Raw genomic sequence first — 93,577 nt, 5'->3', positions numbered from 1 at the left:
TGGATAGATTTCATGTTTTTCGTTGTAATGGCCATTTCTACGTTTTGAATTAAGGTTGCTTCGTCGGATATGGAGGCGACCTTTGGCTCGAAGTCACTCGAAATACTGTGCGGTCACATGTGAGGTCACGCTTCCGGTCACAATCACAGCTAAAAATCGAGTATTTCGTCCAACTTTTCGCTCACTGAACGCTGCATATTTGGCAGGACATGCGAATAAGTATTTAACGTAGTCTCAATGTCGCGGTGGCCCAGTCGTTCGGCGATTAGCTTTACGTTTACGTTCTGCTCGATAAGGAGCGTTGCATGCGTATGGCGCGTGTCATGAAAGCGAATCTTCGGCAACCCGAGCTTGTCCGCCAAATTGTAGAACTCCTTTCGAAAGTTCCGCGGGATCATTGGCGATCCGTCGCGAGTAGGGAGGACGAGGTCATTGTCGCGATAGGTGGTCCGGCAATGGCTCTTTTCCCACTCGATTAGTTTGCGGTGCTTTCGCAGTTCTTCGACTAAGCGGTCGGGTATCGTAACTGAGCGTATGCTCGATTCGTTTTTAGCGCCGGGCTTAATTTCGGCCGCCTGCGTGACGGTCTGCCTTACGTAGACTATTTTTCGGTCAAAGTCGATATCCTTCCAGCGTAATCCCATTATTTCGCCCTGACGTAAGCCTGCGAGTAAGCCGAACTGAAATCCAATAAGACAGCGGGTGACTCGCGCAATGTGTGGCGCCTCTTGCAAGAAATAGTTGACCTGATCGAGCGTCCATATATTCATTTCGCGCCGACCCCGTTTGGGTAGCGTGATACCTTCGGCAGGATTCTCCTTAATAATTTGGCGTTGTTTGGCTTTCTTTAGTGATCCGTAGATGATGCGAAATACTAGATGAACGGTGTTTGCCGAGTATTCCTGACCAACTAACGCGTTAACGAACGTCTGTATGTGCGAATATTGTATTTCTTGCAGCCGTAGCTTGCCTATTGCCGGCTTGATGTTATTTTCGTAATACGTCAAGTGAGTTTCGAAGGTCGAGCGTTGGAGAGAAATCCGGCGTTCCGCCAAATACTCCTCCATAAACTTCTCGTAAGTCATCGTAGACTTGTCGAGAAAACTTTCAGATTTAAGCTCCGCCTTTACCTTTAAATACGCTTCCTCGGCTTCGCCTTTTGTTGCGAAACCTCTTCGTCTAACTTGCTTCCGTCTTCCAGTAAGCGGATTACGTCCCGCACTGATTACGAAATCCCAATTTCCTGTTTCTTCGTTAAATGATACTGCCACAGATAATTCCTCCTAATATACCTGCGCAGATTTCCATAGCGTTATTCTAACATATTTCGTAAATTGGCGTTACCTTCGGGTGGCGTCTTTTTTTGTGTGCGCGAAACTCCGAACTCGTGCGGCATAGTAAGTAAGGTCGAATAAATTTCGCTAAAAGTGCGCGAGGCCGTTATCTGATGCGACATATACATTAAGGGCGATATTTGCAGGGGCGACTTCAATTACTTGAAAGGAGGTTTGGCGGTGACAGAACGGCTAGTAGTAGATTTTAGAAAGCGGAAATTTGCACAAGTTACAAAATCCGTCTTAAATGACGAGGTTGTTTTAGATAAGCCGATACAGAAACTCGTATATACGATGCTTTGTATGTATGCGGACAATACTACGAAAGATTCCTACCCGTCGATAAAGACGTTGGCGAAGAAATGCTACTGCTCGGAGAATACCGTTCGAGGTGCGTTGAAGAAATTACAGGAGGTTGGCGTAATTGATGCTGAAACAAGGTATAGGTCCGATGGGAGTCAGACTTCGAATATTTACCAATTAGTAGATCCGCCAAGTACGTTTGACGATATTTGAAGGCGGGGGTTCAAATTACGATACCGGGTACTTCACAGTTTGAAGACAAACTATACTCAATTAACTATACTCATTTATCTAAACTAAAAGATTGCAGCGCTATCGCACTGCTAACTATATATTCCATTTTCGCTAAGATTTTACATTAAAGACCAGCGGATAAGTAATAAAAGAATTGGCGGACGTGAGGACGCAATCTCTTGAACTTAATATAAGGAGGTATACGAAATGGTTATTAAAATCGAGATCCCGACGTCAGCACACACGGATTACTCATCAGACAAGGTCCGTATGGAAGAAAGCTGGCAAGCGGGCTATATAGAAATCAATCACGAAGGTCACACGTTTGAAGTCCGTAAATCTGATTTACGCAAGGCACTAATGATACTGTGCGAGGAGGAATAACGATGACCAACGAAACTATTACGCTACCAAAGGACGTCGCAACAGCCGTCGAAGAATTACGCAAGGACGGATTTAACAACTCCGGAATCATTATCGCAATTGTCTTCGAAGAAGCTTTCGAACATAAGGACCTCGAAACAGTCCGTAGTTATTATCACAGCTATCCGGACGATATTTTGACCGCACTAGTTAACGGATACCAAGTCGAAAAGTCTGGCGAAGAAAAGGTTCGGGAATATTATGAAAGGTACGCCGCATGTAAGTTTACTGACGGAAGCTATTGCGATGGATATGAGGACGGAGTATCCGCGGCTGTTGTTAGAACACTCGACCTTCTCGGAATCAAAATCGAAGGAGTTGGCGAATATTGAAACTCGTAAATTTACCGAAAGAAGTGGCGGAGGCAATCGAGGAACTACGAGAAATCGGAATATCAACGATGTATATTGCTCAAAATGTCGGAGTAAAACAAGGTTTCGGCGCTAGTGGACTTAACAAGTATTTAAACGTAATTAACGACTGGCGGCTTGAATGCGCTGAGAAACGTAATAACGAACTCCTTTCCGCACTCGTAAACGGATACGTCATGGAAAAAACGCCGGAAGAAAAGATGCTCGAAAATTTCCGAGTTCACGAGAACGTAGTTTGGTTTTACGAGGGAAAAACGCTAGACAGGGCGGAGCAAATGCAGGAACGCTATTCAAGCGGATATATAAGCGGCGTAAAAGATTTCGCTGAATTGTACGGAATCAAAATCGAAGGCATTAACGCATAGTTTTAACGGCGCATTAGCGCCATACAGACGTTATAATACGCAACTGATATAAAAGGTAACGGAGGGAATACAAGCGCTAAAACGGCGCGAGAGGGGCGGTAATTGTGTGGTTCAGGAAAAAGAAACCCGAAGCCACCGAGTGTGTGCATACGTGGTTTTTAGCGGACTATGAGGCGGGATATTTTAACGCAGGGACTTCCGTCGATATCGAGGATTATTTTATTCTTCGCTGTAATAAATGTGGAGGTAAGCGTAGGGTTGACGAATATGAACTCGGAAAATTACGTAGGTACGGCTTAATAAAGGAGGTTGATAATAATGGCACGCAAAGGAACGACGGTTAGCGAACTAAACGCAATTATGAAACGTTGCGCAAATATCGGAAGAGTGAGGTACGTGCGACCGACGATACATCCCGGATTTAGGAAAGTAGTCGCGTTCGACTTATTTACGACGGACGAAACGCGGGAATTTACCATCACGAACAATCCGGACGAAAACTTTAACCTTACGCAGGCAGTGAACGATTATTTAGACGAATTGGAGGCGAGGCAAAATGACGAAGTTTAAAAAGCGAATTTACCTCGACAAGCAACCGGAGGTCGGCGACAGAATAGTTGCGATAGATAGTAGCGGGTTTAGCGGAAACCATTACAAATACGGAAATGAGATGACGATTATCAGCACGGAAACAATGCTCGGAGGTGGCGTATTTGCGATGAATCACCGTACAGGAAAGAAAGTCTGTATTAGCGACTGTTTTTACAGGATATTTCGCGACGTAACATACGAAAAGACTGGCGAAAAACACGTCACGAAGAAATTACTAGGCATTCCGATTTATTCTAAGATTATCGATATTTACGCGGAGGTGGGCGTGTGATTACGCAAGCGGAACTAGACGCAATACGTGCGCGGGCTGAAGAAAATGTCGGAGGCCCTTACGAGGACGAAGATGTACCTACATTATTGGCGGAAGTTGAGCGTTTAAATGCGGAGCTAAAATCTATCGCGGAAAGTATTGACGAATATTACGAAAATGAGGACGACGATATTCCGATATACGATTTACTTGGCAGTATCCGAGATGACGCAGAAAGGGCGGTGAGTTCTGATGACTAAACCGAAATTACCGCCTGCAACCGACTGGCGTGCCCGCGACATCACCGACTGGAACGTCAGCACCTTTTCGCAATTTATCATCGACCGTACGCAGGAAATCTACGGAGTCCCTTACGCACCAGGCGGAGGCGGATCGAAGTCCCAGCGCTGGCTTCGCGAAAAGGGGATGCTCAAACAGGCGCAGGGCACATATGGCAACGCAGTGCTGCGGGCGTTTATCGAAATTTGCTGGCGGGAGTACCGGACGAATAAGCCGGAGCAATTTCCGTACCCAACATTTGCGTTTATGATTTCGTACCAGGATCGCTACTTTTCGCAGGCTCAATCGGATGTGGCGAGGGCGAAACGAAGCTCTGGGGCGGCAGAGATTGCCGAAGTCGATACGGAAAAATTGGCGGAATGGTTCTAATAAATTACGAGGAGGAATCGGAATGAGAGAATTTACGACAGTTAAGCGTAAGGCGAACGTAGGGGAGCGTATTTTGATTACGGAGGCTTGGTTAGCGGGAGGTTATTATAGAAAAGGCGACGTGCTAACTGTAAAAGAAATTGAGGGTAACGTGGTTTTGACCGAGGGAAATGCTTTATGGATCAGCGATTCAGAGTACGAAGTTATCATCGAAAATAGAACGGAATCGGAGGCGGTTGGAATGAAGATTACAGAAGACTACTGCGAAACTTTGGCATTTACTGAAAATGAGGACGGAACCTTTTCGCTAAACTTTAAGAAAATACCTGCGCTAGTGCACGTTTCATACGATGGAAATGGAACACACGACCAAACCTTCTTACATGGCGAATACAAAGCGGAGGCGCAACGTATCAAAATCGAAAGTGCAGTCGGAGAATTGACGACATATACGATTGATAGTATTGCGGCACTAAAGCCGGTTGAGTCGAAAGCCGCGGTGCAAGCGGGAGAAACAGTTATTACGCGAACGGAAGCAGAGGCAATCGGTAAGTTAGCCGTCCGCACACCGCAGGAAATCCGCGACGAAATTGTGGCGAAGGCAAAGCGCGATGTGGCGGAAATAATACACGCGAATCAATTTACAGCCGATGATTTAGAGATAATCGTTAATAAAGAAAAACGGACAGTTGTTGCGTTAATGAAGTATCTGCGTAGTGGGAAGGTTTTCGATAAAGGAATCGCCAAAGCCTGCCCGACCGACTGCTTCAACGTACACATTGGGAAAGCTATTGCGGTCCGTCGAGCGCTGGGCCTCGAAGTGCCTGCGGATTACTTGAACACGCCTCAGCCGACGGAAGTGCGTGTGGGTGACGTTGTTGCCGGACGTAGAGACGAATCTTACTATGCAACTACAAAGCGATTTACGCTAACGGCGAAGTGTAGCGAAAATCCTGACGCTTTTAAATACGCGGAAAGACCGACTGACTACATTTACCGAAGTCAAATCGGAAAAATTATCGACGACTCGCGCGAATAATTAACGGAGGTGTATCGCATGTCAAACGAGACAAATGAAAAACGCTGCCTACTCGCCGAAAAGTGCACACTCGCCGGCGGGGCGCAGTGTACGAATCAATGCGGCGCATATATTGCGTGCCATGGCCGAAGCGGCGAAGGCGGGCGCGTCGGCGCGGCAGGGCTTCCGCGGGACTATCGCTTAGTGACCTTGAAAAACTCGCCAGCACGGGCGGACCAGGCGGAAGTATATCGGGCGATTGATGCTTATGTCGCCACTTTCGAACGGCAATTCGAGGACGGGGCAGCGCGGATAAAGTCGCTTTATCTCGTCAGCGAATCGCCAGGCACCGGTAAAACTACGACTGCCTCGGCAATTCTGAACGAATGGCTGAAGGTACATTACATCGGAAGTTTGCAGCGCGATAGGCAGGCGGAGCAAAGGCCGGCGTACTTTTTGGACGTAAATAACTGGCAGACGGATTACAACAACTTCAACCGGCCGAAGGTGCCCGACGCAATCGCAGAGCCGGCGGCGAAACGGTATTACACCGCGATGGAACACGCGAAACACGCGCCGATGGCGATTCTCGACGATATTGGTGTTCGTGACTGCAGCGATGGATTTAGGGCGGACTTGCACGCGATTATTAATCACCGCGTAACGAACGCCAAGCCTACGATCTATACGTCAAACTTACCTATTGTATACGTAGACCCGAAAGGTAAACCGAAGATCGCTACACTAATGCCGTACGACTTAATCGACGTGTTTGGCGAAAAGAGGCTTGCGGATAGGATGCGCGATCAGTGCGCAGTGCTGAGTTTCGCGGGAGAATCGAAAAGGGGGCGGAGATAGTGAGCGAAGTTAACTTAACGAAATATCCGGTGACTTCTTCGGCAGGCAACGAATATTACGTAACTATAACTACTGACAATGATTTCGGAATTCTAATGTGCATCCTGAGCGAGGAGTATATCGGGCTATTTGGAAGGAAGAAATTTCGCGAAATATACGTAAAGACCGATATGCAAGGCAGATATAAAACATACAAGGAGTTAGCCGAAGCTACTGTTATTGGCTACGAGAAAAAACTTGATTATGAACGAATTAAAGCGGAAAGAGAAGCGAGTTCCGTTAAGGAGTTCGAGGACTGGGACGGAAAGGTGGCGGATCAATGATCGCAACAGCATTCGGAACACTTGTCGTATTTACTTTAGCCTGCGCGGTGACAGCCAATGAATAAGCCGGAATATAACTTTGGCGATCTCGTTAAAGTGGCGGGATATTGGCCGCAGGTGTTCGAGGTAGAATGTTATCGCCGCGAAACGTACTATTATCCCGACGAGACTTGGACGGAATTAGTATACGAACTGGTTGGCGTGGATGGCGGCAGTTGGCTAGAAGCGGACGAAGAAGATTTAACGCTGGTGGCCGAGGCGGAAAAGGCGGAGGAATACCGCGCAGCAAATCCGCCAAACTTTCAGCCACTTGACCGTATTTTCGTAAATATAAAACTGGAGGAGGCGGAAGGAATGGCGAAAGGTGAACGTAAACCAACGGCAAGGGAATTATCGGCGCAAGAGGCGGAACAACGTAAGCAGGCGAGAAAGGAGCGCGCGGAGGAGATCGATAATTTGCTGGAGATTGCGCAATGGAATCGTGAAATGCTAGCGAAGACGGGCGATGCGACGTATGGCGATGCGTTGTTCGGGGTAGAGGCAAAGTTGGCGGAGATGACGGCGGAAGAATAGACTAATCTAGTTTAGTCGAGGTAGACACAAACTGAGACAAAAGGAGGAGTGAGTGTGGGAACATTCTTCACAATTATTATCATCATTATCTTAGTGATTGTATTCGGGGTTATTGTAATTACAAATGACTTTAATTGGTTTGATTAATAGGCAGTACGAATAAACTCGGCATCATCTAGTTTGTGAAATCGTCGATAACACGGTACAGCTTCGGGAAACAACTACGGAATACTGCAGGAGGAAAGTTTGGTCAGGGCGGTTGCGGTGGTTTACATGGTGTTGGTGCCTCCGTATTAACTCCTAAATGATGCAGTTTTATTTTCGCCGACCCACGCAAACCCGCGAAAACACTAGCGGAGACAAAATCGACACCCTTACCAAAACATTTATAATGAAGGCAGGCGAAAATAACCGTGGGATTTCGCAATGCTGACGTACAATATATAAGGAGGTAAGCGAATGCATTACGGAAATTTACTACTCAGTAAAATAATCGATGACAACAACGTCCAGGCGCTAACACGTTTCGGCATCACAGCGGCAGACCTACCGACGGAGGGTGATAGGCAGACCCTCCGTTTCATCGAATCATATGCGGAAGCCAATCGAGGCCAAGCACCTTCATACGCCGTTGTCACCGCCGAATGTCCGGCGTTCGAGTACACACCGATGATTTCAGACTCATACGAATTGCTTACGAAGCAAATCAAAGCGTACAGCGCAAAGCAACGGTTGGCGGAGTATGTGCAAGGAAAATTCACTGCGGAATTCGATTCGGAAGCCGACGGAAATAAAATCCTCGAAAGCTTGATTTCGGAAGCTGAAAAGATTAAAATGGATACAAACGTACGTTCGGAAATAGGGCGAACGTTGGAGGACATAAAGACCTCGTTCAAATCGGAGTATTTAAAGCGCGAAGAAGGGAAGTCGTTTAAATGCTGGCAAACACCGTTCGAATCGCTGACGAAGGAAATTGGCGGCTGGTTTAGCGGTGACGTATACGGAATCATGGCTGAGTCGGGTCGCGGTAAAACGTATGTTAACGTTAAGATCGCCGATTCATTATTGCGACAAGGTGCGAACGTGCTCGTCAAATCCTTCGAGGTCAAGGAATACGTGTGGATATCGCGATTGATTTCGACAGCAACGGCAGTCGACGAATTGTTGGTCGACGAGCTTGGCCGGAAATTAGGACTACCGAACAAACAGATACTAAGCGGCAACTTAGAGGATATTGTTCGCGAGCAGTTCCTTGCCGTGCTTGAAACGCTAGATTCGTATTATCCCGGCAAACTCTATTTCCAAGGGAAAAGTGGCGGAGAGCTAACGAGAACGCTGGACGATTTGGAGCGAGAACTGCTGACGGGGCAAGTCGACGCAGTAATTATCGATCCATTTTACGGACTATCTGACGTTTACGGCAAGAACGTCAACAAAACAGCGGGTGGATCGGCGGAGTATGCCGCGACTCGCTTCGAGCAGATAATCGGCGATAACGATGTAGTCGGATTCTATACGGTGCAGGCGACCGTTGAAAAGAAACAGACTGGCGAAGATGGCGTACGCGAATTGAACTTACCGACGCGCGACCAGGTAAAAACATCGAAGCGGCTGCTCGATATTGCGACGAACTTAATCAGCTTCGATAGTCTCGAAAAGGACGGGATCGCGATGCTTGGTATCGAGAAGGGGCGGAACGGTGGCGAGGATTTTACGTTGGAACTGATTGCGCTGTTCGACTACGGAGTGCTGGCGGAATTTCCGAAGGGCGAGGCAGCGGCGGCACAGTTCGGATTTTGAAGTTATTTGCGACAAATTGGCGGCTGTCATAAAATTTCCATATATTGCGATAATTTAACAACTTATATCTTTACAGAATTGTAATATAATTGTAATATAGGAGGCGATAACTATTGGTAAGCGTAAGAATTCGCGGTCAAGACGCGGACATTGACGTAGAAGAAGAACTGCGGGCCTTCGAATGGACTCGCCCACGCTGGACCGGCGACAAACTAATCGCAGCCAGCCCGTTTCGCTACGACCATACGCCATCATTCTTCGTCAACTTGTCCGGCGAACGAGCGGGCGTATGGGGAGATTCTGGAGCCTACGACGAGGAATGGCGAAGCGGCAACTTCGTTAAATTAATGGCGTTCCTGCGAAACGAATCGTACGAAGAGGCGGAAGAATATCTGCTTGGCACTTACGGCATAACTTACGCCAGCCCTTACGAGCAACTTACGTTGGGTCCCGTCAATTTGCGAATGAATCAGCGCAATAGGCAAGCGCTGAACGAAGACTTGTTGGCGCAATACCAAGCCGGCCCTTGCGAATATCTGCGAGGGCGGGGGATTTCCGACGAGGCGCAACGGATGGCTGGCGTTTATTACCACGAAAAACAATCCGCCGCAATATTGCCGTGGAGAACGGCCTCTGGTAAACTAGCGAATGTAAAATATCGGAAAATCTGGGGAAAGTTGTTTTGGTACGAATCCGGCGCCACTCCAATCCGCGAACTAGTATGGGGACTCGATGTGGTCCGGAAGCTGGGCGCCAAAACGGCGGTACTTTGCGAGGCGGAGATTGACGGGCTGTCGTGGCTGACGGCCGGCTTCGCTTCGGTTGCGGTTGGTGGCGTAGCATTTAATCGGACGAAACGCGACTTGATTATCCGGTCACCGATCGAAGAACTGATCATCGCAACGGACAACGATAAGGCTGGCGAAAAGTTGCGGGAAGAAGTTGAGCGAGAGCTGCGCGGGTATGTGCGCGTTAGGCAGGCGTATGTAGGCGCGAAGACAGCTGACGGCGGTTTTTCCGTCAAGGACGCCAACGAGGCGTTAGTGAAATACGGAGTGGAATCGTTGAGGGAAGCGGCGGCCCTTGCGAAGTTAAGCACCGGTTTGTACGCGAATTTACGTACCTCGCTCCGGGGTAAGTGACGCATTTCTTACCCGTTCGATTAACGGTGGTCTACTTCGAGCCATTCGTATAGGTCATCGATACGACATCTGAGTTCGTCGGCGATGACTTTTGCGGTAGTGACAAGCATGATATTACGTAAATTTTCGTAGCCGGAAATGGTGGATTTCGACATGCCGACGCGATCGGCGAGTTGCTGCTGCGTCAGGCCACGAGATTCACGTAAATCTCGAAGTAAACACCGTGCGACTACGGAAGTCGTGGCGCTCACCTCATTGCGATATTATTTGTCGTCTGGAACGATGCGGACGACTTTTTCTATAGGTACGTTTAGATGAACGCAGATCTTTTCGATGGTGCTTAGGTTGACGTCGCCATTACGGTTGATTTGCGCGATGGTTTTCGGGTGAAGAACATCGTCCCTCATGTCACTAATTACCATGTCTTTTTCTTCTAAAGTCTTACGAAGAGGAGAAAAGTCTATCATAATTTCCACATCCTTCTAAATTTATGTACACCTAAGTGAACATTTATGATACAATTCAATTATAACAGAAATTAATGGAAAATCTATACGTATTTATGGAAAGGGGAAATTACTATGCAGAAGCTCCATAAAGAAATCGGCAACATCATTGAGGATAATGATCATTTAACCATAAGTAAAGTCGCTGACTTTATAGGGTGTGATAGGCAAGAACTCTCGAATTTCATAAATGACGGTGGGATTAGTTTTCGCAAATTATTAAGACTATCATTTATACTTTTTCCTAAAAATCAACAAGAAGTTATGTCATCTTGGTGTTTACGGTTAAATACAACTGAATCCATAAAACAAAGTTTCGAATATGCCTCAGTAACACGAAATATAGAACTACTTAGGGAATTAATCGAGAAGTATCGCGGCGAGAAGGATATAATGGGTAAGTACGTTTCTGTATATTCCATCTTATATGATTTTTATACAAATGAAATCGGAGCGAAGGATTTAATTTGGAGGCTAGAAAAAGTCGGACAGTTAAAAGGAGAGTTAGCTATTTTAGCCAATATTATCAAATGCTACAACTACTATTACGTAGAAAAGTACCACTTAATGTTAGAAACAGGCAAAGAGGCGGAAGCTTCTATTAATAAGTTCGGAGAAAGACGCTTGTTCATCAAAGAGTGCTATTTACATAGAATTGCAGAAGTTTTAGGACACGTTAGCCTTCACTTGAACGATATTGACTCTGCACGATATTACGCAACCAGAATAATTTCTGCGGATATGTGCGCGAAAACTGTTGCTGGTGCGACATATATATTAGGGATGACATACTTGCCAGAAGATGAAGTTAAAAGCATCAACTATCTTCAAGCTAGATATGAAATCTCCAAAACACTCGGCGAGAAAGATATAGAAGAAAACGCTCGGCGGGACCTAGACTTCGCAAAACTTTATTTGAACGTTCAACTAGATGCAGATTCGGACCCGATACTTCAAAGATTACAGAGTAATAAAGGGAGTGAATTCGAACTAAAACTAATAAAGGAGGCAATATTTAAACAAGGCGAGGAGGATATTTTAGTACTACTTGGAGCGATAGCAAGAAATACTACGGAAAAATTGCACGAATGCAGAAAATCGTTTTTCAAACAGTCCAATTACTTTTTCGCTAGTTTAGCAGCAAGAGAGATACGTAAATTAGGGGATAGATCTGAGATGCTCGAGGAATTTATTGATTTCAAAATCGAAACTAAAGGGGATGTTGAATTTGAAGAAAATTTTATTAGGTGTTTTGCTCGTATCGACAATAGTTATAAATCCAATAGCGCATAGCAACGGTGATGGTGGGATCTCAACAGCAGCTGAAAAGGTTGGAGGCTAAGCCTAAGTAATTGAATAATGTGGATGCGGCAGCCCGAAGTGGTTGTCTTTTTTTTATGTTCACTAAAGTAAACAAAATATCAGAATTGAAAGTTTGTTTACTTTCAAATATTTTCCTATTGGTCATGCTATATTATGGATAAGCCGACGAGACAACCAAAAGAAAAGTTAATAAAAATTGCGCGAAAGTATAAACTCGTGCGACATAGTTAGTACAAGGGGGAGATAACATGAACGAACTTAAAAAACTAAATATTAATAACCTAGTAGAGAAATATATCGACGAAAAGGGTGAAGGCATACTATCGAAGTTATATCGCGATTTACTGGCAGAATATCGACCGAAACTCGATTACTGGAGTAAATCTACATCGATGGCAAATGAGCACGATATGTTAGAGTTGTTCGATGACGGATTCATAAGTGCGGTAAACGATATCACAGTAAACGGCGGAGATTTTGTAAAATTGTTTCACTTGAAGCTTACCAGACGATACAATTCGCTACTAAGAAAACTTACCAAACGACGAAGCTTCGAAGTTTACGAATCAGCAACCGATGACGAGGCGGCAACCTCACGATTCGAAATCGCTGATGAATTCAACCTCGAAGCGCACGTAACCGCAAAGAAAAAAGCCGATCAGTTGGCGCTGATCGACTCCTTACTGAATGGGGCGGACGAAGTAACGACGGCAATCGTTAAAGCGTTCCTCGAACATCCGAAACCAACAGCGACGGCAATCGCGAAGGAATTAGGAGTTCACCATTCGAAAGTATTACGCACATTAAATCGCCTGGCGGGCAAATTTAATTCTAAACAGCACGGAGATTACCGCGACTATTTAGTTGCGCTTTAAAGATAAGGGCGTAAGGCAAATAGGCAATATGTCTTACGCGATCCCTTATTATCATTATATTCGTTTTGTATATAAAATGCTATACGTTTTGTATCGACTATAAACGACAGCCGACACGAATGTTATTCTACGACAATTTCGAAAAATAATCAACCTTACGGAGGTAATTACGATGAAGCCTAGTAAACAGTCTGCCCGAACTACCGGAAATCAAACACCTTTTCTGCGAAAATTAAATCGCTATCTGCACGACCCGATTCGCAATGAAACGGGAATAGCACCAAATAACGTAAGGATCGGCGGAGTTAAGGTGGTGCGGCTCGGATGAAGAAATATACAGTAAGACCCCATGCAGTTGATAGAGCGCTTCTACGTTTCGGAATTAGTTCGGAGCACGCCGAAAATTGGTTTAATCAACTATTAATGAACGCTAGATTACTCGGAACGCAAGGCGGACAGCAATATTATGACCACAAAGGTAAGAGAATTGTGGTACAAGGGACTGAAGTTGTTACGATTTTGGTCGCGGAAGATTTACCTTTCGGTAAGAAAATTTCTGTGATTGTTGAACGTGAATTACGCAGGGCTGAACGCGAGTTAAAAAAGAAGGAGCGGGAACTATCTATTAAGATAGCGGAAGCGACTATTGAACAAGCAACGCTTACTTTAAATCAACTAAAAGCAAAATCACCATCCATAAAAGCGAAGATACAGAAGAAGTTGGACGTAGTGACCGAGGCAATAAGTGAACTTGGTTTAACGTTAGAGCGTGAACGTGACGAGTACAACCATACTGCGATTAACTCACGAGGTTACCTAATCCATGAGGCAGGGAAGTGTTAACAACGTTGATATTCGGTACAATTATGCAAATCGGACTGCTTGCGGTCATGTTTAGCGAAGAAATAACGCAAGTAATACGGAAGTGGCGCGGTTAACTCGCCTGCCTCCGTCGGAGAGTACGAAGATGTTCGTTAAGTAAATCGAGTCGCTACGTTATAAAACCTCCAGGGCTTAACGCTGACGTAGTTTCGAACATAGAGATTCGTACTTTACGACGGGGCGCGGGATTTAATCCGGAGCTCGACATTTAAACGAAAAGGGGACGATTGAATGAGTCAATATTTATCCGGAGCAGACGCACTAAACTCGCTTAACGCAACAAACGAAGGTGGCGGAAGTGGGGCGGAGTTCGCCAGCTTTAAGTCCGGCACTACGTATAAGGTTCGCGTCATGGGAACGGCGGACTTGATTCGCTTCTATAGCTACGGAATATTTAAGAAGGTCAATTCGTTCGTGGCGGCTAACCCGTCAATCAAGAATGCGCGGGGATTTGCGGAATCAAACTTTACGCCGTGGGATCTTGCGAGCAACTACTATTCGGACTTAAAACGGAAAGCCGAAGACGCCGGTAACTTTACGCAAGCTGAAGAGTACAAAACGGAAGCAGGCAAGTATCGCGCCAAGGAACGCTTCGCGCTAGGCTTCATTAACCTTGAAACTGGCGAGCCAATTATCGTCGACCTTTCGAAAAAGCAGGCGCAAGGAGTACACGCCGTTATTAAAAAGAACGAAAAGAAGCTCGGAAAGGTCGCGTTCGAACTTGAGAAGACGGGCAGTAGTACGAGTACGATCGTAATGTTATCGCCACTTTCGCTAGATCCAGATGATGAGGAGCTAACGGACAAAGAGCGCGAGAACTTCGCGAAGCAGGACGGCAAGGCGTTTGATATGAAACTTTTCGACGGACTGCTATTCGAAGCGGACGAGAAATCGCAAATTGAGAACTTGGTGGCAGCCGGATTTGATATCACGCTCATCGGGCTGAGTATTGGCGGAAATATTGCAGAAGGTACGCAGGAAGGCGAAGGCGGCGAAGAGTTGAAGAAGGACGAATTTAACTTTTAAGGAGGCGAAGGCGGATTGAAAAATTATTTAATTACTTTCACGCTAGTTACAGGCGAAAAACGCAGTGTAGAAATACAGACACACTTAGAAATTACAAACTACGACGAACTTCATATTCACTTACTGAGTATTGAAGAAGGCGAATATTTCGGAGTATACAACGGATTAATAAGCAAAAAGCATGTAGTCGCAATTGATTACAAAGGTGAAAGATAATGACGATTTTAGCATGGTATTCCGTAGCATTTCTAGCGTTCTTGGTAATTAGCAGTGTGGCAGACGAAAAGCGAAAGGAAGGCGACCGACTTCTAGCGGTTTTCCTCCTTATGCCAGTCCTTATTTTCGCCACACTGTACGTAATTATTTAGGGGGCGTTGCGAATGTTTATCGCCTTAGGAATAACGAGGTCCGTCGCCGTTATTGTGACGACCTACTACGAATTTAACAAAAAAGCGAGCGCCAAATTGTACGCTAAGATGGTAGTTTGCGTAAATAGGAGGGTAAAATAATGGCGCATGTAACAGAGGTAATAGGAGTATACTCCGAACTGGCCGCTGAATTGGCGCTCATGGCGAATGGGTATGTAGTTTCGCGTACCCGTACCGCCGAGGCGTTCGATTTAAAGGCGGTCGATCCGGTCAATGGCGAAGAATATAAATTTCAGGTCAAAACGATTCGCAAGCGGGCTGACCGCAACGGAGAATTAGTTGTCTACGCTACGAATGGGCGCGGAAATACGTATAGCAAGTCCGACGTTGATTATTTTATCGGGGTATTGGCGGAGGAAGGCGAAGTACCGCGCGTGTTTATGTTCGAGAACAGAGAAATCCGCGAGTATTGGTCGAGTGAGGCGCGGGCAAGCAAGCGGTGGGTCGAGTTGTCGATCGCGCTGAATCGGGATATTTACGTAACTAAAGATACGGAGGCGGTTTGAATATGATAAAAATTACGATGGTGGACGGATCGGTTATCGAAACTACGGTAGAAGAATACGCCAAATTGAACGAGTTGTTAGGCGACCATTTCGACCTAGCACCAATAACGGAAGGTCCGGCGCTCGAGCCGTTAAAGGTCGGTGACTATGCGAAAGTGACTAATTACGGATATATAAAAATATCAGACGGCGAAATCGTTGAAATTACGGAGACTGACCGTATAAGCATTAGCGGATATACTTTCCGTGCAAAGAAACTCAATAGTGATTATTGCGATGTGTTTGCGCCGCATCAACTCGAAAAGGTTTCCGCAGAGGAAGCGCAGAAAGTAGTAGAAGAGGCGGAGCTGGTGGTGCGCTTTGCGAAAATTGGACGCAAGCCGAACGAATTCAAGAAAGGCGACATCGTGCGTGTAACGGAAGATCGTGCGTTGGGTTCTAGAAATATGGCGGGTGACATTGGCGAAGTTACAGAAGTTAGCTTTAATTTCGCGGTGAATGTCGTGGGAAGAAGAGGCCCTGGCGGAAATAAACATATGAAAGATTCCGTCGAACTAATCACGCCAGTCGAGGCGCGTTTCGACCGATGAAGGCGCCACTATCCGCAATCTGCACGCAATGCTCCGCACCACTGCACGAAGGCACTTCGGCCCACTACGACGAGCACCGCGATCAGCATTTTTGCCGGCGCGACTGCTTCGTCGAATGGTTTGCGGACCACGCCGAGGTGCTTGCAGCGGAATACTGGCGAATGAACGTAGGCCAATGCGACCTATAAGGGCGGGGTGGTGGACTTATGACGCATAAAGGGGAGGCGGGTTTATGGCGGTCCTTACGCCGAAGCAGAGGTTAGTCTACTTGATGCAAACGAAGCTAGGCGTTCAGTTGCCAGGTGATTTGCTACACGACATTGACTGTGCGCTGGCGGACGAAAAGGCTATGATAGCGAGGGAGCGCGATTACTGGCGGGAGATGGCGCGACCAATTAAGGAAGCAAAACGGCATCCGCGAGGTTAGGAGGTGGCGGAGATGGAATTACGGCTGAATTTGGCGACAAAGCCGACGGAGGATTCTGCGGAGCGAGTCAAAAAGGCGGCGGCTAAGAAAACGGCGGCGAGCGAGACGATAGAGGAAGCGTGGCTGCGAATTCTATCGATGAAGAACTCGGATAGCGATCAGGCAAAACTACTCGAAGTACAAACGGCAATGGCGAGGGGCACGATAGGCAGGTCGCCCCTTGACGCTGCAAAACGGTTTAGCAAGGCAGAAGCACTCCGCATGTACAAAGTATTGGCGGAAAGCCAGCGCGAAGAAACATTGCGAAAGATGGTCGAGGAATCACCGGCTAATTACGAATTAATAACGACGGAACGGCAATTCCAATCGTTGTTAGCGGAGCTGGCAAGCGAACAGATTATCGCGGTGGACACTGAGACAACGGGCGTAGATGTTTACACTGACGTAATAGTCGGCATGTCCTTCTCGCTTCCGATTGCGGATAAGCACGTTTACATCCCGGTTGACCATGATACTCCGATTCAATTATCGCTAGATTTCGTGCTTGACGGTTTGGCAGCCGTTTTAAACGACGAATCGATCGGCAAGGTTTTGCACAACGCCATGTTCGATATTGCGATGTTTAGGCGGCACGGCTCCGACCTTAAAGGCGTTGCTTGGGACACGATGACTGCGATGCACTTGCTTAACGAAAACGAACCGTCGTACAAACTGAAAGACTTGGCCCCGAAATATCTTGGCGTGGCATCGGACACTTTCGACAAATTATTCGGCAGAGACGCGCAATTCAAGGAAGTCCCTCTCGATATTGCTTTAGTTTACGCTGCGAAAGATACCGAGTTGACTTGGCGGCTATACGAGTTTCAGCGTTCACATATGGCGAAAATGCCCACGGTACTCGAATATTATCAAACTGTCGAGGTGCCATTACTTTACGTAATCGTCGATTTAGAGGCGAACGGTTATATACTCGATCTAGATTTCGCAAAAGAGTACGGTGAGCATCTACGAAAGCGTGCCGAGGAACTTAGTGCGGAACTAGTCGCAACTCTAACTACCTTTCACGCTGGGGACGACGTACTGAATCTTAATTCGACGCAACAAATGCGTCCGGCACTTTCGAAAGCTATCGGCCAGGAAATTCCGAACATGGATGCGAAAAAGACGCTCAAGCCTTTGGCGAATGACTTCGAAGTTGTCGCGAAACTGCTGGAGTACAAGAAAATTACGAAATTGAGCGGCACGTATATCGACACGCTACCGTTAAAGCAGAATCCTACGACTAAGCGATGGCATTCTCGATTTAACCCGATGGGCACCGTTACGGGGCGCTTTAGTTCGGGCAAGGACGAGGATTCGACCAATAATCAGCAATTTAACGTACAGAATCAGCCTCCGGAAGCACGTCCGATGTTTGTTGCTCCGCCGGGCAAAGTTTTAGTTGGCGCGGACTTTAAAGCGCAGGAAATCCGATGTGTGGCGTATCTTTCAGGTGAGCCCGTTCTAATTAACGCTTTTCTTGAAGAACGTGATCCTTACGCAATGATGGCGTCAAACTTCTATAAGCGCCCGTATGAGGAAGTCAACAAGAATGAGGACGGTAGTGACACGAAAGAGCGTAAGCAAATGAAACTCGTATGGCTTGCGACACTTTACGGAATGAGCGATAAATCACTTGGCGCAACACTTGGTATTTCAACGAAAGAGGCGACGCAATTTAAGGCGGACTTATTTGGGAGTATGCCGAAATTAAACGCTTGGCTTGAAGGCAATAAAGAGTTCGTTCGAAAGTACGGCTTTGTGTGGACGGATGAGAATTACCGTAAACGACGCCTGCCCGAAGCGAAATGGAAACGTAAAAACATTCCTTATGGACGATATTGGGACGATAAGTACCGCGAGGAACGCAAATACAACGCAAAGATAGGTACGGCATTTAGGCAAGCGACAAATGCGCGCGTACAAGGATCGTCGTCAGTACAGACGAAAGTAACGATGCTTCGAGCTCATGAGTATTGCGCAAAAAAGCCGGGATGGTCGATGTGGTCTTCCGTTCATGATGAGCTTATCTTTGAGATTCCGGAGGACTTTACGCGTGAGGAGGCGGAAGACATTCGCGATATCATGGTTAATTCGTATCGTTGGGGCGACGTAGTTCCAAACGGAACCGATATCGAGGTAATGCGGAGATGGGGCGAAGGCGTTCCAGTAGGCGAGTGGTTTAAAAATAAGGGGGACGAATAATTGACGATTAACATATGCGAAGTAGCGCAAGAATTTACGGATTATCTAAACGAGTGGCATACGTATTCGCAGCCTTACGATACTAAGCTTGATATCTGGCTACACGAAGCTTTTGCGCAGGAGATGCGGAAGTATAAGAAGATGGATTGGTCAGCGCCCTACTTCTCTCCGTCATCTTCCGGAAAGGATGACCGTGAATTATATGTCAAAGCACTTCGAATGAAAAAGGATGAAGACGAAGTTAAGCCGTGGCAGCGACGATATACTTCGCGGGGAACGAGCGTCGGCGACTGGCTACAACGTGAACTACTGTTAGCCGAACGGCATTTCGAAAAGTTTACAGGGAAGCTCCCACCGTTTAAATTCGAGCGTACTGCGGAAGGCTACCCAGCGTTTGAAGAATTCGTCCACGGACAGAAGTTTTACGAGCACAACGGAAATCGTTTCAGTATCTTGGGCACATGTGACGGAATTCTCGAATATGTGAACGAAGATGGCGAAAGGAAGCGCATAGGGTTGGAGATTAAAAGTAAACAGACTTCGTATGCAGAAACAGGCTTTCAGCGTATGAAAGAAGCGAAGGACGATCACGTAAAGCAGGTGACGTGTTACGCGCTAAATTACGAACTTGACGCATATCTCGTAATCTATGTAAATTGCTCGGTCAAGGCGTGGTTTATGACTGATGAGGAATGGCAGAAAGCGCCGGACATTCGCGTGTTTGGTATCGAGGTAACTGACGAAATGAAGGACGAAATCCTTACGAAGTTTGCCTCGATAACAGCAGCGGTCAAATCCGAAACACCACCGCCACTAGCACTCGAAAAGTTTCGTTTTAATAACTTCAAGGAATCCTGTGCGCTATCGCTGACCGACGAAGAGTATGCACAAGTAAAAGATACGGTCCGCCAAGCGATGCGTTCGAGTTTGCCGGACTGGAAAAAACGGGGCTATATGGAGGCGTACGAGATTATACGAGATGTTCGCGAAGGGGAGGCGGTTTGATGGATGCGATAATCGTTGTTATTTCCGTAATCTTACTCGCGGGTTTTGTGCTCTGCGTGGTGTCAGATTAATGAGAGTTCTCGCAATAGATACGTCGATGGGTCGGCCCGGAATAGCCCTACTCGAAGTGGCTACGCCGAAAGGGAAACCCGCCAAACCGCGCATCATCGACCTTTCGCACGTAACTACCAACGCCAGCCAACACCACGGACTTCGCGCCGAGATTATCGAAGCTTGGTGCGTCAGCTTTATTGCGAAACACTACTCCAAGGGATTCGATGTAATTGTTCGCGAGGATTTCGTAGCCAAGACATCTAAAACGGGCCATCCGGTCTACTCCGCATGGGGAGCGTGCGATCGGGCGCTAAACAAATTCGGCCTTAACTTCACCACGCCAGCCATTTCGCAGAGTGCCGTTAAGAAAGCGGTGTTCGGCAAGGGCAAGGCGGAAAAGGAAGAGTTGGCGCAGGCAGTTCGCGAATGGACGGGATACATCGGAGAGTTTGCGGTGGATGACGAAAGTGACGCGGCGGCTATTGGCCTGGCGTATCTGATTAACGGAGGAGTGATTACGAAATGAGTGCGAATATATTCGTAAATGGCGAGTGGTTGACTACGGTTAAGCCTGCGGACATGACATTTTACTCTTCGAATAAGCCCTTCGATTTTGACAGAGTATTAACGGTTAGGGCGGACTTTCCAGCGGATGTGCTCGAGAAAATGGAGAAAAAGCCTAACTATACTATCGTTTTTGGCGGAGTTGCACGCGGGTCCGTAGAGAGTGTGGACAATGGCGAAATAACGGTCCGTATGAAAAATAGCGAATTTCAAAAACTGCGGAGGAGGGAGGCGGAATGAACGCCCACACATTCCGCCAGCTACTAACCGCACGCCAGCGCGACCTTGCCGAAAACGAGCTGGACCAGCGGAAGAAAACCACTGAGCTTAACATGCTAATGAGGGAACGAATCGAAATAATGGACGATATTATAACGTTAGAGGAGCGATTACATGACGAAAATAACGACAGTAATTACGAAGAATGACGGTAAGAGACGCTTGCCTTTCGATGAGCCACGCCTAGTTGCGTTTATCCATTCGGCGACGCACGCTTATCCGCATCTAAATACGAAGCAATATACGGACAAAGTAATCCGCACGATCACGCAAGGCGCCGAATACAAGGCGGAGCAAATTACGAATCTACTAATTATGACGGCTCTAGAAAATATCGACATGGGGCGGCCGGACTGGACTTACGTTGCAGCATACGTTCACCTGCGCCAATTGTACAAACAGGCGGCGAAGAATCGCGTGTACGACGCGAGCAAAAAGTATGGCGATTTCTATTCGCTACTGACGACATTGACGAATAAAGGCGTTTACTCTTCGCTGATTCTCGAAAGCTACACTAAGGACGAGATCCGCGAGCTAGGCGAAATCATAGCGCCGGAACGTGACAAGTTGTTTACTTACGTCGGGTTGAAGCTATTGAGCACGCGATACTTGGCGAAACATAACAAAGCTATTTACGAGTTGCCTCAGGAGCGACTCCTTATTATCGCGATGCACGTAATGGCAAAGGAGCCGAAGGATAATCGCCTCGACCTTGTAAAGGAATCATACTGGGCGCAGTCCAATTTGTATATGACGGTCGCCACTCCAACTTTATCAAATGCCGGAAAATCTTACGGTCAACTTTCGAGCTGCTTTATCGATACGATTGACGACAGTTTGCAAGGAATCTTCGATACGAATACCGATATCGCTAACGTTTCAAAAGGAGGCGGAGGCGTCGGATTATATATCGGAAAGGTTCGTGCTGAAGGTTCCGATATTCGCGGAAATAAAGGCGCCAGCGGCGGAACAATTCCGTGGATGAAAATCTATAACCAGACGGCGGTAGGCGTAGATCAACTTGGTCAGCGAAAAGGGGCAATCGCCATCTATCAAGACGCTTGGCATAAAGATATTCTCGCGTTCCTAGATTCGAAATTAACGAATGGCGACGAAAGACTGCGTGCGCATGACATCTTCACAGGCGTCTGTTTGCCGGACTTATTCATGGAGCAAGTCAAGAAGCGCGGTGACTGGTATTTATTCGATCCACACGAAGTCCGCACGATAATGGGCTTCTCTCTCGAAGACTTCTATGACGAAAAGAAAGGCGAAGGTTCTTTCCGCGAGCATTACGAACTTTGCGTCCAGTCTAATGAGCTTCCAAAGGTTCGCATTCCTGCTATCGAAATTATGAAACGTATTATGACAGTGCAGCTCGAGGAAGGCGTTCCGTACATGTTCTATCGTGACGAAGTAAACCGCAAGAATCCGAATAAGCACGCCGGAATGATTTACTGTTCTAATCTCTGTACGGAAATCGACCAGAACATGTCCGCAACAAAGATCGAAGAAATAAAAGTCGAAGGCGGAAAGATTATTATTACGAAAATTCCAGGAGACTTCGTAGTTTGTAACCTTTCGTCAATCAATTTGCCAAGGGCGGTCGGCGACAAGGTACTCGAGCGACTGATTCCGATTCAAGTCCGCATGTTAGACAACGTTATCGATTTAAACGATATTGGGGTAATGCAGGCGGAAATGACGAATCAAAAATATCGGGCCGTCGGACTCGGCACGTTCGGTTGGCACCATCTACTCGCGCAAAAAGGTATCTACTGGGAATCTGACGCAGCGGTTAGGTTAGCGGACGAACTCTACGAAGATATTGCGTTCCTAACGATTCAAGCCAGCGCAGACTTATCGAAAGAAAAAGGCGCTTATCCGGTGTTCGTCGGTTCAGAATGGCAGACGGGAGAATATTTCGAGAGTCGAGGATATTTAACGGATTACAACGGAAGATGGTTCGGACTAGCATCCCAAATCGCTGAGTTCGGAATCCGCAACGGCTACTTACAGGCAGTTGCACCTAACGCAAAGACTGCTCTAATTGGCGGAAGTACAAACGGAATCGATCCGTTATATGACATCGAATATAACGAAGAAAATAGCGATTTCAGTGCGCCGGTCACTGCACCTGACATCTCCCCGGAAAATTATGAATTCTATAAAAGGAATCGCTATGTTCTCGATCAACACTGGTCTATCAAGCAGAACGCGGCACGTCAACGACACATTGACCAAGGAGTTTCGTTTAATTTATACGTACACAAGACGATTCTTGCAAAAGACCTGCTCGCTTTGCACTTAGACGCGTGGGAGTCCGGCTTTAAAACAACTTACTACGTTCGCTCAACGGCGATCAGTGTGGAGGAGTGCGAGTGGTGCTCAAGCTAAACGTTGCAATCATTTACGCAAGTTTCAGCGGAAATACACAGGAAGTGGCGGAATTAGTTGCGGAAGAATTGAGGAATCAAGGTCATTCGGCGGAATTGTGGCGCATTGGCGCTGCCGTTCCGCAACAATTAACGAGTTATGACGTTGTGATTCTAGGGACATTTACGTGGAATAACGGAGCTATACCCGACATTTTCGGAGATTTTATCGATAGTACCGAAGCCCGAGCGAAAAAAGTATTCGTATTCGGGACTGGCGATACACAGTTTCCGTACTATTGCGGGGCGGCCGACCAGGTACATGAACTATTTTCAGCAGATGGTGACGTGTTAAAGATCGAGCAGAGTCCGCGAGACTCGCAGGAATTGAAGATAACGGAATGGACGAAGGGAGTTTTGCGAATTGTTGCAGAAGATTAAAATATTGGAACCGATGAATCCGAATAAGGCGACAGCGCTGTTTGGTGGCGAGGCTAGTGGATTTCTACTTTGGAACGACATTCAGTTTCCGCATTGGGCGGAGTCTTACAATAACTTGCGTGAAAGTTTCTGGAAGGCGGACGATGTGAGCATGGTTTCTGACCGGAAGCAGTATCCAGAACTGGCGGAAAAAACCCGGGATGCTTACGAAAGGATGATGGGGGCTTTAGCGAGTATGGACGGACCTCAAACTAGGCTTGCGCTAATCCTGGCTCTATACGCTACTGATCCGGCTGCCGCAGCTATCCTTGCGTATATCGCTCAACAAGAGGCGGAACACAATACCAGCTACACATACACCCTATCGTCAATTATGGACCTTGCGAAGCAGAAGGCGGTGTTTGAGCGAGGACGTGTCGACCCTATTTTGCGAAAACGAAACGAAAGTCTAACTGATATCTATAACGAATTTGTAGTGAACCCATCGCACGAAAATATCGCAAAGGTGCTCGTACATTCGTCAATACTCGAAGGTCTGTACTTTTACTCAGCGTTTGCGTTCTTTTACAATCTCGCCAGACAGTCGAAAATGGTCGGCACGTCTACGATGATTTCGTACATTAATCGCGACGAAATGCAGCACGGACGCTTCATAGCTGAATTGTTCCGAGGTCACATCGGGCAACATCCGGAATTAAATACGTCAGAGTTCACGCAGTACGTTTACGATACGTTTCGTGAGGCAGTCGATAATGAGATCGTGTGGAGTAAGGAAGTTTTGTCGGGCGTTGACGGAATTGACCTTGTGGAATTAGCGGACTACATTCGATACCGTGCGAATAAGGTGCTGCGCTTATTAGGTCTTAGCGACCTATACGAAGGATTATCGGAGAACCCAATGCCATGGATTCGCGCTTACGTAGATAATTTTAACGGAACGAAGACGGATCAGTTCGAGCAAAGGCCACGCACATATTCGAAGGTAAGTGCAAGTAACGGAATGGACGATTTATAAGAATCTGCGCGGAACGGCTTGCTCCCGCGACATATATAGTAAGCAGCTGCGCGAAACCCGATTCTTGCGCGGCATAATACGTAAGGGCGTCATCATTCTACCGAATAGGTCGGCGCCCAAAAGGAGGAATTACGGATGCCTTTACCGACGAATAACATGCTTTTCGGATTTGAATCGAAACTCACGGACGAGCAACGCGCATATGTCGATAGTATTTTCGATAATCAGCTTACGATTGTTAACGCTAAATCAGGTACCGGCAAGACGACGCTGGCTGTTGCTTGCGCCAAGTTAATCGGCAAACCGTTAATCTACACGTTTTCGCCGGTCGAAGAGGGAGCGATGGGTTATACGCCAGGATCCGTCGAAGAAAAGGAGTCGAAGTACATTCAGCCGTTGCTTGACGCGCTGGTAGAAATCCGTGAGGATCCGCGCTTTGCGATTAAGTCCGAAAAGAATCCGGACATAATTAACGAAGGCGCATGGATCACGGCAAAATCGCACACGTTCGTCCGCGGTACGAATATCAAGGAGTCAACGCTGATAATTGACGAATCGCAAAATATGACAAAGGGCGAGCTTAAAAAACTTCTGACGCGTGTGCACGATTCAACAACGGTAATAATGATAGGTCACGATAAGCAGATCGACCTCAAAGACCCGAAGAAGTCCGGATTCGCGCCATACATCGAACATTTCCGCGACGAGCCTTACGCGAATGTATTGCGATTATCAATTAACTTTCGCGGTAAACTTGCGCAACATGCAGACGAATTAGAATGGTAAGGAGGCGAAAGGCGATGTTTAAGAAAACGGCAGCAATCGTCATACTAACGTCGGGCATCGTACTATACGCATCAAACGCCATCGGCGGAAGCGAAACCGCAGCACCTGCCCCAACTCCGGCGCCAATCATCCTGCACGAAGCAACCGTCATCAGCGCTCTCAGATCGGAGGCTCGCATCGTAGCGCCCACCGGAAAGGTTACGAAAACCATCTCGCAGCAGGACGAAAACTTCTGGGGGCATCGCGTTTACAAAATGACAGTTAATGGGAGCTTCGTTCTCGGCGTGGATACGCAGGACATCGTCGTCAGCGTGGAGGGCAACACGATAACCGTCCGGATGCCTCAGCCGAAAGTGGTGTCGCTGGACCTTCCGTATGACGAAATGACGCTCACGGAGCAGAAGTCGCTATTACGCAAAGAGTTGCCCGACGACGAGTTAAAAGCGCTGTATACGAAGGCAGAAAAGGCGGTGCGGAAGGATATTGCGCAGGATCGCGACGTACAGGCGAAAGCCGAACGCCAAATGGAGCAGGCGGTCGAGCAGATTATCGTCAAAATTAACGGGGTATCGCAGGTCATATTTCAATGAACGAAGCCATCACGGAACTAATCGCGCGGCGCCGTCGCCAAATTCTCTCCCACTCATTTTTGTACTACCAGATGAACGAAAGTATCGTTTCTGACTCCGAATTCGACGAATGGTCAAAGGAGCTGGCGGAGCTACAAACGAAGCATCCGGCGGAATCAGACGAAGCAGTATACGCGAAGGGTTTCGAGGGCTTCGACGGGGCGAGTGGGTATGATTTACCGTACTACTATCCGGAAATACAGACGATAGGATATAGAATATTGAGCGAACATAAAAGGAGGACGAATATATGAAAAAACAATACGAACAAGTAGCGGAATTTCACGAAAAGTTTGGGCATCCAGTGGCGAAAAGCCCAACGGTAATGGGCGAAGTTAGAAAAGGTGAGCGTTACGGATACATGCTCGAAGAGTTAGACGAATTTAGCGAAGCAACAACGGTCGTGGACCAGGCGGACGCTATGATTGATTTAATATATTTCGCAATTGGAACGCTGGTAGAAATCGGGGTAAATCCGGAGCCGTTGTTCGATATCGTTCAAAACGCTAACATGTCGAAAGTGTGGCCGGATGGTACCGTTAAGTATGATCCAGAAACTAATAAGATAATGAAGCCGCCGACATTCGTTCGTCCAGAGCCGTTATTGCAGGCGGAGATTGATCGTCAATTAAAGGAGGTCGAGTAAATGGCGGAAACTAAAATGAACGTATCGTTACTTGCGCATACGAAACTATCCGGACAATTTATCGAAAAATTAAAGGCGGAGCAAGATTTCGCCATGCCGTTCACTAACGGTCAAGCAGTCGCTCTTTCCGCAATTCGAACGTGCTACTCGCCGGGCAAGCCTTCGGAAATCGTCGCCAAAGAAGGCGCTAAGTATTTCGGCAACAAGGCGTCCGACGGCGCAGGAGGCACGGAAGCCGACCGATTGTTCCGGCAAATAGTCTCCTCTAAACATACGTCTACTTTGGAGCATATTTCGTTCACCTTTGCGATTGAAGGCGTTTCTCGCGCATTGTTAGCGCAACTTACACGTCATCGGGTCGGATTCTCTTTCAGCGTGCAGAGTCAGCGGTATGTGCGATTCGGGTCGGGTGATCGGAGTTGCGGATTCGATTATGTTGTGCCGGAAAGTATCAAAGGGAAAATCGGTGCTGAAGCGGTATTTCATGCAGCAATGAAGGCAGACCAAGCTGATTATGATGCGTTGAGAGCGAACGGTATAAATTCCGAAGATGCCCGAGCAGTCCTACCGAACGCAGCCGCCACGAATCTCGTCATGACCGCAAACCTTCGCGCCCTGCTCGACTTCTACGCGAAAAGGCGTCCGGGTAACGGAGCTCAGGGTGAAATCGCTCATCTGGCGGAGGAATTGAAGTCAGCGGTAATCAGCGTTGAGCCTTGGACGAAACAATTTTTCGAAATGGGGGCGAAATGATGGGTGATTTATACGTTTTAGCTTATTTCAATAAGGAAGACGGTAGCTTCGTAGAGTATGTCCGCAAAGGAAGAAACGGCGCAATTAGCGGATATGATACGTTTGATAGCGCGCGGAGAGGCTTTATTCAATCTAAGCGTTCACACAGGGCGCAGATTTACGACTTGCGCATCGTTAAAGCGGGCGAAGTAAAAATCATTAAGGAGGCGGAATAGTGAGCGAAGTTAAAACGCACTTGATCACAGACGAATCGATTGGCGGGGTTTTACGGGAATATGTCGAGGTTGACCGGAAGGCTAAGGTTGGGGATTACGTAATAGACAAGAATGATGTTCGAAAAGTCCTTCGTCAAAGTGAGATCGGAGTCACATTGGGCGATGCTTACTATGGTCTAAGGCACGGTTGTTACCGCACGCTCGAGTCGACCGAAATCGTCCAAATCATCGGCACACGTTATCGCCTAGTCGATCGAAAAGCCGAAATTGGCGAGAAGGTGATTATTGTTGAAACGTAGGATTCCTCAAAAGTCGGCACTATCGGCACATGTACAGTTAACGACGATTTTGACGACGGTAGTATTGATGCTGATTTAATCTTTGATGGCGGTATTGTTGAGCGGTTTATCGATACAGATGTCACCAAGTATCGCGTACTCATTCCGGTCTCAGACGAAGAAGCTCCGCATTCCTACACGCTGCCCGATCTATTAGCGAAATGCACACCGGAAAATAGGCACGAAGAGGTCCTTGCGGAAGGCCCATCCGTCGACGCCACGCAGTGCTCACCGGCCGTCCTCGACATGCTGGCGAACCTTGCGCGTCGCACATCGGAACTAGAACGAATAGTCGGCGAGTTGGTTCGCGCCAAGAATTCGGCGGAGGAACAGTTGCGAATGACGCAGAATAACGTGCAGACTTTCGCTGAGCAAACGGAGAGTAACTCGAAGGATATCGCAGAGCTAGAGTATAAGTTTATTGACGCAATCGTCGGTAAGCCAGCCGACAAGCCGAGCAAGTCTGCGGAAGAGATACTGCGCGACATCTCGGAATTGTTAGCGGAAGGTGGCGTGGGGCAATGACTGATCTCGACGGCTTAACGTTGAAAATTTCGGTTGAGGACCGCCACGACGGAGGGCTTTCTGTTACGGGCACCGACGTAGAATCCGGCGAAACGTACGTACTTATCTCGAAGCCGGGCATCTCGAAATACATCGAAGCCGATACGGATGAACGCCTCCGAAAACTTGAATGGCAGATGGCGTTTGTGCTCGAAGATATTGCGATGCTAACGGAAAGAACGAAAGGGGTCGGTCAATAATGACGCAGGAAGAACGGATCGCACAGATATGTGACGAAGTTAAGGAGTTATTAATCCGTAAGAACCGCGACTATGGCGACAGTTTCGCCAAGCAGTTCGCAAAGTATGGCGTAATGAGCGGCCTAATCCGCATGGACGATAAAATGTCGCGCTTAGATAACCTTATCGGCGGGGCGCAAGACAGCGTCGGGGAAAGCGTGGAGGATACGTTGTGTGACTTGGCAGGTTACGCCATCCTTACGTTGCTAGAAGCACGCAAAAAAAAGCGGAGTGAAATAGGTAATCACTCCGTCTTAATTCCGCCATCTGGCGCATCGAATCCGACTAAGCCAAATGTGTAAGCTCCTTCAGCATAGGCGCCGAAATCTTTTCCGAGGAATTCGTACCTAAGCGGCAGTGTCTCGTCAGCAATCGCCAGCGCGCGTATGAACGGCTTGGCCGAGCAGTATCGGCGGGGGTCGAATCGGAATGGACGTACGTTAACAGCGCGCACGACTTCCGGCTTGGCTACGACTAAGCGTTTGTTGGCGTGATCGTGTCCGATAATTAGCGCAGCACCTTCGGGCGCCAATCCGAGCTTCTTCCATGCTGCCGACGATAGGTAAAGGCGTTTCTGCGAATCAACGGTTATGTATGCGTCATCTAGCGTGGTCGAGTACGAAATCCAGGCGAAGTCGGGCGTTTCTTTATCAGGCATGGCGGACAGCTCCGTTCTTTTTTACGAATAGTATACGAAATAGTAACGAAAATAGCAAGGGGAGGCGTTCTTTATTAAAATACTCGAATTATTCGCCGGCACACGGAGTATTGGCAAGGCGTTTGAAGCGGCTGGTCACGAAGTATACAGCGTCGAATGGGACGAAAAACACGGAGATATCGATTGGTACGCGGACATCGGCAAGATTACGGCGGAAGTCATTCTCGAAAGGTTCGGCAAGCCTGACGTAATATGGGCTAGCCCGGACTGCACATCGTATTCCATCGCGGCTATTTCGCACCACCGGACACGCGAACCAGACGGCAATCTGGCGCCGAAAAGTGACTACGCGAAATTCTGTGACGAAGTAAATGCGAATATGCTGCGACTTATCGACGATCTGGCTCCGAAATACTACTTTATCGAGAATCCGCGCGGAGGTATGCGGAAGATGCGGTTTATGGCGGACCGTCCGCGGCACACAGTTACGTATTGTCAGTACGGCGATGACCGCATGAAGCCGACAGATTTGTGGACGAATCACCCGGCGCCAGCATTCCGGCCAATGTGTAAGAACGGCGCGCCTTGTCACGAAGCAGCACCGCGGGGCTCGAAAACAGGCACACAAGGGCGCAAGAATGCGATGGAGCGTAGTAGGATTCCGGATGAGTTATGTCGGCATATTGTGGAGATTTGCGAAGAGGAGGCGAACTAATGGGCGCAGTTAAATACGACATACACGCAGGCGATCGACGTTTATCGGAGCGTTACGCCTTGGACAATCCGGAGGGCGTTCGGCTCCTGCTCGGCGATTATCACGCGCTGCTCGGCCGGCAATATCAAGGCGATTATTCAGCGGTAGATATACTAACCGACCTGGCGGCGGCAATCGAACGGGCGGGCCTGACGGTTAGGCAGCGTCAGGCGTTGCGTCTGGTTTACGAGGAGGATTTGACGCAAAAGGACGCAGGGGCGTCGATGGGAGTTTCGCAGCAGGCGATTGATATTTACGTAGATAATGCGATAGAAAAGATAGCGGAAATTTTCTACTATTGGGCGGGGCATGGCGAAGGGTATGCGGTTACAAATACGAAAGAGGAGGCGTAATGATGGACGAAGATTTTATTTATCCGAAAAGTGGCGTCATTTTAAATTACGAAAAGTTTCCGTCGTTCGGCGGTTTCTCATTTTCCGGGGGCTTTGCGAAAGAGCCGAAGCAGGTTTGCGCTAATGGGTACGATAAGCCGATTACGCACGTGGGATTCGAAATTTACTTCTACGCGATTTTCTACAATCGTCAAATTACGGTCGGGTATAAGCATATCAAGGAGGTAGCGGATGACGGACTATAAAACACAGCTACACGAAAGTATTACGAAGCTACAGGCGGAAACCAAGCGCGGCGAATTACCGCGTGAGCTCCGTATGGTGAAAATCGAGCAGCTAACGGAGGATTATTACGCAAAAGCTGGCGAGATGCCGGACGAGGTTGCGTTGGAAAGACTGGCGGACTTGGTGCTGTACGAGGAGTTGTCGGATATGAATGAGCATAAGATCGCACAAACGGAATACCCGTTTCTGAGCGAGCGCCAGTTTGACCGCCGTGATAGTCGAGAATCTTCGGTAGGCGATGCGATAGACAACAGCGCTGCGGATGGTCGTGTTCATTTGAAGCCGACGAAGAGGGAACGTACGGGATACGAAAATAGATTCGTAGACAGGAAGACGAAGACTAGGAACGTGGAGAGAAAACGTAAGTATATCGAGTTTACGAAGGTGCAACCGGTGAGCGTTAGGAATTTGCGAGATATTTCCGAGTGATATTGTTATTTATGACGTTAGTTATCTATGTTTCTTGAAGGGGCTATTGTTATTTTCGGTGCCAGACGCACTAATATACGTAGGGTATTGTGTTTTAGTGCGTTTTGTATCGTATTAAATGACGGCGTTTCGACGCCGATTAACGAAAGGAGTACGAATAGATGACGAAAGAATTACTAGGGAGTTTGGAGTTAAACCGGATATATCAGATGGATTGCTTGGAGGGTATGCGGTTGATTCCGGATAAGAGCGTAAATTTAATCGTGATTGATCCTCCTTATAATATTGGGATAAAGGGCGCCAGTTGGGATAAATACAGTAAGGAAGAGTATCTCAAGTTTATGAGTGGTGTATTTACCGAATGCCATCGTGTACTAAAAGATAACGGGTCGTTTTACTGGTTTCACAACGACATGCAACAGATCGCTCAGTTAATGACGTGGTTAGACGAAAACTCTTCGTTTGTTTTTAACTCATTTGTAACATGGGATAAAGGTGATTGGCGGGCTCTATCTTGGAAAAACCCAAGTGATGAAAGTAATTTAAGGAGCTGGTTTAATACGTGTGAGTACCTTTTTTACTACTCGAAACCAGAGGAGATCGATGACATAAAACAGTATTTAATTTCCGAGAAAAAGAAAAGCGGCCTTACGTTGCTAGAAATTAACCAACTTTTCGGAATACAGATTTCAGACGGAATAGCAAAGCGTTACTTTGGAAATAGTCAATGGGAGCTTCCAACACGTGAAAAGTATGAAATTATGCAAACGACGGGGTATTGGAAAAAACCTTACGATGAGTTAAAGTCTGCGTTTGATAACGCCAGAGCTGTTCACCACGTAGACCCAAATCATAACAATGTTTGGCGATATAAAACGGAGAATTCAGGTAAATACCACGCATGCCAAAAGCCTTTAACGGTAATAGAGCGAATTATTAAATCTTCGTCTAACGAAAGCGACATTGTACTTGACTGTTTTATGGGATCCGGAACAACTGCGGTGGCTGCCACACGATTAAGCCGTAAATTCATCGGGTTTGAGCGTGAGTCTGAATACGTACAGATCGCAAACCAACGCCTTGAAGCGATAATAGACTCGCAAGCAGATCGAAAACTGACGGAATGATTCACGCTCGCCTAGCGCGGGCTTTTTATTATGTGCAAATATACCGAAAAGGGGACGATATGATGAGTAGATTTGAGGAACAGCGCCAGTGGGGCAATTTAACTCGGAATTTAAAACGCGGAGTCCTTGCGCTAAAGGAGAACGCCGTTGTACAAGACGGTAGGGTATACGATCAAAATGGCGTCGATAAATCACACTTGGCGGAACTGTCCGTTAAAACAACGCCGGCTCAACGTGAGGCTTTACAGGCGGTCGACGAATTAAGTACGCACGAATTGGAGAACGGGCATTTCGTATTCGCGTTTTTCGAGAGCTGTAAAACGATGGCGGAGCGCTACCCTGCGTTCACACAGCCGGATTTAGCTCGCTTAATGTTTATCGGCACATACACCGGTTACCAAACCGGGCGTCTACAGCATGACAACGGAAAGGTAATCGATAAGAGGGCGCTGGAGACGTTAATCGGAATTAGCCGCAATAGGTTCGCGGAGTTCTACCGCAAACTGATTGACGCGGATATCGTACAGGAGCAAGGCGGCGAAATCCACATTAACCCTAGCGTTTTCTTTCGCGGACCGTTAAAAGAGTCTGGCTACAAGTTGTCCGAGTATAGCCATACGCGAATGTTTCGAAAGACTGTGCGGGACTTGTACGCTATATATAAAGGAAGGAAAACGGCTCAGTTGGCGATTATATACGCGGTGCTGCCGTTTCTTAACTTCCGCACGAATGTCGTGTGCTTCAATCCGCAAGATAGTGACGATGATTTACGAGCGATGAATCTCGATCACTTGGCGGCATTACTCGGCTATAAGGATACGGACAAACTGCGGAGGGCGCTCGAAGGTATTGTTATCGACGGGGAGCCCGTATTCTGGCTGCCACATAACGCAAAGGATCGGAGGCAGAAGCGTATCGTCGTTAATCCGCGAGTGGTGTTCGCTGGACCTGCGGAATCGCTTGGCGCTGTAAAAGTGCTGTTCTCGTAAAAATACCCTGCTTTTACGGTGCATTATCCGCGAAATACCCTGCTTTGACGGTGCATACGAAAACCTCTACAAACGTTGATGTGTCGCGGTTTGTGGGGTTTTTTTCGAATTCTGTCCCTCTTAATCAGACATAGGTATTTAAGTAATTGCGCCACCATTCGCTATCGCTACATTCGGCGCCGTATCTTTTCTTTTATTTAAGAACCAGCGAAAAAGGCATAGTTAGCAAGGTCGGCACGCTCTTGGCCGGCTTTGCAAGGTTTTCAAGTCGTAAGACTTGGCGGTAATAACTGCGTACATATATCGTAATTCTATTGTTATTTACGCTGTCTCACGGTCTTATGTTTAGAGGAATGTAAACGAAAGTAAAGGCGATAGCTTATCGCCATAATCACGGAAAGGAGGACGGAATTATATGGCACTAAAACGGTTAAACGCCGAGCACCTATTGGCAATTCAATACTTAAGCCTGCCGCGTAAAGGCGGAAAGACAGACGAAGAGATTGCGCAAATCAGTGGAGTCAGTCGACAGTCGATCCACAATTGGCGCAAGGATCCGTTGTTCGAGCGAGAGCTAAAGAAGCAGATCGTGCGCAATAGTCAGGACAGATTACCGGAGCTAGTCGAATCGCTTGCGGAAATAGCTATACGTGATGGTAATGCCGCTATGGCGAAGTTGGCCTTGCAGATTAACGGTATGCTTACGGATAAGGTCGAGATAGAGACGAAGGGCTCCGATAAGGACATCGATTATGATGCGTTGGATAGCGAGATAGCTTCGTTTGGAGCTACGCTAGGAAAGCCGAAGGACGTCGAGTAGGTAGGCGAATAAATCGACGATGTAAAGTAGCGAGATAATGGCGTAAGTATGAACGTCTATATAATAGAAGAAACACGGATGATGCGTTGGGGTGGCGTGTGTGATGGGGATGTACTTCCGTTTACAGTCGGTCCGCACGGACATCCTGACGCACATCGACCCGGAAACTTTCGAGTACTGCCGCATAACCTATCGTAGATATGCAGTATCCTATGCACTCCGCCTCGATCTTACGCTGATAACCATCGTTGATATGACGCTGTTAACCGACTGCATAAACGAGTTGATAAAGGTGGGGTCGATAGATGGGCTAGGAATGGCGGTATATCAACGTTTGTTGCGATTGCCTAACGTAACAAAAGGAGTTTCTGATTCATTCGTTATTCGTTCGAGTGAATACGCTATACAGGGAACGCTCGATCCCCCAACCCCGTATTTGAAAAATCGCGAAACTGGACACACTAAAATCGACGAATCAAAATTAACGTTTGACTTTTCGGCACAAAAAAAAGCGCCACCTTTACGGTAACACTCGTCATAAGCATACGTCAATATAAACGTCGTCAACGGTATCCTGCACAATTCCGATGTACTTCAAGGTATCGCGCTGGCTGGCGTGGTTCAGTACGGTCATCAAGACGGCAATATCTACGCCAGATTTATACGCATGGTAGGCGAAGGTCTTGCGTAGCGTGTGCGTACCTATTTCCGTATTTATACCGGCACGATCAGCGGCAGCATTCAGTATTCTGTACGCCTGCACACGGCCGATTGCTGCGTCACCTTTTCGTGAGGGAAATAAATAGCCGGAGCTTGGCGCCAGTTCGCGAATAGACTTGCGGACAGCTTCGTTAATCTTGATGCGCTTGGCCTTGCCGGTCTTTTGCTCTTTTAGCACGATATATTCGCCGGAAAAGTCTTCGGCCCGTAGTTTGAGTAAATCGCTTATTCGTAGAGCAGTATTTATGCCGATCGTAAATAGTAGCAAGTCGCGGCCATGCAACGCCTTTTTCATGCGCTGAATATCTCGCTTGTTTTTAATCGGTTGGACTTCGTTCATTTCCGTTTCACTCCAATCGGTCGCCGAAAGCAACTCCTTATTAGTTATGTTACATTCATAATATACGATATACATACGCAAGTCAAACGAAACTTTAGGAGAGGAGACGATAAACTTGGCGAATATCAACGGGCAGTGGCACGACTACAAAAAGCGCGGCTCTAAAATCGAAACGTTGCGCAAGTATATCGCGGTTAAAGTACGAATATACGCGACGCTCAGTCCCGACGACAAGCTCGACCTGAAGCGCATCATTGACGAGTTTCGCAGGCTTCGCGACATTCACCGGGGCGAGACGGACCTGCTATTTTTCGCGTATAAATACTTTGGCGACAACTTGAACCGCGATAACGCCGGCAACTGGATCCCGGAGTTCAGCGAAAGCGGACTCAACCTGGCCGACGCACCGGAAGATATCCTTAAATATGCGCCAGAATTTCATGGTGAGATATGCGACATTATGAACGTAGTTTCGAACGAAGAGATGAACAAGCGCGTAGTCGTTGCGGCCCCACGGTCTCACGCCAAGTCATCGTTCTTATCGAAAGCCTTTCCGATTCATGAAATCGTCTATCGCAAGCGGAAATACATCATAATTATATCGGAGACGCCCTCCGTGTCCAGCGCAAACCTCGACTGGCTGAAGGTTCAGCTAACGGGTAACGAAGCGCTGATTCGCGACTTTGGCGCCCTTCTTTCCGCAAGACAGCAGATGAATCCGAAGGACAACCAATCAGAGTTTATCGCGTGGGAAGACGAGGGAGAAGGGCGACAGAAAATGCTTACGCTGGTTCAAGCGGCTTCCTCCGGGCAAGCTTTGCGCGGGCGAAATTGGAACGGAACTCGGCCGGACTTAATCGTCTGTGATGACGTCGATTCCGAAAAGAATAACAATACCGCTGAGCTTCGCGAGGAACTAAAGGCTTGGTTTCGCCAGGTTGTCGTTCCGTTAGGAGATCCGGAAGGAAAAAAGACGGCGATAGTGTTCATGGGAACAACGGTCCATCACGATTCACTTTTAATCGACGTAATGAAACACCGTGCCGACTTCGAAACTAAACGCTACCAGGCGATAATTACGATGCCTAAACGCGAGGACTTATGGGAAGAATGCCGGAAGTTATATATGAATCGCGAAGACTCACGCTCGGCCAAAACGGCGGAGCTTTTTTATATTGCAAACAAAGCGGATATGGACGAGGGCGCCGAAGTACTATGGCCGACAGTCCAGCCGTTATTTAAGTTAATGGCGTGGAAATGGGACAACGGCAGCAAAGCGTTCAACACGGAGTATATGAATAATCCGTTAGATACCGAGTCGATGGTATTTAATCCGGACACATTTACGTATTGGGACGATAAAGACCCAGCGCGCCAGTTTCCGCATGAAGAATACGACATCGCTCTCGGCATAGATTTCGCCATGGGTAAGCAGAAAGGCGACTTTTCCGCCATTACGGCAGTAGCACGCCATAAACTTACGAAGGTCTGTTACGTAATCGATTCGTATGGTGAGCGCGTTCATCCGGACGAGTTCATGGAAGTTATCGTAAAGAAAGTTGCGAAATTTCAGCCGGACATAATCGGTGCGGAGGCAGTAGCAGCACAGGAGTTCTTCGTCGATAAGTTGAAAGAGCGACTTCAGCATACGGGCTACCCGGCACATAATCGCGTGAAGAAAGTTTACCAGCGTAATCGTAAGGAGTTACGTATCGAGGCGATGCTGCCAGACATAGAAACGTCTAAGATTCAGTTTTCGCGGAAACATACGCTATTGCTAGAGCAGTTCGAGCGGTACGGCGCAGACCACGACGATCTGATTGACGCTACGGAAATTTCCGTTTCTATTTCGAAAAATACGCGGAAACGAGTCATACAAAAACCATCATTTTTATAACGAAAAGGAGGCGGCGAATTGTTCGGACTTGGAATTTACAGTAAGCGCGATCTAGAAAAACGCGCAGAACACGAAGTCACGTATACAGACCGCATGATCCGTCCGGGCGAACAATTTCCGCCTGCTACGGAACGCGAAAGAATCTCGAAATATAAACGTGGCAAGCGAATATTCAAAGGGCGCCAGATCGAGATTTACGAAAGAGCGACGGAGCTTCTGCGCGACACACCGCACGCGCCACAATTGGCGAAGTTATATATCGCCGTAAACCTCGCTGATATACTTGTCACAAAACCGGCTGACTTGCTAGTCGGAGAGCCGCCGAGTTTCGAATCAGGCTTGCCGGATGATACGGACGAACAAAAGGCGGTCAATCGCTACGTCGAGGAAAACGACCTCGTTAAGCAGATTCACGAAAGTGCGGTCGGTAACGGCTATCGTGGCGATGCGTGGTTTAAGGTTCGCTACGGGTATCGGACGGATTTCTCCGAGGTGCGAAACGTGCTTACACCGGAAGCGTACGAAGAACTCATTACAGAGCAGCCGTTGGAGCCGATTATCGAGCACGTTAACGCAGAGTATGTTTATCCGGAAGTTTCGCGGGGCAACGTCAAGTCGTTCAAGGCGGTCAATATATGTACGGTTGAATACGTGGTTACGTCGAAAAGTGAAGTGCCGTTTCTTAACGTGGAGCGCCACTTGCCCGGCTATATCATCTACGAACGCTATCGTTTGCATGAATTCGAGGGTGGCGTCGATAATACGTACGGCTATCCGTTGCAATATTACAACATCGGCGAAAAGGTTCCGACAGGGCGAGAAACAGACGTAGTAGCTACGGGCGTGCCAATGATGCTCGCATTTCATGCGCCATATAAAGCGGTTGACGACGAGTGGGAAGGAATCAGCGGAATTGAGAAAATGGAAACGTTGCTGGCGGCGCTTAACGACCGACTCGTGCAGATCGATTACATTTTGTGGAAGCACAGTGATCCGAATTCGTATGGTCCGGAATTAGAAGGCGCTGAAAATAGCGTACGCTCTGGCGGTGTTTATATACCTGTCGCTAAAGAAGACGTAACGCCAGGCTACATGACATGGGACGGACAGCTTTCGTCAGCATTCAAGGAGCTTGAAGTATTAATTTCGCTAGTCTTCCAACAAGCGGAAACGCCACAGTGGTTATTCGGTACTGTGCTAGGCGAAAATGCTGGCGGAACAGGGACGTCTCATACGGACAGCGCGGCCATCAAATCTCGCTTTATGCCAATAATATCGAAAGTAAAAAGAATTCGCACGCATTACGACAAGGCCATACGCGACGCACTATGGGCGTGCCAATTACTCGACGTAAAGCACGGAGATTACGACTTCGAGCCAGTCTACCCGAAAGTTACGTGGCAAGACGGCATTCCGAAAAATGAGCTAGAGCAAGCGCAAATCATGGAAATCCGAAGCGGCAAAAAGCCCACGATAGATATACATTCCGCAATCAAGCGCCAGGACGACGTGGATGACGAAAAGGCGGCGGAAATAGTTCGCAGGATTTCAGAAGACGAAAAGGCGATTAATGGTTTCGTCGACGGCACGATATTTAACGAGGGTGGCGATGAGTAATGTCGGAAATTCCAACGCCATCCTACGACAATGAAGTTGCCATTCTTCGCGCCTATTACGAAAAAGCAATTGCCAACGTTTCCGCCGAGTTACTACGGCTTGGGCTGACGGATTTCGAGCGGGCCCAAATCATCGCAACGCAAGCGGAAATCAAGAGCATCTTAAAGGAGCTCGACGCAAACTCATCGGAATGGGTGGCGACGAATATTCCGAAAGCAGCGACTGACGGAGTGATTCGATCGCTTGTTGCGCTAGGTCTTGCAGAAAACGTAGCACAGGCGCAGAGCATCGTCCAGTTTAACCGATTTAATCGCGACTATATAAAGACGGCGGTGGCGGACACACAGGCGGACTTGCTACAGATTTCGCAGAACGTCGACCGAAGGGTCCGAATCGCAATACGCCAAGCAGCTGCGGAAACATTCCGTACGAATCTTACGCAAGGCATCAACGGAACGCAGACGCTACGCCAAGACATATTGCGCCGGCTAGATGACGCAACGAAGACCGGAATTGTAGACGCTGCGTCGCGAAAGTGGAAGCCGCAAGTATATGCGGAAATGGTCGTGCGTACGAAAATGTCGACGGCGCACCGTGAGGCTACGATGAATGATGCGCTGGGTCGCGAAGTTTATTACGCGGTGATTTCGAGTCACGGCGCAAAGGACGCCTGCCGACGATGGGAAGGGCAGGTTATTTCGCTGGTGCCGGATGCGCCCGGAGGTTATCCGTATATTGGCGCGTTGCCACGGCGGGATATCTTTCATCCGAATTGTAAACACGTTTTGACGCCGGTGAGGAATCCGGAAAGGCTGACGGGCGACGAAGGTTTAGATCGGAGAAATACGATTGACGTAGAACAAATTTAAACGAGGCGGGGGAGGAATAAATATGAAACGTGCTTGTGATTTTTTTAATGGTACCGGTAATCTTTCGAAGAAATTCGTTAGCGAACGCGAGGAACTCGTAATAGTAAACGATGGTACTTCGGATTTGACCTTTAATGCGGGGCCGTACACGACATGGACGTTGAAGCCGGGTGAGGTGTTTGATGAGAGGATTGCAGAGTTTACTTATCTAAATATTACGGGCTCTGGAGCTTATCGAGGATATGTGAGGGATGACGTATAATGAGCGGATATAAATATGGTAATCAAGTTGGTGGAGGCGATAGCGGAGTTGATGCGGTAGCCAGGGCGCAGGTTGAAGAAACTAATAGACAGTTGGCCGAAACGGCGCAGGAAGTTGCATCTATAGCTTCTATTAAGTATGTTAGTTCTGTAGATGGTGACGATCTTAACAAAGGGACACTAAATAGCCCTTGGAAAACTATCCAATATGCGGTGGACACAGCCGAAGCAGGAGATACGATTTACGTAATGAATGGTACGTATAAAGAACGAGTGCTTATTCGAAAATCAGGTAAACCAGACAGACCAATAAAATTAGTAAACTATAAGGGACACTCTCCAATTATTGATGGAACCGGAATAACATGGTGGAGTAATTCGTGGCAAGGGCTAGTGAATATTGAGAATAGCAACAACTGGATATTTGAAGGTTTAAAACTCATCAACTCTTATGCAATGGGTTTTGGGCAAGATTGGACAGATGGAAAAGGTTCCTCGAATGTAATTATTCGTAACTGTTCGGTCACAGATGCAGGGGGATCAGGTATTTATTTTATAAATGCCGACAATATCTTAATAGACAATTGTGAGCTGAAACGTGTTTGTAAAAATTTAAGTCAAGAAGGGCTTTCATTAGTTAATGTGGATAACTTTGAAATAAAAGATTGTCGAGTTATCGATTGTTATAAAGAAGGAATTGATTTAAAAGACGGAACAAGAAATGGGATAATTCACGGATGCTATGTGGATAACCCTGTTCGGATTGGAATCTATGTGGATGCATTTTCTAGACACCAATACAATATAGAAGTATACAATAATACGGTTACAAATGTTCCAGAAGGCGTTGGGTTGTCAACTGGTGTAGAGTCTGGTGGAACACTAGAAGGTATTATATTTAGAAACAATATCGTTTATGATTCACTTAGAGGGTATAACATAGTTGCAAATAATAATGAAACGGGGTTGCCGTATAAAATCAGTGATATCGTTGTACGTAATAACGTGGCTTTTAATGTTAGCTTCACTGGCGTTCTTGTCTCAGTTAAGATAAAAAACTTAACTATTGAAAACAATATTCTTTTTTCAAATCAAACAAGTTCAGGCATACAGATACTCGACTTAGGCGTTACAGATATAAATGAGTTGGCTATTCGTAACAATTTCTTTAGAGACTACAACTTATCTAGGGCTGACTTACCTGTCGGAGTGGACTATAAAGTGCTCGCACAAGTAGCAGGCGCAGACAATGCCTACGACACTGTTTTCAAGGACGCTACTGGAGTTCTAACCGGAGAAAGAGATTTTAACCTAGCGCCAGCTTCCGCGGCTAAAGGAGCAGGACACAGAAGGATAGATATGGGGATATACGGGAAATATCCAGATGGGATGAGTGTTACAACCCAATTGGAATTAATCAAACAGGCTAGAGTCGTAACGGACGAAATAGCCTACAAACCGTACAACTATATCTATAATATCGATAATGGTCTTAGGAAATGGAGACTCGCAAAAGCTAGATTAGACTCCGGAGTACAAGAGATTATCAACGTATGTCTTGAAGGTGATAGCAATACTGAAGGTCAAGCTGGAGGCGCTGTTACTATCGATAACTACAAAAGAGGGTATGCAACCCTTTTGCGTAACCAGTTTACCACTAAATACGGGGACGTAGGCGAAGGGATGATAGCAAACCAATACCCATATACAGCCGCTGTTGGGAGATGGACGTATACTGGTACATGGCAAACCTTCGGAGGAAACGGTTTGACATACGGAAGTAGTGGTACGAAGATTGCAGTAGCCGCGGGCTCTACAGCTTCCTTTACTTTCAAAGGTACTGGCGTTGTTGTCTTGTTGGAAGGAAGCTGGTCTAGTGGGTCTGTCGATATAGCAGTCGATGGCGGTACAGCTCAAACACTTTCTACATCGAGAAGTTCGGACGGTGTGGTTATAGAGCATAGAGTAACTGGATTAGTAGATGGTACACATACAGTTGTGCTTACGACTAAATCAGCCAGCAAAGTCAGTTTGTTAGGTGCTTATGAGTTAAAAGGAAGTAAAGGCGTTCGAATCAATAACTTCGGAGTAAGCGGACTAAAAGTAGGATCTGTTGCAAAAGCTTTTAATTCAGAGGCATGCATTGGATATTGGACTCCGAAGCTAACGATTATCTCATTCTTGTCTAACGATTATAACACGCAAACAAGCCTTGACGCCTTCAAAGCAGACTGGCAAGCAGTAATCACAAAAGCTAAACAATACGGAGATGTATTGATTACAACAACAGGCGGTATTTTTAACGCAAACCATCCTATCCCTATGAACGACTATTATAATATTGTTCTCCAGCTTGCTAAGGACTATAATTGTGCACTTGTTGATATCAAGAAGCGTTGGGGAAGTACGTATAGCGTAGCTAATGCCGCAGGGTACTTGGTTGACGAGGTTCACCCTAAACCGGAAGGGCATCAAGATATTTTTAATGTATTATCAAAAGTATTATTAGAGGGAATGTAGCTCAATTGCATAGAAATAATTAAAAGTCAAATACTGTTGTCTTATTATGAGCAAATGAATCAATAATACTAGACTATATATTTAATATCCCTTATTCTATTAGTAAATAATAGAAACGGGGTAAATATATGGGAATCGAAGTGAATAAAGTATCAAAATTAATTAAATCTAAGTCATTAAGGGAATTGGTTGGAATATCAAAAAACGTATTTAGAGGATTCCTTGTGAAACGATCGTTCGACAAGTGCGGAAAGTTTTTTATGGCTTCCGGTAAGTTGAACATAAACAAAATGAATGGCTATATCGACATAGGTGATAAAGTATTAATGTATAAAGATTGTAAAGTAAGTGTTTGGGGAACAGATTTTAAGTCACACTTGAAAATAGGGAATAATACATCCATTGGCGATAGAACAGAAATACATTGTGGCAAAGAAATTACAATAGGAGATTACTGTAATATATCATGGGATGTAGTGATATTGGATAGAGATTATCACAAATTAAACACTCAAGAATACATTTATAAACCAGTCCATATAGGAGATAAGGTGTGGATAGGGTGTCGTTCAATAATTTTAAAAGGAGTTAGTATTGGAAGTGGAGCAGTGGTTGCGGCCGGGAGCGTTGTAACTAAAGACGTACCAGCTAATTCTGTTGTCGCTGGAAATCCGGCAAAGATCATAAAAGAGGATATCTACTGGCTTCCTTAAAGAATCAAGAATCTAACGCCATAGTAGGTGTAAACTGCGACATAAATAAAACGAAAGGCTTCGCAACTATGCGGGGCCTTTTTCTTATGCCTTACGAAATGGCGCTAAACTTTCGGCTGCACTAAATTAATGCGCGACGGCGGGTAAACGGGAGGTAACAAATGAGCGAAGAATTAAACGAAGTTGTAACGAATCAAAGCGAAGTAAACGAAACACCAGCGGCTGAAACGCCGGAAGTAAAGAAGTTTTCCCAGGCCGAGCTCGACAAAATCGTAGCGGAACGCGTTACTCGCGAAAAGAAGAAGCTCGAAAAGTTTGCGGACTATGACGATTTGAAAACGAAATTGACTACGTTCGAGCAGGCGGAAAAAGAACGTCAAGAAGCGGAGATGACCGAACTCGAAAAGCTACAAGCGCAACTAGCGGAAAAGGATACGAAAGAGCAGACGCTGGCTCAGCAGTTAGCCGAATTAGAGAAGGCGGTACAGAACGAAAAAATCCGCAACGAATTTATTAAGGTTGCTACGAGTCAAAATATCGCATTCCTAGACGACGCATTCAGTCTTGCGGACTTAACGGCCGTAACAGTCGAGGACGGAAAAGTGGTCGGAATGGATGTCGCGATACAGACACTCGTTGACAATAAACCGTTTCTATTATCGAAGCCAAAGCCGAAACCAATCGGTGAGAGTTCGAATGGGAACGTAGACCGCGCAGATAAAACAGCCGAGCAATTACTTAAAGAGGCGGCTGAAAAAGCGAAGCAAAGCGGTCGGATCGAAGACAAGATGGCTTACGCACAATTGAAATCAGAATTAAGTAAGTAGTAATGGCGTGGTCAAATGGCCCGTCTTTTTTAATACCAAAAATTATAAAAATCAGGGGGAATCACTTACATGTCTAAAATTTATGATGCTAGTCTTATAGGTAAAAAACAATCGGTAGTCGACGAAATCCTTTTACTTAATCAACACCAAACGCCACTAATCAATATGCTAGGTTTCGCAACGCCAGTTACGCAAACTACGCACCAATGGTTCGAGGATGAAATGTTCAACGACGAATCTACGGTCGCAGGCGCCAAGCTTGTTTCCGATACAACAGTCGTAGTTGCTGACGCAGAACCATTCCGCGTAGGTCACGTCATTAAAATTGGCGAAGAGTTGTTATTAGTTACTGCGGTTAATGCCGGGACTAAAACGCTAACTGTTGCGCGAGGTTACGCTGGAACTACTGCAGCCGCAATAGCTGACGGTGCAAAAGTCGAAGTACAATTCGTAGAAGGCGTGGAAGGTAGCGACGCACGTTCCGCACGATACAAAGCACGTAAGCCAGTATCGAATAAAACGCAAATCTTCGATGACTCTGTTGAAATTTCCGGTACTGCACAAGCGGTTCAGCAATACGGAATCGGCGATCTTTACGAGTACGAGAAGCAAAAGAAACAAGTTGAGCTTGCGTTGTCATTAGAAAAAGCGCTAATCAACGGCGTTCAATATGAGAACGGGCAAATCCGCCAAATGAAAGGTGTTCGTCAGTTTATTCAAACTAACGTCACTAACGTAGCTGGTGCGATTTCACTCGACGCTATTACGAACTTAGGTCAATCAATCTACGAAGCTGGCGGATTCGCTACTGGCGGAGACTACAAAGTAATCGTAGGTGCGAAACAAAAACGTAAATTATCCGCGCTTGATACGAACAAAGTACAAATCGGCCGTGGCGAAAATTCTCGTGGTGAAGTAGTCGACAAGTTAATTAATGACTTCGGCGAATTCGAAATCGCGTTGAACAATAACCTGGCTGCTGACGAATTACTTTTCGTTGATGCTAACCGTATGGCTATCCGCCCGTTAGTAGGTCGCGACTTCTTCCATAAATACATGGGCGAAAAAGGAGACTACACTGTTGGTACTATTGTCGGAGAATATACGCTTGAATTCCAACAAGAGAAAGCGCACGGACGATTGAAAGGTCTTAACTAAACGTAACTAACTGCCCGTAGGTTTCTGCGGGCTTTCTTTTTTAGGTGGTGAAGTATATGGCGGAATTTAAATCGCAGTATCAGACATTAGGATTTTACGTAGATGGCGAATTTAAGAAGTTTATTGGCGGACGTTACGTAACAGATGACGAAGCCACGATCGAAGTATTAACGCAAATTACGGACGCCACGCGCGTCGACGAACCAGCGGAGGAAACGCCGAAGCCGACTAAACCGAAAGCTCCTGCGAAGAAAGCCTCCGGAAAATAGGGAGGAGATTTTATGTCGTGGAACTTAACGGAGGCAACCGAGTACATTCGGCTGAACACGCTTGATAACGAAGACTTTATTGACGCTGACGATACACGCAAGACAGCCGTACTAAACGTAAGCAAACGAGAGCTAACGCGGAAATTCAACGGATGCACAATACCGGATGAAGCCGTATATATTTTCGCAGCGGTTCTGGCAAGCGCGTTTAATGATACGAATAAGATGCAGCAGCAAGGCGTGGCGGGCTTCGCGGTCAAAGGCGTCAGCTTTACGTTTAAGGATTGGGCGAAAAAGCCGGTCGAGTCGATGATTCCGCCGGAAGTTTACGTGATGGTCGGAGCACCAACGGGACGAACCATAAAATGGACGGTGCTGTAAATGGCGATAATTCCGTTAAAACAGACCGTAACTATTCGCAGGCCTGGCGTGCAGAATGAGTGGGGCGAAAGCACGGCGACAACTTTTACGCTCAAATGCCGATTCGAAGACAGTAATAAACTAACACGGCGAACAACGTATCAAAGCGGTTTCCCTGCGATAATGGCCGAAGAGGTCGTGACCGTGGCGCAAATTACATTCGATAAGTTCGCAGATGTTCGCCTTAACGACGAAATTTTATACACGGACGAATCCGGAATGCAACGGCTTTACCTGCCACTGAATATCGAAAGAATACGCGGACTTAACGGTAAACCGTTGCTGACCGTCGTTAGCGTGTAAGGGGGCGAAAACATGGCGAGAAGTTTCGAAATAGATATGCGACCACTGAAGCGGCTAATAGCGCAATCGCCGGGGGCTGCGGGACGCGGTGCCAAGCGTGGGCTGGACGATGTTAAAGACGATTGGGTTCGAGGGGCACGTGATATTGCGCCGTTAGATACCTCAAATCTACGCCGACAAATAAGCGGAAAAGCAGCCGGCGGGCTAAATGGTAGTGTCATCGTTACAGCTAACGCAACAGCAAAGACGGGCGACAGGCGATTTAATTACGGCTACTACATTCACGAACAGGATGCTGGCGGAAAGCAGTTACGTACGCCTGGAACCGTTAAGAAATTCCTTGATAAATCGGCGGACGAGGCGAAGTGGAAGCGATTGATCGAGGATGAGATGAAAGCGGAATTACGGAGATCGGGGTGGTAGAATGGCGGACATTAAAAACGAGATACAGAGCTTACGCGATTTCGTGGCTCCGATGATGCCGACGGTTGCGTTTAAATTGCAATTTATGCCGACTGAATTTAGAGCGGAAGACTTAATAATTCAGTACAAAGGCGGGGTGAGCGAAACAGAAACCGGCTACCATTACCGCCACGATCGCACATATCAGTTCGTCTATATCGGAATAAGCGAGTTAGACTGCCTCACCAAAGCGCAACCCCTCGAACGTCTATTTAATAACGAAATGGTAATTCCGCTAAAAGGAACGACTCGGTACTTACGTATCGAGTCTTTTTCGTTGTCCGAACCGTTTAAAACGGAGTCGGGCGTGTTCGCGATTATCGGCATGTTAGAAGTTAATTTGCGGGAGGCTCGCGGTCAGATTACGTATCCGAAAGTCGAACATGTCGGTGTAACAACGCCGCAATTAACGATTGAAATTAAGAAATAAAGGAGGACGATTAAATGGCAATTACGCAATGGGACCCGTTAAATCCGCCAATTAGACCGGGCTTATATACGAATTTCGTCGAAGCTGCCATCGCGCAAATTAGCGGAGGCGTGCGAGGTATCGTAGCAATTCCGTTAAAGACGTATTCCGGCGGGTCGGCGACAGCTAAAACATTCTACACCGTCGAAAAAGAGGCGGAGGCAGTCGCGCTATTTGGTTCGGCAAATATTACTTCGATTAAATTAGCGCTACGAGGCGGGGCGAAAGAGGTACTCGTATATACGATGCCAGCATCACCAGTAACGGCGGACTACGTTGATATGCGCAATGCATACGAAGCAAGGCCGTTTAATGTTTTCGTATTCGACGGAGAACCTAGCGCGACTGAGCGAACAAATACGTTGGCTTGGCTTCAAACAAACCGCAATGAACGCAAGCATTTCACTTTCGTAACGGGCGGAACTTCTGCGGAAGATGCTACGCCAGCGACCGGAAATACTCGTTCGATTGCGCTGAAGGACGACTACGTTGTAAACCTCATCACTGGCGTAACAATCGACGGTACGGAATATTCAAGCGGGCAATACGCGGCTTTTATTGCGGGGCTTGTCGCAGGAACGCCGATCAACCGGTCGATTACATTTACGCAAGTGGCAGTCGACGATGTGACGAAACGCCTACGAAATAGCGAAGTTGTGACGGCGCTAGAAGCAGGCTCGATGGTTCTCGTCAATGACGGCGAAAAGGTGAAGATCGAGCAAGGCTTGACGACGAATAAAACGAAGATTCGCTCGATTAGTGCTCGCCAGCAAATCGCCACGGACATCGAAAAGACGGCGCGCGACAACTATATCGGCAAACTCGACAACAACGAAGACGGGCAGATGGCGCTAATTAACGCGATTAAAGCGTACCTCGAAACGATGGAAGTAAACAACGTGCTAACGGACCTTTCGGTGGGTCTCGATCCGCAAAGACCTAGCATTGGCGATAGCGTATTCCTTGCGATTGGTTACCGCGAAATTGATTCGATGGAACGTATTTTCTTAACAATTAACGTTTGATAAACGAATAAGGGACGGAGGTATAACGTATGACATTAGATTCTACGAAAACGCTCAACGGTAGTTTCGGGAAAATGTATTCGGCAGATGGCGAATGGTTAACTAACGTCCAGTCAGCAGAAGCGCAAGGTGAGATTACGAAGGAAGAAGTACATCGGGCCGGTACGCGTGTAACTGGACATAAAGTAACCGGAATTACGTATTCGGGAGCTATGACAGGTTATAAAGTTACGACGAAGTTGGCGAAACAGATTGCGCAAGTGGCGAACGATTCGAAAGGGTCGTTTGTGACGGAGCTTGTAATGAAGCTCGACGATCCTGAGAGCGCAGATAAAGCGTGGGTCCGATTAAAAGGAGTACAGTTCGATTCAATTCCGATTCTGAAGTACGAAATGAAGTCGCTAGTTATGGAAGAGACGCCATTTACGTTCTCAGGATTCGAGTATCTATAAAACGGGAGGGCTTTTGCTCTCCTTTTACTTACGAAACTAAAACGAAGGAGTGACGGAATATGAGCGAGGTATTACACGCTTTTTTATCATACGATTCAGAACCAACGAAGGAAGTCTATATTAAGAGGTTTGGCGTTAATTTCAAAATTAAGGCGATCACTAACGACGAGTATTACGAAATACGTGAGCAAGCGTCCTACACAACGGGGAAAGGTAGCAGTCAGACCACTACAATTAATGACTCAGAGCTTGATGCGTTATTGGTCGCTACCGGTGTGACTGATCCGGATTTTTCCGATACGCAAGTCATTAAAAAGTTTGGCGCGAAGGACGCACAGGATGCGGTTTCGAAATCGCTATACGTAGGAGAACTTAAAACTCTTCAAGAAGCTATTCTACGTCTATCCGGATTTGATGATGGCGAGGAAGAAATCGAAGAAGCAAAAAACTAATAAAGTCGGAGCGGGAGGCGTATTTCTTGCATGTGCTATTTCGCGATAAAAACATCCCGCCCGACGAGGTTTACAACAAGCCTAAGCGCATACGTAATTTTATGTATGCTTCGCTATTGGTGGCGGAGGAAGAGTTAGAAGAATCGAAGAAAAAATAGCGTAAACTGCGCGAATTTGTTAGTTCATGCCTATTGTATAGTGGGTGCGCGGAAATCCGAACTCACGCGGCTTATATAGTAGGGTGAATTTTAAAAACGCCCTTTAATACGTCGGTCGCTCGATATAGCGGCTGAATTAATCCGTTTTAACGAAAGTCTGACGAAACTAAGGGGAGGAATTACGGTGGCGGTACGTAAAACAAACGAGGAATTTATAAAAGAGGTATCGGAAATACTTGGCGAAGGCTATGAAGTACTAACTGAGTATGTCAGCGCTAAAACAAAAGTAAGAATTAAGCATTCTTGCGGTAATATCTACGAGGCTACTCCCGATAAGATTAAAAGTAGAGGACAGAAATGCCCTGAATGTTACAACGCCGCAAAGACTCGCGTTAAAAACCACGAAGTTGTATTTTTAAAATCTTTCGCCGATTTATCGAAAGGTGAGTATGAACTTCGTTCACAGTACGAAGGGATGTTCAAGTCAATTGACATAAAACACATAGTTTGCGGTCACGAATATAAAGTTAGACCCAGTAACTTTGTAAACGGTAAACGTTGTCCAAAATGTGCGTTAATAGCAGGGGGCATTAAGAGGAGAAAATCTCGCGAGGATTTCGCACTAGAAATTAAGGAGAAATTTAACGGAAATATTTTAGTTGTAACTAAGTATGTAGATAGTTTAACGAATACCGAATTTAGATGCCAAAAGCACGGCTTTAATTTCTTTACTAAACCATATACGATAATAAACGCGAAATACGCTTGTCCTAAATGTGCGCAAGGCGTAGTCGATTCGGGGTCATATAAACGTGAGGTTGTAGAAAATACTAATGGAGAATATCTCGTTTTATCTAATTATAATAACTCAAACGAACACGTAACATATCTGCACGTAGTTTGCGGAGAAAGGTTTGATAAGTTGCCCTATGACTTCAATACTAGAGAAGTACCTTGTACCGCCTGCTCATTTAAGAAACGTGTAGAATCACAAACAAAACCACATGGTATTTTTGTCGAACAGATTGAGGAAAAGTACTCTGGTAGCATAGCGATAGTAAGCGAGTATGTAGGCGCGTTTAAACTAATCACAGCTAAGTGTACTGATTGTGGAACAGAGTTCTCTAGGAGTGCTACTTCCTTATTGCGGGGCATTAAATGTCCATCTTGCGGGGCTAATACTACTCACGGAGAAAGTAGGGTTGAAGATTATCTAAAATCTAAAGATATAAAGTTTCACAAGCAATATAAGTTTGACGATTGTAGACATATCAAACCCCTCCCCTTTGACTTCTGTGTGTTAAATGGTGACAGCAATATTAAATGTTTGATTGAGTTCGACGGTGAACAGCATTTTAAACCGATTAAATTCTTTGGAGGGCACGAAGCTTTCCGAAAGAGAAAAGTGTTAGATGAAATAAAAACGACGTATTGTTTAAGAAAAGGTATTAAACTCGTAAGGATACCATACTACGAGTTTGATAACATTGAGAATATTTTAGAACAAGAGGTGTCGGGATTGTGACGCCTTTTTGTTTTGCAGAAAGGAGGACGACTATATCGCATTCGATTTGCGTGCTATCTTAAGGCTCGATTCTGCGAATTTTAATAGAGGGTTGGATCGCGCAACTCGCGCGATGGAGCGAGCTAACCGCCAAGCAGGTCTTTGGCGTGATAGCCAAGGGCGCTTACGTAACTCGCTAGGACAATATGCGTCACAAGCAGGAAGCGCGTCACGTGCTACCGACTCGTTTAGTAGAGGTCTAGGCAACGCGGGAAGAAGTATTGGCTCTGCGATAACGAGTCTTGGAGGGTTAGCATCGGCTATTGGCGGTGTTTATTTGGCATATGAAGCGGCGAGAGGAGCAGCCAAGGTATTCGAGGCTACCGTGGGTGCAGCTGCTAAATTCGAAAATTCCGAAGTAATGATTGGCGCACTTTTTAACGACAGTAAACTAGCCAAGCAATATACGGATATGGTTGATTCATACGCAATAGATTCACCAATTATGAACTCACAAGATATGTACGGGAATTCTAAATCATTCATTACAATGACGAAGGATATTAGACAGTTGGAAAAAGCTTGGTCGCTTGCTGAACGTATGGCAGCCATAGATCCTTATCAAGGCGTAGAAGGAGCAGTTTTTGCCCTGCGTGAGATATTTTCGGGCAGTGCAATCAGTATGGTTAGAAGGTTCGAATTTCCTCTAAAGGTTATGAATGCGATTAAAGACCTCCCGCTTGAACAGCAGCTTGTCGAACTCGATAAGTATTTCAATAAAATTGGGATGACTACGAAGATGATAGACAAAGCGGGCGAAACGACAATCGGGGTATTCAACCGTGTTAAAGAGTCTCTTGCAAAAGAATTAAGAAAGATGGGGGAGCCCTCACTTGCGGTTGTCACAGACTTTTTAAATAACATACTCGGCAAACTGGAAAACGGCGAGCTTGACCGTTTTGCTAACGTAGGCGCCCGTTGGATTAAGGCCATTCTAACCGGTCTTACGAACGGGGTATTGCGAATCTACGAATGGTTTACCGCACTCACCGCCTCGGAAGAATTTAAGGAGCAGACAACCGTTTACGGAAAAGTGGACTTTATCATATCGGATATTTACGCGCGATTCATTAAATGGCTTGATTCGGAAGGTTCAGCGAAAATACAAGCAGCGAGCGAAGTCTTAGTCCAAACGTTGGCGGCCGCAATTGACGCTTCTATGCCTGCTATTCTGCCGGTCGCAGTTAAAATCGGAGGGGCAATCGGGCAAGGGGTCATGGACGGATTTAATGCCGCCGTAAAGGACTCGTTTATCATGTCAGCGCTAGGGAGCCCGGATGACAGCGCAAGATGGGCGAAGAAAAAGGCAACAGAAACCGTCGGCGGATTTTTCTTAAGGCGGTGGCTAAAAAACAATAAGACTTCCGAGGATAATTCGAACTCCGCACCGAAATCAAAAGGATCACGTAATGGTGGGGCAAACCGAGTCCATTCCGATGGGTTATATCGACTACACAAGGACGAGGCGGTACTTCCTCGAGGTGAAGCTGCGGACTACCGTGCCGGAAAAAGCGGAGGTAATACGTACCAGTTTAACGTAACTCTAAACGGTTCGGGCTCGACTGAAAAAGATGCGGAGAAACTATTCGAGCTATTCGTGAAAAAAGTAGAACGTGCAGGAGGTGCGGGCGCATGACCGTAGAATTTTGGCTAGTTAACGGAAAAACCAGGCTGCGCCTGCCGGTCAATCCCGAATCTAATTCGTACGTTTCTCCGTTCTCATTTACAGACACGGAGGTAGAAGGTCTTGGAGAAATAACGACGATAGGTAGACGCGGCTTGCGTGAGTTTACTATTTCAACTTTTTGGCCTCGCGATTATAATCCGACTTATTGCAGTTATTCGACGTTCACTACGCCGCAACGTTTTATAAATTATATCGAGAACTGGCGAAATGGGCGTAAGCCGATTCAGCTTATTATTACGGGCGAAGGCGGTGTCAATATTTCAGCAACGATTCGTGAGTTCGATGTTGAAGCGGAAAGAGGTGGTTCACCTGGTGACGTTTATTTTACGCTAGTACTAAAAGAGTGGCGCGAGCTAAAAGTGACGAAGGTTGACACGTCAAAGCCTGCGAAAAAGCCAACTACATCCGCAAGTCGTCCGTCTGCCGCAAAGCCTGCGAAAGTAACCTCGTATACTGTTAAGGCGAACGATAGCTTGTGGAAAATCGCCAAACGACCCGAAATCTACGGTGATGGCGATCAGTGGCGTCGTATATATAACGCCAACGTGAAAGTAATTGGTAAGAATCCTAACAGCATCAAGGCGGGCCAAAAGTTGGTGATTCCGCGATGAGTATTGGCGTTACTTATTACGTAGGAAGTGAAGTTTACTATTTGACGCCACTAGTTACCTCGGTCACATGGTCGGGAGATACTACGACGGCAAGTCGCCAAGTAGAAGTTTCGCTAATTAACACATTAGATGGCGAGGCCAAGGCTGTTAGCGTAACTGTCGGAAACTCCGTACGCGTTTATAAGGACGACCGCGAGATTTTCCGCGGAGTCATATTCGAAACGGATGTACGTAGCGACGGAACCTTCTCGTTCACGGCACACGACTATAACTATTACCTCACGAAGAATACGGACACAATGAAATTCACTAATCAGAAAGCCTCGCAAATTATTGCGTCGATTTGTAAGAAGTACGGAATTGCTTATGGCACAATTGAGGACACCGGCTACGTCATTCCCCAGCTTATTCTGCGAGATAAAACGATATACGATATGATTACGATAGCCTTGACGGAGACTCGAAAGAAGACCGGAAAGGTTTTTTTGCTGACTAACGAAGTTGGAAAACTTGTTCTCCGCGAGCGCAAATCGCAAGTTGTTCGTTTGATTATATCGGATAGCACTAACTTGATTAATGCAAATTACACGGAGTCAATTGAAGATTTACGCAACTCTGTCCGGATCACAGGAAAGGCGGGAGAGGATTCGTCAGGAGTAACGGTAGGTAACGATGCGTCGATTAAAAGATACGGACTCATGCGTGAAAAAAGGCATGAAAGCGAAATGACCGACGCACAGCTTACGCCCGTTGCTAATGCGTTGCTTGCCGAGCTCAATAAGGTTACGAAGGAATCTGACGTTGAAGCGCTTGGAGATACGTCCGTTTTCGCAGGTAAATCCGTTCAAGTTTACGAAAGAATGACGGGCATTAGCGGTGGCTTTTACGTCATAACCGATTCCCATACGTTCGATGCGAGCGGAATGCACACGATGTCACTAAAAGTATCGCACGTTCTCGAGCTTAACGAAATCGAGTATGAGGCGCCGGAAGAAGAAGAGGCCAGCAGTACTACGATAGACGGCAAGAAAATCGACGGTATTGTGTACGAAACCGGCTATATTGCGACGGCTTATGCGCCAGCGCTTGGCGGTATAAACGGCAGTGGCACCGGTCTTACGGCTAGTAGTACGAAAGTCGATGAAGGGCGCACGATTGCCGTTGACCCTACGAAAATACCTTTAGGATCTGTTGTCGCTGTATACGTAGCAAATGCGAAGGAATATTCCGGTCTATACCTTGCGGAAGATACGGGCGGGGCCATTAAAGGTAAGAAAATCGACATTGCGGTCGTACCTAGCAACGCGAAGGCTTTCGGAGTTAAGAACGTGCAAGTATCGATCCTTGAACGCGGAAGTGGCCGTGCTGATGCGCGAAATAAAGCGGGCAGGTGGAGCGAATTCGAAAATAAGTGGACGAAAGAGTTGGCGGGTGGCTCGGACAGTTTCTCTGGCGGAAGTGACGTCCGGTCTAATGTCGTCAAACTTGCGAACAGCTACAAAGGGAAACTGAAATACAATTTCGGCGGAAAGAACATCGCTGGAGGTAGCGGGGACTGCTCAGGCTTTACGCAATATGTTTACTCAAAAGCGGCAGGCATGGATATTGGGCACGGAACCTCTACGCAAGTTACGAAAGGTAGATTAATTCCGCAACCGCAAGCGCAGGCCGGCGACTTAGTTTTCTTTAAAGGTACGTATCGGGCAGGCGTATCTCACGTCGGAATAGTTACGCGGTCTGGCTATTGCGTAAGCCTTGCTTCGTCCGGATGTAAAGAACACAGCTATTTGACAGGCTACTGGGGCAACCATTTTATGCAAGTAAGGCGGGTGTTTGATTAATGGATAAACGAATAAAGATCGAAGGTTCGTTTGATTCCCGTATGATTCAGTTAATGCGTAAGTACGGACATAACCGTGAGATGAAAATCGAGGTGGCGACCGTGCTAACGCCAGCACCGAATCTCACTTTACGAATGCCTTCCGATGGGCTTCAGCTGGAACGTGAGGAGCTAATCCTTACAGCAACGGCGGCTTCTCGAAATCTCGCGTCAGGGGATAGCGTAATTGTGATCGCTGACGAGGATTCGCAAATGTATTTCGTTATGGATAAGGCGGTGATCTAATGGCATTAATTCCCGAAAACTTTACGGAAGTGTTAGATAGCGCAGTTTCTTCGCTAGAGCAAGCGGTGGAGCCGTCGAAAACGTGGTCAATTGACTTCGAAAACGGATCAATCGGAGGCTTTATCGATAATGAAACTGCGCTAATCCAGTTTGCCCGAAAAGCCATAATGACTGAGAGGACTAAGTACGCTATCTACTCGGACAATTATGGGTGTGAGCTTCACGGTTTAATCGGAGATGATGTTACGCCTGCTTTACTGGATGCGGAAATTCCTCGATTGATTTACGAAACCTTAGCATATGATGACCGCATTTCCGACGTAGTAGATATCGAGTATACAAGGGAAGGTGACGCACTGTTCGTAAGTTGCCGCATAATTCCTACACAGAGCGACGCAGATTTCGTATTGGAGGTGACTATGTAGATGGCATTTGAAGATAAAACAGCCGAACTACTTCATGCTGCGATGTTAGTTAGCGTAGATGACTCGTTAGATAAGCGGGAAGGCTCGGTGGTACACGACATGACATATCCTGCGGCAATCGAGTTAGCGCATGCTTATGTCGAATTGGATTCCGTTCTCGGCTTAGGTTTCGCGGAGACTACGGAGGGCATATATTTGGATTTACGCGCAGGTGAATTCGGCGTAGCCCGTAAGCAGGAACTAAAAGCGCAAGGTTCCGTAACTCTTACCGGACCTGCAGATATGCTTGTTCCTTCGGGTACACGAGTTCAAACAGCGCAGGACGTGTTTTTCGAGACACTGGCAGACGTGTTACTTTCGGGCGGAACAGCGACTGTTGAAGCGGAAGCTGAACTAGGCGGAGTTGGAGGTAATGTTGCAGCGGGCACTATTAGCGCACTGGCACCGGGCCCTCTTTACGGGGTTGTCACGGTTACTAATTCGCAGGCTTTTTCCGGGGGAGTGGACACCGAGGATGACCATTCGTTGCTACAGCGTTTAAAGGATCGAGTGCAACGGCCGTCCACAAGCGGTAACGCCAATCATTATCGTCAATGGGCGTTAGAGGTTTCGGGCGTGGGCGACGTAAAAGTATATCCGGTTTGGAATGGAGGCAATACGGTCAAGGTGGTCTTGCTTAGTACGAGCAGAAGGGCGCCGGACCAAGTGGTCATCGACGCGGCGACCGCAAACATCGAAAGTAATCGGCCGGTCGGCCCTATTGTTACCGTAGTAGGGGCGAGCGAATTAGCTATTAATGTTTCCGCCACTCTTACGCTAGAGGATGGCGCTGACTTAGAAGACGTGTCCGCCCAGTTTTCGGAAGCACTCGCGAACTACCTAAGCTCAATCGCGTTCACTGACGACCTCATCCGGTATACGCGAATCGCCAATTTATTACTCGACATCCCGACGGTAATTGACTACGAGAATATGCTAGTTAACGGGGGCGCGGCGAACATCCATTTGACGGACGTCCAAGTTGGCGTAGCAGGGGCGGTGGCATTTACGTGAGAGAAATGAGCGATTATTTGCCGAAGTATTACGAAGATATTCGCGAGGTCAACGCAATTATTAAAGCGGAGTCAGAAGCGTTCGAGCAGTTCAACGAAGATGCGGCCGATGTTCTTGCGCAATTTTACATCGATACTGCAACGTGGGGGCTCGCGTTTTGGGAGTGGCTTTGCGGAATACCTGTCAACGAAAGTAAGCCGATTAACCAACGCCGAGAATTGCTGAGGTCGAAGCTTCGCGGAATCGGTACGGTCACGGTAGGAATGATTAAGAACGTGGCGGAATCTTACGCGAACGGCGAGGTTGAGATTATCGAGGATTCGCCTAACTACACGATAACGGTAAAGTTCGTCGGGAAGCTCGGCGTGCCCGCAAACCTCGCTGACATTCAGCAGGCGTTGCGCGATATTATTCCGGCACATCTAATCGTGGGGTTTGAGTTTACTTACGTGACTTATAACCAATTAAGGGAAAAATATGTAAACTACGATGCACTTAAAGCGAGCGGACTGACTTACGCAGAATTACTTATAACATAAAGGAGGACGAGAAATGACTACGTCAAAATTAGGATTACCGATCGTAACTGGCAATATGTCCACGGACGTGGTTCGCGATGTGAATGCGCTGGCTAACGCGGTAGATGCGAAGGTGGGCGTGGCTGGAGGGTTGGCGACGCTTGATGCAAACGGTAAGGTGATCGGTGTAGATACTAGCGCGCTTGCGACAAAGGCGGAGGTTTCGGCGCATAAGACTGAAGTAGCAACCTTAGCAGATAAAGGTCATGTTCAGTTGTCCAACGCCACGAATAGTGCAGATGAATCAATGGCGGCAACTCCGAAAGCAGTAAAGGCAGCATATGATTTAGCTAACGGAAAACAGGCTGCTTTACCAGTGGAAAATCGAAGAAAAATTACATTCGGCACTGCTGATCCTACAGGCGGAGTAGATGGCGACATTTACTTTCAATACGAGTAGGTGATAGTATGGCGAAAAACACATGGTTTAAAACGGCGGGGACATGGAAAAAAGCCGTTAATGTTTGGCAAAATATTAACGGCGTATGGAAACAAAGAGTAATTCCTAAAGGTAATATAAGTGGCGTTTGGAAAGATTTTATCCAATACATTATTAATCTATATATCAACGGAATTTCAAACGTATCTTGGGGACTGTATAAATCTCGAACACAAACAATTGCAAGTATTGCTTATTCCGAGCAAACTCTTAATTTCAATTTCAGATGTGATTCTGATGGAGCTGGGTCATCAAGAAGTTTTGCTATGTACACTCCTGAAATGTACGATTTAACAAGTGCATCTAAAGTAACGGTCGAATTTGCAGAGATACGTTTAGGCACATCAACACAGAATAATCCACTATATTTAATCGTCAGCACACAACAAACAGGACTTGCTACTGTTTATAATGCAAGAACCAGCTATTTTAAAACTGGAGTATCTTCAAACATAACTCTCGAATTAGATGTGTCTAGTTTAAGTGGAGATTTTTATATTAGATTAAACGCTACAAATACAGATGTGAATGATAATTATGCCCACATTAGAAAAATTACAATCGAATAGGGGGATGACGAATGGTTTATCTGGAATACGAAATACACTCTAAGCAAGTTGTTGAGATTCATAGTACGGTACCTGTTTTAAAAGGAGGATACGACTACGCTATATCTACAATCTTCGAAGTTGGTGACGAATTTGCGAATACGATATTCATTAATTTAGTTGATGAATATAAGAACTCGCTTTCACATTCTGCAATTCGGAATAATCCTAACGCTAAACGGTTACTGCAAGAAAATGTAACGTTGAAAGAGGATGTAGAAGAAGTGGCAATAGTAGCGGCTTATACATTAGAGGATGCTACAGCAATTGCGGAAACATTAGCATTAGCATTAACGGAAATCGAAATACTGAAGTCTGAAATTGCTACTTTGAAAGGGGAATAATTCATGGTTACTTTATGGTATACGAAAGTAAAGCTCGGACTAAGTGATATTAGTGAGGTACCGGATCGCTATTTAGAGCAAGTAAACGCTAAATTAGCTGCGGATAATGCATAACAGGAAGATTAAACGACACAACTAGCGTCCACCTTGGGCGCCTTTTTCGATTTCACCGAAAGGAGGGCGAAGCACATGGCGGAACCAATCTCGCGCGACATCGCAGAATTACGCGAATGGCTCGTGCGTATTGATACGAAAGTCGACTATCTGAATGAAGTTAAGCACACGGCGGAACAGGCGAAAACTATCGCAGACGAGGCGAAGCAAATCGGACTAGATAACCGCGAAGATATACGTGACATGAAGGCGAATTCGAAGTGGATTTGGGGCGTAATGCTGACGGTGGTTGGACTAATTGTGACGGTGGCGATTGCGGTTTTCAAATAGGCAGTCGGCAAGCCGTGCTTACGCCTAGACAACGAAAATCACGGCGCCGACCTTAACGGTATTATAGCACATAATTATCCGAAAGGGGAATGCGAAATGATTGTAGAAGTTGTAATTTCGAGTGGACACTCACTTTACGTTCGGGGTGCCTGTGGAATAATTGACGAGGTGGTCGAGGCGCGGCGGGTTGCTTCGAAAGTTGCCGAATTGCTTGGCGCCACCGAATACCATGATAATACTTCCCGCACACAGACCGCAAATATAAACGGAATCGTGGCGTTTCACAACAAGCAGGCGCGCGACCTGGACGTCTCCGTTCACTTTAACGCGGCAAGCGCTACGGACGCAGCGAGGGGCGTCGAAGTCCTTTATTATTCCGACGGGACCAAAGCGTTAGCGGCGAAAGTTTCTGCGGCTATTGCGAAGGCTGGCGGGCTAAAAGATCGAGGAGCAAAGAAGCGGACCGACCTCGGCTTCCTTAAACGGACGAATAAGCCCGCCATACTTATCGAGGTGTGCTTCGTAGATAGTAAGGCGGATGTCACTGCGTACAAGAATAATTTCGAGGCAATCTGCGAGGCAATCGCGGAATCAATCAGCGGTAAGAAAGCGAAGGGAGTAGTTGTCGCAGCGCAGGTAGTTGCGCAAGTAAAGACGCAGGCAAAACCGCAAATCGCAAGTGTTTACGCGAGAGAGGCGCAAGAATGGGTTATTGCGCAGGGCATTTCTGACGGCAGTGACCCGTTCGAAAACGTGACGCGTCAACAAGTATGGGCGATGCTACATCGAATGGCTACGAAGGGGGCGAAGTAAGATGGCGGAAAGAACGCGAAATATTTCGGCAGGCACGGTGACGAGGTTCGTACTGTTGGCGCTGGCTCTCATTAATACTGCGCTAAACATGGCGGGCGTGCAGACGATACCTGTCGACGAAGAAGGCGTGGCGACGTTCATTAACTTGGCGTTCCTCGGCGGGGCGTCACTGTGGGCATATTGGAAGAATAACGATGTGACCCGAAAGGCTCGGAGTAAATAACGAAAGTCGCCGGAGGGCTTGCGGTACTAATACGCAGGCGCTTGCGTACATATGGTATATGCGGTAAAATTAGGTAACAATTTTGAACGGAGTGATTTCGCCATGAAAATAAAGGTCCCGTTTATGGTAATTGCGATGCTAGTAATTATCGGTGTAGTTTCGGTATGGAGCGATGATAAAACAGCGCCGATGTCTGCATCCGGATTGACAGACGAAGAACGCTCGGCGCATGATGGCGAAATACTCGCCGAAGAAGTAGCGAGCGGCAGCGTTGTTTCTATCGAAGTAGACTATTCGAACGATGCTATTATCGTAAGGCTCAGAGTTCCGAGCAGTAAGCAGTATGTCGCGGAAACTGCGAAAGATTTAGAAGCCTCCGTTAAAGCGGCACTAAAAGAACGCAAGGGCGACCTCACGCTCGAAAAGGATTCATATTTCATCTATATTTACGGAAGCGATAAACGTTTGATTAATTACTAGCCTCGACCTATGCGGACATCTTCCGTACGGTTGGGGCACTTTTTTTTGTGCCTTTTTTCGCCAGGACACGCAATAATCCGCAAACCTCCGCATATGCTTACTCGTAAGCGCAAGCGCGATAAGCTTCCTACGCCACTTACGTATACCCTTCCGTACAACCCCGAACGACCTATTTCCGCAACTTTTTCGAATAAATTTCCGTAGTACATGCAAGTTTTGTCGAGGCCCACCGTAGTATTAAATTAGGCGATGGTTATTAACCAGTGCGCAACTACGAAAGGTGGCGGTCACATGGTCGAGAACAAACCGAAGACGCCGAAGGATATTCGACGACGTCCAGTTGCATTTAATTATAACGATCCGCACCAGCGGAAGATTTACGAATACTCGCTACAATTTACGAACTTTTCCGCATATATAAAAATGCTGATTCAGCGCGATATGGATACGGACGCCCTCGATTAATGGGGCGAATTTTTTAGCCGACAAGTACGTTAACTAACGTACCTATAAGCGCACCAGCAGTGACGCCAAGCAAAATAAACATGGGCGGATAACTCCTTTCGCGGGATTTACGATTAGTATGCGCACGCTATAACGAAAGTATACGGAAAAGGGGCGGGCAAAATGGCGAGATTACAAACGTTGGATTTCAACGACTTTATGCGCGGGAAGCTCACGAAGAAATCAACGGCAAGCATTACGGCAAGGCTAGAAAAGGCGGACTTATCCGTGCTAAAATTCGTCGCGATTGGAGGAGGGCTATTCCTTGCAATGGCGCCAAAGCAAGCGCTAGCGGCATCGGCTGACGCAACCTTCGGCAACGTATGGTCAGCGGTCATGAATATTGTTGATTGGATTGTGGTTGGCGTATTCATATTCGCAGGTGTTTCGTGGATGTTCGGGCACCGCGGCAAGGCGCTCGAATTAATCATCGGTGGCTCGGCGGGCTATACGCTTGCAAGACATGCGATAGATGTGCGCGACTTTTTGAAAACGTTGTGAAAGGAGGGCGGCAGTATGAAATTTCGTATTACAAGTCCTTACGGAGAATTATCGGAAGTGCGCGGACATGTGCATCGCGGCATTGATTTCGCCATGCCCGAAGGTACCACGCTACGGACGATTACTGACGGGACTGTCGAAAGGGTTATGAACTTCGGCGGAAAAAACCTCGGCAAAGGCGTTGAGATTCTTAACCAGGACGGGACTACTTCGATTTACGGCCATATGAGCAATGTTAGCGTAAAGGTTGGCGATAAGCTTCACGCCGGCGACGTAATCGGTTTGAGCGGAAATACGGGCCACTCGACGGGTCCGCATCTACACTACGCTATGAAAGACGGAGCTGGCGCGTGGATTGATCCGTCTCCTGTTGCGGAACAAGTGTCGGCGGTCAGCGGAGGTGGCGGAAATTGGTTCCTCGAACAGTATAACAATTTCGCGGACTGGGTCATCGGAAAGCAAGTCGAAGTTATCGTTAATCCATTCGTCGATATGCTTCACGATGGTCTAAACGCAATAACCGCAACCATGCCGGAAATAGGTGGATTTCTTACGATTGCAGTGGGCGTTTTGATTATGGTTACAGGCAGGGCGGGCAAGTGGCTCGGCTGGTGGAGCGTCTGCATGACGGGCGTTATCGTGTGGATTATCAACGCAAATTCGTAGGAGGTGGGCGTATGTTCAATCGGAAGTTGCACGCAATTAAGCTTTCGGATTACTTCGCACTGCAGAAAAACGAAATGAAGACGTTTCGCATTACGCCACACATCTCGGTTACGAACAACGGCAATGCGAAAATGTGGCGCGTGCTTCATAAGATGTACGAAATTTACGAAGGTTTGCCGGCGCGACTCAGCAAATCGGAAGGTGGTTTCCGTTTTATTTATCGCGAAAAGGACGCCATTTGGTTCGACGTAGTATTCCGCCGTGCAGACGGCAAAAAGACGGTCGAGTTCTACGTAAGTACGTCGGAGCTATGGGCGAAGAAGTTTCGCGAAATCCTCGAAAACTATATGCGTGTGACCGTTGAGGAAGTCGGAGTCGAAGCGCTTGAAATCCCGCAAACTGGCGAGCTGACCTTGCAAGAACTCCGCCTAGCCCGTCACGACATATTTTCGATGCATACGAATCAAACGGAGCAGACTTCGCCGATCGCTTCGATACTTACGGCACTAGACGATATATCCGACGATGGAGATTTCGCAAGGCTGTCCGTTATTTCCGAGGTTTATAGCCGCGCTAAATGGGCGAAGAATGCCTCATGGGCGCACGAAAAGCTTGCGAAGGGTAAAGTTCCTCAGCGCGCAAAACTAACGGCTGACAAGGCAGGAAATGCGCTAAAAGGAGGCTTGATTACGTTCTTTAATGAGATTTACGACGTGCTTAACGACACGCTGAATGCCGTCAGCAATACGTTCTTTAAGTCGGAAAAGGTGTACGAAAAGAAGCCCGCCATCGACCGAAAATCAGCGTTGCTTGACGAGCTGAATATAACGCGCCTCTCCGACCGTAGCGCCAATAAAATCAACCAGCCGGTATGGAAGACACATATTCGCGTGGCTACGGTTACAGACGAAAAGCTTCGCGGCAATCTCGTCGCCAATACGTTAAGCAGTGCGTTCAGCGAAATAGCTGGCGATAACGAATTAAGGCCGGCTAAGATTCGAATCAAAGCACGCAAGGCGGAAGTAGTGTCGGAATTAAATACGCTGCATCTATCTAATCGTACGAAAGCTGACGGAGATGTTTCGTTACTATCTTGCGACGAACTGGCGAAAGTAGCGCTAATGTTGCCGACATCTTCCGTGCAGCAGAAATACGAAGAAGAGCTCGCGGTAAATCGAAAAGCTGAGTCGGATGTGCCTTCGGTACTTGTACATAAAGAGACGAAGGCTGGCGTGCTGTTAGGTGGAATTACGTTGAATATCGGAAGTAATAATATACGTTCGGTGGAGGAAGAGCCTAAGGCGGTCAAATCGAAAAGCAACGGGGTTTTAGTCGGGCATAGCGAAGTGAAGGGCGTCCAGCATCCGATATGTATTCCGACAAGTAACCTCGACGAAACTTTCCGTAGTTACGGACTCGTTGGGGCTCCGCGTATGGGTAAAGACACATTGGCGAAAAACCTTGTGATCGAAGCGTGCTTGAATCACGGAATCGCTACGTTCGTAATAGACGCTATCATGGAAGATGGCGAGCGCGGCTTTGCGGACGGCGTGCGCGACTCTTTGCCGGCGGATAAGATTATCGACCTCGATCTAAGCGACACGGATTACCCTGTACCGATGGACTTGACGGAAATTATCGAACGGCTCGGCACGAACGGCACAAACCGTTTTGCGCAGGAGCTAATCGACTTCTTCGGCGATATGGAATCGATGGGGCAGTCGCGTTCTATTCTGCGGGAGTTCGCGAAAGCCAGTGGCGGGAGTTTGTTCGAAATAAAGAGGCTGTTGGAAGACGAAGAGTTTCGCGCAGAAAGGGCGAAGGAGTTGCATAAAGGCGGTCACGTACGTACGGCGCATTTCCTCGAAAAATACCTTTCAGAATACGGACTAGATGCGAAAGGAAATCCGAAGGTGTTGCGCGATGGTCAAAAGACTCTGGACGGTAAGGCCAGCGCAATCCTAAATCGGCTTGACGAAATGCTCGGCGACGATACTTTATTCCGCATATTTGCGCAGGCACCGAAGCCGGAGATTGATTTCGAGAAGTGGATACGTGAAGGGAAGGTCGTCATTATTCGCGTGCCGAATCGTAAGCTCGGCGCATTGTCGGCGAAAACGTTAATACATTGGGTGACGCTTAAAATATTTATGACGAAGCTTCTAATGGATCCAGCGGAAGGCAGCGCGTTTATAGTGTTCAACGAGCCTCACCAATACTTAACGCCAGGACTAAAAGCGCTTATGCAACGGATTGTACTGGAGGGACCGAAGTGGCGATTAGCGGGCATATTCGCGTTCCACCATTTCGACTTGCTGAAATACGACTTAGACAACGATTTAATTAGCGGCGGGATCAATTGGTTCCTTTTCGCGAACGACAATCGGAAGGTGTTCGAAAAGTTAGAAGCGCAGCTAAAGCCGAACTTTGACGTTGAGCTGGCGCTGCAAACGGAAGCCTATCATGCGATATTCCTAGCGCGATTTGGTGGGCGAAGGCAGAACGCTTTCTTGCTGAAGGGCCTCGCGCCACCGTCCGAAAGGTTACCGCAGTATGACAACTCGTTCTTAACGAAACGCCACTCGCGAATGTATGGGCGCCATTGGACGGAAGTTGAATCGTTACTAGCGTAGTTCTATAAGTCGGCTAACGTCCGTAATATTTAACGCTTTTGCAATTCGCGCCAAATGTTCGCGATTTATCGTCGTCCGTTGGTTATTGCATATTTCGCTAATAACGTTCGGACGAAGTCCTGTCATTTCGGCGAGGGTTGCGCGCGTGATTCCTTGTTCTTCAAGTATTTCCGCAACTTTAACGTATAGCATACGAGTTTCCTCCTTGTACCGTTTTGTATAAGTATAACGGAATATCGCTATTTTGTAAATAGTGGTTGACTTATCGCTATAACGATATATACTTATATCTAAATAAAGGAAATGGAGGAGATATTTGTGCATTACTTAGCGGAGTACCAAACGTTCAACTCTACGCAGGAATTAAACGACGCAATTTACACGCATATTAAACGTAATACTTACGACCTTAACGAAACGGATCGCGTGACACTTAAAGCCATCGCTCGTTACGCTGTCAAGTTTGCGGGAGTTGCGCACCTAAAGGCGGCGACCCTTGCGAACCTTATTGCGAAGAGTGAAAAGACGGCCCGGCGGGCGTTGGCGAAATTGGCGGAGCTAGGCATCGTTAAGAAGATAGCAACCACGCGAAAGGTTAACGGAGGTAAGGGCGCTAACATTATTCAAATACTTCCGCCGAGCAGCGATTTACCTACTAGTGACCAGTCGAGCATGTCCAGTCGACAGGAGGACGAAACCCCTACGGAGAGTAGCGCAGAACCTTCGGAAATCAAATCCGAACCTTTGTTTTCTATTAATCAATTAAAAAGAGCTACATTACTAGATACGTATATTCCGTCCGAAGCGCTGAAAAGATCGTTGCCAAGCGATATCTATACGGCGATGTCTCGTTACTTTAACGCAGATGCTATTTATAAATACTACGGAATTCTTTTACGGGCAAAGCGTTCGATCAATCGCCATTTTATGATCGAGGATTACACGGAACCTTTCGTCGTAGCGTTCCATAACGCAATCATGAAATCGAAGCAGGGGAAAGTCCGCAAGCTAGACGATTATCTATTCGTTGCATGGCAGCAAGCTACTGCGGAGGCCAGTCGTGAAATATATAAACGGACTAACGAAGAATACGATTGGCTTCAACTTGACTAACGAATGTATGTTCGTATATACTAACGCTAACATTACGAAATTGGAGGCGTTAGGTATGGCGATACATGATCGCGGACTAATTAAGTGGCAACCTGCGGCTTTCTTAACGGAACAAACCGCATTGCTTCGCGAGGCACTGATTGATTGTGAGCGGGAAGCCAAGCCGGTGTTGGACGAATATCAGTTGGCGGAATTTGATACGCGGATTGCCTACGCAATGGAATATTTGCTGGACGTCAGACTTTCGGTATGGGCGAACGGATTTACGGAGGAAGTCGTGGGCTTCGTACATTATATAAATCCGATTACGAAGGATCTGCGCGTGAAGAAACGGGATGGGTCCGTCGAGAGGTTGGAGTTTGAGGCGTTGGTTGGCGTAGAGGTTGACGAGTAATAATAGAAAAGAGCGGTCACAGTGACCGCCCATAAACGTAGGAAATCTGCGTAATGCAGGGTTATTTTGCGGTCACACACGGGTCACACTTGCGGTCACATTTCCGCGTGATTTACGTGTGTTTCGGACCAATTTACTTGTTTTTAGCGTTAATTCTTTCCATTACTACTTCGAGCATTTCCGGTTTTAAAAACTCGATCGGGCTGACGCTCTTCTCGAAAACGATGGAATCCGACTCAATTACCGTTACATACTTGTCGTTAACTTTTGCGATATGGACCGATTCCCCGAAGTCAGAAAGTAGCCCATTTACGCTAATATGGTCGAGCTTCATTTTCAAATCGAGGTCCGGCGTAATTTCGATCATAGATGCGGCTGCCTCGACGATGCGGTGCGAATCAAGGCGTTCACGCAGTTCGCGCTTCTCACTGGCCGACCATATTTCGATGTCATTTTCGAATTCAACGCGGGCATCGCTGCCTTCCGGAAAATGTTCGTTCACGTGTTCGCTCACCATTCCGACCACTTCATTCCGGATAATTTCTGGCATTGATTCACCATAATCAACGAATTTCAAGAAGTCTTCAAAGTAGCGGGCATGAGAGGCTTGATGAATCTTTAGTTCGCCAGGTTCAACCATTCCTTCTTCTGGCATGTAGGGATATTGGATAGATTTCATGTTTTTCGTTGTAATGGCCATTTCTACGTTTTGAATTAAGGTTGCTTCGTCGGATATGGAGGCGACCTTTGGCTCGAAGTCACATTTAAGTAAGAATACGAATGGTTCATCAAAGTATTTTGTTAATTTTGCACTTGCGATGAGAAAAACACCGCCCCGAACTGCACTAGTGTCTAAATACGCGCTAACAAATTGTTCGTTCTCATCATGAAACTGGTCTTTTGTATCTGCAAAACGAACACGATTGAATAAATTATAGTTTGGATTAGAGTCTAATTCATGTCCTTCTTCGACGATAAAAAATCCAATTTTAGTTGGAACTTGTTCAGCTTTTGGATGCCGATCAACTTTACGTTTGCTAATTTTCATTAATTCTCCATCAAGAAAATCCTTGAGTGAGCTATTTTCATATTCTTCTTCATCCAATGTTTGGAAATGCTTATATCGTTTATCCGCCTGATCACCTTTTCCTTCGACAGATATTACGTAAAAAGATAAATATTGTATCGAAAAATCCACTGCATTCACCTATTTTCTCTCATTCATTTATACAGTATAAGAATCTGTGAAACGAACGTCAATGGCAGTTCTTCGTTTTTTTAGGAAGTGACTTGTATATTTGTACCAGAGTTATTAAAATTCTAACAAATTTACCGATATATAATTAAACACTTTAATACAGTATTGAGGAGATTTGATTAATGAAACCATTTATTATGAGAAACAGGAAAAAAAAAGAGAAGAGCTTGCATGAACAATATGAAGAAATGACTGAAATTAATGTTAATCAATATCCAGATGTCTTAATTCAAATGGATTTGATTCAGCTAACAAAAAAAGATTTATGTGTTGCACGTTCTCTTCAACCACTGATTAAAGAAAACATAGATATGATTGTCGGTAATTTCTATCTCAATCTGGAAAAACAACCTGGACTGATGAGAATTATTCAAGATAATAGTTCCATCGATAGATTGAAAAAAACATTGAACCGTCACATTTATGAAATGTTTAGTGGGAAAATTAATGATGACTACATAAAACAGCGGAATATCATCGCACACGTCCATGTTCGAATAGGATTGCAACCCAAATGGTATATGTGCGCTTTTCAAGATTTACAAAAATCACTAATTGATTTGGTAACGCCCATAGCAGAAACGATGGAAGAGTATCGAGAAATTGTACTTGCTATTACTAAATTATTAAGTTTAGAACAACAAATCGTTCTGGAAGCATATGAATTGGAAAGTGAAAAGATTCGTAACCAAGTTGCATCGGAAAAACAAGTAATTAAATCAACTATTCAAGCTAACACTCAAGAATTAGCGTCAGTTAGTGAAGAGACAAATGCTGCCACACTAGATATTCAGTATAAAATAAATGAAATTCAATCTTTAACAGAGGAAGGCTCAAATATTGCAACTGATACAGTTCAAAAGTCAAAAGAAGGAGTAACACTTTTGAAAAATGTTGAAGAGTTAATGATTAGTTCACAAGAGGCTATGAACCAATTTTCTCATCAAATGGAGCAATTAACTAATACTTCACTTAAAATTAATGGAGTCGTTACAATGGTAACTGCAATTGCTGATCAGACAAATTTATTGGCCTTGAATGCTGCAATTGAAGCTGCTAGAGCAGGAGAAAACGGCAAAGGATTTGCAGTCGTAGCAGGTGAAGTAAGGAAACTTGCTGAAAGTACGAAGAAATCTGTATCTGAGGTTTCGTTGTTAATTAATGGAATTCAATCTTATACTGAGGAAATGAACGCTTTTATATACTCAGTCAAAGATGATATGAAAAATGTAAAGGAACATTCAGAAGAAACGACGGTATTTTTTAATCACATTCTAACTTCGATGGAAAAAGTAATGGAGCAAAATGTTATTATTGCTGGAGAAATGTCTGATTTTACAGATATTTTCCATAGCTTGAGCTCTGGATTTGATAAAGTAGCCGTATCTTCGGATGAATTAAGTCGATTAATGATAAATTTGTAAACAAAAAATAAATAAAATTGATAAAAAATACAGCAGCTTATCATTTGAGTTGCTGTATTTTTATAATTTGAGTATTTTGTAAATTTCCTCGTTAGAATATATATTATACTTTATTATACCAATGATAGTAAAAAGCTAAATATGGTTATGCAATTAAGACAGAAATACTCAAATTTCAGTATTTAAGGGAAAAATAATGAATAAATTTATGATTATTTCATTAATAACCTCGTCAGAATATATTATATACGACTATTCTAAAAAAGATAATAGCCAAATTTTATTTACTAAGGGGTACTTTCTAAACAAATAGTTAAAGGAGTAATTAAAGGAACCCAAAGAGAAAAAATTATTTTTCAAATAAACCTTGTCTGCTGATCGTCAAAATGATATATTAATAAAGCGATGAGCTAATTTGCATAAGACGAGGAACATGCTTAACGCACGTTAGGGATGTGGCCCAACGGTTTCTCGCCGCAAACGCATCAAAGACGCCTGCAATGCAGGCGTCTTTTCTTTTCGAAAATTTAAAAATAGTTAATTCTTTTCTATCAAGTGAAACTTCAATCAGTGCGGGGCATCATCTCCCACTAATTGTTAGCCGATCCAATCAGGATTTCGGCAGTTTAACTCCCACCAAGGCTTCTTCAAATCCACTAAGCCTTGAGGTGGGGACTGCCTGTTAATGCGGGATAAATTGTGCAACTGAGGATATCACTTATATTACTATTTTAGTGAATCTTGTTTTGCGATTTTAATGTCTTCTTTTACATCTTCTTTAATATCATCTGTTAATTCTTTTGTCGCTTTTTTAAATTCGCGTAATGAATTTCCGACGGCTCTTCCAATTTCAGGTAGCTTACTAGGGCCAAAAACAATAAGTGCTAATATAAGAATGAGAATTAAACCTGGTACTCCAATATTGGAAAACATAAATTTCACTCCTCTTATGTAGATATTTATTATTATAGACTTTTCTTAAGCGTTTGCAAGGTGGAAGTTTAATGGAAGGCTCGTGAACATACTTAGATATAAGTGAAACTTTGACAAGTCTTTTTTTATTCCCAAAATGGGGTTAATTAAACCGCGATTAAAAGCATAATGAATTGTATTATCCAATCAATAGGCTTGCAATTCTTGTTCATTTCAGATATTATACTAATACAAGCTGCGTTGTACGTATTGATAATTAAGTTTTAACCTTTAAGCTGTAATAGGGAGTTTTATATCAAAACAAGAATGTCAGGCCTTTTTCATTGACTGAGGACATACAGGACTGTTTTTGCAAACACCCACTTTGAGGAGTGGTGGTTTAAAACTTTATTACTGAGCTTACGGCAATGGCGGCTACCTAATTGCTAGGGACAAAACCAGTTCTTTATTGAACTGGTTTTTTTATATTCTAAAGATGTACCCCATTACTTAAAGACCTGATCATTGGGTATTTGGGCATTGTACATATAGCTTAAAATAATTATGTCTTCTTAGTGAATAATAATTCATTTATTCAGAATTTTTCTTACAATCAATCTTGACATTTAGTAGTAATATCTATAGAGTAATAATTATATTAAAACTAAATAAATAATTTTCTTATCCAGAGAGGTGGAGGGACTGGCCCATTGATACCTCAGCAACAGACTATTTTGTACTGTGCTAATTCCAGAAGCGAGAAGCTTGAAGATAAGAAGAGTAAATAGCAAAAAGTGCTAAAACCTCTTCTTAATTATAAGAAGAGGTTTTTTTGTATAAAGTTAAGAAAGTTTTTTTAAATAGTTTTGAACGTAAGCAACTTACATCTAAATACTAAAGTCAAACATGTGATAAGGAGTGGCTCTCCTTAAAATGATAGCTTGGTATGAATCCATAAAGGTTAGCGAGATAAACGAAAAAGGAGGAAAATTTCGTTGATAAAAGAAAGAATATTTAGAATGTAATTAATTGAAAGAACAGAAGATGATTGCGCAAATACAAAATGGTCAAGATTCACTATAACTGTCGGCATTTGTTTAAGGCGATTGTGGTTTACTTTATCATGATATACAAAAACAGTGAGTACGAAAACTGAGTAAACTTTACAAGCTAACATACCAATTTCAGTAATGGAATGCTTCGAAAATAAATAAGAATGATGAAAACAGTGAGGATGTCCCATAATGAAAGACTTGCGATATTCCTCAGAAAGAGGGTAATTATGGATTTTCGTCAAGAAATGAAAAAACGAATATTAGTAGGAGAAGGAGCAATGGGAACTTTATTGTATTCCCACGGCATTGACTTCTGTTATGAAGAATTGAATATCACGAATCCAAATCAAATTGAAACGATTCACCAAACATATTTGAATGCGGGAGCCGATATTATCCAATCGAATACATATGGGGCTAATTTTTATAAGTTAAAGCGTTATGGATTGGAGGATCAGGTAAGTCAAATCAATCGTAAAGGCATTGCAATTGCAAAAAAGGTGGCGGCACAAGGGAATGCATTTGTATTTGGTACGATAGGTGCCTTAAGAAGTATACGTAAATCAGATTTAAGCTTGGAGGAGATCAAACGGATTTTCCGGGAGCAGTTATATAGTCTCCTACTTGAAGGTCCAGACGGTGTTATACTTGAAACGTTTTATGATTTTGAAGAATTGGAGACTGTTCTTCAAATTGCACGTCAGGAAACGGATTTACCAATCATCTCAAATGTCTCACTTCATGATATTGGAAACCTACAAAATGGGATGTCGTTAAACGATGCTTTTCAAAGATTAGAGCAGTTGGGAACAGATGTAGTCGGTATTAACTGCCGACTTGGTCCACATCATATGATTCGTGCATTGGAATCTGTTTCGTTACCAAAACAGGCAGCACTTGCCGTGTTCCCGAATGCCAGTTTACCCGATTATGTCGATGGAAGACTTGTATATGACGCAGTACCTGAATATTTTGCTTCTTCCGCACTTGAGCTTAGAGAGCAGGGAGCATCCATTATCGGAGGCTGTTGTGGCACAACGCCTTTTCATATTGAAGCAATAAAAAATGCTGTAAGTACGCTAGCTCCAGTTCAAGATAAAAAAATAAAAATAAGAGACATCGAGATTATTGAAGTGGGGAATTCTGATGAAGGGCAAGCATTCCATGAAAAAGCAAAAGTGGAAAGAACGATTTTAGTTGAATTGGATCCTCCAAAAAAATTAGGGATTGAAGCCTTTATGAAAGGTGCCATTGCTTTAAAGAAAGCAGGGGTAGACTCAGTTACTATGGCCGATAATTCGCTCGCCTCACCGCGAATTTCTAATGTGGCATTAGGTACACTTTTGAAAACACAGCATGAAATAAAGCCGCTTCTTCATATAACATGCCGTGACCGTAATTTAATCGGTTTACAATCGCACTTGTTGGGTTTGCAAACACTTGGTTTAAATGAAATTTTAGTCGTAACTGGAGACCCATCTAAAATCGGTGATTTTCCGGGAGCGACATCTGTATATGATTTATCATCATTAGATTTAATAAGTCTTGTCAAACAATTTAATGAAGGACTTTCTTTTTCTGGGCAAAGTCTAGGACAAAAAACGAATTTTAAAGTTGCTGCTGCTTTTAATCCAAATGTTAAATATCTCGATAAAGCAGTTAAACGGATTGAAAAGAAGATTTCCTGTGGGGCTGACTCTTTTTTGACACAACCAATTTATTCTGTGAAGCAAATAGAGGAAGTATATGAAGCCACGCAGCATTTAGAAACACCTATATTTCTTGGTATTATGCCATTAACAAGTTCAAGAAATGCTGAGTTTATCCATAACGAAGTGCCAGGTATCCTATTGCCAGACGAGGTCCGCAGAGCAATGGCATCTGCAGGTAATGATCTAAATAAAGCTAAAAATGAAGGAGTAGCCATTGCCAAGGAATTGCTTGATGCTGCCATGGATAAATTTAAGGGAATTTATTTAATTACCCCGTTTTTATATTATGACATGACTGTAAAATTGACGAAACATATTAGAAAAGTAGATAGTAGGCAAACTTCGGAGGTGGGAGCATATGAGTAAACAGTTAATACAGGAACAAATGAAAAAGAAAATTTTATTACTAGATGGCGCGATGGGGACTATGTTACAAGCAGAGAATTTAACCGCAGAGGATTTTGGTGGTGAACAATATGATGGCTGTAACGAATATTTAACGATAACCCAACCTGATATCATTCGATCCATCCATGAAAGATATTTGGCAGCTGGTGCAGACATCATCGAAACAAATACATTTGGTGCAACAAGTATCGTGCTTGATGAATATCAAATAAGTTATCTGGCATATAAACTAAACAAAGAATCTGCCGAAATTGCTAAAGCTGCTTGCGAAAAATATTCGAGTAATGAATGGCCTAGATTCGTGGCAGGAGCTATGGGACCAACGACAAAGACCTTGTCTGTAACTGGTGGAACTACATTTGAAGCTTTGACTGCTTCTTATGAAGAACAGGCATTAGGACTGCTAGATGGTGGAGTGGATTTACTTCTTATTGAAACATGTCAGGATATGTTAAATGTGAAGGCAGCCTTTTCTGGAATAAAAGCGGCGTTTGCTAAATTCGGACGAGAAGTACCCATTATGATCTCTGGCACAATTGAACCGATGGGAACGACACTTGCCGGTCAGTCGATAGAAGCGTTTTATCTTTCATGTGAACATATGAATCCACTTGCGGTCGGATTGAATTGTGCGACTGGACCAGAGTTCATGATTGACCATATTAGAACATTGGCGAATTTATCAAATCGAGCTGTTAGTTGTTATCCAAATGCCGGACTCCCAGATGAGGAAGGGCATTATCACGAATCACCGATTTCTTTAGCAGAGAAAATGAAACAGTTTGCAGAAAAAGGCTGGGTAAATATCATTGGTGGTTGTTGCGGTACAACCCCTGAGCATATAGCTGCATTAGTAAAAGTACTAGAATTGATTGAGCCACGAACTATTGAAAATAATACACACGGTCATGCAATATCAGGAATTGAACCCCTAATCTATGATGATTCAATGCGTCCGTTATTTGTCGGTGAACGGACGAATGTTATCGGGTCGCGTAAATTCAAGGAACTAATTAGGGAAAAGAAATTTGAGCAGGCGGCAGAAATTGCTCGAGCACAAGTGAAAAAAGGTGCTCATGTCATTGATATTTGTCTGGCTGATCCTGATGATGATGAATTAGGAAATATAAAAGAGTTCGTCACTGAGGTGGTTAAGAAAATCAAGGTACCACTTGTGATTGATACAACGGATGAAGCTGTCTTGGAGGAAGCGTTAAAAAGATCGCAGGGCAAAGCGATCATTAACTCTATTAATCTTGAGGATGGAGAAGATCGCTTTGAAAAGATTGTACCACTTATCCATCAATATGGCGCTAGCGTCGTTGTCGGTACAATCGATGAAGAGGGGATGGCGGTTAGCGCCGAGAGAAAGCTTGAAATTGCTAAGCGTTCTGTTGATTTACTAGTCAATAAATATGGATTGTTAGAACGTGATTTGATTTTCGATCCGCTTGTATTTCCAGTTGGGACAGGAGATGAGCAGTATATCGGATCTGCCCTTGAAACGGTAAAAGGAATTCAGGCAATCAAAGAAACTTTTCCTGAATGTCTGCTAATTCTCGGGATATCTAACGTTTCATTTGGTCTTCCGCCAAGGGGAAGAGAAATCCTCAATGCCGTTTTCCTTTATCATTGTACAAAAGCGGGATTGGATTATGCGATTGTCAATACAGAAAAATTAGAACGCTTTGCTTCGATTCCGGAAGAAGAGGTCAAACTGGCTGAAGCACTATTGTTCGATACATCATCAGAATCATTAGCGACTTTCACAGAATTTTATCGTGGTAAAAAGGCCGAGAAAAAAGAAAATACCGCCGTCCTTCCTCTAGATGAACGATTGGCAAATTATATTATTGAGGGTACAAAAGAAGGCTTAATTACTGACCTAAATATGGCACTTGAACGCGGAGATGAACCGCTTGAAATCATTAACGGACCGCTAATGGACGGGATGGGGGAAGTGGGTCGCCTCTTTAATGACAATCAGCTTATCGTTGCGGAGGTTTTACAAAGTGCTGAAGCTATGAAAGCGGCTGTTACTCATCTTGAACCGCTAATGGAAAATACAGAAGACAGTGCGAAAAAAGGAAAAGTGCTACTAGCGACTGTCAAAGGTGATGTGCACGATATTGGCAAAAACTTAGTGGACATTATTCTATCCAACAATGGCTATGAAGTAATCGATCTTGGGATAAAGGTGTCTTCACAACAAATCATTGAAGAGGTTCGTAAACATAACCCAACAGTTATTGGACTGTCTGGATTACTTGTCAAATCAGCTCAGCAAATGGTCCTTACAGCGCAGGATTTAAAACAAACAGGCATTGACATTCCTATTCTGGTTGGAGGTGCCGCATTATCACGTAAATTTACAGATTTCAAAATTTCTCCTGAGTATGATGGTCCAGTTTTATACTCAAAAGATGCAATGGACGGGCTTGCAGTTGCAAATATTTTACATGACGATCATAAAAAAACAGAGTATCTAAGGGAAGTAAATGAAAAACGAGAGATAGCAAGGGAAAATGCGGCGATCGTGGCTACAATGGAAAAACCGGAACGAAAAAAAGCAGAAGTAAAACCGTTATCTGTCGCTCCTGTCAAGAAGCCAATTGATCAACTACGTCATGTATTAAAGAACTATCCAATTGAAGTCGTTCAACCATACATAAACAGGCAAATGTTGATTGGTCACCATCTTGGTTTGAAAGGAAAAGTGGCTGCACTACTAAATCAGGGAGATGAGCGGGCGATCGAGCTTAATGACCTTGTTGATGAACTTATCGATTTTTTAAAGTCAAATCATGAATACAGTTTAAATGGTATTTATCAGTTCTTCCCTGCACAAAGTGAAGGTAATAAAGTTAAAATATACAATCCTGATAACCACAAGGAAATTTTGGAGGAATTCGATTTTCCTCGTCAGGAAAGTAGCCCATACTTATGTTTGGCTGATTATATAAAACCTGTTTCGTCAGGTGAAATGGATTTTGTCGGTTTCTTTCTTGTTTCGGCTGGTAAAGGAATTAGAAAATGGGCAGAAAAATGGAAGCAGGAAGGTGACTTCTTAAAAAGCCATGCGATACAATCTCTCGCCCTTGAAACGGCTGAAGGTTTTGCTGAAAGAATGCATCATTTGATGAGAGATGCACAGGGGATTAGCGATCCGATAGAAATGACGATGAAAGAACGTTTCGCAGCAAAATATACAGGTCAACGTTTCTCATTCGGTTATCCTGCATGTCCTAATCTTGAGGATCAGGAAAAGCTTTTCCGTCTCTTAAAACCTCAAGATATCGGTGTAGAATTAACTGAAGGATTTATGATGGAACCAGAAGCCTCCGTCTCTGCAATTGTTTTTGCACATCCTGAAGCACGATATTTTAATGTAGAAAGGTAAATTATTATAGTAAACTTGAATTTTATTATTTCGCTTGAAGATGCAGTAAAACCTCGAACGGTTCTGCTAACAATCAGTGGGGATGAGGAACCCCCACTGATTGAAGTTTCACTTGATAGCATCTATATATGTAAATTCATAGAGAAGTATTCCAAATAGAGTTTTATATAGTGAGATAGAATTCTAAATGTACTTCAAGGTAGCGTATCTATACAACAAATAAAGGTAGGCTAACTTTTTAAGCTGTGAACACATTAACATAAGTTCACAGCTTATTGTATTGGTCTTTCACAAATCGATAGTTAATAGGCAAGGATTGAGATACATACAGAGTGCGTAAATAGAAGTATTACTGGGTTAATTTACGCTTAAGTTGTTTGTCGACTGTTAGGATAACAACTGATAATCATGAAAGAGGTGCCTTGTTAAGTACCTTTTGGAAATATCATTTGTGAGGTATACTTGAAAGTATGGTAATTTTGTAAAATAGTAAGGAGATATAATGAATAAAACAGCAATACTGCAATTATCACTAGCTATGGCAATATTCGGCTCTATCGGATTCTTTTCTGAGCTCACTGGGCTTCCAGCAATTGAACTGGTATTTGTTCGTTGTGTGTGTGCAGCCATATTTTTATGTACAGTTTGGATTGTGACAGGTAACTTTAAGAAAGAGAAATGGAATCTAAAGGAGTTTCTATTAATCGTTTTTTGTGCGGCAGCCAATTTATTGAACTGGATATTCCTTTTTAAATCATTTGAATTAATATCGGTGACTATTGCTATTTCACTCTATCATTTAGCACCTATGATAGTGCTAATTATAGGTAGCTTTATTTTTAGAGAGAAGTTGAAATTGTTCTCAATCTTAGCTATCACTCTATGTTTTATAGGAACTTTATTTATTATGGGAACAGAAGGATTTAGCTCAAATACTTTTGAATGGAAAGGGATTATATACGGAATTGTTGCAGCATTTTTCTATGCAGCAACAATGCTTCTTGGAAAAAGTATTACAAAGACAAGTGTATATGCGACCACATTCCTTCAAATGCTGATTGGTATTCTAATTCTACTTCCTTTTATTCATTTTCCAAGTTATACATCAATAAATACTACTCAATGGTTTTACGCAGTTCTTACTGGTGTTGTTCATACAGGTATAGTGTACCTTCTGTTTTTTAATAGCATTCGTCATCTATCTACAAACATCGTTTCCTTTATGATATTTGTAGACCCTGCTGTCGCCATTCTCTTAGATATCTTGCTGGTTGGCTTTCGTCCAGTTTGGTTCCAATGGCTGGGTATATTTTTGATTTTTAGTGGATTGTTCTATACGCTCAAAGCACCTAAACCTGCCTATGATCAAAACAAAAAAACTTTTTTAGAAAACTAAGCTGATAAAGGATAACTGGGTTTAAGTTTAGGTATAGTAAATAAATTCAGTTGCTTTTTTTCCATACAAAACATTAGAGAGCTGCTTTTGTTGCAAAAGGACTATTATTAAATGAATATATTTTTTCTCATTTTGAGTAGGTTAATAAAGAATACATATTAGTAGAGGACTATATATAATAGCGATTGAATAAATGGGTAAAAAGTAGCGAATTCCAACTGAATAATGATATAATTCAATAGTTAATGGTGTGAATATGAGAGAATACCAAGCAGTTTAATATATTAAATGAAAAAATAATAATGCCCAAGGTGAAATTTGGAAAGTATTGTTTTGTTCCTTATCAAATAAAGACCATCTTTTTTTCGTTGAAATAGTTCCGAAAAAATAAAACTCGATGGGTTATTTTGAAATGAATCACTCCTTTTAAATATCTGTCCACTAATTTTCGTGAAAATTATACTATAATAATAAATACTGCCTTCTATCTCATTTAGAATAATTACATCTTGGAATAGTTTATAATCAAAGGGTGGTAAGTTTGAAAGATAAAGTAGTTATAACAGGATATGGGGTAAAAGCCCCAAACACAAATAATATTGCACAATACATAAATAATTTAAAAAATGGGATATGTTGTTTAGAAACTGTTACAGACCTTTCACCAAATGGTGAGACAACAATTATTGGGCGTTTAAATAGTGGTTTAGATGAATTTGAGACAGATAATAAGTTTAAACGATTACCAAGGGCTACTTTACTCGGGATGGCATCCGGAAAGGAAGCCTTAAAACAAGCTCAGCTTTCGGATTTAACGGATAAAAAGGTTGGGCTGTTTTTTGGAATCTCTGTGGGAGCAATTGGTGAGAAGCTTTTTCATGATTCAATCATTCATGTAAATGAAAATAATTATAGGAAAGTGCCCATAACTTTTTCTCATTTTTCAAATTATCATAGCATTACTGCTGAAATCGCTCATTATTTATCAATCAAGGGGATAACAAAAACGATAACCACTGGTTGTACATCTAGCTTAGAAGCTATCCAAGATGCAATGCTATACCTAAAAAATGGTATTATAGATGTAGCTGTAGTCGGAGGTGCAGATAGTTTAGTGAATAAAATGGCTTGTTTTGGTTTTGCCAAAACAAAGTCTATTCCCATCAATCAAACACTAGATGTAGGTGCGGTACCATTCAATAAACATAGTAAAGGTTTTGCAATTTCTGAAGGTTCTGGAGTAATAATTCTGGAAAGAGAAAAAGATGCACGAAAGAGGAATATTGAAATTTTAGGTGAAATTGACAAGATTGTATCAAACAATGATGGGGTACATATCTATTCTATTGAAGAAACTGGCGAACAAATGATTAGCGCTTTAAAAGAAGTGATAGAAGGAAGAAAACCAGATTATATTAATAGTCAGGCATTAGGAATTCAAGTGAATGATAGAATTGAGGAAAGATGTTCCAAAAGATTATTTAATCACAACGTTCCTTATACTTCAATCAAAAGTATGATTGGTAACCCATATGGAGCCATTGGGGTATTACAGGTTATTTCTTCTTTAATTAGTATTAATCACGGATTTATCCCTCCGACAATTCGAACCAATAAAGAGGGATATGAAGAAATGTCCATTGTGACAGAAACTTGGCATCAAGAGGTAAATGAAGTAGCAATAACGAATCATGGTCATGGGGGTAACAATGCCTGTGCATATATAAAGAGACATAAATAGAGTGGTGAGTTAGAAATGATCATATCGTTTTTGATTGTTATTATAGGTATAATCCCTATAGTTTTGGCGATTTCTGTATTAAAGATTTATAAAGGTTCGGAATTATCATATGCCTTGTTGTTTTATATGCTATCCATTAGTTTTTGGCAAATAGATATTGCGGTATTATATTTGAAAGGGGTCATATCTGAAGAACTTATTCTCTTACTATTTAAGTTTTTTAGAGCAGGTCCAACATTTATGATTCCTCTAGTGTTTTATTTATCTTATGTTACGGTAAAAAAACATTCGGCATATATTAAAGATAACCAATTTTATCGTCCTTTAGTATCAATTTTTAATCAAAAGGTATTGATTTTATTAGTAGTTTGGAGTACTTTTGTTTTTATTGTTAATTTAACAGATTATGGAATAGTCGGACTGAAAGAAGTACAGATAATAAATACCAACAATTCTTTTTATTTTCCAGAGTATGGACCGCTTCAATCTTTATATATGTTTCATACAGCAAGTTTTGTAATTTTTATTGTTTTTTCTTATTTTATTTCTAAATATATTCAAAATATCTATTTAAAAGGGTTTTTAGGGACTTTTTCTTTCTGCTCTTTTTTACTATTTCTTTCAGGTTTATTAAACTTTGTACCTGGGACAGGTGCATTGTATAGTAGCTTTGGCGTTATTATTTTTTCTGTCATCATAATCTTCTCTTTTGTAAAAATGAATACGAAGATGACAATCAGTTACAACCAATTATTGGAACGCCAAAAGAAATTGGATTATACTGGTAATTTGACTGCGAGCTTAGTTCATGAAGTGAAAAATTCATTACAAATTATTAAAGGATATTCAAAATTGATGAGTGAGTTGACACCATTACCAGAACAAGGTAAAAATATGAATGAAATGATTCAAATTGCTGCAGACCAGCTTAATGATTTAACACTAAATTACACGAAATATATAAAATATAAATCTATTGAATTTAAAATGTTTGATCTTAATGAAATAATAGATCAAGCAATTGGATTATCAAAAGAAGTCCTCAAAGAAAATTCTGTAGAAATTTCTTTTGAGAAAAAGTATAAAACTTTAAAAGCTTATGTAAATGATACTTATATAAAACAAGTGTTTGTGAATTTAATTAAAAATAGTTTGGAAGCTATACCACAGGATAGAAAAGTAAAAAAAATCGTTGTGACTACTCTTGTTGAGGGTGATAGAATCATTATCGATATTGTTGATACTGGAAAAGGTGTACCTTTAGAAAATTGGGAAGCCATTTTTGATCCCTTTATCTCTTTTAAAAAAGATGGATTAGGTCTAGGGTTACCTTTTATAAAGAAAATCATTTTTGAGCATCGTGGAGATATAAAAATAGTCGATAGCAGTCCTAATGGGACACATTTTCAAATAATATTACCTCAATATATATTCAGTGACTTTTATACTCACTGAGTTAATCGTATAAATTATAGGAAAGCACCTGAATGGGTGCTTTTTTATGTTCCGTAAAAGTATAACTTTATTTATTACAAGGGTAAACGACAGTATAAACTTATAGCTTAAGACAGAGTCTTCTTAGGTTTTGTGTTTGCGAAAAGGTCTAATTATCTTCTCTTTCGCAAGTAGAACAGATTTCCACACTCACCGCTATGCTAATTGCCATAACATATTGAGTTATATATACTCAACAAATTGAATAGTAAAGAGTAAAGGGGGATGATTACATTAACTAAGATTGTTTGGATAGTTATATCATGTTTTCTTTTATTTATTATCCTTGAAACAGGAATATCACTTTGGATAAACAATTGGACTTTTGAAATTCGATTTTCTAAATTAAAAAGATTTTCCATTAAAAAGATAATAAAGATTAGGCGGCGATCTAAAATGAAAGGGTGAATTGGTACTAGACGGGATTTAAGCTCCACTGGTACAGCGGTTCTAGTCCGGCTCCAGTTATAAACATGATGCATAAAGAATAATTAGTGGACCTTGTGATACGAGGGGGTCACTTCACAATAGGAGCTTTTAACAGCTCCTTATTTCTAGTTGGACGGGTTAGAGGGGTAATAACATAACCCATCTAAATGTAATTATTTCAATATGTCGGTATGTAGGAAAGCTGTAATTATAGTTTTATTAAATAGATAAAAGTAAGGTAGTTCCCTAGTAAACTATAAGTTCAAATGATACAAAGGTTTATAGCGAATGCTTATCCCCGTACATAGAATAAAGAAATGCTAATTTAGCTAACCTAAACGGGTTATAAGTGTGATACTCCACATCTGTCCTTAAAAAAGGAGTTGCTACTGCCCAATTAGGGTTAATTTGAAGGGAGAGGAACGTATTGCCTAATGTTCAACTAATACCGTTCCGTGTTGAAGGTGTTAAAGAAAACACTGTGGAAGTTCCACGAGGGATAAGAATGATTCGCGCGCGCTCAATTTGGAGGGAAGGTTATAAAGGAGAGAACATTGTAGTGGCTGTAATTGATACGGGATGCCAGCCAGATCACCCTGATTTAATTAATCAAATTATTGGAGGGTATAATTTCACAGATGATAATAATAGTAATCCTATTAATTTTGCTGATAATAACGGACATGGGACACATGTCTGCGGAATTATAGCAGCAGCAAAAAATGGTTTTGGAGTAGTTGGTGTAGCGCCTAAAGCTAAATTGTTAATACTTAAGGCTTTAAATGGATTAGGAGAAGGAACTACAGACAACATTTCATCAGCTATTGATTACGCTATCAATTGGACTGGCCCAAAAGGTGAAAAAGTACGGGTTATCTCTATGTCATTAGGGGGATCAAATGATGATCCATCCTTACATTCATCGATTAGAAACGCAGTTCAAGCAAATATAATGGTCGTGTGTGCTGCAGGAAATGATGGGGATGGAATTGCCGATACAATTGAGTACAGTTATCCAGCTGCTTATCCGGAAGTTGTAGCTGTAGGTTCGATTAACCAGCGCGGACGCATATCCAGATTTAGTAATTCTAATGGTGAAGTGGATTTAGTAGCCCCAGGGGAGCAAGTTGTATCAACCTTTCCTGGTAACCAATTTGCCGTATTATCTGGTACATCTATGGCCGCTCCACATGTGTCAGGGGCTGTTGCTCTATTAATAGACAAGTTTGAAACAATTCTTGGGCATAGATTAACAGAGTTAGAAGTATATAATGAACTCTTAAATCAGACAGTTCCACTAGGAAATCCAGAGACTCAAGAAGGACATGGAATGCTAAAACTAAATCACCGGAAGTTAGAAAAAATAAAAGAACTGTTAAAAGGGTTTAACTTACACATAGAAAATTAACATCATAATTAAATTATCTAAAGGAAAAAGTTTGCATATAAGGAGATACCCCTTGGTCAGAGCGTGTCTAGGAAAAGATTGTGATCAATTCACAACTTCTAATTGGGAAAATTAAAAAATAAAAAATTGCAATATTTTGAATATTTTGTTATATTTAAAATTGAATAAGCTAATTAATAGGTGTGAATAAAGAACTTTTTATATCTACTTAAAAGGGAAGTTGATTTGAGTCCCGCAACTACCGTCTTTTGTAATTGAGAGCGCACCGAAAAATGCCTCTGTTCTTGGACAATAAAAATGGGAAGATTCGAAAATCAATTATCATGAGCCGGTAGTCCTTCCTAATTAATAGAGCACTAATTCCCTGAAAGGCTAGGGATAGTCGTGGATGAGATAGCAATAAAATTTTTTAGTGAATGAACAACTTATTAGAAGTTGTTTTTTTGTGTTTAGTTCCTGTTCCAATCAATTATTAAGACTAAAAGCACCAATGAAAAATATAAATCGGTATTGTTTGTTGCTATTTAAGATAGTTCGCAAAAATTAAAAGGGGGCTATAGAGTACAGAAGGCTATTACAACAATTGCTTTAAGTCTGTAATATTAAACAATCTAGTTTGTAAGAGATCCAACACGACAAGATAGTCATACAAAATAAAATATGAAATAGAATTACAAAGAATAGACGATGAAGAGAAGAAGTTGCATTTGCATAATTTTGATAATACTTTCAAGAACTTGTATCAAGACTATTTGAATTGGAGGAGTAAAAATGACTAGACAAGTAAATTATTCCCCTGGACTGGATGGAGTTATTGCAGCTGAAACAAAACTGTCTTTCCTAGATACAATTCATAGTGAGATTGTCATACAAGGATATGATCTTATTAGGTTATCAGAAAATAACGATTATTTAGATATCGTATTTTTACTACTTCACGAAAGATTTCCATCATCAGAAGAAAAACGAATACAAGAACAAACTTTGAAGGATGAATATGATGTTCCCGAAGATATTCTGAAGATATTAAAACTATTACCAGAGAAAACACATCCAATGGATGGACTAAGAACGGGTATTTCTGCATTAGCCGGATATGATGCTCAAATTAATGATCGTTCATTAACAGTAAATAAGAAACGCGCCTACACTTTATTGGGGAAAGTACCTAATATCGTAGCAAATAGTTACAGAGTACTTAATAAACAAGATGTTGTACCTCCGAAAAAAGATTTATCATATAGTGCCAATTTCTATTACATGATTACCGGAAAAGTACCATCTGCAATTGAGGAAAAAATATTTGACCAATCTTTATTATTATATAGCGAACATGAGATGCCGAATTCTACTTTTACAGCTAGAGTTATCGCCTCGACACAATCTGATTTGTATGGTGCCTTAACAGGAGCTGTAGCTTCATTAAAAGGTAGTTTACATGGAGGAGCAAATGAAGCTGTTATGTACATGCTTTTAGAAGCTGGTTCAGTTGAAAAGTTTAAGCAGTTACTTAAACAGAAATTAGCAAGTAAAGAAAAGATCATGGGATTTGGTCATCGCGTTTATATGAAGAAGATGGATCCTAGAGCACTCATCATGAAAAAAGCATTAAAACAGCTTTGTGATTCTAAGGGTGACGACTTACTTTATAAAATGTGTGAAGCTGGTGAAGTTGTTATGGAGAGAGAAAAAGGGCTTTATCCAAATTTAGATTACTATGCAGCTCCTGTTTACTATATGCTAGGACTTCCAATTGAAATATATACACCGATTTTCTTTAGTGCTAGAACAGTAGGTTTATGTGCTCATGTGGTTGAACAACATGCAAACAATCGACTTTTCCGACCTCGTGTCAATTATATTGGCGAGCGTCATAACCCCAATGTTTTATCAAAACCGTAAGATATTAGCTCGCTGGATGGACGTTGTGAAAAACGTCCATCCAAATAATAAACGAATTATAATAGAAAGGGAATGAAAAAATGCTGAAAATAAACGGAATTGATCGAACGCAAACAGATGTGTTATTAGCAGACATTGCAGATTACGTATTAAACAAAGAGATTACTAGCACAGAGGCATATGAAACGGCTCGTTATGTTCTACTTGATACAATTGGCTGTGGTATTTTAGCACTTCGATATCCAGAATGCACGAAATTATTAGGACCAGTAGTTCCTGGTACAATTGTTCCAAATGGTACTCGTATTCCAGGTACTTCATATGTGCTAGACCCAGTTAAAGGTGCGTTTAATATTGGCTGCATGATTCGTTGGTTAGACTATAACGATACATGGTTAGCTGCAGAATGGGGACATCCATCTGATAACTTGGGAGGTATTTTAGCAATAACTGATTACTTAAGTCGTGTGAATATTGCTGAAGGAAGAGAAGCATTAACTGTGAAAGATGTTCTTGAAATGATGATTAAAGCACATGAGATTCAAGGAGTATTAGCATTAGAAAATAGTTTAAATCGGGTTGGACTAGACCACGTTTTATTTGTAAAAATAGCGACAACTGCGGTCGTTACAAAAGCACTAGGTGGAACTAGAGAAGAAATTATTGCTGCATTATCTAACGCATGGATTGATAATTCTAGCTTGCGTACATATCGTCACACTCCCAATACGGGATCACGAAAATCATGGGCAGCTGGTGATGCTACAAGTCGAGCTGTACACCTAGCTATGATGGCAGTTAAAGGAGAAATGGGGTATCCAACAGCTCTTTCTGCACCAGGCTGGGGCTTCCAAGATGTATTATTCAATAATCAAGAATTGAAACTTGCCCGTCCACTAGATTCATATGTAATGGAAAATGTGTTATTTAAAGTATCTTTCCCCGCTGAATTTCATGCGCAAACAGCTGCAGAATGTGCAGTAAAATTGCATGCTGAAGTAAAAAACCGCCTTGATGAAATAGATCAAGTAAAAATAACAACTCATGAATCAGCTATTCGAATAATTGATAAAAAAGGACCGTTGAACAATCCTGCTGATCGTGATCACTGTATTCAATATATTACGGCAATTGGGTTGATTTATGGTGACATTACAGCTGACCATTATGAAGATGAAGCCGCAGGTGATGTTAGAATTGATCAATTGCGAGATAAAATGGTGGTTTTAGAAAACAAACAATATACGGTCGATTATCTTGATCCGAACAAGCGCTCAATCGCGAATGCCATTCAAATAATTTATAAGGACGGATCAGTTTCAGATATTGTGGAATGTGAATATCCGCTTGGGCACCGTTTTCGAAGAGAAGAAGCGTTTCCGGATATTATCAAGAAATTTACAAGTAACATTAGTACGCACTATTCATCTAAGCAACAAAATCAAATCCAAAAGGCTTGCTTAGATCCCAAGATTTTAACAAACTTAAAAGTAAATGAATTTGTAGATTTATTTATCACGCATTAACGGGCAGTTTCAGTAGATCGGGAATAACAATAAGTGGGGAATGAAGAAAACCCCCACTTATTGATGTTTCACTTAATAATCTAAGGGGGAAAAGCAAATGTCTTGGATCGTAAATCAACCATCACCACAAGCGGATTTAGCAAATCGTTTTCGAAAATTAATAGCAGCACCAGAAATTTTACAAATTCCAGGTACTCATGATGCGATGGCGGGACTAGTAGCTAAAAAAACAGGTTTCAAAGCTCTTTATTTATCTGGGGCAGCATACACAGCAAGCCGTGGTTTACCTGATTTAGGCATTGTAACATCAGATGAAGTCGCAGAACGAGCAAGAGATATAGTTCGTGCTACTGATTTGCCAATACTTGTTGATATCGATACAGGTTTTGGTGGTGTACTGAATGTGGCACGTACTGTTAGAGAAATGCAAGAAGCAGGAGTAGCAGCTGTTCAAATAGAAGATCAAGATCTTCCAAAAAAATGTGGTCACCTAAATGGGAAGAAACTTGTAACGAAAGAAGAAATGGCGCAAAAAATTAAAGTGATTAAACAGGTTGCACCTACCATGTATATTGTTGCTCGTACTGATGCAAGGGCCGTAGAGGGAATAGAGTTAGCAATCGAAAGAGTAAATGCTTATATTGAAGCAGGGGCGGATGCTATATTTCCTGAAGCACTCCAATCTGAAGAGGAGTTTCGTCAGTTTTCTAAGCAAATTAATATTCCTTTACTGGCGAATATGACAGAGTTTGGTAAGACCCCTTATTATACAGCCGAAGAATTTCAGGAAATGGGTTATCAGTTGGTAATTTATCCTGTTACTTCACTTCGGGTTGCAGCCAAAGCATATGAGCGAGTATTTGAACAAATTAAGCAGGAAGGCACACAGAAAGGCGCTTTACAAAATATGCAAACTCGTAGCGAGTTATATGAAACGATTGCTTATCATGACTTTGAAGACCTAGATAAAGACATTTCCAAAACCGTCTTAACGAAAGAACAATAGGTCATGCCTTTAATCTGAAAAAATTGCAATTTAACAATCGACTAGATTTGACTGAAATGTATCAAGGGGAAGAAGAACCCCTCGCTGTTTGAAGCTTCACATTATCTTTTGTCTTTCTATCTAGTCTTTCACAGTTATGTCGTATATGTAACAATCGATTAGATTACATATAGTTGTAATTGATGAACGAATTATATAGCGGAACATGCTAATAGTTATTGTTGATATTTTTTATAAAATAGAAAACGGCAGCGATATGCTGCCGTTCTACTCTCTAATTATTATTTACTATCTTTTGCTTGTTTTGCCACTTTTTCATGTATTTCTAATTCAATTGCCTGCACATGATCATCTTCAAGTTTTTGCATAGGTTGCGGATGGAACCATTGTATTTCCCCTTCGTGTACAAATCCTTTATATTCCTCACCTTGCACTTGTAAAGTGAATTGCTGGCGTTCGTGGAGCCGGTCTTCGAATGCTTGTATTATTTCAAAGTCTTTAATTCCACTTGAAATGCCGTATTGACTCATTAATTCATATATCTTATTTTCAATAATTTCTAATTTCTCTTCACCAATCATTTGTTTTGGATGGGGATGAAGCCATTGAATATCGTCATTATGAAAATGACCTTTAAACTCATCTCCATGAATCTTAAAGGAGAATGCGTGACGCTGATGCACCCGATTCTCAAATACTGTTTCTACTTCAAAATCTTGAATTTCAGACATACTTAGCCTCCTTAGGAATGTTTCTAAATAAGTATGTTTCCTAGCTTATACTAAATATCCTAGTCTTGCAAGAAAAGGGAGCAAGTTTCCAAAAAAATAGAGTAATATTTCACTAATATGATAATCCTGTGATATTTGGTAATATGTTTTAATTAGGTGGGAGCACTGTGCTTGGTACGTAAGTATTTACATGATGAATACGATTTGTATTGTTTTGGAAATATATGTACTTTGATTGTTCGGTTAAAATTAGAATAAGTATAGCCATTCCATAAATTTTAAGAATAATATAATTTGTTATACAAACCTAACTTTATGAGACCTTAAAAACAAACGAAAAATGTCTAAGACCATAAAGATTTGAGAAACATTTAAATCGAATCAATAGATAAATAAAGTAAAATCGTGTACTCTGTAAAAGTATGTTTTGCAGCAATTATTATTAAACTTACTTACTAGCATAAGAAATTGATCAGGAATGAGGAATTGGAAGAATGGAAACACCAAATTATAAGCAGTCTACGATAGTAGCGCTTCTGCTTGCAGGAGCGTTTATTGCAATATTGAATCAAACACTGATGATTACAGCCATACCGCCGATTATGAAAGAAATGAATGTTACGGCGAATAGTGCGCAATGGTTAACGACTGTATTTATGTTAGTGAATGGGATTATGATCCCTATCAGTGCCTTTTTATTGGAGCGTTTTTCAACGAGGCAGCTCTTTATATCAGCGATGAGTATTTTCGCTTTCGGAACATTAGTTGCGGGTGTAGCGCCTAATTTTGAAATGCTGTTACTTGGAAGAGTGATTCAATCAAGTGGAGCCGGTATTATGCTTCCGCTTATGCAAACGGTATTTTTAATGATTTTTCCAGTTAATAAGCGAGGAGCGGCGATGGGATTAGTAGGACTTGTTATGTCGTTTGCTCCAGCGATTGGTCCAGCTTTGTCTGGATGGGTGACCTCACATTATTCTTGGAGGCTATTGTTTTTCATTATTCTACCAATTGCCCTAATAGATATAGTAGTTGCCTTTTTTGCAATGAAAAATGTGACAGAGGTAACTAAACCGAAAGTGGATGTCCTGTCGATTATTTTTTCTTCTTTCGGATTCGGCGGATTGCTTTATGGATTTACATGTGCAGGAAATAATGGTTGGCTAGCTACCAGTACGCTCGTCTCACTCGGGTTAGGAGCGCTTACGCTTATACTGTTTATAACAAGGCAATTGCGATTGGAACATCCAATGCTTGAGTTCCGTGTATTTAAGAATTCTGTTTTTCCATTAACTGTGCTCATTGGGATGATTACCTTTATGGGGTTAATTGGATCTGAGACAATCATCCCACTATTTATGCAAAATATGAGAGATTTTACAGCATTTGAAGCTGGACTTGCACTTTTACCTGGGGCGCTAATCACCGGTTTGATGTCCCCGATTACAGGTAGAATCTTTGATAAAATCGGTGCAAAATGGCTTGCACTTACGGGATTAACGATTATTACTGCATCTTCGTTTGCCTTATCGAATTTAAGTCCCTCTACTTCTTTTACGTACATTACGGTTATGTACGGGATTCGAATGTTTGGTTTATCAATGGTCATGATGCCCGTAGCAACGGCAGGTTTAAACCGGTTGCCAAAACGATTAATTGCTCACGGTGCGGCCATGGACAATACAATGAAGATGATTGCAGCGTCGGTCGGTACTGCTATTCTTGTTACTATAATGACTACGACAGCAGAAAAAGCTCAACAACGTCCGGAAATCTCCAATCCAGATATGTATGGGGCCAATATAGCTTTTATCGTCATCTCGATTCTCTCGTTTATAGGAGTTATAATTTCTTTTTTTATCAAAAAAAAGCAATCACAGGAAGTTAGAGGAAAGGAAGGTCAAGCAAAGAGTGGAAGTGTAAATGTGCAGTAATAACAAATGTGCTTGCTTCAATAAACAGAAGATGAAAAGTACTACTTTATTCGACCTTTAAAGATGGGCGAGTATGTAGGAACAGAAATGAGAAGAAAGGACGAAACCTTATGTATCAAAGGTTTTGTCCTTTTGCTTATTGTTTAAATCTGCCCCATTTGGATTCTTATTGACTAAATTCGTCAACAGATTCTCAACAAATTATGATTATTTAAATTTGAATAGTTCACATAAACTTTCGGCTGCTTGTTGGTAAAAGTATTTCTACTACTTTTTCGTCATCCACTTCAGTGTTAGTTACTCGTAACTTTAGGTTTCATTGCAGAAGCAATTGGTTTTCTTTTATTAATTTCCATGCATGCAGCAATTTGATGAAGGGAGCGATCGATTTGGAAATCAAAGATAGCACCCTTTATGAAGGTGGCGGGGTTTTCCTAAACAGACGGCTCGAATTCTCTGGGTATATTGAAAATGTTTCACTAGCAAAAAAGCAGTATTATATTCGGTTTACATAGAATCCGATTGATGAATTCAGTGAAAAGAAGTGGGTTGATTTCAACCGCGTTGATCTCTATGAATTACCACTTGAAGAAGAAGATTTATTTTTCATGATGGATTTCCCTTTAGATATAAAGGAAAGGCGGTTGTTTGATGAGTTGCAGGAAAGATTACCATAAGAATTGCCCTTTTGAAAAGTAATGCTAATAAGTTGATTTAACCATACGTTGATACTGATAAATCATCTTGTCTAGTTCTTGACTATATTTAATAGTTTCGGGACTAGAGATTCCATTTTCCATACCAGATTTTATCATTTGATTTTTTAATATATTAATATTTTTGTATAATACTGTGCGTTTTAAGTGTTTTAACATAATAGATTTTCTCCTAAAAATTAAGTATTCTTGAAAATTATGCAATAAATTGAAGTGGATTGGAATGCGTTAGACCTCTATTTTACGAAAAATTAATAATTTATTTACACTAATTTTACAATTTCAATAGTTAACATAAGACACAACTCAGGAGAGTGGATTTCATTGGTAAACAAATATATTAAACGATGAAGAGAGAATGATTTTACTTATGCTAATTGACAGTGTCATAGAAGTTTGGGTATTCATACTGTAATTTACAATCCGAATAAGCTTTGATTTAAGTAAACAGAAAAAGACCTTCTATATGAAGGTCTTAAATCATAGAGCAAATGAGATATAATACTGATTTAGGACTCCTTTATCCAGTTAAGTCAACGGGATAAGATACTATCTATTAATAAGAAAATCCCAGTACACCCTAAAAGGATATATGTAAAGATCCCAAATATTTTTTGATTAAGATGTTTAAATAGAACTTGTCCTATTATTAATCCGATAAATACAGCAGGAATGGCATACAAACTTGAACGCCAAATACTCATATCTGTTCCAGTTAAAAAAATCTGAGAAACAAGACTAATGAAATATATAAATAAATAAAATGCTAATGTTGTGGCTCTTGTTTTTTCTTTTACAGTATTTGTTCCAGCAAAATATATTAATAATGGTGGCCCAGGCATACCGATACTTATTGTTAAAAGACCAGATATACCACCTATAAAATAATCTCTCGTTGTAGTTGATTTAAATCTAATATTGAAAAATAGCATTAAAGTTAATATTAATAAAATGATACTTATGATAATTTTAAAAGTACTAATATCAATAGATAAATAAACTAACCCACCAAATGGAAGACCAATAATGCTTCCTAAAACTAATTTTTTTAATAAATGTATATCAATATCCTTTTTGAGTTTCATTATTAAAGCACCAGAGATAATTAATGAAAGGATAATATTTATTTGGATGGCTTCTTGAGGTTTAAATAGCATTAATAAGAAAGGTGTGGCAATAATCGAAAATCCAAAACCTGTACTTGTTTGTAAAATGGATGCCACGAATATTATACAAATATATACAAAGAAATCCTCCAAAGCTATACCTCCTATTAATAATATGACCATATATTAGGTTTTATTAGACTTTATCAAAAAAACAAAGGTAAATACAGATGGAAGGTGAGAGTGGTGCATTGGGAATGTATGTATTATGACACTGGATTTCTCCTTGTATCAGTAGACGGAGATGTTGCATGTGCTGGTTGTGGTGCTGAAAGGGAGACTGCCAAAATTCTTGATGAAGATGAAGAAGAATAGTTCCTAGTCCGAATATACGGTTGACACATACTGTGCAGTAAATAGTTCTGATAATAATTGATTTAAAAGAGAAAGAACTTGCAGCAGTTCTCTCTCATTCTACAACTTTAAATGAAGAACCAAGTTTGCCAATAGTAGTCCGATATTCACCTGGAGAAAGCTTATACTTTAGGTCATTTACCTTAAGATCTAGAGATGACAGTTTATTCGGAGGTAGAATAAGACCTTCCTCTGTGAAGGATTCTGCTTTCATGGGCACTTTACGCCATGTACCTTCTATTTTTTTTCAAGAAAAAAGTGAACACCCGTCATTTGTTCTTCATTATTGTCATTTTGAATTTCAAGTGTAATCGTCTTAACGGAAGTTAGATATTCCTCTTTTTCAGTTTTGATTGTTATACCATTTTCCGAGTTGGGACGGTTTTGAGCAGGGGATTCTTCTAGATTTGAGTCATTTGTTTGGCAACCAGTAAAAATAATAAGTAAGGATATAAAACAAAAAGCAACGAAGGAATATTTTTTGATCACTAAAACACCTCCTGTTTTTAGAATAACAATAAATGGAAGTGGAAAGGTGGAAAAATAATGAACAGTCCGATAAATACAAGACGGTCATATTAAACCTATTAAGAATGAATATTTCTCAGAATTATTATTTTTTTTAAGAATGAATATTTCTCTTATAAAGGCTCCAACAATTATAGAAAGATTTATAACTACTATTAAATTTATTAGTCTAACAAATACTAAAGGAGAAATAACTATCTGAATGCCAGAGGTAACAATTATTATTCCGAAAAGTAAAGAAATAGCTATTAAATACTTCAAGTAACTTTTTTCATATCATACACTCCTATTCAAGATACAATTACCAATATTATCTAAGCTGATATTAACATAAAACATTTAATTTTGCTGAACAGTTCGAATAAACAGAGAAGGAGTGAAGAAAATGGCTCAACATATTGAGTGCCGATATTGCGATATGGGTTTTCCTACTAAATATGACGGAAACACAATTTGTGGAGGATGTGGCGCTGAGTGTGGAGCAGCAAAGATTTTAGTTGAATCTGATGATGAAGATTAATGTTGTAGTTCGACTAGACA

Annotated in this window: 110 protein-coding genes, 1 pseudogene and 2 riboswitches; of the genes and pseudogenes, 97 read left to right on the top strand and 14 right to left on the bottom strand. The window is 43.5% G+C overall.

Going from position 1 to position 93,577, the window contains the following annotated elements:
* Nucleotides 1–95: pseudogene (locus HNP81_RS13895) on the bottom strand (DUF3900 domain-containing protein); the annotation flags it as partial.
* Between the two features lie 54 nt (nt 96–149).
* Nucleotides 150–1,271 carry a site-specific integrase gene (locus tag HNP81_RS13890; protein ID WP_182503027.1) on the bottom strand — a complete coding sequence of 374 codons (1,122 nt, stop codon included), beginning with the start codon at nt 1,269–1,271 and terminating at the stop codon, nt 150–152.
* A gap of 243 nt (nt 1,272–1,514) precedes the next feature.
* Here HNP81_RS13890 and HNP81_RS24320 point away from each other — a divergent pair, with 243 nt between their 5' ends.
* From HNP81_RS24320 to HNP81_RS13820, 14 genes are all read left to right on the top strand, one after another.
* Complete coding sequence (locus HNP81_RS24320) at nt 1,515–1,850, top strand: helix-turn-helix domain-containing protein (protein WP_182503026.1); 336 nt, start codon at nt 1,515–1,517, stop codon at nt 1,848–1,850.
* 228 nt (nt 1,851–2,078) lie between these two features.
* Nucleotides 2,079–2,255 (top strand): hypothetical protein, encoded by a 177-nt coding sequence (locus HNP81_RS13880; protein ID WP_182503025.1) that lies wholly within the window; start codon nt 2,079–2,081, stop codon nt 2,253–2,255.
* A gap of 2 nt (nt 2,256–2,257) precedes the next feature.
* Nucleotides 2,258–2,626 (top strand): hypothetical protein, encoded by a 369-nt coding sequence (locus tag HNP81_RS13875; RefSeq protein ID WP_182503024.1) that lies wholly within the window; start codon nt 2,258–2,260, stop codon nt 2,624–2,626.
* Nucleotides 2,623–3,030 (top strand): hypothetical protein, encoded by a 408-nt coding sequence (locus HNP81_RS13870; RefSeq protein ID WP_182503023.1) that lies wholly within the window; start codon nt 2,623–2,625, stop codon nt 3,028–3,030. The genes HNP81_RS13875 and HNP81_RS13870 overlap by 4 nt, the downstream gene beginning before the upstream one ends.
* A 318-nt stretch (nt 3,031–3,348) precedes the next feature.
* Entirely contained in the window at nt 3,349–3,600 is a 252-nt protein-coding gene (locus HNP81_RS13865) for a hypothetical protein (protein WP_182503022.1), read from the top strand.
* Nucleotides 3,587–3,913: a hypothetical protein gene (locus HNP81_RS13860; protein ID WP_182503021.1), complete on the top strand. Its 327-nt coding sequence runs from the start codon at nt 3,587–3,589 to the stop codon at nt 3,911–3,913. The genes HNP81_RS13865 and HNP81_RS13860 overlap by 14 nt, the downstream gene beginning before the upstream one ends.
* The gene (locus HNP81_RS13855; protein WP_182503020.1) at nt 3,910–4,152 is read left to right on the top strand and encodes a hypothetical protein; all 243 of its coding nucleotides are present in this window, start codon (nt 3,910–3,912) and stop codon (nt 4,150–4,152) included. Before HNP81_RS13860 ends, HNP81_RS13855 begins: the two co-directional genes overlap by 4 nt.
* Nucleotides 4,145–4,561, top strand: coding sequence for a hypothetical protein (locus HNP81_RS13850; protein ID WP_182503019.1), 417 nt, complete (start codon nt 4,145–4,147; stop codon nt 4,559–4,561). Before HNP81_RS13855 ends, HNP81_RS13850 begins: the two co-directional genes overlap by 8 nt.
* Nucleotides 4,562–4,583: 22 nt before the next feature.
* On the top strand, nt 4,584–5,600 hold the full coding sequence (locus HNP81_RS13845) for a hypothetical protein (protein ID WP_182503018.1): 1,017 nt from the start codon (nt 4,584–4,586) through the stop codon (nt 5,598–5,600).
* Between the two features lie 18 nt (nt 5,601–5,618).
* Nucleotides 5,619–6,437 (top strand): P-loop NTPase family protein, encoded by an 819-nt coding sequence (locus HNP81_RS13840; RefSeq protein WP_182503017.1) that lies wholly within the window; start codon nt 5,619–5,621, stop codon nt 6,435–6,437.
* Nucleotides 6,437–6,760, top strand: a complete 324-nt coding sequence (locus tag HNP81_RS13835) for a hypothetical protein (RefSeq protein ID WP_182503016.1) — start codon at nt 6,437–6,439, stop codon at nt 6,758–6,760. Before HNP81_RS13840 ends, HNP81_RS13835 begins: the two co-directional genes overlap by 1 nt.
* 57 nt (nt 6,761–6,817) lie before the next feature.
* A complete protein-coding gene (locus HNP81_RS13830; RefSeq protein WP_182503015.1) occupies nt 6,818–7,333 on the top strand; it encodes a YodN-related protein in 516 nt (171 codons plus the stop codon).
* Between the two features lie 459 nt (nt 7,334–7,792).
* Nucleotides 7,793–9,133 carry a DnaB-like helicase C-terminal domain-containing protein gene (locus HNP81_RS13825; protein WP_182503014.1) on the top strand — a complete coding sequence of 447 codons (1,341 nt, stop codon included), beginning with the start codon at nt 7,793–7,795 and terminating at the stop codon, nt 9,131–9,133.
* A gap of 113 nt (nt 9,134–9,246) precedes the next feature.
* The gene (locus HNP81_RS13820; protein ID WP_182503013.1) at nt 9,247–10,275 is read left to right on the top strand and encodes a toprim domain-containing protein; all 1,029 of its coding nucleotides are present in this window, start codon (nt 9,247–9,249) and stop codon (nt 10,273–10,275) included.
* A 20-nt stretch (nt 10,276–10,295) separates the two neighbouring features.
* On the opposite strand, the gene HNP81_RS13815 is transcribed toward HNP81_RS13820, so the two are convergent.
* Both HNP81_RS13815 and HNP81_RS13810 read right to left on the bottom strand, forming a co-directional pair.
* A complete protein-coding gene (locus HNP81_RS13815) occupies nt 10,296–10,526 on the bottom strand; it encodes a helix-turn-helix transcriptional regulator (RefSeq protein ID WP_182503012.1) in 231 nt (76 codons plus the stop codon).
* A 12-nt stretch (nt 10,527–10,538) separates the two neighbouring features.
* Nucleotides 10,539–10,742, bottom strand: coding sequence for a helix-turn-helix domain-containing protein (locus HNP81_RS13810; protein WP_182503011.1), 204 nt, complete (start codon nt 10,740–10,742; stop codon nt 10,539–10,541).
* Between the two features lie 114 nt (nt 10,743–10,856).
* Here HNP81_RS13810 and HNP81_RS13805 point away from each other — a divergent pair, with 114 nt between their 5' ends.
* The 25 genes from HNP81_RS13805 to HNP81_RS13685 all read left to right on the top strand — a co-directional run bounded on the left by HNP81_RS13805 (nt 10,857) and on the right by HNP81_RS13685 (nt 29,287).
* Entirely contained in the window at nt 10,857–12,074 is a 1,218-nt protein-coding gene (locus HNP81_RS13805; protein ID WP_182503010.1) for an AimR family lysis-lysogeny pheromone receptor, read from the top strand.
* A 278-nt stretch (nt 12,075–12,352) separates the two neighbouring features.
* Complete coding sequence (locus tag HNP81_RS13800; RefSeq protein WP_182503009.1) at nt 12,353–12,979, top strand: sigma-70 family RNA polymerase sigma factor; 627 nt, start codon at nt 12,353–12,355, stop codon at nt 12,977–12,979.
* Between the two features lie 324 nt (nt 12,980–13,303).
* Entirely contained in the window at nt 13,304–13,822 is a 519-nt protein-coding gene (locus HNP81_RS13795) for a hypothetical protein (RefSeq protein ID WP_182503008.1), read from the top strand.
* Between the two features lie 270 nt (nt 13,823–14,092).
* Nucleotides 14,093–14,887, top strand: coding sequence for a hypothetical protein (locus HNP81_RS13790; protein ID WP_182503007.1), 795 nt, complete (start codon nt 14,093–14,095; stop codon nt 14,885–14,887).
* A 15-nt stretch (nt 14,888–14,902) separates the two neighbouring features.
* The gene (locus HNP81_RS13785; protein WP_182503006.1) at nt 14,903–15,103 is read left to right on the top strand and encodes a hypothetical protein; all 201 of its coding nucleotides are present in this window, start codon (nt 14,903–14,905) and stop codon (nt 15,101–15,103) included.
* A gap of 292 nt (nt 15,104–15,395) precedes the next feature.
* A complete protein-coding gene (locus HNP81_RS13780; RefSeq protein ID WP_182503005.1) occupies nt 15,396–15,821 on the top strand; it encodes a PDDEXK-like family protein in 426 nt (141 codons plus the stop codon).
* A gap of 2 nt (nt 15,822–15,823) precedes the next feature.
* Entirely contained in the window at nt 15,824–16,411 is a 588-nt protein-coding gene (locus HNP81_RS13775) for a hypothetical protein (protein ID WP_182503004.1), read from the top strand.
* A gap of 439 nt (nt 16,412–16,850) precedes the next feature.
* The gene (locus HNP81_RS13770) at nt 16,851–19,082 is read left to right on the top strand and encodes a DNA polymerase (protein ID WP_182503003.1); all 2,232 of its coding nucleotides are present in this window, start codon (nt 16,851–16,853) and stop codon (nt 19,080–19,082) included.
* A complete protein-coding gene (locus HNP81_RS13765; protein WP_182503002.1) occupies nt 19,083–20,087 on the top strand; it encodes a hypothetical protein in 1,005 nt (334 codons plus the stop codon).
* 70 nt (nt 20,088–20,157) lie between these two features.
* On the top strand, nt 20,158–20,667 hold the full coding sequence (locus tag HNP81_RS13760) for a crossover junction endodeoxyribonuclease RuvC (RefSeq protein ID WP_246399354.1): 510 nt from the start codon (nt 20,158–20,160) through the stop codon (nt 20,665–20,667).
* Nucleotides 20,664–20,945, top strand: a complete 282-nt coding sequence (locus tag HNP81_RS13755; RefSeq protein WP_182503001.1) for a hypothetical protein — start codon at nt 20,664–20,666, stop codon at nt 20,943–20,945. The genes HNP81_RS13760 and HNP81_RS13755 overlap by 4 nt, the downstream gene beginning before the upstream one ends.
* Nucleotides 20,942–21,133, top strand: a complete 192-nt coding sequence (locus tag HNP81_RS13750) for a hypothetical protein (RefSeq protein WP_182503000.1) — start codon at nt 20,942–20,944, stop codon at nt 21,131–21,133. The genes HNP81_RS13755 and HNP81_RS13750 overlap by 4 nt, the downstream gene beginning before the upstream one ends.
* Nucleotides 21,099–23,381 (top strand): ribonucleoside-diphosphate reductase subunit alpha, encoded by a 2,283-nt coding sequence (locus HNP81_RS13745; protein ID WP_182502999.1) that lies wholly within the window; start codon nt 21,099–21,101, stop codon nt 23,379–23,381. Before HNP81_RS13750 ends, HNP81_RS13745 begins: the two co-directional genes overlap by 35 nt.
* Nucleotides 23,366–23,800 (top strand): flavodoxin, encoded by a 435-nt coding sequence (locus tag HNP81_RS13740; RefSeq protein WP_312859682.1) that lies wholly within the window; start codon nt 23,366–23,368, stop codon nt 23,798–23,800. The genes HNP81_RS13745 and HNP81_RS13740 overlap by 16 nt, the downstream gene beginning before the upstream one ends.
* A 13-nt stretch (nt 23,801–23,813) precedes the next feature.
* A complete protein-coding gene (locus HNP81_RS13735) occupies nt 23,814–24,815 on the top strand; it encodes a ribonucleotide-diphosphate reductase subunit beta (protein WP_182503079.1) in 1,002 nt (333 codons plus the stop codon).
* Between the two features lie 135 nt (nt 24,816–24,950).
* Complete coding sequence (locus HNP81_RS13730; RefSeq protein WP_182502998.1) at nt 24,951–25,601, top strand: PhoH family protein; 651 nt, start codon at nt 24,951–24,953, stop codon at nt 25,599–25,601.
* A 14-nt stretch (nt 25,602–25,615) separates the two neighbouring features.
* Nucleotides 25,616–26,191, top strand: coding sequence for a DUF4230 domain-containing protein (locus tag HNP81_RS13725; RefSeq protein WP_182502997.1), 576 nt, complete (start codon nt 25,616–25,618; stop codon nt 26,189–26,191).
* Nucleotides 26,188–26,484, top strand: coding sequence for a DNA ligase LigA-related protein (locus HNP81_RS13720; RefSeq protein WP_182502996.1), 297 nt, complete (start codon nt 26,188–26,190; stop codon nt 26,482–26,484). The genes HNP81_RS13725 and HNP81_RS13720 overlap by 4 nt, the downstream gene beginning before the upstream one ends.
* A complete protein-coding gene (locus HNP81_RS13715) occupies nt 26,481–26,876 on the top strand; it encodes a pyrophosphohydrolase domain-containing protein (RefSeq protein ID WP_182502995.1) in 396 nt (131 codons plus the stop codon). Before HNP81_RS13720 ends, HNP81_RS13715 begins: the two co-directional genes overlap by 4 nt.
* Nucleotides 26,877–27,629 carry an FAD-dependent thymidylate synthase gene (thyX, locus tag HNP81_RS13710; RefSeq protein WP_246399353.1) on the top strand — a complete coding sequence of 251 codons (753 nt, stop codon included), beginning with the start codon at nt 26,877–26,879 and terminating at the stop codon, nt 27,627–27,629.
* Complete coding sequence (locus HNP81_RS13705; RefSeq protein WP_182502994.1) at nt 27,626–27,844, top strand: hypothetical protein; 219 nt, start codon at nt 27,626–27,628, stop codon at nt 27,842–27,844. Before thyX ends, HNP81_RS13705 begins: the two co-directional genes overlap by 4 nt.
* Nucleotides 27,844–28,143: a hypothetical protein gene (locus HNP81_RS13700; protein ID WP_182502993.1), complete on the top strand. Its 300-nt coding sequence runs from the start codon at nt 27,844–27,846 to the stop codon at nt 28,141–28,143. The genes HNP81_RS13705 and HNP81_RS13700 overlap by 1 nt, the downstream gene beginning before the upstream one ends.
* A 378-nt stretch (nt 28,144–28,521) precedes the next feature.
* The gene (locus HNP81_RS13695; RefSeq protein ID WP_182502992.1) at nt 28,522–28,707 is read left to right on the top strand and encodes a hypothetical protein; all 186 of its coding nucleotides are present in this window, start codon (nt 28,522–28,524) and stop codon (nt 28,705–28,707) included.
* A complete protein-coding gene (locus HNP81_RS13690) occupies nt 28,704–28,946 on the top strand; it encodes a hypothetical protein (RefSeq protein ID WP_182502991.1) in 243 nt (80 codons plus the stop codon). The genes HNP81_RS13695 and HNP81_RS13690 overlap by 4 nt, the downstream gene beginning before the upstream one ends.
* Entirely contained in the window at nt 28,946–29,287 is a 342-nt protein-coding gene (locus HNP81_RS13685; protein WP_182502990.1) for a nucleotide modification associated domain-containing protein, read from the top strand. Before HNP81_RS13690 ends, HNP81_RS13685 begins: the two co-directional genes overlap by 1 nt.
* Here HNP81_RS13685 and HNP81_RS13680 read toward each other — a convergent pair.
* Complete coding sequence (locus tag HNP81_RS13680) at nt 29,230–29,643, bottom strand: hypothetical protein (RefSeq protein ID WP_182502989.1); 414 nt, start codon at nt 29,641–29,643, stop codon at nt 29,230–29,232. The genes HNP81_RS13685 and HNP81_RS13680 overlap by 58 nt on opposite strands.
* 73 nt (nt 29,644–29,716) lie before the next feature.
* On the opposite strand from HNP81_RS13680, the gene HNP81_RS24670 reads away from it, so the two are divergent.
* The 8 genes from HNP81_RS24670 to HNP81_RS13640 all read left to right on the top strand — a co-directional run bounded on the left by HNP81_RS24670 (nt 29,717) and on the right by HNP81_RS13640 (nt 34,929).
* Nucleotides 29,717–30,358, top strand: a complete 642-nt coding sequence (locus HNP81_RS24670) for a DNA cytosine methyltransferase (protein WP_182503076.1) — start codon at nt 29,717–29,719, stop codon at nt 30,356–30,358.
* Nucleotides 30,358–30,750: a sigma factor-like helix-turn-helix DNA-binding protein gene (locus HNP81_RS13670; protein ID WP_182502988.1), complete on the top strand. Its 393-nt coding sequence runs from the start codon at nt 30,358–30,360 to the stop codon at nt 30,748–30,750. Before HNP81_RS24670 ends, HNP81_RS13670 begins: the two co-directional genes overlap by 1 nt.
* Nucleotides 30,750–30,995 carry a hypothetical protein gene (locus HNP81_RS13665; RefSeq protein ID WP_182502987.1) on the top strand — a complete coding sequence of 82 codons (246 nt, stop codon included), beginning with the start codon at nt 30,750–30,752 and terminating at the stop codon, nt 30,993–30,995. Before HNP81_RS13670 ends, HNP81_RS13665 begins: the two co-directional genes overlap by 1 nt.
* Nucleotides 30,982–31,464: a hypothetical protein gene (locus HNP81_RS13660; protein WP_182502986.1), complete on the top strand. Its 483-nt coding sequence runs from the start codon at nt 30,982–30,984 to the stop codon at nt 31,462–31,464. Before HNP81_RS13665 ends, HNP81_RS13660 begins: the two co-directional genes overlap by 14 nt.
* 233 nt (nt 31,465–31,697) lie before the next feature.
* Complete coding sequence (locus tag HNP81_RS13655) at nt 31,698–32,591, top strand: DNA-methyltransferase (protein WP_182502985.1); 894 nt, start codon at nt 31,698–31,700, stop codon at nt 32,589–32,591.
* A gap of 62 nt (nt 32,592–32,653) precedes the next feature.
* Nucleotides 32,654–33,580, top strand: a complete 927-nt coding sequence (locus HNP81_RS13650; RefSeq protein ID WP_246399351.1) for a hypothetical protein — start codon at nt 32,654–32,656, stop codon at nt 33,578–33,580.
* A gap of 415 nt (nt 33,581–33,995) precedes the next feature.
* On the top strand, nt 33,996–34,400 hold the full coding sequence (locus HNP81_RS13645) for a phBC6A51 family helix-turn-helix protein (RefSeq protein ID WP_182502983.1): 405 nt from the start codon (nt 33,996–33,998) through the stop codon (nt 34,398–34,400).
* Nucleotides 34,401–34,716: 316 nt separating this feature from the next.
* Nucleotides 34,717–34,929: a hypothetical protein gene (locus HNP81_RS13640; protein ID WP_182502982.1), complete on the top strand. Its 213-nt coding sequence runs from the start codon at nt 34,717–34,719 to the stop codon at nt 34,927–34,929.
* A gap of 6 nt (nt 34,930–34,935) precedes the next feature.
* On the opposite strand, the gene HNP81_RS13635 is transcribed toward HNP81_RS13640, so the two are convergent.
* Entirely contained in the window at nt 34,936–35,460 is a 525-nt protein-coding gene (locus HNP81_RS13635; protein WP_182502981.1) for a tyrosine-type recombinase/integrase, read from the bottom strand.
* Between the two features lie 115 nt (nt 35,461–35,575).
* Here HNP81_RS13635 and terL point away from each other — a divergent pair, with 115 nt between their 5' ends.
* From terL to HNP81_RS13465, 34 genes are all read left to right on the top strand, one after another.
* On the top strand, nt 35,576–37,357 hold the full coding sequence (gene terL, locus HNP81_RS13630) for a phage terminase large subunit (RefSeq protein WP_246399350.1): 1,782 nt from the start codon (nt 35,576–35,578) through the stop codon (nt 37,355–37,357).
* A gap of 93 nt (nt 37,358–37,450) precedes the next feature.
* Nucleotides 37,451–38,974, top strand: a complete 1,524-nt coding sequence (locus HNP81_RS13625; protein ID WP_182503074.1) for a phage portal protein — start codon at nt 37,451–37,453, stop codon at nt 38,972–38,974.
* On the top strand, nt 38,974–39,843 hold the full coding sequence (locus HNP81_RS13620; protein WP_182502980.1) for a phage minor capsid protein: 870 nt from the start codon (nt 38,974–38,976) through the stop codon (nt 39,841–39,843). The genes HNP81_RS13625 and HNP81_RS13620 overlap by 1 nt, the downstream gene beginning before the upstream one ends.
* Before the next feature lie 22 nt (nt 39,844–39,865).
* On the top strand, nt 39,866–40,105 hold the full coding sequence (locus HNP81_RS13615; protein WP_182502979.1) for a hypothetical protein: 240 nt from the start codon (nt 39,866–39,868) through the stop codon (nt 40,103–40,105).
* Nucleotides 40,105–42,624, top strand: a complete 2,520-nt coding sequence (locus tag HNP81_RS13610) for a right-handed parallel beta-helix repeat-containing protein (RefSeq protein ID WP_182502978.1) — start codon at nt 40,105–40,107, stop codon at nt 42,622–42,624. The genes HNP81_RS13615 and HNP81_RS13610 overlap by 1 nt, the downstream gene beginning before the upstream one ends.
* 128 nt (nt 42,625–42,752) lie before the next feature.
* Nucleotides 42,753–43,337: an acyltransferase gene (locus HNP81_RS24315; RefSeq protein ID WP_281384503.1), complete on the top strand. Its 585-nt coding sequence runs from the start codon at nt 42,753–42,755 to the stop codon at nt 43,335–43,337.
* A 161-nt stretch (nt 43,338–43,498) separates the two neighbouring features.
* Nucleotides 43,499–44,164 carry a phage scaffolding protein gene (locus tag HNP81_RS13600; protein WP_182502977.1) on the top strand — a complete coding sequence of 222 codons (666 nt, stop codon included), beginning with the start codon at nt 43,499–43,501 and terminating at the stop codon, nt 44,162–44,164.
* Between the two features lie 69 nt (nt 44,165–44,233).
* Complete coding sequence (locus HNP81_RS13595) at nt 44,234–45,322, top strand: SU10 major capsid protein (RefSeq protein ID WP_182502976.1); 1,089 nt, start codon at nt 44,234–44,236, stop codon at nt 45,320–45,322.
* A gap of 56 nt (nt 45,323–45,378) precedes the next feature.
* The gene (locus HNP81_RS13590) at nt 45,379–45,591 is read left to right on the top strand and encodes a hypothetical protein (RefSeq protein ID WP_182502975.1); all 213 of its coding nucleotides are present in this window, start codon (nt 45,379–45,381) and stop codon (nt 45,589–45,591) included.
* Nucleotides 45,592–45,603: 12 nt separating this feature from the next.
* Nucleotides 45,604–45,972: a hypothetical protein gene (locus tag HNP81_RS13585; protein ID WP_182502974.1), complete on the top strand. Its 369-nt coding sequence runs from the start codon at nt 45,604–45,606 to the stop codon at nt 45,970–45,972.
* Entirely contained in the window at nt 45,973–46,314 is a 342-nt protein-coding gene (locus HNP81_RS13580; RefSeq protein WP_182502973.1) for a hypothetical protein, read from the top strand.
* A 12-nt stretch (nt 46,315–46,326) separates the two neighbouring features.
* Nucleotides 46,327–46,737, top strand: coding sequence for a hypothetical protein (locus tag HNP81_RS13575; protein WP_182502972.1), 411 nt, complete (start codon nt 46,327–46,329; stop codon nt 46,735–46,737).
* 1 nt (nt 46,738) lies between these two features.
* A complete protein-coding gene (locus tag HNP81_RS13570; RefSeq protein ID WP_182502971.1) occupies nt 46,739–47,206 on the top strand; it encodes a hypothetical protein in 468 nt (155 codons plus the stop codon).
* A 14-nt stretch (nt 47,207–47,220) separates the two neighbouring features.
* Nucleotides 47,221–48,270 (top strand): phage tail sheath subtilisin-like domain-containing protein, encoded by a 1,050-nt coding sequence (locus HNP81_RS13565; RefSeq protein WP_182502970.1) that lies wholly within the window; start codon nt 47,221–47,223, stop codon nt 48,268–48,270.
* 29 nt (nt 48,271–48,299) lie between these two features.
* Entirely contained in the window at nt 48,300–48,722 is a 423-nt protein-coding gene (locus HNP81_RS13560; RefSeq protein ID WP_182502969.1) for a phage tail tube protein, read from the top strand.
* 59 nt (nt 48,723–48,781) lie between these two features.
* Nucleotides 48,782–49,174, top strand: coding sequence for a phage tail assembly chaperone (locus HNP81_RS13555; protein ID WP_182502968.1), 393 nt, complete (start codon nt 48,782–48,784; stop codon nt 49,172–49,174).
* Nucleotides 49,175–49,516: 342 nt separating this feature from the next.
* Nucleotides 49,517–50,857: a DUF723 domain-containing protein gene (locus HNP81_RS24880; RefSeq protein ID WP_182502967.1), complete on the top strand. Its 1,341-nt coding sequence runs from the start codon at nt 49,517–49,519 to the stop codon at nt 50,855–50,857.
* Nucleotides 50,858–50,864: 7 nt separating this feature from the next.
* Nucleotides 50,865–52,532 (top strand): hypothetical protein, encoded by a 1,668-nt coding sequence (locus tag HNP81_RS13545; protein ID WP_182502966.1) that lies wholly within the window; start codon nt 50,865–50,867, stop codon nt 52,530–52,532.
* Nucleotides 52,529–53,194: a LysM peptidoglycan-binding domain-containing protein gene (locus tag HNP81_RS13540; protein WP_182502965.1), complete on the top strand. Its 666-nt coding sequence runs from the start codon at nt 52,529–52,531 to the stop codon at nt 53,192–53,194. The genes HNP81_RS13545 and HNP81_RS13540 overlap by 4 nt, the downstream gene beginning before the upstream one ends.
* Entirely contained in the window at nt 53,191–55,035 is a 1,845-nt protein-coding gene (locus HNP81_RS13535; RefSeq protein ID WP_182502964.1) for a C40 family peptidase, read from the top strand. Before HNP81_RS13540 ends, HNP81_RS13535 begins: the two co-directional genes overlap by 4 nt.
* Nucleotides 55,035–55,319: a hypothetical protein gene (locus HNP81_RS13530; RefSeq protein WP_182502963.1), complete on the top strand. Its 285-nt coding sequence runs from the start codon at nt 55,035–55,037 to the stop codon at nt 55,317–55,319. The genes HNP81_RS13535 and HNP81_RS13530 overlap by 1 nt, the downstream gene beginning before the upstream one ends.
* Before the next feature lie 65 nt (nt 55,320–55,384).
* A complete protein-coding gene (locus HNP81_RS13525) occupies nt 55,385–55,744 on the top strand; it encodes a DUF2634 domain-containing protein (protein ID WP_312859680.1) in 360 nt (119 codons plus the stop codon).
* Nucleotides 55,745–56,797, top strand: a complete 1,053-nt coding sequence (locus HNP81_RS13520; protein ID WP_182502961.1) for a baseplate J/gp47 family protein — start codon at nt 55,745–55,747, stop codon at nt 56,795–56,797. It begins immediately after the preceding gene.
* Between the two features lie 5 nt (nt 56,798–56,802).
* Nucleotides 56,803–57,336: a YmfQ family protein gene (locus HNP81_RS13515; RefSeq protein ID WP_182503072.1), complete on the top strand. Its 534-nt coding sequence runs from the start codon at nt 56,803–56,805 to the stop codon at nt 57,334–57,336.
* 13 nt (nt 57,337–57,349) lie between these two features.
* Nucleotides 57,350–57,775, top strand: coding sequence for a phage tail protein (locus HNP81_RS23660; protein WP_246399349.1), 426 nt, complete (start codon nt 57,350–57,352; stop codon nt 57,773–57,775).
* An 8-nt stretch (nt 57,776–57,783) separates the two neighbouring features.
* Complete coding sequence (locus HNP81_RS13505) at nt 57,784–58,383, top strand: hypothetical protein (protein WP_182502960.1); 600 nt, start codon at nt 57,784–57,786, stop codon at nt 58,381–58,383.
* An 11-nt stretch (nt 58,384–58,394) separates the two neighbouring features.
* Complete coding sequence (locus HNP81_RS13500) at nt 58,395–58,766, top strand: hypothetical protein (protein WP_182502959.1); 372 nt, start codon at nt 58,395–58,397, stop codon at nt 58,764–58,766.
* Between the two features lie 189 nt (nt 58,767–58,955).
* Nucleotides 58,956–59,210, top strand: coding sequence for a hemolysin XhlA family protein (locus HNP81_RS13495; protein WP_182502958.1), 255 nt, complete (start codon nt 58,956–58,958; stop codon nt 59,208–59,210).
* Nucleotides 59,211–59,306: 96 nt separating this feature from the next.
* Nucleotides 59,307–60,023, top strand: coding sequence for an N-acetylmuramoyl-L-alanine amidase (locus tag HNP81_RS13490; RefSeq protein WP_182502957.1), 717 nt, complete (start codon nt 59,307–59,309; stop codon nt 60,021–60,023).
* Nucleotide 60,024: 1 nt separating this feature from the next.
* Entirely contained in the window at nt 60,025–60,246 is a 222-nt protein-coding gene (locus HNP81_RS13485; protein ID WP_182502956.1) for a phage holin, read from the top strand.
* A 51-nt stretch (nt 60,247–60,297) separates the two neighbouring features.
* Nucleotides 60,298–60,726 (top strand): hypothetical protein, encoded by a 429-nt coding sequence (locus HNP81_RS13480; protein ID WP_182502955.1) that lies wholly within the window; start codon nt 60,298–60,300, stop codon nt 60,724–60,726.
* Between the two features lie 627 nt (nt 60,727–61,353).
* Nucleotides 61,354–61,731, top strand: a complete 378-nt coding sequence (locus HNP81_RS13475; protein ID WP_182502954.1) for a glycosyltransferase — start codon at nt 61,354–61,356, stop codon at nt 61,729–61,731.
* Between the two features lie 15 nt (nt 61,732–61,746).
* Entirely contained in the window at nt 61,747–62,397 is a 651-nt protein-coding gene (locus tag HNP81_RS13470; protein WP_182502953.1) for a M23 family metallopeptidase, read from the top strand.
* A gap of 11 nt (nt 62,398–62,408) precedes the next feature.
* Nucleotides 62,409–65,030 (top strand): ATP-binding protein, encoded by a 2,622-nt coding sequence (locus tag HNP81_RS13465; protein WP_182502952.1) that lies wholly within the window; start codon nt 62,409–62,411, stop codon nt 65,028–65,030.
* On the opposite strand, the gene HNP81_RS13460 is transcribed toward HNP81_RS13465, so the two are convergent.
* A complete protein-coding gene (locus HNP81_RS13460) occupies nt 65,022–65,222 on the bottom strand; it encodes a helix-turn-helix domain-containing protein (protein ID WP_182502951.1) in 201 nt (66 codons plus the stop codon). The two genes, HNP81_RS13465 and HNP81_RS13460, sit on opposite strands and share 9 nt — an antisense overlap.
* Before the next feature lie 126 nt (nt 65,223–65,348).
* On the opposite strand from HNP81_RS13460, the gene HNP81_RS13455 reads away from it, so the two are divergent.
* Together HNP81_RS13455 and HNP81_RS13450 are read left to right on the top strand one after the other, a co-directional pair.
* Nucleotides 65,349–66,143, top strand: coding sequence for a helix-turn-helix domain-containing protein (locus HNP81_RS13455; RefSeq protein ID WP_182502950.1), 795 nt, complete (start codon nt 65,349–65,351; stop codon nt 66,141–66,143).
* 55 nt (nt 66,144–66,198) lie between these two features.
* Nucleotides 66,199–66,537, top strand: a complete 339-nt coding sequence (locus HNP81_RS13450) for a YolD-like family protein (protein WP_182502949.1) — start codon at nt 66,199–66,201, stop codon at nt 66,535–66,537.
* Between the two features lie 133 nt (nt 66,538–66,670).
* Here the strand turns inward: HNP81_RS13450 and HNP81_RS13445 are convergent, their stop codons facing one another.
* On the bottom strand, nt 66,671–67,735 hold the full coding sequence (locus HNP81_RS13445; protein WP_182503071.1) for a DUF3900 domain-containing protein: 1,065 nt from the start codon (nt 67,733–67,735) through the stop codon (nt 66,671–66,673).
* Nucleotides 67,736–67,917: 182 nt separating this feature from the next.
* Between HNP81_RS13445 and HNP81_RS24310 the strand changes: the two genes are divergently transcribed.
* Nucleotides 67,918–69,219, top strand: coding sequence for a protoglobin domain-containing protein (locus HNP81_RS24310; protein WP_182502948.1), 1,302 nt, complete (start codon nt 67,918–67,920; stop codon nt 69,217–69,219).
* Between the two features lie 726 nt (nt 69,220–69,945).
* On the opposite strand, the gene HNP81_RS13435 is transcribed toward HNP81_RS24310, so the two are convergent.
* A complete protein-coding gene (locus HNP81_RS13435) occupies nt 69,946–70,152 on the bottom strand; it encodes a twin-arginine translocase TatA/TatE family subunit (protein WP_028390803.1) in 207 nt (68 codons plus the stop codon).
* Between the two features lie 657 nt (nt 70,153–70,809).
* Nucleotides 70,810–70,909: riboswitch (SAM riboswitch) on the top strand.
* 504 nt (nt 70,910–71,413) lie between these two features.
* Here HNP81_RS13435 and HNP81_RS13425 point away from each other — a divergent pair.
* The 9 genes from HNP81_RS13425 (at nt 71,414) to prpB (ending at nt 87,608) form a co-directional block, all read left to right on the top strand.
* A complete protein-coding gene (locus HNP81_RS13425) occupies nt 71,414–73,264 on the top strand; it encodes a bifunctional homocysteine S-methyltransferase/methylenetetrahydrofolate reductase (protein WP_028390804.1) in 1,851 nt (616 codons plus the stop codon).
* On the top strand, nt 73,257–76,706 hold the full coding sequence (metH, locus tag HNP81_RS13420; protein WP_182502947.1) for a methionine synthase: 3,450 nt from the start codon (nt 73,257–73,259) through the stop codon (nt 76,704–76,706). Before HNP81_RS13425 ends, metH begins: the two co-directional genes overlap by 8 nt.
* Nucleotides 76,707–77,208: 502 nt before the next feature.
* Entirely contained in the window at nt 77,209–78,102 is an 894-nt protein-coding gene (locus HNP81_RS13415; protein WP_182502946.1) for a DMT family transporter, read from the top strand.
* Nucleotides 78,103–78,643: 541 nt separating this feature from the next.
* Nucleotides 78,644–79,843 (top strand): beta-ketoacyl-[acyl-carrier-protein] synthase family protein, encoded by a 1,200-nt coding sequence (locus tag HNP81_RS13410; protein WP_182502945.1) that lies wholly within the window; start codon nt 78,644–78,646, stop codon nt 79,841–79,843.
* Between the two features lie 15 nt (nt 79,844–79,858).
* Entirely contained in the window at nt 79,859–81,298 is a 1,440-nt protein-coding gene (locus HNP81_RS13405; RefSeq protein WP_182502944.1) for a sensor histidine kinase, read from the top strand.
* Nucleotides 81,299–82,193: 895 nt separating this feature from the next.
* Complete coding sequence (locus HNP81_RS13400) at nt 82,194–83,174, top strand: S8 family peptidase (protein ID WP_246399348.1); 981 nt, start codon at nt 82,194–82,196, stop codon at nt 83,172–83,174.
* A 161-nt stretch (nt 83,175–83,335) separates the two neighbouring features.
* Nucleotides 83,336–83,533, top strand: a riboswitch (cobalamin riboswitch).
* A 412-nt stretch (nt 83,534–83,945) separates the two neighbouring features.
* Entirely contained in the window at nt 83,946–85,076 is a 1,131-nt protein-coding gene (gene mmgD, locus HNP81_RS13395; RefSeq protein WP_182502943.1) for a citrate synthase, read from the top strand.
* Nucleotides 85,077–85,156: 80 nt separating this feature from the next.
* Nucleotides 85,157–86,602 (top strand): 2-methylcitrate dehydratase, encoded by a 1,446-nt coding sequence (prpD, locus tag HNP81_RS13390; protein WP_182502942.1) that lies wholly within the window; start codon nt 85,157–85,159, stop codon nt 86,600–86,602.
* Between the two features lie 97 nt (nt 86,603–86,699).
* Complete coding sequence (gene prpB / locus HNP81_RS13385; RefSeq protein ID WP_182502941.1) at nt 86,700–87,608, top strand: methylisocitrate lyase; 909 nt, start codon at nt 86,700–86,702, stop codon at nt 87,606–87,608.
* Nucleotides 87,609–87,889: 281 nt separating this feature from the next.
* Here prpB and HNP81_RS13380 read toward each other — a convergent pair whose 3' ends face one another.
* A complete protein-coding gene (locus tag HNP81_RS13380; protein ID WP_182502940.1) occupies nt 87,890–88,339 on the bottom strand; it encodes a hypothetical protein in 450 nt (149 codons plus the stop codon).
* Between the two features lie 494 nt (nt 88,340–88,833).
* On the opposite strand from HNP81_RS13380, the gene HNP81_RS13375 reads away from it, so the two are divergent.
* Together HNP81_RS13375 and HNP81_RS24305 are read left to right on the top strand one after the other, a co-directional pair.
* Complete coding sequence (locus HNP81_RS13375) at nt 88,834–90,273, top strand: DHA2 family efflux MFS transporter permease subunit (RefSeq protein WP_051404864.1); 1,440 nt, start codon at nt 88,834–88,836, stop codon at nt 90,271–90,273.
* Nucleotides 90,274–90,662: 389 nt separating this feature from the next.
* Nucleotides 90,663–90,788, top strand: coding sequence for a hypothetical protein (locus tag HNP81_RS24305; protein WP_281384502.1), 126 nt, complete (start codon nt 90,663–90,665; stop codon nt 90,786–90,788).
* A gap of 186 nt (nt 90,789–90,974) precedes the next feature.
* Here HNP81_RS24305 and HNP81_RS24300 read toward each other — a convergent pair whose 3' ends face one another.
* Entirely contained in the window at nt 90,975–91,148 is a 174-nt protein-coding gene (locus tag HNP81_RS24300; RefSeq protein WP_084552244.1) for an aspartyl-phosphate phosphatase Spo0E family protein, read from the bottom strand.
* Nucleotides 91,149–91,522: 374 nt separating this feature from the next.
* Nucleotides 91,523–92,248 carry a sulfite exporter TauE/SafE family protein gene (locus tag HNP81_RS13365; protein ID WP_182502939.1) on the bottom strand — a complete coding sequence of 242 codons (726 nt, stop codon included), beginning with the start codon at nt 92,246–92,248 and terminating at the stop codon, nt 91,523–91,525.
* A gap of 93 nt (nt 92,249–92,341) precedes the next feature.
* On the opposite strand from HNP81_RS13365, the gene HNP81_RS24295 reads away from it, so the two are divergent.
* Entirely contained in the window at nt 92,342–92,470 is a 129-nt protein-coding gene (locus HNP81_RS24295) for a hypothetical protein (RefSeq protein WP_281384501.1), read from the top strand.
* A gap of 94 nt (nt 92,471–92,564) precedes the next feature.
* Here the strand turns inward: HNP81_RS24295 and HNP81_RS24655 are convergent, their stop codons facing one another.
* The gene (locus HNP81_RS24655; protein ID WP_376766749.1) at nt 92,565–92,723 is read right to left on the bottom strand and encodes a hypothetical protein; all 159 of its coding nucleotides are present in this window, start codon (nt 92,721–92,723) and stop codon (nt 92,565–92,567) included.
* Nucleotides 92,724–92,746: 23 nt separating this feature from the next.
* Nucleotides 92,747–92,998: a hypothetical protein gene (locus HNP81_RS13360; protein ID WP_182502938.1), complete on the bottom strand. Its 252-nt coding sequence runs from the start codon at nt 92,996–92,998 to the stop codon at nt 92,747–92,749.
* Between the two features lie 424 nt (nt 92,999–93,422).
* On the opposite strand from HNP81_RS13360, the gene HNP81_RS24290 reads away from it, so the two are divergent.
* Entirely contained in the window at nt 93,423–93,557 is a 135-nt protein-coding gene (locus HNP81_RS24290; RefSeq protein WP_281384500.1) for a hypothetical protein, read from the top strand.
* Nucleotides 93,558–93,577: the final 20 nt, after the last annotated feature.

Origin of the sequence: Peribacillus huizhouensis (genome assembly GCF_014138605.1) — a bacterium.
Taxonomy (GTDB): Bacteria; Bacillota; Bacilli; order Bacillales; family DSM-1321; genus Peribacillus; species Peribacillus huizhouensis.
The sequence above is the reverse complement of the archived record's forward strand: the minus strand, read 5'-3'. Positions and strand labels throughout refer to the sequence as shown.

Bases quoted from the DNA above. Each gene is read 5' to 3' on its own strand.
- HNP81_RS23660 (WP_246399349.1), top strand. From the start codon at position 57,350: ATGACTACGTCAAAATTAGGATTACCGATCGTAACTGGCAATATGTCC.
- HNP81_RS13880 (WP_182503025.1), top strand. From the start codon at position 2,079: ATGGTTATTAAAATCGAGATCCCGACGTCAGCACACACGGATTACTCA.
- HNP81_RS13790 (WP_182503007.1), top strand. From the start codon at position 14,093: ATGAGTCAATATTTATCCGGAGCAGACGCACTAAACTCGCTTAACGCA.
- HNP81_RS13600 (WP_182502977.1), top strand. From the start codon at position 43,499: ATGAGCGAAGAATTAAACGAAGTTGTAACGAATCAAAGCGAAGTAAAC.
- HNP81_RS13715 (WP_182502995.1), top strand. From the start codon at position 26,481: ATGAAAAAACAATACGAACAAGTAGCGGAATTTCACGAAAAGTTTGGG.
- HNP81_RS13490 (WP_182502957.1), top strand. From the start codon at position 59,307: ATGATTGTAGAAGTTGTAATTTCGAGTGGACACTCACTTTACGTTCGG.
- HNP81_RS13645 (WP_182502983.1), top strand. From the start codon at position 33,996: ATGGCACTAAAACGGTTAAACGCCGAGCACCTATTGGCAATTCAATAC.
- HNP81_RS13875 (WP_182503024.1), top strand. From the start codon at position 2,258: ATGACCAACGAAACTATTACGCTACCAAAGGACGTCGCAACAGCCGTC.
- HNP81_RS13425 (WP_028390804.1), top strand. From the start codon at position 71,414: ATGGATTTTCGTCAAGAAATGAAAAAACGAATATTAGTAGGAGAAGGA.
- HNP81_RS13805 (WP_182503010.1), top strand. From the start codon at position 10,857: ATGCAGAAGCTCCATAAAGAAATCGGCAACATCATTGAGGATAATGAT.
- HNP81_RS13560 (WP_182502969.1), top strand. From the start codon at position 48,300: ATGACATTAGATTCTACGAAAACGCTCAACGGTAGTTTCGGGAAAATG.
- HNP81_RS13610 (WP_182502978.1), top strand. From the start codon at position 40,105: ATGAGCGGATATAAATATGGTAATCAAGTTGGTGGAGGCGATAGCGGA.
- HNP81_RS13465 (WP_182502952.1), top strand. From the start codon at position 62,409: ATGTTCAATCGGAAGTTGCACGCAATTAAGCTTTCGGATTACTTCGCA.
- HNP81_RS13745 (WP_182502999.1), top strand. From the start codon at position 21,099: ATGACGAAAATAACGACAGTAATTACGAAGAATGACGGTAAGAGACGC.
- HNP81_RS13695 (WP_182502992.1), top strand. From the start codon at position 28,522: ATGACGCAGAATAACGTGCAGACTTTCGCTGAGCAAACGGAGAGTAAC.
- HNP81_RS13470 (WP_182502953.1), top strand. From the start codon at position 61,747: ATGAAATTTCGTATTACAAGTCCTTACGGAGAATTATCGGAAGTGCGC.
- HNP81_RS13495 (WP_182502958.1), top strand. From the start codon at position 58,956: ATGGCGGAACCAATCTCGCGCGACATCGCAGAATTACGCGAATGGCTC.
- HNP81_RS13565 (WP_182502970.1), top strand. From the start codon at position 47,221: ATGGCAATTACGCAATGGGACCCGTTAAATCCGCCAATTAGACCGGGC.
- HNP81_RS13705 (WP_182502994.1), top strand. From the start codon at position 27,626: ATGATGGGTGATTTATACGTTTTAGCTTATTTCAATAAGGAAGACGGT.
- HNP81_RS13725 (WP_182502997.1), top strand. From the start codon at position 25,616: ATGTTTAAGAAAACGGCAGCAATCGTCATACTAACGTCGGGCATCGTA.
- HNP81_RS13505 (WP_182502960.1), top strand. From the start codon at position 57,784: ATGGCGAAAAACACATGGTTTAAAACGGCGGGGACATGGAAAAAAGCC.
- HNP81_RS13860 (WP_182503021.1), top strand. From the start codon at position 3,587: ATGACGAAGTTTAAAAAGCGAATTTACCTCGACAAGCAACCGGAGGTC.
- HNP81_RS13555 (WP_182502968.1), top strand. From the start codon at position 48,782: ATGAGCGAGGTATTACACGCTTTTTTATCATACGATTCAGAACCAACG.
- HNP81_RS13670 (WP_182502988.1), top strand. From the start codon at position 30,358: ATGGGCGCAGTTAAATACGACATACACGCAGGCGATCGACGTTTATCG.
- HNP81_RS13625 (WP_182503074.1), top strand. From the start codon at position 37,451: ATGATCCGTCCGGGCGAACAATTTCCGCCTGCTACGGAACGCGAAAGA.
- HNP81_RS13750 (WP_182503000.1), top strand. From the start codon at position 20,942: ATGAACGCCCACACATTCCGCCAGCTACTAACCGCACGCCAGCGCGAC.
- HNP81_RS13575 (WP_182502972.1), top strand. From the start codon at position 46,327: ATGGCGAGAAGTTTCGAAATAGATATGCGACCACTGAAGCGGCTAATA.
- HNP81_RS13825 (WP_182503014.1), top strand. From the start codon at position 7,793: ATGCATTACGGAAATTTACTACTCAGTAAAATAATCGATGACAACAAC.
- HNP81_RS24655 (WP_376766749.1), bottom strand. From the start codon at position 92,723: ATGAAAGCAGAATCCTTCACAGAGGAAGGTCTTATTCTACCTCCGAAT.
- HNP81_RS13415 (WP_182502946.1), top strand. From the start codon at position 77,209: ATGAATAAAACAGCAATACTGCAATTATCACTAGCTATGGCAATATTC.
- HNP81_RS13665 (WP_182502987.1), top strand. From the start codon at position 30,750: ATGATGGACGAAGATTTTATTTATCCGAAAAGTGGCGTCATTTTAAAT.
- HNP81_RS13480 (WP_182502955.1), top strand. From the start codon at position 60,298: ATGGTATATGCGGTAAAATTAGGTAACAATTTTGAACGGAGTGATTTC.
- HNP81_RS13845 (WP_182503018.1), top strand. From the start codon at position 4,584: ATGAGAGAATTTACGACAGTTAAGCGTAAGGCGAACGTAGGGGAGCGT.
- thyX (WP_246399353.1), top strand. From the start codon at position 26,877: ATGGCGGAAACTAAAATGAACGTATCGTTACTTGCGCATACGAAACTA.
- HNP81_RS13730 (WP_182502998.1), top strand. From the start codon at position 24,951: ATGCCTTTACCGACGAATAACATGCTTTTCGGATTTGAATCGAAACTC.
- metH (WP_182502947.1), top strand. From the start codon at position 73,257: ATGAGTAAACAGTTAATACAGGAACAAATGAAAAAGAAAATTTTATTA.
- HNP81_RS13685 (WP_182502990.1), top strand. From the start codon at position 28,946: ATGACGCAGGAAGAACGGATCGCACAGATATGTGACGAAGTTAAGGAG.
- HNP81_RS24310 (WP_182502948.1), top strand. From the start codon at position 67,918: ATGAAACCATTTATTATGAGAAACAGGAAAAAAAAAGAGAAGAGCTTG.
- HNP81_RS13800 (WP_182503009.1), top strand. From the start codon at position 12,353: ATGAACGAACTTAAAAAACTAAATATTAATAACCTAGTAGAGAAATAT.
- mmgD (WP_182502943.1), top strand. From the start codon at position 83,946: ATGACTAGACAAGTAAATTATTCCCCTGGACTGGATGGAGTTATTGCA.
- HNP81_RS13485 (WP_182502956.1), top strand. From the start codon at position 60,025: ATGGCGGAAAGAACGCGAAATATTTCGGCAGGCACGGTGACGAGGTTC.
- HNP81_RS13580 (WP_182502973.1), top strand. From the start codon at position 45,973: ATGGCGATAATTCCGTTAAAACAGACCGTAACTATTCGCAGGCCTGGC.
- HNP81_RS13380 (WP_182502940.1), bottom strand. From the start codon at position 88,339: ATGTCTGAAATTCAAGATTTTGAAGTAGAAACAGTATTTGAGAATCGG.
- HNP81_RS13530 (WP_182502963.1), top strand. From the start codon at position 55,035: ATGGATAAACGAATAAAGATCGAAGGTTCGTTTGATTCCCGTATGATT.
- HNP81_RS13650 (WP_246399351.1), top strand. From the start codon at position 32,654: ATGAGTAGATTTGAGGAACAGCGCCAGTGGGGCAATTTAACTCGGAAT.
- HNP81_RS13450 (WP_182502949.1), top strand. From the start codon at position 66,199: ATGGCGATACATGATCGCGGACTAATTAAGTGGCAACCTGCGGCTTTC.
- HNP81_RS13755 (WP_182503001.1), top strand. From the start codon at position 20,664: ATGAGTGCGAATATATTCGTAAATGGCGAGTGGTTGACTACGGTTAAG.
- HNP81_RS24300 (WP_084552244.1), bottom strand. From the start codon at position 91,148: ATGTTAAAACACTTAAAACGCACAGTATTATACAAAAATATTAATATA.
- HNP81_RS13660 (WP_182502986.1), top strand. From the start codon at position 30,982: ATGACGGACTATAAAACACAGCTACACGAAAGTATTACGAAGCTACAG.
- HNP81_RS13540 (WP_182502965.1), top strand. From the start codon at position 52,529: ATGACCGTAGAATTTTGGCTAGTTAACGGAAAAACCAGGCTGCGCCTG.
- HNP81_RS13780 (WP_182503005.1), top strand. From the start codon at position 15,396: ATGGCGCATGTAACAGAGGTAATAGGAGTATACTCCGAACTGGCCGCT.
- HNP81_RS13760 (WP_246399354.1), top strand. From the start codon at position 20,158: ATGAGAGTTCTCGCAATAGATACGTCGATGGGTCGGCCCGGAATAGCC.
- HNP81_RS13620 (WP_182502980.1), top strand. From the start codon at position 38,974: ATGTCGGAAATTCCAACGCCATCCTACGACAATGAAGTTGCCATTCTT.
- HNP81_RS13520 (WP_182502961.1), top strand. From the start codon at position 55,745: ATGGCATTTGAAGATAAAACAGCCGAACTACTTCATGCTGCGATGTTA.
- HNP81_RS13515 (WP_182503072.1), top strand. From the start codon at position 56,803: ATGAGCGATTATTTGCCGAAGTATTACGAAGATATTCGCGAGGTCAAC.
- HNP81_RS13585 (WP_182502974.1), top strand. From the start codon at position 45,604: ATGTCGTGGAACTTAACGGAGGCAACCGAGTACATTCGGCTGAACACG.
- HNP81_RS13615 (WP_182502979.1), top strand. From the start codon at position 39,866: ATGAAACGTGCTTGTGATTTTTTTAATGGTACCGGTAATCTTTCGAAG.
- HNP81_RS13795 (WP_182503008.1), top strand. From the start codon at position 13,304: ATGAAGAAATATACAGTAAGACCCCATGCAGTTGATAGAGCGCTTCTA.
- HNP81_RS13720 (WP_182502996.1), top strand. From the start codon at position 26,188: ATGAACGAAGCCATCACGGAACTAATCGCGCGGCGCCGTCGCCAAATT.
- HNP81_RS13570 (WP_182502971.1), top strand. From the start codon at position 46,739: ATGGCGGACATTAAAAACGAGATACAGAGCTTACGCGATTTCGTGGCT.
- HNP81_RS13810 (WP_182503011.1), bottom strand. From the start codon at position 10,742: ATGATAGACTTTTCTCCTCTTCGTAAGACTTTAGAAGAAAAAGACATG.
- HNP81_RS13680 (WP_182502989.1), bottom strand. From the start codon at position 29,643: ATGCCTGATAAAGAAACGCCCGACTTCGCCTGGATTTCGTACTCGACC.
- HNP81_RS13590 (WP_182502975.1), top strand. From the start codon at position 45,379: ATGGCGGAATTTAAATCGCAGTATCAGACATTAGGATTTTACGTAGAT.
- HNP81_RS13840 (WP_182503017.1), top strand. From the start codon at position 5,619: ATGTCAAACGAGACAAATGAAAAACGCTGCCTACTCGCCGAAAAGTGC.
- HNP81_RS13500 (WP_182502959.1), top strand. From the start codon at position 58,395: ATGGTTTATCTGGAATACGAAATACACTCTAAGCAAGTTGTTGAGATT.
- HNP81_RS13595 (WP_182502976.1), top strand. From the start codon at position 44,234: ATGTCTAAAATTTATGATGCTAGTCTTATAGGTAAAAAACAATCGGTA.
- HNP81_RS13475 (WP_182502954.1), top strand. From the start codon at position 61,354: ATGGCGAGATTACAAACGTTGGATTTCAACGACTTTATGCGCGGGAAG.
- HNP81_RS13775 (WP_182503004.1), top strand. From the start codon at position 15,824: ATGATAAAAATTACGATGGTGGACGGATCGGTTATCGAAACTACGGTA.
- HNP81_RS13375 (WP_051404864.1), top strand. From the start codon at position 88,834: ATGGAAACACCAAATTATAAGCAGTCTACGATAGTAGCGCTTCTGCTT.
- HNP81_RS13690 (WP_182502991.1), top strand. From the start codon at position 28,704: ATGACTGATCTCGACGGCTTAACGTTGAAAATTTCGGTTGAGGACCGC.
- prpB (WP_182502941.1), top strand. From the start codon at position 86,700: ATGTCTTGGATCGTAAATCAACCATCACCACAAGCGGATTTAGCAAAT.
- HNP81_RS13535 (WP_182502964.1), top strand. From the start codon at position 53,191: ATGAGTATTGGCGTTACTTATTACGTAGGAAGTGAAGTTTACTATTTG.
- HNP81_RS13640 (WP_182502982.1), top strand. From the start codon at position 34,717: ATGGCGGTATATCAACGTTTGTTGCGATTGCCTAACGTAACAAAAGGA.
- HNP81_RS13435 (WP_028390803.1), bottom strand. From the start codon at position 70,152: ATGTTTTCCAATATTGGAGTACCAGGTTTAATTCTCATTCTTATATTA.
- HNP81_RS13865 (WP_182503022.1), top strand. From the start codon at position 3,349: ATGGCACGCAAAGGAACGACGGTTAGCGAACTAAACGCAATTATGAAA.
- HNP81_RS13460 (WP_182502951.1), bottom strand. From the start codon at position 65,222: ATGCTATACGTTAAAGTTGCGGAAATACTTGAAGAACAAGGAATCACG.
- HNP81_RS13850 (WP_182503019.1), top strand. From the start codon at position 4,145: ATGACTAAACCGAAATTACCGCCTGCAACCGACTGGCGTGCCCGCGAC.
- HNP81_RS24290 (WP_281384500.1), top strand. From the start codon at position 93,423: ATGGCTCAACATATTGAGTGCCGATATTGCGATATGGGTTTTCCTACT.
- HNP81_RS13405 (WP_182502944.1), top strand. From the start codon at position 79,859: ATGATCATATCGTTTTTGATTGTTATTATAGGTATAATCCCTATAGTT.
- HNP81_RS24315 (WP_281384503.1), top strand. From the start codon at position 42,753: ATGGGAATCGAAGTGAATAAAGTATCAAAATTAATTAAATCTAAGTCA.
- HNP81_RS13635 (WP_182502981.1), bottom strand. From the start codon at position 35,460: ATGAACGAAGTCCAACCGATTAAAAACAAGCGAGATATTCAGCGCATG.
- HNP81_RS13830 (WP_182503015.1), top strand. From the start codon at position 6,818: ATGAATAAGCCGGAATATAACTTTGGCGATCTCGTTAAAGTGGCGGGA.
- prpD (WP_182502942.1), top strand. From the start codon at position 85,157: ATGCTGAAAATAAACGGAATTGATCGAACGCAAACAGATGTGTTATTA.
- HNP81_RS13770 (WP_182503003.1), top strand. From the start codon at position 16,851: ATGGAATTACGGCTGAATTTGGCGACAAAGCCGACGGAGGATTCTGCG.
- HNP81_RS13735 (WP_182503079.1), top strand. From the start codon at position 23,814: ATGAATCCGAATAAGGCGACAGCGCTGTTTGGTGGCGAGGCTAGTGGA.